Origin of the sequence: Nostoc sp. (assembly GCF_036918015.1) — a bacterium.
Lineage (GTDB): Bacteria > Cyanobacteriota > Cyanobacteriia > Cyanobacteriales > Nostocaceae > Nostoc.
In genome coordinates, this window is the sequence record NZ_JBALEO010000078.1 from 1 (window position 1) to 113,973 (window position 113,973).

Here is a 113,973-nt window from a genome sequence, read left to right on the forward strand (position 1 = left end):
CCGAGAGTTCAGCCTTTAGTGACAGTAATCTGCTGTCCGGCTGGCTTAGTTATGTACGGACTGGATACCGTGATTCACTAGGCAACGAATCGCACTCTAGTCTTGAATTATGAAAAACAAGATCCCCGACAACTTTTACGAAGTCGGGGATCTGTGTAGCACATCTGTGTGCCCTATGATTTTGCGATCGCTATCCGGGAAATCCTTCTAATCTCCAGCCCTCTTCACGCCACATCAACCTGTGTAGTTTCAGAATCCGCGCACTGCAACTGTTGCGTACTCTCTTGTACCAAAATCGCTGTTGCATCTAAATTAGGTTTTGGTAAATACTTCATTTCCCAGACTTTGAGCAAAATCAGGTATTCGTAGAATGCTTGCAATGTACACCAAGCCACTCCGGCGCGTCCATCTAAACATCCGCCTAAGATAAAATACATATATATAAACCGTAGCAACGGTCTGGCGGGCAAACGTAAAGACAAATCTTTCAGGGCACGCCGTCTTTCGACTTCTGATTTGCCAAAGAATAAATCTTGCCAGCTAACTTTTCCCTGTTCTAACTGATACAATGTTTCTTGAGCTTCATCCGTAGAATAACGGTTGTGCTTGTCAATCCAGCGGCTCAAACCTTTGCTAGAAGTGTAGTGTGGGTATGTTTCTTTTAAAAAGCTAGTTGCACCCTCACAAACTTCTCGCTCAGTATGACCGTAGTCTGTAAACCACACTTTTCCGTGGCGGAAGAGTCGCATTTGGTAACGCGGATACTGTGTGCTGTAGCGAATCCAACGATTCATGAACATGACGCGTTCAGCCACGTAGTAACCGATGTAGTCTGTATTCTGACTTGCCTTTTCGCATTCTGCAAACAGTTCTGGGGTCATACGCTCGTCAGCTTCGAGGATATAAACCCATTCATGCTTCGGGGGGATAGACTCTAACATCCAGGTGCGTTGGCGTCCGTGGCTTTCAAAAGCGTGCTGGACAACGCGAATGGGATAGCGACTGGCGATTTCCACAGTGCGATCGCTACTGCATGAATCCACAACAATGATGTCATCTGATAACATCGCCGATTCGATACAAGCAGCAATATCTAGTTCTTCGTTATATGTCAGTATGTAAATTGAGAACATTACTCAAGTTTTATAGCGATTTTAGTCAGTGATAATTGCCTTGTTATTGTTATTAGCTATTAGGCGCATGGCAGTATCAGTCGTCAATAATTTTGGGATACTTCTTACTGCCATGCCAATAGTAGATTAGCGTGCGGCAGTTCTAGGTTTACCACCTTGTACAGCACCCCTACCTCTTAAGCTTGTCCAGCCGATGATAATGTAACCAATGGACAATAGCAAACTGCTAATACCAATCCGCAGTCCCGACTTCCAAGCAGTATCTTTAGCTTGTTGCTGTGCTTCGTCTCGGCGCTGGCGAAGTTGGCTCAGTTGTTGAGTTTGCAGCGTTTTAACATCTGTTTGTTGTTCGATAGCTTTGTCAAGTGCTTGGGGATCTGTTTTAGCCTTCTTCAGTAACTCTTTGATATTTGCGGGAATTTGAGGGCTTTCAAGTGCTTGCTTATATTTTTGGTCATCTTTGAGGATTTCACTAAACTGAGCTTTGGTTTGGTTTCGCAGCTGGTCTAGTTGCGCTTTTCCTTGCTCAGTAGCTATTTGTGCTTGCAATTGCGATAATCGAGTGTTTAGTTGAGTTTCTGCCTGATCTGCTTCTTGGGTGATTCGGTTGAGTGTTTGAGTCTTGGCTTGATTGACGTTATTTAGGTGCAGGGGAAAAATCAGCAAGAACATTAACCCTAAAATACTTGAGATAATCGCGGCGGGAAATCTTAAATCGATACCTTGGGGGCGATCGCTTGCTGCATCAGCATTCTCAATCCAATAGGCAGCAAACAGAAGCCCCAAACCGACTAGAGGAACAATTCCTCGATCGACAAGCGCTGTTCCCAAATTGATTTGCCATACCCGATCGGTGGGTTGAAAGGGTAACAACAGAATCAAAAAGTCAACGAAAAAGGACAAAATGCAGATTATTCCAACTACCTTAAGTGTGAGAGCAGTACTCACGGAAGTAAAACGGTTAACCATAGTTTTTCAAACTGGTGGAGAATACGAGTGATTTTCATATTTCAAGCTACTTGAATATTGTGCCCATGACTATGACTATTGTGTAAAAACACAAAGCAGATTCAATATTGGTAAAGGTTATCTGCCTCTTGGTTTTCAACTAGCCCACAGTAACATTTGTTATCTCCAGTGTCTTCAGGAAATTCCTGGTATTTTAAGATACGAATTTGATGCGGGGCTAGAGAAACAGACTCATTAATTACCCAATCTCCCTGATTACAGTTCTCAATCGGTCGTAATACAGACCTTTTGTAAGGGATCACAGATGTGCATCGGTGTCAACTTAAATCGAAACCTTTGCAATAAGGTTGTATAGACTTATCGCCCAATTTGAGCAAGGAAGCAATTATTACTGAGGGCGTATGCTACTAAAAGTGATTAATTTTATACTGGGTTGGGATTTTTGGGAGTATCTCGCTTGCTATACTTACAGTAGTTTTCTTTTGCATAAAGTAGAAAGCTACGGGTTTTGAGGCAGAAGGTAGAAACTCTTTATATCTGATGCGTGAGTCCTGCATTTTTTACCTCAGTTACTTGCAAACTCCTGTATTTATACTCTTTTTCGCTAATTCCTAAAAAAATGGGCAAATCAGAAATAATAACTAACAATCAGGTATGAACTTTACTAGAATCAGTTCGTCGATGATTTTTGTTAGCAAAAAGAGTGAATTTAAAGGAGTTAGACTCTGAAAGGCTTTGAATTCAAAGGTGTTGAAAAACTTATTGGCCCAATAGCCGCGCTTCTCGGCTTTGTGTATTTGTTGCAATGGTATATTGGAGACTTGCGATCGCCTTCCGATCCCATCTTTGAAAATAAACAGCCGCCTTTAGTGATGAAAGAGGGCGACCCTTATATCCGCGCTTTAATGCGAACCATCTCGGCAAGTGAGGCTAGTGGAAACCGTCCCTATTCGCTGTTATACGGTGGACAGCAAGTCAACGATCTTAGCCGACATCCTGAGATATGCGTCACAATTGTCACAGGCCCCAATACAGGTAATTGTTCTACCGCTGCTGGCAGATATCAAATTATCAACATTACTTGGTATCGTTTAGCCCCTCGTTATCACCCAAAGCCGATGCAGATGATGTTTTGGACTGCTTATAGTTTTGAAGCAGAATATCAAGATGTAGTAGTTTACCGTTGGTTAAATGATTCTAAAGTTTGGGGAACTGATATTTCTCAACAGTTGCGTCAGGGAAAGTTAAATGATGTTTTGCGGCGACTCTCTCCCACTTGGACAAGTTTGGGATATGGCATAGAAACTAATTCTGTGAGTAACTCTTTGCCCAAGGTTTATCAGAAAATGTTACAAGAGGAATTAACCGCAGACAAACAACCAATAGCGCCGAATTTGCCACCATCCCCAACTCCTTCTAGCAAGGCAGTAAAAAAGTAGTAAGGTTATCCTAATTTTTAACTTGCTGTGGACAAAAAACTTTTGATATTTTCCACAAATGCCAAAGTATTTTCAAAATGGATATTGTGTCCAGCATTTCTAATTATTTTTATCTGAGCAAATTCACATATTTTAGCTATTTCTGTATTAATATATATAAATTTTTGATCGTATTCACCGACTAGTAAAAACATGGGAACTGTATTGAATTGTAGCTTTTCCCATAAAGAAGGTTGACATCCAGTACCCATAAAGCGCAGTGATTTATCTAATTCCTGTGGATTATTCTGCAACCGGCTTTCTGCCATGCGATCGTATTCTGGATGATTTTTTATATAACCAAAAATCGGCTGATTGTACCAATTTGATATAAAAGTGGCAAAATCGCTTTTTTCAAGACTTCTTGTTAATTTTCTGCCGATTTGAGTATCAAGTTTAATGCGTTCTAATCGTTCTGCTTCTGTCGGCAAACCTGGCGAAGCTGACTCTAGAACAACTTTATGAAAACGTTCTGGAAAATGCAGGGCTAGGTATAAAGCCAATCTTCCACCCATTGAATAACCAACTAAAAAGCATTTGGCAATTTTTAACTCATCTAATAAGTTGATTAAAGCATGAGCAGTGTTTGCAATTGTATAGTATTCGTCCTCACCCAAAACTTGAGTTTTGCCATGTCCGGGGAGATCAAGTGTTAAATAGGAAAATTCGTTAAATAGTAATTTTATGGCTTCATCAAATTCATCAATGTTACCCATGAAGCCATGCAAAAAAAGAATTAGTGGTTTATCTAGAGTGCCAATTAAAGAATAATGAAATTGATAATTTTTGAGAATCATAGTCTAGCTAAAAACCATCGTCGTTGCACAGCATATTATCTGATGGAATAAGTTTTTTCCTCGTTGCCTCTTAGAGGTTGTTTGAAAAGTCATGATTGATGTATCAAATATTTTTTTACCCCACCCTAACCCTCCCCTTATAAAGGGGAGGGAACCGGATTTTCCTGTTTCCCCCCCTTTATAAGGGGGGATTAAGGGGGGTAATAATTCTATTAAAATCACAACATATCACTTTTCAAACATCCTCTTAGAAAAAGTCAACAAAGGAAAGTCTATAAAAATAGGTTGTCTACCAGTTTGCAATATGATGTTGATGGGGTGAATGTCACGATGCACTATTGAATTTTGATGTATCGCTGCTAGTGCATCACTAATTTTGCGAATGCACTCTAGATTATTTTTTTGAATTTAAGGTAAAAATCGATCTAAAGCAGCCTTTAACTGTTTAATTTCAACGTCAATATTACCCTCTTGTGCGGCTCTACCAATACACTCAGTTAAATGTTCATCCAAAACAATTCGCGCGACTCGATCTAATGCGCCCCGCACTGCGGCAATTTGCAGTAGAACATCAGGACAAGGGGTACTTTGCTGCACCATTGCCTTAATACCACGAACATGTCCTTCTATACGCGATAATCGATTGACAATTCGCCGTAAAGACTCTTCGCTATGGATGTGAGGATGAGCCGGCTCTCTAGTCCCATAAGTACGATCTGTATGCTCGTGGTCTGTATCGTGATAGTGGGAATGTTCTACTTGCTGGGATGTTGGCAAGGATTCCTTACCTAATCGGTTTGATCCATTCATGGGCTATCAAAAGACTTGTATTACTAAGATCATAATCTAGTACTCGACCAACCCAAAATTTCTGGGTGGGCCCCATTCACCTAACTTTATTGCTGACGATTGGCTTTTTCTTGAGGAATAATCTCCGTTACTACCCTACCGCTAGAACTGCCACCTTTGACAACAATATTTTCTGTTTGCAGATTACCAACTGCTGTCTCACCCACAAAATTTAATGGTGGGTCAATTTGTCGGTAAACAACATTTCCCTGAGCTTCAACTAACTTATTGTCTAAATACCAAGTTAGTGTATTGGATCTTAGAGACTGGCGACGCTGACCAATAGCATTGACGTTACCTTTTAAGTAAACGGTTTTTTGCGGTATTTTCATTTCACCTTGATTAGCTGTCACTGTGACATTTTCGGCACGATGGAACATTCGTGTGGGAGAGTTTGTGGTGACAGTTTCTGTGTTCATGTTCCAGGTCATAGAGTTACTAGCTATTTGCATTGGTGGATCTAGTAATTCTAGTTGAGCATTATTTTGGACAGTGGCAATTTTTGTTTTTAAGTTAACTTCGGCAGAATTTCCCTTGCCGCGATCGCTAATTTTATTATCTTTGTAGCGGTCAATTTCTAGGGGGCGATCGCCAATCAGTTTTTCTTCTTTAATATTCCAGATTAAATGTTCAGTTCTCACTTGCATCTGGGGATCGATAGAATTTGCTACCACTCCTCCAGAAAATTCCATCCGCTGTTCGCGGGTTTTTACTCGCACTTCCTGCGCGACTGCTTGTAGTTTTTTATGGGTGCCGTTAATCTTGTTACGAACAATCAACAAATCTTCTTTAGGACGCCATTCTAATTCATTACCTTGCAACACAATCCCATTACTAGGATCTGTGGCAAATATCTTACCTTTCAGAAACAACTGCTTCCCATCTTGTTCAATGTCTGCTACATCTGCCTTTATTTGGTAAACAATTTTGCCATCTTGATATAGTTCACCATAAGGACTTTCAGCCTGACCAATTTGTTTTTCTTTGGTGTATTTTGCGGTTTTAGCCCTGACTTTCCAAATTGGTCTTCCCACTTCATCTGCTTGTTCTAAGGTGACATCAAAGAAAGTCAAATTGCTATCTTTGTTAGAGGAATCCGCAGTATTTTGTTGGGAAGCTGGGGGGGATTTGCCCCCGCAGCCAACTAAAGCAAATACCAAGAAAAAGGTCAAAGATAAAATAAGAAAGGAGGGAGTGGGGGAGAAATTTTGAATTTTTCTCTTTTCCCATCTCCCTCTTTTATGAAATTGATACGTCATTATTCTTGGATTTCTAGGTGTCCATCACTAGTTCTGGGGTCTTCCAAAAAACCGATCCCAGATAATGGCCGGTATGGATAGCTTTGGCGAGGAGTTTTTTGAATATCTTCTTTGATGGCTTCTAAATCAATGTAGCGATCGCTTACATTGATTAAGCTGTCACTAGTCATGGAACGCAAGCTCACAACTTCTACCCGCACGCCACGATAGCTGACTGAATTGACCGCATAAGCCAAATCTCCATCACCGCTAACTAAAACTGCGGTATCATAAGAATCTACTAACGCCATCATGTCTACTGCTATTTCTACATCCAGGTTAGCTTTTTTAGAGCCATCTGGTAGCTGGACTAAATCTTTAGCAATGACTCGATAGCCATTGCGACGCATCCATAGCAAAAACCCCTGTTGCTTCTCGTTTGTCCGATCTACACCAGTGTAGAAAAAAGAACGCAGTAATCTAGAACCTCCTGTTAATCGACATAATAGCTTCGTGTAATCTATTTCAATACCTAGTTGCAGTGCAGCGTAAAATAAATTTGAGCCATCAATAAATATGGCGACCCTACCCCGATTCTCCAAAACCTGTTCTGGCGTAAAGATTGAATCATTTTCCAAATTATTCAACATCATTGTGATACCTCAATTTTTATCCCTGTTATTTTTGATACAAATTACCAACTTTTAGATGCTAGTCACAGCGGCTTATGATAATGTTCTGCGGCTAATTTAAATTGAGCCACGATAAATTTTGTGAGAAAATAAAAAATTGAACAAAATCAGAGTTTGATAAGGACTAATCGTTTTTCGGGGGTTCTATTCGCTTAAAAATCGGTTGGGGTGTACCCAACTGTTGTTTGCTCGATAGTAGCCCCCATTTAGCATGGATGGCAAAAGGAGCAGTTACTGAACTTTGTAGATCGTTAAAGTTTATTCCAAAACCCAGCTGCTGATAAATATCGCTGCTGATGTTCGGAATAATTGGGGATAGCAGATAAGCTGCTAGTCTAACTGATTCTAGAACTGCGTAGAGAACCTTTTCCACCGACTCCTGCTGTCCCTGTTTATATAATGACCAAGGAGCCTGTTCATCAATAAACTTATTACTGGCTTGTGCCAGTGAAAGTATGGCCACGCAGGCTTGACTGAAAGCTAGCTCTTGGTATGCTTGTTTTACCTGTTCCCCTAAACGTAAACCAATTGCTTTCAAAGGATTTTCGTCAGGAATCGCTTCATTGCCGATTGATGGGACATTATTCTGGGCGCAGTACTTTTTCACCATGCTCAAGGTACGATTGAGCAAATTACCTAAATCATTTGCCAAATCTGCATTCAGAACATTAATGAACCTTACTTCATTAAAATCTCCATCTTTGCCAAATTCGATTTCCTTAAGGAAGTAATAACGAACGGCATCACTACCATAGCTCTTAACTAACGCCACAGGATCAAGGGTGTTACCCAGACTTTTGCCCATCTTTTGACCATCTTTAGTCAAAAAGCCATGCCCAAAGACTCTCTCTGGCAAGGGTAAGCCTGCCGACAACAGCATTGCTGGCCAGTAAACTGCATGGAAGCGGAGAATATCTTTACCAATTAGGTGCAGGTTGATTGGCCACCATGTTTCTAACGCATTTGCTAAAGTCGGTTCTGCATCTGGTTCTAGTAATGCTGTGACATAACCTAGCAGCGCATCAAACCAGACATAGAGAGTGTGCTTGGGATCGACTGGTACGGGAAAACCCCAATCTAAATTCACTCGTGAAATGGAAAAGTCTTGCAGTCCTTGATTGACAAAGCTGAGGACTTCGTTGCGCCGACTTTCTGGTTGAATAAAATCTGGTTTAGATTGATAAAATTCTGTCAGCTTAGTTTGGTATTTGGATAAGCGGAAAAAATAGTTTTGTTCGTCTCGCCACTCCACTTCTTTGTTAGTATGAATTGGGCAACGGTGTCCTTCTAGCAGATCCCGTTCTTCTTTGAATTCTTCGCAAGATACGCAGTACCAGCCTTGTTGTTGTCCTTGGTAAATATCACCAGATTCCCAGACTCGCTCAAAGAATTCTTTCACGATCGCTTGATGACGAGGCGCAGTAGTCCGACTAAAGCGATCGTATTGAATATCTAATAATTGCCATAAACTCACGAAACTAGGGACAATTTCATCACAAAATTCTTGTGGCCCTTTCCCTAAACTTTCTGCCGATCGCTGAATTTTTTGCCCATGTTCATCTGTACCTGTAATTAGTAATACTTGATGTCCCAGTAATCTCTGAAATCGTGCCACTACATCGGCTGCGATCGTCGTATAAGCACTACCTATATGAGGAACATCGTTTACATAATATAGGGGTGTGGTCAGCGCAAATGTCAATTCTTTTTTATTCACTAGATTCATACAAAATAAAAATTAACTTATTAAAACGTTTTACATCTTACCTTTTATCGGCAAAACCAGGCAATTATACAACATTATTACCATTTTTTCCAATAACATCTTCATACTAGCAAATTTATCAAGTCCAAAATTGTTTTGTAATATGCATCAATTAAACTCATTTTTACCTAAAAAATGGAAATTCACTAATCATAATTTTTTCGAATAGTTTCTATTAGATGATATTATTGTGATCGAGAATACATAATCAAGAATACAGAAAATCTAGTTGCTTTTGTAGATTAGATATTTCTATCTTAAGACGGTCATGGCATTAGTAAAGAAATGTAAAAATTAAATTAAGACAAATTGCCATATTTACCGGAAAATATATTGATTAGGTATGAGTGGAAATAGCCCCCTAGAGATTTCTCGCGCTTTGGTGGCGGCATTCTCAACGCAAATGTTCCGCTATTACGAAGACCGCATTCCCCAGGATGCGAGCGTCTTGGTAGTCAGCAATCACCGCAGCTTTATGGATGCACTGATTTTAATGGCAGCGTTATCGAGTCCGATTCGCTTTGCTTGCCATCACTACATGGGACAAGTTCCAGTCATGCGAGAGATTGTCACCGGTCAATTGGGGTGTTTTCCCTTGGAAGATACTCAAAACCGCCAGCAAAGCTTTTTTTCGCAGTCACAGGTGCTATTGCAATCCAAGCAGATGGTGGGAGTATTTCCAGAAGGGACTGCACCAATGGTGAAATTTACTCAGCCAAGCCAAGTGGGTGAGTTTCAGCGGGGATTTGCCCATTTGGCATTACGAGCGAATGTGCAGGATTTAGCTATTTTACCGATCGCGATCGCTTCCTTAGAAGAAGTAAACACCAATGGCTTCCCATTAAGACTTTTAAGTGTATTCGACCCTTCAGAACCTTTATTTAACCAAAATGGTTGGCATCCCTTGGTAATTTATCGTCGAGTTGCGGTGTTAATCGGTCGTCCTTATTGGATTACGCCCCAACATCATAAAAAATATCACGGCAAACAAGCCAGAACTGTTGTGGCTGAACTGACAGAACACTGTCAGGGTGAAATTAGCAATTTACTGCTTCAAGGTTGCTATTAAAGCTATTCAATTTTGGACTTCGGCTCCTTTCGACTTCTCTACGAGACGCTACGCGAACGCTCAAGGCAAGCCGCTCAGTCGAACAATTTTGGATTGTCTGCACAACTTTGAGTAGCTTGTTCCGAGATTTTTTTGTTTTTGCTCAAAAGTACCGAAGCTAATAAAAGCAACAATTCGCAGTCCAAAAGTTTTATACCATTGACTAATGACTAATGACCAATACTTCGACTACGCTCAGTACGAGTGACCAATGACTATCACAGAAGTTGAGCTAAACCCTTGTTTTCTGACTCCTAAACGAGTACAGCCAGAGTATCCGCTATTGGTATATTTGCCAGGAATGGATGGAACTGGTCAACTATTGCGATCGCAAACCGCTGGATTAGAAACTGGCTTTGATGTGCGCTCTTTGGCGCTCCCTCGGAAAGACCTTAACACTTGGGATGCCCTAACTAAGAGTGTATTGGACTTGATCGACGCCGAATTAGAAAAAAGTTCTCAAAGACCAGTTTACTTGTGTGGTGAGTCCTTTGGTGGTTGCTTGGCTATGAAAGTGGCAATCCAAGCACCCCATTTATTTAAGCGAATTATCCTAATTAATCCAGCTTCGTCCTTTCATCTTCGCCCTTGGTTAAGTTGGGCATCCCAGCTAACTTACTTAGTGCCATCAGGATTGTATGATGTTGGCGCACTAGGCTTGTTGCCATTTTTAGCATCTTTGTCACGCATTTCTCGCAGCGATCGCCACGATTTGCTAAAAACGATGCGTTCTGTCCCAGTCGAAACCGTTCTTTGGCGGTTGTCTTTACTGCGAGAGTTTGATATTGATGAGGAAAAGTTAAGGCGTTTAACTCAACCAGTTTTGTTAATTGCTGGTGCTAGCGATCGCCTTTTACCTTCTGTAAATGAAGTGAACCGGATAGGGAACATCTTACCAAATAACAAGATTGTAGTGTTGCCCAATTGCGGACACGCTTGTTTGCTAGAGCAAGATACTAATCTCTATGAAATTCTTAAGGATAACGACTTTTTAGAAAGTAAAGCTGATAGCTGAGGTAGGATTAGATGAATATACAGAATTACTTACATAAGAATATTTAATTGCTGGTAATTGATCGAACAATATTACCAAGAAAAATGGGCGTTCTTGTTCCAGAAATGCTCACTATTTTAGAAGTTCAAATGTTTTTGACATTAGGTTATCAGTGGTAAAATCAAAACCTCTGTCATCCATCTTATGTCTATAGTTAAAGCTCAGAATAATTCCTATTTACTCTGACGAATTGTACTTATTGAGAGATGTCAAAGCCCCTCAAACTTCGCTACAACCAAAAGAGAGGCTTTACAAGATGGTGTCAAGCAATGGCAGATAAACCCCAAAAAATAGAGGTGAATAAATTAGTTAATTCACCCAGAGAAACTTCAGAAGCAGGAATTCAGGCTCAATCATCAATAGAAAATGAACCGTCTATAGTAGAGTCTTTTGTTAAAACTGTTGTTCAGACTGGCCAAGCAGTTTTAGATACAGCAGTAGGGGTGGGAGAAGCGACGGCAAAAGAAACACACAAGTTTATTGAGCAAACAACTCAAACTAGCGGTCAGTTTGTGAATCGCCTCAGCGAAAATTGGCTGATTAGAAAACTATCTGGAGTCTTAAATCTCAATTGGCTGATTAACGATAGTAACCTTGTTGATTTAGAACAAGCAGAAGCGGCGGTAAACAAGCTCAAGAAACAGTATCCAAATGAATCACCTAGCCAGCTTGCTCACCGAATCATGGTGGAAAAAGCAACTCAAGCAGCCACAGTTGGACTAGCTACTAGCATTTTGCCAGGAATAGCAGTGGCATTATTGGCAATTGATTTAACAGCAACTACAAAATTGCAGTCAGAAATGCTTTATCAAATTGCATCTGTCTACGGGCTAGATTTAAAAGATCCTGCCCGCAAAGGTGAAATTTTAGCAATTTTTGGGTTGGCTTTGGGTGGAGGGCGTTTGTTGAAAGCTGCGGGATTAGGCTTGCTGCGAAATGTGCCCTTGGCGGGTGCAGTTATTGGAGCTAGTTCAAATGCAACGATGATCTATTCATTGGGGTATGCTGCTTGTAGATTTTACGAAACCAAGCTGGATGAATCTACTTCTCTGGAATCGCCACAGACATTAGCAACATTAAAAGCCGAAAGTGAAAAGTATCTAGAAAGTGCGATCGCTCAAGAAGCCGTCATGGATCAAATCTTAGTTCACATGATTTTGGCTAGCCATCCAGATAAGACTTTGGAAGAAATTTTGCCAGAATTACAAGCTGTAAAACTCAGTCCTACCTCGTTGGATGCCATTGCCCAAAATATCAAATCACCTAAGTCTTTAGATATACTGCTCAATCAGCTGAATCGTGATTTTGCTATACCCTTGCTCGTTCAGTGTGAAAAAATTGCCCAGCTTGACAATAAGACTACAGCACTTGAGCAAGAAATAATCGCAGCGATCGCCAGAAAATTTAACATTGACAAAAATGGAATTGGGGCATAGGGCATTAGGCAGAGGAGGTAAAAAAGTGGAGTTATGAGCGCAGTTCACTAGTATCAGACACAAAACTAGCCATTTTTAATAACTTTAAAGCCTGCCAAACTCCAACGGCTTGGCAGGCTTTTCTAGTGTTTTACTAAATTAATGTTCTATCATTAATTTTTTTCCAAATATAACTACCTCTCTTTTTTTAAACCTTTTCCTTTTATCTAATCTAAGTTTTTGCCTAGTTAATTCCTGAGTTATTAATTCTTGAGCGCGGCTTTCAATTTTTATTTGGTTTTCTATTGGTTGTTCTTTAATTTTTGCTCTTAGGCTTTTGCCCATTCTTCTTACCCTTCTTCTTTTAGTTTTTTAAGATGGCTCTTGTACTTTTTATTTTTTATTTGAGACTTAAATCCCAAACCCTAACTTCTTCTTTTAGTTTTTTAAGATGGCTCTTGTACCGTGCATCAGCCTTTTGAATTAAGTGTTTATAAAAAAGTTTTTTGCTAACGCCGGATTTGTCACCTGCTACCAATAAAATGGCTTGCCTCAATGGGTCAAAAGCAAACGCCACACGCCAAACACCACCAAAAGCTGAGAATCGCAACTCTTTCATGTTTCCGTAGTTCGACCCTTTGAGCGTATCAACATGAGGACGTTTTGCTTGTGGTCCAAACATTTCTAATACCTGAGCCGTAGCAAGCAACTCATTTTTTACTTCTTGAGGTAGAGCATTGAACTCAGGCTCGAAATCATCATGAAACTCAACTTGCCATTCCACTAATTTATTATGGTTAAAACTTCATACATTTTCAAGCGTATTATCGATTGACACTCTTAGCCCTAACATTACCCGGATTTCTCACGCATAGTGTAGGCAGAGGGGAAAGAGGAGTGTGGGGAGTGTGGGGAAGAAGTCTTACCCCCCACACTCCTTGGATTTCTCACAAGTGAGAAATCCAGGATTATAGCTACTGGCCCCTGCTCCCTCATTCCCAACTCCCCTCACCATGAAACCAGAATTTTGAGCAATACTGGTACAAGAAGGAATATTTACACAAAATCCCAAAATGACAATTCAACCTAGTGATAAGCCTTTACTAGAGTGGGCAGGCGATAGTTTGGCAATTGGATTATTTGAAGATGCAGTAGAGTTAACCGGAGAACTAGCTACTTTAGATCAAAAGTTTTCTGGAGTCTTAAAAGAACTGATTACTGAAGAAGAATTTAAAGGTAAAGCCAATAGCACTATTTTCACCCGTGTAAATGCTGGTAGCCCAGTGCGGAAATTGATTTTAGTAGGTTTAGGCAAACCAGATGCACTAAAACTAGATACTCTGCGCCGTGCTGCTGCGGCTGTAGCTAGGGTAGGAAAAAAGCAGAAAAGCAAAATTTTGGGTTTTAGTTTTCCATTGTGGAATAACGATCCAGCAGCCAGTGCCCAAGCGATCGCCGAAGGTGTGGAATTAGCACTTTACCAAGATATTCGCTTTAAATCCGAACCAGAAGATAAAGGTTCACAAATAGAAAGTGTAGATTTACTGGGTTTTGATGGACAAGAAGCCGCCATCACCCGCGCCAATCAAATTGTTTCCGGGGTAAATTTGGCACGGCAATTAGTCGCAGCACCAGCTAATGCAGTCACACCAATTACCTTAGCCGAAACTGCTCAAGCGATCGCCAAGGAATACGGTTTACAAGTAGAAATTCTGGAAAAAGAAGACTGTGAAAAGTTGGGTATGGGTGCTTTTTTGGGAGTATCGCAAGGTTCAGAGTTGCCACCGAAATTTATTCACCTAACTTACAAGCCAGAAGGCACACCCAAAAAGAAATTAGCAATTATTGGTAAAGGTGTAACCTTCGATTCCGGCGGACTCAATATTAAAGGTGCTGGTAGCGGCATCGAAACCATGAAGATGGATATGGGGGGTGCAGCTGCTACCTTGGGGGCAGCAAAAGCAATTGCTCAAATTAAGCCAGATGTTGAAGTTCACTTCATCTCAGCAGCGGCTGAAAACATGATTAGCGGTCACGCCATGCACCCTGGAGACATTCTGACAGCATCAAACGGCAAAACAATCGAAGTCAACAACACCGACGCTGAAGGACGTTTGACCCTAGCAGATGCCTTGGTGTATGCCGACAAATTGGGATTAGATGCGATCGTGGATTTAGCTACCCTGACTGGTGCCAATGTCATTGCCTTGGGTGATGATATTGCCGGTTTGTACACTCCCGATGAAGGTGTCGCTTCCCAAATCGAAAAAGCTGCGGAAACTTCAGGAGAAAAGATTTGGCGGATGCCAATGGAAGAAAAATATTTTGAAGGCTTAAAGTCTGGTATCGCGGATATGAAAAATACAGGGCCGCGTCCTGGTGGTGCAATCACCGCAGCCCTTTTCCTCAAGCAATTTGTCAAACAAACCCCTTGGGCGCACATAGATATTGCTGGCCCAGTGTGGACAGATAAAGAAAATGGCTACAACAGCGCTGGGGCAACTGGCTACGGCGTTCGGACGCTAGTTGATTGGGTGCTGGGAAGTGGGGAATAGGGAGTAGGGGAGGGGGGCAGGGGAGCAGGGGAGCAGGGGAGAATAATTAATGCCCAATGCCCAATGCCCAATGCCCAATGCCCAATGCCCTACTCCCTACTACCGAACAATTCGTGCTATCTTGAGCTTGCCAGCAAATATTGTTGCAATAGTAACAGAATTAATTTGGCGGTCAGAAAATTAAGCTTTTTCGGGCTTTGCCATCTGGTAAAATTTGTAAGGTTTCTAGAAGCTGTGAGCAATGGGATCGACTCGCGTACGGATCGCAATTGACGCAATGGGAGGGGATCATGCACCCGGTGAAATCGTTGCTGGCGCATTGCGAGCAAGAGAAGAATTGGGTGTAGATATATTTTTGGTTGGCGATCCCCAACAAATAGAAGCTGCCTTGCCATCAAAAACAAGTTTAGGGCAGGTAGAGATCGTGACTGCTGAAGAAGCGATCGCGATGGATGAGGAGCCTTTAAATGCAGTTAGACGCAAACGCAAGGCTTCTATTAATGTGGCTATGGATTTAGTCAAGCAGGAAAAGGCAGATGCCGTATTTTCTGCCGGCCACTCTGGGGCAGCTATGGCATCAGCTTTGCTTCGCTTAGGACGATTGCCAGGAATCGATCGCCCAGCGATCGGGACAGTTTTCCCCACAATTATTGCTGGTAAGCCAGTGCTAGTACTTGATGTCGGCGCTAATGTAGATTGTCGCCCCAAGTTTTTAGAGCAGTTTGGCGTTATGGGATCGGCTTACAGTCAGTATGTCTTGGGTACACCTGAACCGAAAGTGGGTTTGCTGAATATCGGTGAAGAAGACTCGAAAGGCAATGATGCAGCCGTCCGCGCCCACCAACTGCTACGCGAAAATTCCCAAATTAATTTTATTGGCAATGCTGAAGGGCGTGATGTGCTTTCCGGTCGCTTTGATGTGATTGTCTGCGATGGCTTTGTAGGTAATGTATTGTTAAAATTTGCCGAAGCCGTTGGAGAAGTGATTCTGCAAATTTTGCGGGAAGAATTACCCCAAGGATTACACGGTCAAATTGGTTCAGCACTCTTAAAACCCAACTTGAAGCGGATTAAGCAGCGAATGGATCACGCAGAACATGGTGGTGCTTTACTGCTAGGCGTGGCAGGAGTCTGTTTTATCGGTCACGGTAGCTCCCAAGCACCTTCAATTTTTAATGCAATTCGCATGGCAAAAGAAGCTGTTGACAACCAAGTGATACAACGAATTCAGTCCCAATATATCCTAGAGCGCGAGAGCGGTTAGTCATTGGTCATTGGTCATTAGTCATTGGTCATTGGTCATTGGTCATTAGTCATTTGTAAAGGACAACTGACAAAGGACAAAGGACAAAGGACAAAGGACAAAAGACAAAGGACAAAAGACAAAAGACAAAAAGCTGATAGCTTGGGAGATTAAGAGTGCAAAACTTAGGCGTAGCAATCACCGGAAGCGGCTCGGCAGTACCAGCAACTTCCCTACACAACGATACATTGAGTGAACTAGTTGAAACATCAGATGAGTGGATTGCCACAAGAACGGGAATTCGTCAGCGTCGATTAGCTCTGTCATCTGAGTCCTTGAGTGTACTCGCTACTGCCGCCAGCAGTCAGGCGATCGCAGCTGCGGGAATTAAACCAGAAGACCTAGACCTGATTCTGCTAGCGACTTCCACCCCTGATGATTTGTTTGGTAGTGCTTGTCAAGTACAGGCTAAATTGGGAGCTACCAACGCAGTAGCCTTTGACTTAACCGCTGCCTGCTCCGGCTTTGTGTTTGGTTTGGTTACAGCAGCCCAATATATTAGAACTGGTGTTTACAGAAATGTACTGTTGATCGGGGCAGATATCCTCTCTCGCTGGGTAGATTGGGAAGATCGCCGGACTTGTGTATTATTTGGTGACGGTGCTGGAGCAGTGGTGTTACAAGCTGCCAAAAGCGATCGCTTATTAGGATTTGCCCTTAAAAGTGATGGTACTCAAAATCATTACCTCAACCTTGCTTATGCAGGTACTTCTCAAGAACTGCTGACTGATGTAAATATCACCAAAGGCACTTACCAACCAATTACGATGAACGGCAAAGAAGTTTACCGCTTTGCTGTGCAAAAAGTGCCAGAAATAATTGATAAAGCCTTGTTTCAAGCTAACATCAGCGTCGATCAAATAGATTGGCTGATATTGCATCAAGCCAATCAGCGAATTATTGATGCTGTTGCCCAACGCCTGAATATCCCAGAACATAAAGTTATCAGTAATCTCGCCCAGTACGGCAATACCTCAGCGGCTTCCATCCCCTTAGCTTTAGATGAAGCGGTACGACAAGGTAAAATTAAACCCAATGACATCGTTGCGACATCCGGCTTTGGTGCCGGTCTTACTTGGGGCGCGGCAATTTTTCAATGGGGAAGATAAATATTTTGTCATTAGTCATTAGTCATTTGTCCTTTGTGAATGACCAATGACAAATGACAAATGACCAATGACTACTGACTATTGACAAATGACAAAAACTGCATGGGTGTTTCCCGGACAAGGTTCTCAAACGCTGGGAATGGGAATGGATTTACTAGATATACCGTCCGCTAAAGACAAGCTTGCCAAAGCTGAGGATATTTTGGGCTGGTCTGTAACTGAAATTTGTCAAACTCAAGAAGAGAAGTTATCACAGACGCTGTATACTCAGCCAAGTCTTTATGTGGTTGAAAGCATTCTTGCTGACCTGCTTCGAGAACGAGGACACCAGCCAGATTTAGTTGCTGGCCACAGTTTGGGAGAATATACTGCCCTTTATGTAGCGGGTGTCTTTGAGTGGTCGGCTGGTTTATATCTGGTGAAGCGCCGTGCAGAACTCATGGATAGTGCCGTCGGTGGGATGATGGCAGCTTTGATGAACTTTGACCGCGAACAGTTAGAAAAAATTATTGCCCAAACGCCTGATGTAGTGATAGCAAATGATAATAGTTCGGCTCAGGTGGTAATTTCAGGTACGACTGAGGCTGTACAAGCGGTGATGACTCAAGTTAAAGCAAAGCGTGCGGTTCCCCTAAAAGTTTCTGGAGCATTTCATTCACATTTAATAGCACCAGCAGCTGCGGAATTTCAAGACATTCTAGAATCTGTGGAATTTCAGCCCGCGATTGTGCCAGTGTTGTCTAATGTCGAACCAATTCCGTCTATTGACGCCGAGATTTTAAAGCAACGCCTGAATAAACAAATGACTGGTTCTGTAAGATGGCGAGAAATTTGTCTGCAATTACCAGTTAACGGTATCGAGCGAGTAATGGAAATTGGCCCTGGTAAAGTGTTAACTGGCTTGGTTAAACGTAATAGCCCTGATTTGATTTTACAAAACATCCAGAATGCTAGTGATTTACCTGTTTAATTTTTTTTAGCTTCTATTAGATAGGTGAAGACACGAAAATCATTATTTGCAGTGCTATTTAGAACTCTGCAAGGGTACTCCTACCAACCTGTAGGTTGGCGGAATGAGGAATTGTAGGACTATTTTTGTCACATCCATTATAGTGTTTGAGAATTGGTGATTGGTTAGTTAAATGATTCTGAATATACTAAAAAATCAACTTGTTTGTTCTGCTTGAGTGGGTAAGGTGATGACAAACTCTGTTCCTGCTCCTAGTTCAGAATTGACTGTAATTGTCCCTCCATGTTTTTCGATGATAATTTGCCGGACGATCGCTAATCCTAACCCCGTACCTTTACCTACTTCTTTAGTAGTAAATAACTCGTTAAAAATCTGATCCCGCACTGCCTCACTCATGCCAATACCGTTATCTTTGATGCGAATTATTGCTTGCTGCATATCTTCAGATAATTCTGTCTTAATAATAATTTGATTAGGATTAATTTTAATCTCTGCATAACTACGTCCAGGATTTGATTCTTCTAAAGCATCGATCGCATTAGCTAATAGATTCATAAATACCTGATTTAATTGTCCTGCATAACATTCCACTTGGGGGAGATTGCCATATTTTTTAATTACTTGAATTTCTGGGCGAGTATCAGAAGCTTTGAGGCGATGTTTGAGAATCATAATTGTAGTATTAATACCATCGTGAATATTGCTAGGAATGGGGCGATCGCTATCAGCACGAGAAAATGTCCGCAAGCTGATGCTAATGTCTTTAATCCGGTTTATTCCTTCTCGCATCGAGCCAACTAACTTTGGTAAGTCTTCACGGATGTATTCGAGGTCAATGGCTTCAATTTTATCTTGAATTGCCGGACTGAAATTAGCAGATTCTTGTTGAACTAAATCCAGCAATCCAAACAAATCTTTAATGTTCTCTAAAGCGTGTTGAATATTCCCTGAAAGAAAGCCAACGGGATTATTAATTTCGTGGGCAACACCAGCCACCAAGTCGCCCAGAGCCGACATTTTTTCGCGTTGAATGACTTGCAGCTGAGTTGCTCGTAATTCAGCAGTTTTTTGAGCCACTTGCTGTTCTAAATTTTGACTCAAGAGACGCAACTGTAAATGGGTTTTCACCCGTGCTAACACTTCTTCTTCTTGGAACGGCTTGGTAACGTAGTCTACTGCACCAAGTTTAAGCCCTTTAACTTTGTTGTCTACATCAGCCAAAGCAGTCATAAACATCACCGGAATATCGCAAGTCTTGGGATTAGCTTTCAGGCGTTGGCAAGTTTCAAATCCATCAATTCCTGGCATCATCACATCCAGTAAAATCAGATCGGGCGGTCGTCGCTCAATTTGTTGCAGGGCGCGTTCGCCACTGGTTGCGATCGCAACCTTATAGCCTTCATTACTTAAAGCCTCTGAGATGACATCCAAATTAGTGGGAATATCATCAACGATTAAAATTAACCCACTTAAAGTTGTTGCCATAATCGTCCTTAAATCCTAAATATTAGTAAGGTATTGTTGAATCAAGGTTTCAATCTTCTCAGTTTCAAATTGCTTGGCTAGTTGTACTACCTGCCCTATAAAAGGTTGATAACGCCGATCCTTTTGGCCAATTTTATTTGCAGTTTCTGTCAATTCTCTCACTAAGCCATCCTGCGCCAGTTCCAGTAACATTTCCAAATCTGCGGCTGGTGGGGGAATTAGCTCCGTGAATACCTCTTTGTCCATCGCCCTGTCCCCATCGACTGCTTCATATTTCCAAGTGAGTTGCAGGTGCTGTGCCAGCAAGGTGAACAACTCTTCCGCATCAACGGGTTTTGTGAGAAAATCATCTCCACCCATAGCTAAACTCTTCTGTTGGTCAATTTCTGACACCGATGCTGAAGATACAATCACCAACAAATGCTTGATATCCTCAGAAGTGCGTAACTCCCTGAGCATTTGAAAGCCATCCATTACCGGCATCGCTAAATCTGTAATTACTAAATCTGGCTGTTTTTCTCTGGCTTTCTCTAAGCCTTCTTCACCATTTTCTGCTTCGGTAAAAGTGAACCCCAGTGGCTCCAAGAGATTTACCAAGACTGACCGATTTTCCCAGCGATCGTCCACAATCAGAATATGGCGTGGTTTCCCCTCGTAGCCGATAATGGTGCGTCCGTCAGTGACTGAACTTTTTTGCGCCCAATCAGAGGCGAGAGGCAATGCCACCTCAAAGTAAAAGTTACTGCCCACCCCCAGATCACTCTCAATCTGAATTTTTCCTCCCATCAATTCCACAATTCTTTGGCTGATGGCTAAACCTAACCCTGTGCCTTCCGACTGGCGTTTTTGATCTCCTACTTGTTCAAAGGCTTGGAATAGTTTGTTGATCTGATTAGAGGCAATGCCCACTCCAGTATCTATCGCTTGGAACTTGAAGCGAGGTAAGGGAATTATGGAATTTGACTCTAATACTTCTACCTTCAGGGTGATGCTCCCTTTGTCGGTAAATTTAATCGCATTTCCTAAGACATTCAGTAAGACTTGGCGGAGCCTTTTCTCATCAGCCTCAACTCCGGTGGGCAAATTGGGATCGGGTTGATAAATAAAGTCAAGTCCTTTTTGGTCGGCGCGAACCCGACAAATTTCGACCACGCCTTGAACAAATGAGGGGAAGTGAATAGTTTTGGGAGCGAGTTCTAGTTTGCGGGCTTCGATTTTTGAGAGGTCTAAAATGTCGTTAATTAATGTTAGGAGATGAGAGCCGCACTGATGAATAATATTCACACCATGACGTTCTTTGTCGGGGATAACTTTAGAACGTCCGAGAATTTGAGCATAGCCGAGAATACCGTTGAGGGGGGTACGGAGTTCGTGACTCATATTAGCCAGGAAATCGCTTTTTGCTTGGTTGGCTTCATTGGCAAAATTCTTTTTTGCCTCCAAATCACGATAAGACTCTGCTAACTTAACAGTCATGCGGTTAAACTCGCTGGCTAATTGCTCGACTTCATCACCAGTCTGGATGTCTAATCTGTAGTCCAGATTACCCTCTCTAATGGTCGCTACGCCTGTCTGAAGTTTCTTGATAGACCGCACTGCTGGCAATAGAATTAGGACAAACTGCCCAGCAAGAACTAGCAAAGTAAAAGCAAGAATTCCCCACTTGACAATTTGCTCGGTTTGATTTAAATCTTGCCCTGCCTGAAGAGCCAGTTTTTGCTTTTGTTGGAAAATTCTAATAATCTTAGAAGTATAAAAATTCACATCTCGATTAAAAGCGTTAATAGCTCTATAGTCTTGCTTCACATCTGCTACAGACAGACTATTTTGGGTAATAACTGATTGACTAATTTCCGTTGCCAAGTTATCAAAAACTTGATACCGACTATACACAATATCTAATTCTTTAGTAGTGGGGCTAAGTTTTTTCATTTCATCTAATATAGATAAAAATTCTTGCTTCACTGCTTGATATTCGGCGATTTTAGCTTGAGGATTTTCTAGCACTAACAAATCTTTGAGAGTGATAATTTGTCGGGCTAGGAGAAAATCTATGGTTTGAGCATTGCCAATCAGTTTCAGGCTTTTATAATGTGCCTCTTCTACCCGAACGCGGGCGCGTCCCAGTACTAGATTACTTGTGCCTACGGCAATAATAATCATCCCGACGGTTATTACCGAAGATCCAAAAAATTTCTGCCAAATCTTCATTTTGTCTTTGCTAATTTTTCGTCTAATTGTTTCTTGACCTGCCTCACCCGATCGTAGTCTGAGTCTTGCACCAGGGTATATCCATTAGAAGGAATTCCATCAAGATTCAGCATTCCAATAGGGGCACTAATAAATGCCTCTTTTAATTCAGCAATCAGCTGGGGAGATAGTTTCTGAGAAACAACAATAGGAGATTGGGGAATTGGTTCTGATTCCCACATTACCTGATAATAATCATTGATTTTGCCAGCTTTTTTAGCTTGCTTATAAATGTCAAACTCAATACCTACAGCATCAACTTGCCCATCTAGGAGTGCAGCTAATGAGTTCTTATGGTTCTTAAAAAACTGAACAGAAGCAAAATCGCTATTAAACTTAAAACCTATATCTAATAGGTGAACTACAGGAAACATATAACCTGATGTTGATAATTTACTGGTAAAGCCAAGCCGCTTGCCCTTAAGATCGTTGAGGGTTTTGATCCCACTAGCAGAATTAGCGATAATAGCTGATTTATACCAAGGTCGTCCCGTACTTTTAGTGATAGGGGCAGCGATCGCCTCGATTTGTGGATTCCGTCGCTTTGCCTCAATATAAGAAAGTGGCCCTAGTAAGGCGATTTGCACCTTTTCTTCTACCAAAAGGTCGACGGTACGTTTGTAGTCTTTGACCGCTTGGATAGATACAGGTCGTTTCAGGGTTTTATTTAGGTATTCAGTTAAACTTCGTATTTGTTCCTGTTGGTCTGTGTCATTCGACGCTTGGGCGATAATTGCGATCGCTAAAGTTGCTGGTACCTTTTCCACACTAGCTTGAATGCTGGGCGTTGGCTGGGGATTATTATTACTGGAAGTTTGAGTAGTGCAACCAGTACTAATTACTATTAATGCAGGAACTACTACGATAAGAGCTATTTGTCGCTTAATCAATGAATTGAGTTGTTGCTGTGAATATGCTTGCATAGCTAGACACTCTTTATAAATCGGATGTTGATACTAACATTTGGTAAATTTGATTAAGGGAACATTAAATCTTAGCTGCAATATTAAATCCTTAAGACTTCTAGATTTAGTATTCCCAGATATCTGAAGCTGTTTACCAAAAGAGCCAAAAATTACACCAGAATTTCAATGATAAATTCTGTACCCTCACCTAGAATCGAGTTAAAACTCAATTTACCACTGTGGCTTTCTTCAACGATTTGACGAGCGATCGCTAATCCTAATCCCGTCCCTTTACCCACACCTTTTGTAGTAAATAAGTGGTCGAAAATCTTTTGTTTCACTGATTCATTCATCCCCTTACCATTATCAGCGATCACAATTTTCACGCCTTCATTTACCGGTGAGGTTTTAATTGTAATTCGGTTGGGATTGTCCTTAATTTCTTTGAAACTCCGTCCCGTATTTGATTCATCCAGCGCATCAATGGCATTTGCCAGAATATTCATAAACACCTGATTCAATTGTCCAGGAAAACACTCAATTTTAGAGAAATTGCCGTATTCAGTTATCACTTCAATTTCTGGACGTTGTTCGTTAGCTTTTAGACGATGTTTGAGAATTAAAATCGTACTGTCGATACCTTCGTGGATATTAAACAGCACTTTGTAATCTTGATCGGCGCGGGAGAAAGTTCGTAAACTGGTGCTGATATTTTTTAAGCGATCGCACGCCATAGTCATGGAATCAATCATCTTGGGCAAGTCTTCTAAGCTATAATCCAAGTCGATTGATTCGGCGTGGTCTGTGATTTGATCACTGGCATTGGGCAGGCTTGATTGATAGAGTTTTAAGTGTTCAACAATATCAGCGAAGGTAGGTTTAGCTTGTTTGAGACTGGCAGCAATAAAACCGAGGGGATTATTCATTTCGTGAGCGACACCAGCAACTAAATTACCCAACGCAGACATTTTTTCACTTTGCACCATTTGTAATTGAGCCTGTTGTAAATCTTGCAATGCTTGTTGCAAATCTTCTGATTTTTGCTGCGATTCGGCGAATGACTGCTCTAGCTGTTGGGCATAGTTCTGCGATCGCTCATAAAGTCGGGCATTTTCCAAAGAAATTGCCGCTTGAGCGCAGAGTAAACTTAGCAGTTCGACGCGATCGCTCGTAAACGCCCCCGTCGCTAAATTATTCTCCAAATATAAAATGCCCAGCAACTTCCCTTGATGTAAAATCGGGCTGCACAAGATACTATGAGGCTGCTGACGAATGATATAGGGGTCACTGGCTAAAGTCCGATCGGTCGCCGCATCAAACAGCACAACAGTTTGCCGATCGTGCTTGACTTTGTAAATCAGCTTCAGGGGAATGTCTTGACTGTCCTCAACCCGAAGGCGCTGCAACACGACTGGCTCCGTCCCCACAGTCATTGACCCTTTAATCAGCAGGCGCTCCTCTTGCAAGAGCATTAACACGCATTTATCAGCTCCCGCATTTTCAACAACAATAGAAAGCAACGATGAAAGCAGTTTTTCCAGTTCGATTTCACTGGAGAGAGTTTGGGAAGCTTTGAGAATTGCAGCTAAATCTAAAGCTACAGAGACACTACTACTACTACTGGAAGTGGCGGAACTGGTAGATGTGACACTCCCCAATGTAAAGATAGTTTCGTGAGTGGACAGAGGAGAGCGAGTTTGTTGGAGGATCGGAGCAAGCAGTTGGGGATAGCGTGTTTCCAAGTCGGCGACTTTGGCTTTAGCGCCCCAACGAGCATAGCCATAGTAGGCGTTCGTCATGTATTCCTGGGCAATGCGTACTTTACCCCAGTCGAGGTAAAATTTGGCGGCGAGTTCATTGGCCAGTGCTTCTTCTTGGATGTATTCGTTGGCTTTGGCTCCTGAAATGGCGCGATCGTAATGTTCAATTGCTTCGGCTTTATTGCCTAAAACCCGATACTTTTCTGCCTCAACTAAATACCATTTATGCTGATGATTCATGGGAGCATTCTGCGCCCACTGTTGCAAAATAGTTTGATGGGTTTCCACCAAGGCGAGAAATTCGGCTTGCTCCTGCTCTGGCTGCATGGGGAAGAGTGCCAAATGCGTCAGTGCTGCATAGAAATGAAAAATGGGAATAAAAATCATCCCTGATACTGCCATTAAATATTGTTTGGCTTGGACGCTATGTTCTAGGGCAGGCGTGTAATTACCAAAAATATAGGCAAGCATCAGTTTGTAAGTGTAAGCAATAGTGATCGCTGTGAGATCCTTGTCCTGATGGTGCTTAGAAAGCATCACCGTTTCATCGTAGGCACTGCCAATTAAGCAATCCGACAGAATACGACCTTCCCTCAAGTTCTGCACAGTCTGCTGCATCATATCCAAAAAAGTCTGGGCAGAATGTTGTTTTATCTGCACTAAGATAGCCCTGTAATCTGCTATTTCCGGTTCCCAAATGTCCAGTTCTACCCCAGCAAAAAGTTTGACCATGAGGTAATCGAAGCAGTTGTAGCCAGCGTTGAGAAAATCACCAGTTTCTATACCAGTTGCATAGCCATCTTTCAGCGTCAACATCGTTGCTTTGAGAGATTCCTGATGATGTTGAACCCAAGCCGCAAACAGAAGTAGAACTTTAGACTCGAATTCCCTGACATTCAATTGGTCAACCAAGTTGATTGCTAATCGCCCAAAGCTATACCCTGATTTGACTTCTCCCACAAAAGCACATAACACCATACTGTGAATCGCATACCCTACCGTTGATCCTGGTGTATTCCCAAACTGGATTGATAAACTCACCATCGTTGCACTCAGTATGGGCATTAATCCCGGCATTGCCTGTAGAATCGGTGAAAATAATATTCCTAACAGTTGCATAGCTGCCTGAGTGTGGCGATCGCTCATTACAGGTAGATCGACTAATTCCTCAATCTCTCTATCACCCTGAAGACTAGCTATGGTTTGTAGGGCTTTAGCAATTTTGGCTTCGTCAGGTGCAGTGGGGAGTTCAACCCCTAATTGAAAGAGTGCATCTCTTCCCACTGCAATGGCTTCTAATATCTTGCTCTGGGCTGTGTAGGCAACGATTTGAATTTGGTAAATTTTGATTTTGTCTAAAATCGTCTGAGCTTCTTGTAACACCAGTGCTGCTATTTTTTCCATGCCATCAAAATCAGCATTCAAATAAGCAGCTTCGGTAGCAGCAACATGGAGATTCAGAGTCAATTCATATTGATCTTGCCAGCAGTTGGCTGTCAGTATGTCAATCCCTGTTTGGAAATAAACTCTTGCCGCAGTATAAGCTGTAGAATTTCTGGCTTTTTGTCCAGCTTTTAAGTTAAGTTGGGCTAAATCTTCCCGTTCTTGCGGTTGGGCGATCAGCTCAATTCCTTGGTTTAAATGTCTGACAATATCAAATAGTTTTTCTTCCAGTTCTACTTCCGAGGAACTGTGCAGTAGTAATTTTCCAATTTTGAGGTGAGTTGCTTGTTTTTGGTCATCGGGAATCAGCGAATAGGCAGCTTGTTGGACGCGATCGTGTAAGAATCTATATTTGGCTATTTGTTTACTGGTATTTTGATCTGACAGCGCTAATTGCTCGCGTTCTTCTCCTTGATAAAACTTATAAACATCACTAATCGGTAAAATCAACCCTTCTTGCAACGCTTTCCACAAATCTGAAGCCGTTTCGATTGGGGATTGTTCAGAAACAATTGCCAAAGTTTCTAAATCAAAAGAGTTGCCAATACAAGCAGCTAACTGTAATATCTGTTGAGTTGATTCTGGTAGTTTTCGCAATTGAAAACTCATAAAAGCCACAACATCATCTGTAACCGCTTGCTGATTTACTTGTACGATGTCACATTGCCACCCCCCTGCCTGGTAAGGGGGGATTGGAGGGGTAAATTCAATTAGCCTATCTTGATGCAATGCTTTGAGAAACTGGGTTGCAAAAAACGGATTACCTTGAGTTTTTTGAGAGACTAATTGAGAAAGAGGCGATGCCAAACTTTCCTTACATTTCAGTGTATCAGCAACTAATTGATTCAGTATGACTTGATTCAGTGGTGCTAAAGTAATTGTATTAATCGTTGCTTGGTTTTTTTGAATCTCACTCAAAGTCAACATCAATGGATGTGCTAGGTTGACTTCGTTATAACGGTACGCACCAATTAACAGCATATGCTTTGTATCAGCCATCAATAGCTGCATTAACTTCAGCGATGCTGAATCTGCCCATTGCAAATCATCTAAAAACATCACTAAGGGATGTTCAGCACTGGTAAAAACTTGGATAAAATTTTGAAACAAGAAATTAAATCTATTTTCTGCCGCCATTCCTGATAATTCTATGGCGGCTGGTTGTTCGCCAATAATTCTTGATAATTCGGGGATAACTTCAATAATTACTTGTCCATTTTCTCCAACTGCCTCTAATATTTGGTTTCTCCATTGCTGGATTTGGATATCACTTTCAGTTAATAATTGTCCAATTAAATCTCGGAATGCTTGCACAAATGCACTGAAGGGAATATTGCGTTGAAATTGGTCATATTTCCCTTTGATAAAATAACCACGTTGTCTAACAATCGGTTTATGAACTTCGTTGACAACCGCAGTTTTCCCAATCCCTGAAAAACCTGCTACCAGCATTATTTCTGTTGCACCAAGACTGACTCGCTCAAATGCATCAAGTAATGTTTGAACTTCGGTTTCTCGTCCATAGAGTTTGTCGGGGATGATGAAGCGATCGCACACATCCCGTTCTGCAATTGGGAAACTCTTAATTTCACCAGAAACTTGAAGTTGAGATAAACAATTTTCTAAATCAAATTTCAGCCCCAATGCATTCTGATAGCGGTCTTCAGCATTTTTCGCCATCAATTTGTTGACAATCTCCGAGAGTACAGACGGGGTTTGTGGGTTAATTTTATGTACTAAGGGTGGAAGTTTCGCAATATGAGAATGTACTAACTCCATCGGGTCGTTTGACTTAAACGGTAATTCCCCAGTCAGTAATTCGTAGAATGTTACACCTAAAGAATAGAAGTCAGTCCGGTAGTCAATCCCGCGATTCATTCTGCCTGTTTGTTCTGGAGAAATATAAGCGAGTGTACCTTCTAATACATTGGGATTGATTAGTGCTTGCGTTTCCCGTGGTAGTAAAGATGCAATACTGAAGTCAATTAATTTGACTTGTTTGGTTTCGGGATTAATGAGAATATTGGCGGGTTTTATGTCTTTGTGAATAATCCGCTCGCGGTAGAGTATATCTAAGGTATTGCACAGTGCGATCGCAATTAGTAAAACCTCTTGTAGAAAAGCGGTATGTCGCGTCTGGTTAGAGATGAAATAATCTTTAAGAGAAATCCCGCCAAAATCTTCCATTACCAACGCATAGCCATTTTGATACGGTTCCAAGCTGTAGGTTTGGATGATTAGAGGTGAGTTGAGATTTTTAGCTATAGTGTACTGGTTACGAAACGATAAGAGTTCGCTGAAACTCGGATAAGGATTTTTGAGCAATTTAATCACTACAGGTAATAAGTCAATTTCTCGATAACCGCGATAAACCACGGTTCGAGAACCGTTGTAGAGTTTTTCGCTAACCTTGTATCCAGGAATACTGACTGTAGTGGGAAACATACTGCTAAATTCTAAAGATTTCTAGATTTAGTGTTCCCAGATGGGTGAAGTAATTCATCTCTATAGCTTTTTTGCGTTTGATCTGGGTGTTGCGATCGCGTATGCTAAATTCAGTTTGATTTGCATTATCTTCTGTGGACAAAAACCGCGAACCGTTGATCAGTCTGGCACTTTATCACGCCTTTAAATGGTCAGTCGTCAGCCCCATGCTTCACGCTTACTTTCGGGGCCAGATTCATGGTGCGGAAAATGTCCCCAAATCAGGGCCGTTATTAGTAGTGAGTAATCACGCTAGTTACTTTGACCCGCCGATTGTCTCTAATTGTGTACGTCGTCCAGTGGCGTATATGGCTAAGGAAGAGTTATTTAATATCCCTGTTTTGGCGCAAGCGATTAAATTGTATGGCGCTTACCCAGTCAGCCGCGGAAATGCCGATCGCAATGCCATCCGTTCCGCCCTAGAATATCTCAATAAAGGTTGGGCTGTCGGTGTTTTCTTGCAAGGTACTCGCACCCCAGATGGTCGAATTACAGACCCCAAAAGAGGCGCACTGCTGCTAGCGGCGAAAGCAAAAGCCCCAATATTGCCGGTAAGTGTCTGGGGTACTGAGAAGATTTTACAAAAAGGCTCGTCCCTACCTCACGCAGTTCCCATCACCGTCAGAATTGGTAACTTGATTGATACTCCCAGTTCCACGAATAAAGAGGAATTGGAGGCCTTGACACAAAAATGTACCGCAGTAATAAACGAAATGCATGATTTAGGACGATGAATCTAGAGAAACTACAGATATATGCTTTAGGGAGGTAGCGATCGCTATTAGATTACTCTAATCTTAAAGTCAATTTGCTCTAGCAATAAAGTAAAGGACTTCCAACAAATAACTCTCAATCTTACAGGGCGGCTAACTTTATCGCGCTAAACAACTAGCGTTTTTATGGTTTAATTACGAATTACGAATTACGTTAGCGAAGCGGGGCGTAGCCCATTATGAATTATTATGAGCGGCTTTGAAGCCAAGAATTTTTGGGAGCGATTAAATAATCTGGCATTAGTTCGCTTTTTGCTTTTAGTTGCTTCTGGCTGGGCAATTGTACAACTTTTAGCTTATTTTGAATCGGTCATTGTTATTTTTACATTTGCGGCAATTTTAGCTTTTTTACTCAGTTATCCTGTACAGGGGTTACGGCGTTTTTTGCCCCACGGTATAGCTGTTGGTGTCGTTTTCTTGCTGAGTATTGTGATTATAGGCGGTCTGATAATTACTGTGAGCTTAACGGTTTTATCTCAAGGACAACAATTAATTAATAGTATCACTGCATTTTTAAATTCTTTAGTACCTTTATTAGAGGGCATAGAAGTATTTTTACGCAACCGTAATTTACAAATAGATTTAAGTTTTATTGAAGAACAATTGCGGAATCAAGCTGTATCAACTCTTGTTACTAGTTTAGCTATTTTACAAGGTTTTATGACGAACTTTGTAACTTTTATATTGATTGCAGTTGTGGCTTTTTTCATGCTATTGGATGGAGATAAACTTTGGAATTTTATTTTAAAAATAGTACCAAAACAGCGCCGTAATAGATTTACAAATATAATCAGAAAATCTTTTTTAGGCTTTTTTAGAGGTCAGTTGCTATTAAGCGCATTTTTAACAGTTTCAACATTCTTAGTATTTTTACTCTTAAAAGTACCTTTTGCTTTGATATTGTCAATAATAATCGGAATTGTTGATATAATTCCGGGCATAGGCGCGACATTAGGAGTAAGCACAGTGACTCTATTTGTGTTGTCTCAAGGTATTTGGTTAGCAGTAAAAGTATTAATAGCTTGTATTGTCCTTCAGCAGATACAAGACAACTTGATTGCGCCCCGAATTATGCAAGGCGCGCTGAATCTTAATCCTGTAGTGGTGTTTTTTGCTTTACTAGTAGGGGCTAGAGTAGCAGGATTATTAGGTGTTTTTATATCTATTCCCATCGCTGGAGTAATTGTGTCTTTATTTGAAATAGATGAAATGAAATCTGAAGTTTAGTTATTGGTCATTTGTCATTGGTCATTTGTCAGGAACTCGGAACTAGTGAATAATGTAAAAATAGCCATTTACAAATAAGCATTGGGAAGCAATGTCGGATTTAAGAGCGGAATTAACAGAAATTTTGGATGAGGCAGAGTGGGAATGGTTAATTCCTCATGTACAACGAGATGCAGTAATTTTGGTGGCGCTTGAGCTAGACTTGGTAGATGTTGGAGTAGCGATCGCCAGTGATAACATTCCATCAGTGGAACAGTGGATCGATAAACAATTGATTACCAAACCCACAACAGTACAGGTGGGAGAATGGAATCTTGAGCGCAGTAAACGATTTAATACTCTCATCGTTCAACCTTACGTTCTAGCCCAAGAAATAGTTGCTGCCTAATTCGTTTCTGTGTTGTTTTCGATGGCAGTTAGTGTTGAGTTATTTTCTCAGAAAAGATAGTTGAATGTGCCAGTTATTACTTGGCTATTGCCACGGACTAGCTGGCTGATTGAATCAAAGCAAAATTTTCTCCTTTAAGATTTATCCATCTAGCAGCTAGAATTGTTACCATAATTTCAGATTAGATGTTGAAACCTTGATCCAATCTGAAACCTTAGAATTATTAGAATGGCCTCGCCTGTGCCAGCACCTTGCCACCTTTGCCGCAACTAAGCTGGGGGCGACAGCTGCGCGTCATCTGAAAATACCTGATTCTCAGACCCAAAGCGAACTGTTGTTAGAGCAAACTAAAGAAATCTACCAACTGGAAACTCGCCTGACTACGGGACTGGCATTTGAGGGAATTCAAGATATTGGCGATTCCTTAGAACGAGCAGAACGCAGTGGAGTTTTGGCAGGGGAGGAACTGTTAGCGATCGCTACTACCCTCTCTGGTGCCAGAAATTTGCGCCGTGTCATCGACAATCAGGAAGATTTGCCAATACTGACTGAGTTAGTTGCCGATTTGCGGACTTATCCCGAACTAGAACAAGAAATTCACCGCTGTATTGATGAACGGGCCCAGGTAACTGACCGCGCGAGTCAAAAACTGGGAGAAATTCGTACAGATTTGCGGCGATTACGCAGCCAAATTACTCAAAAGCTGCAAAATATCTTACAGGCAAAATCTGGCGCAGTTCAAGAACAGCTGATTACGCAACGGAGCGATCGCTTTGTTATCCCCGTAAAAGCACCGCAAAAAGATGCCATCCCCGGTATTGTTCACGATACCTCTACCAGCGGTGCCACCCTGTACGTAGAACCGAATTCGGTAGTACCTCTAGGCAACCAACTGCGGCAAATCATCCGAAGAGAGCAAGCCGAAGAAGAAACGATTCGCCGCGTTTTGACAGAACTTGTAGCCGCAGTCAAACCAGATTTGGAGAGGTTGTTAGCGATCGCTACTACTTTGGATTTGGCAACTGCGAGATCGCGATATAGTTTCTGGCTAGGAGCGAACCCCCCGCGATTTATCCAGCGTGAAGACAATGAAATCATTACCTTGCGGAATTTGCGACATCCATTGTTAGTGTGGCAACAACAGCACGAACAAGGGCAACCAGTAGTTCCTGTAAATTTGCTGATCAACCCGCTAATTCGGGTGGTGACGATTACAGGGCCCAATACTGGCGGTAAAACTGTAACCTTAAAAACTTTGGGGTTAGCAGCATTGATGGCCAAAGTGGGTTTATTTGTCCCCGCCCGCGAACCAGTAGAAATACCTTGGTTTGATAAAGTGCTGGCAGATATTGGCGATGAACAATCCTTACAGCAGAGTTTATCCACATTTTCTGGACACATCCGCCGGATTAGTCGGATTTTGGAAGCATTGGGGAATGGGGAAGTAGAGGAGCAGGGGAGCGGGGGAGCAGGGGAGCAGGGGAGCAGAGGAGCAGAGGAGCAGGGGAGCAGGGGAGCAGGGGAGCAGGAGACTGGAGTTATTTTTCCAGCACTCAGCACTCAAGACTCAGCACTCAGCACTCAGCACTCAGCACTCGTTTTACTTGATGAAGTTGGCGCAGGAACCGATCCAGTGGAAGGTAGTGCTTTAGCGATCGCCTTGTTGCAATATCTCGCCAACCATTCCCAGCTAACGATCGCTACCACTCATTTCGGGGAACTGAAAGCCCTGAAATACGAAGACGATCGGTTTGAAAATGCCTCTGTAGAATTTGACGAAAGTACTCTGTCACCTACTTATCGTCTGCTGTGGGGCATCCCCGGACGTTCTAATGCTCTGACAATTGCCCTGCGCTTGGGATTAAAACCAGAAGTGGTGCAACAGGCAAAAACCCAAGTGGGAGAGGCCACAGATGAAGTTAACCAGGTGATTGCTGGGTTAGAAGCGCAACGCCGCCGCCAAGAAACCAAAGCTGCGGAAGCCCAAGTTTTGTTGCAGCAAGCGGAACGTTTATACAAAGAAGTATCAGCAAAAGCCGCAAGTTTGGAGGAAAGGGAAAGCAGTTTACGGGCTTCACAGGAAATAGCAGTGCAACAAGCGATCGCTCAGGCAAAAGGTGAAATTGCCCAAGTAATCCGCCGTTTGCAGAAAGGTACGCCCACAGCCCAAGAAGCGCAGCAAGCAACTAATGCTTTAAATCAAATTGGCCAGCAATATCAGCCAGCAACGCCAGCCAAACCAAAAGTTGGGTTTATGCCTAAAGTAGGCGATCGCGTCCGCATTCCAAAATTGGGGCAGATAGCAGATGTAATCGCCGCCCCCGATGAAGATGGCGAGTTAAGCGTTCGCTTTGGGCTAATGAAGATGAACGTGAAGTTGCAAGATGTAGAATCTCTAGATGGTCAAAAACCGGAACCAGTTGTTAAAGCCAAACCAGCCCCAGCAGCAGTAACCCCCCCACCGCCAGTTGTCCCAGAAATTCGGACTTCCAAAAATACCATCGATTTGCGTGGAAAACGAGTAGCTGATGCCGAATACATTTTAGATAAAGCCATCTCGGAAGCTACAGGGCCAGTCTGGATTATTCACGGGTACGGCACTGGTAAGCTACGACAAGGAGTTCACGCCTTTTTGCAACAGCATCCCAGAGTGAACAACTACGAACCAGCAGAACAAGCAGATGGCGGTAGTGGTGTTACCGTTGCTCACATAAAATAAAGAGCAGGAATGCTATGTTACTTGAACTGAATCAACTAATTATAAGAGCCGGTCATCAGTTGTTGATTAAAGATGTCTCCTGGTCGGCATACAAACGCATTTTAGTGGAATTGGGAGACAATCGCAGTTCTCGCATAGCTTACAGCCAAGGGGTACTGGAAATAATGGCTCCATTACCAGAACATGAAGTAGCTAAAGTTATTATTGGGGACTTGGTAAAAGTTTTATTAGAAGAACTCGATCTGGAATTTTGGAGTTTGGGTTCTACGACTTTTGATAAGGAAAATATGGATGCTGGGGTAGAACCCGATGATTGTTTCTATATCCAAAATGAAGCTATAATTAGGGGCAAAGATAGAATCAATTTAGAAACCGACCCGCCTCCAGATTTGGCTATTGAAATTGATATTACCTCCCGGACTCGTTTTAATAATTATCAAGCTTTGAGAGTACCGGAACTGTGGCGATGGAATGGAAGCAAGTTGGAAATCAACGTGCTGTTCGATGGTAAATATATAGAATCAAATACCAGTTCTATTTTTCCCAATATCCCAATTTTCCAAGCGATTCCCGAATATTTGATGCAGAGTAAAAGCAATGGCAGAAATGCGACAATGAAAGCATTTCGTGCGTGGATAAGACAGAAAATTAGTAGCCCGATTTAGTTGAAATTGTCATAAATGGCTACTCAAAAAGGTTGTGGCATCCTTGTTCTGCATCTCCGTTAACAATTTTGATTAATTGCTTTTTGACCAATACTTGTTTTTTATTCAGGATAAAAGCTACACCTACCGCCAGCAAAATTCCACCCCCACCTTGGTGTTTGGGAACAGAAGTAGAAGGTTCGCTAAATCCATACTTTGCTAAAATTTCTTGCCCTTTTGGTGACAAGATGTATTCAGCTAATTTTTCACCATCAGGATCGGCGTTTTTTAGTGTAGTCAGTCCATAATTAGCTTTCGTTGCTAAATAGTCGGGTAACTCTACTATTTGCAAATTTTCACCACCTTCTGTTGCTTGGGCAGTCTTGCCACTGGTGTAATAAGCTAAAAATATATCTGCTTGTTTTGTTTGTTCTAAAAAGTAGACTAAATTATTTTTGCCATTAGGAACTATAGGAGCATTAGGATTACCACCTACTAACTGTAATGCTTTATTCTTCAGAATTTGAGAATTACTAGATTTAATCTGATTGGCTTTATCAAATATTTCCCATGCATAGTCACCAGATGGATCTGCTATGGGCGTTGAAGTTCCTAACTTGATTTCGGGTTTTAGCAAAAAGTCCAACAAATTATCTGACGTGATACCAAGTCCCGATCTGACAACAGCAGTCATGCGGTTGCTAGTGAAGTTCACTACAGGTTCACTCAAACCTTCTTCAAATAATGTTTGAGGGTTATTAATATCTGCACTGGCAAAAACATCTGCGGATTTTCCAGTTTCAGAGAATTCTTGTTCTATAAATTCTCGTGTTAAACCAGACGGGCCAAATCGCGTTTCTACTGGAATTCCATACTTTTCGTTAAAAGATTCAGCTACTTCTGTGAGACTATCGCGCAAACTTCCTGCACCGTATAGCTTAACTGCAAATGCCTGAGTTGGCAAAGTCACACCGACAGCACAAGCTATCAGTGAAAAGGCAAAAAAATGCTTTTTCATAGTTGTTATATTATTGCGTTGCTATTCCTACTGAGTGAATTATCTGTAACCCATACTGAAGCATGGGTTTTGGTAAATATCTAAATTATTACCTCTGCCCATTAACTTTATAAATGAGTTCTGATATGTGCGTGGTTTGTGGTTAGAGTTATACTACCAACTAAGTTGGAATAAATCAATCGCCCAACATCTTCAAACGCTGACTTTATCAAATTTTTAAGTTTGTCATCAGTTTTATTCATGGAGGCGTCAATCGTCCTGATGTTGCCCAGCCTATACTGAAATAACAGGCTGCACACAAGTAAAACTAAGTTGGGATAATGTCCAGCAGCAAAAAGTGCCTTGAGCAAACAGGTAAAATATTTTTAGAGTAATTATGTATACATTAAGACAAAGTAATAAATATCAAGAAATTTCAAAATTTAAAACCGCAAACAAATTAGGAGGTATTCTACATAATTACTTAGCGATCGCTAGCGGTTAGCATTCAAAACAATAGTTTATTTATACTCTGATACTGAGCTAACAGCGAAAGTCGGGTAAACCTTAATTAGAATTGATAATTTTTCACTTTGTCGAAAATAAATTTTCATCTAGAGTAAGACAAAGATACCCACTGTTTACCACATAAAAAAGCCAGATGAAGCCTCTGGCTCGTAGCTATGGGAAACCAAGCTTGATTCTTAAGAGTCTGGTTTCAAAATGGGTAACAGCAACATCCCCTATCAGCTCGATCACCTATGCTAAAAGTTATGCACTCGGCCGCCAACTCAGCCACTCCAAATTCCCAGTGGGAGGATTTAATCAAGCTTCCAGCCCCAAATACAGTTCAATGGGACAATATCAAAACCCAATTAGACTTGGTGCTGTTGGCGTTAGAAACCTTAACTGGGATTGGTTCAGAGGCAATGCTTTCGGCGGCAACCGATCTGAATTTAGAGTCAAGAGTGCCAGACCGCGTAGCTTTATGGCGACTGCGCCAATCAAATCCCCTACGCAAAGGTCAAGGAGGGCGAAAAAAGCTAGATGTCGAAGAAGCGCGATCGCTTGTTTTGATCATCTGCTACCTAGCCAAACAGCACCAGGAATTGATTCGCCGCGCTGTTGGTCTGTTAGAACAAATGGCAGAAAATAACCGGGAACCTCACCAGGCTGCTTTACTTGGAGACTATATTGATGCTTTTTGCAACACCTACCAAGAGAGGATGGAAGAGGACGAGCAAATCTCAACGGATTTACTAACCAACCTGGCCCTAAAACTGCTTATAGATTTACTTTTTTACAGCGCTCCTGGTGGGCATCGCCGTCTCTGGCTAGCACTTATAGACCGTTCAACAAAATTTTAAATTTTAGATTTGAAATTCTTCAACCAAAATTTGCTCATGAAAGTTTGCTAGGTAAGGATTCCTTTTTGATGGTCATTAGCTCTTGGGCGATGCACTATCAGCAATGCTTCCTCCTTGCACGCCAGTTTGCATAACAGAAGGAACCTGACAAATTGCTAAGTGGAGGAATCCACCGTTCCAACTTTTCTTTGCAAGCAACTGGCTCAATTTTTGCAAAATCCCAATATAGTCTTCTTCGCAGTTCCTGTCATGCCTCTATCAAATTCAGTTATTCGTTGCTACACACCACCAACTTGCACACTAGAAGTATTCGCACAAAGCTCACCTCTGTCTCGTTGGATGGGGAAAACTGTCCTCAAACATCTGAGTTTTGAGCTACGTTTTGACGATCCCCGACTACCAGAAGAACAAAGAGTTCCAATTCGGGGCGATCGCGAGCAACTCGAAGCTTTATGTGATGCTGTCACCAACTATGTACAGCAGTTTCTCCAACAGTCTCCAGAAAGCTTTTGGGTCAGTTTCTCCAGTACCCAAGAATCAAGCACAGCACTGGATGAGCCAGAATTAAAGTCTTCAACAAAAACATTAAATGCCTTTAGTAACCAGATTCCAGGAGCAAATATCCACTTAGAACCAAGCAGCTATTTAACTCACAACCTATTTCTTGGTTCTCTTGCCAACTATTCATCTGGCCCCGTAATTCAACTCAGTTTGCTGCAACTATTCGATTTGGCAAGTGCTTTAGATGAATATTCAACTGATGTCATGGCACTTCCAACTCTCAACAGCACAGGTTCAACTCTGAGGTTTCCTGCTTGGGCACCTATTGCGGCAGTATTAGTATTAGGTGTAGGTTTTTTACCAGTTACTTGGCAATATGCTAACAATATTAGAGAAAAGCAACAGCAGACAGCCAAAACATCAGATTCAACAGCGGTAAAAACTGCTCTAGAACCTTCATCCTCACTAAACTTTCCCACGCCTGAACCTGGGCTAACCCCGCCATCAAATAATTTGCTAGGTTCCACCCCTCCACTTTCCACATCCACTTTACCCCAAGCGCCTCTAACAGCTCCTAGTTCTAGTTTCTCTCCAGCGCTACCAAATACATTGACAATACCTCAAGGGACGACTGCAACCCTTCCTAGTAATCGAGCGATGCCTCCGGCGAGCTTCTCTACAAGTCGCTCCGCGAACACTAACGCACCATCCAGCAAAATCCCAGGTCAGGAAATTGCCATATTACCAAATCTTGGACAGAATCCAACCGGGTCAAATTCCCAACCCGGTGTTATCCCTCAACTGCGGAATTTGCCACCCAGACTATCTTCTAACGCCAATAGCTTACCAACTAATATCTCACCAGTCCTGCCTCCATCTCTTGATACCATACCCAATAATAATCGTGTCAATACCCCAACCCAACCCTCCCCACTAACCTCACAACAACTAGACGAAAGAATCAGTTCCTTACAGCAATCTTCTGCTGGAGAGAAACCTACTTCACAACTTCCCTCCTCTAGAACCGCTGCTAATAATCCATTTATCGATCAATTAGGGGACGCAGGTAAAAACCCCACATCCAGAGAAGTAGCTACTGGCACATTATTTGACACAACTCAAATAGCAGAAGCTAGAGAATATCTAACAAAGCGTTGGCAACCACCTACTGGACTGGGACAAACATTAGAGTACAGTTTGATAGTTGGTGTTGACGGCACAATTGAACGAATTTTCCCCCTTAATAAAGCAGCAAGAGAATTCGTTGATAACGCTGGGATGCCTGAAGTTGGCAAACCTTTTGTTTCCGCTAATAAAAATGGACAAAATGTCAGAATTCGAGTTGTTCTCAGTCCTGATGGCAAGGTACAGACTTTTCCAGATGAATAACTAAACTCATCCTTTTAATGCCACTTGTAAAACTGGTACAAATCTTGTGCCAGTTTCTACTTATTACAATTGCTCTTGAGCTTACCTGTTGAAGTCCAGTTATGAAACTGGTCTTAGTATTGATACCAGTAAACTTACTAATAAATATAATTACTGTTAACACCAATTCTCCAAAACTAAACTATAGATACAAGTCTGGAAACCCAGATTAAATCTTACGCTTCTTAATTACGAATTAAGAATTGGTATTAATAACTCATATCAAAGGTAAGAAATATGCAAACAATTGGTACCCAAAAAGACAGTGCAGCTTGGGTTATTCAAACTTGGGCAGCTTTTGTGATTTCTATTTCTATGACCACCTTTGGTATTGTAAACTTACCTGTAAATGGGTGGGTGAAAGGCTTTATGGGTATGGGTATGGCTTTCTCTGTTGGCTCAACTTTTACTTTGGCAAAAACTACTAGAGACTTGCATGAAACAAGAAGATTAACCGCTAGGTTAGATGAGGCAAAAGTAGAAAAATTACTTTCACAACACGATCCTCTAAATTTCAAATGAAGGGAGTTAGCCCTTACAGGGAATTCAAAATTATCCTTGCATCAGAAATTAACTACATAACGAAAAACAAAAGGACTGGATATACCAGTCCTTTATTATATTGATTTAACGTTTTTATCTTAATAACGGGATTTTTTGGTTTTTAACTTTTGCTTTTTACGCCGACTTTCGCTAGCAGCAACTGCATGTTCTACAGGATAACCCACTATAGGAATTACCTGATATTTGCGCTCGTCTTCTAACTTTCTCAGTTCAGTGTAATCAACCCAATGAATGCAATCAACCGGACAAGTGTCAATTGCTTCTTGGATAATTTCTTCAGCGTCCCCATCTTGCCGAACCACGCGCGATCGCCCGTAATCTGGTTCAATATAAAAGGTGTTACGCGCAACATGAGCGCAATGCTTGCAACCAATACAGGTGATTTCGTCAACATAAACACCATTTTGGCGTAGCATACCACCCAATTCCGGTTCTAAACCAGAACGTTCTGGGGCATCCCGTAAAAAACCCCCTAATTCTGGTTCAAAACCGGAACGGTTATCTTCTTGTTCTTCCGGCGACGGCAGAAAATCAGCCATTACGCACTCCAGCGCTGTACTACCAGGCGAATTGAACCATCTTCATTTTTTTGTTGTTCAGAAACTTGAAAACCAACACGAGCGGTTTCTTTGACAACTGTTTGATAAGCATAGCGCTGTGTTACTTGGCGCAAAAATCCGTCTACAGACAAATCTTGCTGCCAATATTGCAAGTCAGCCACCAGTTCATATTCTTTGCCATTCCATCTAAAACCGATGTCATAGCCATTTTCCTGCTCAATACTAACTTCCGCAGGATGGGTTTGACCGCGATAGCCACGGACTTCCCGTGGGCCGGGTTTCCAGTCTACGCCCAATTCAGTTAAAGCATCTTTCAAAGAATCAAGGTTACGGATTTGAGTCTTAATTTGGCTAAAGTGTGACATGGTGGTTGTGAATTAATAACACTAAACTACTGTGAAAACTTACCAATCGCTGTAAGTGGTGTGTGTATTCGCCACATTAGATTGCTGCACCTTCGCGGCGAAATATTCTGAGGTTGGCTCATGATTAACTACTTGCCCCAGCTGTGCCTCTATTGCTGCTGTAACTTCAGCGCAAGAATTACCCACAATGCCAGTGACTTTCTCTTGTACCCGACCGTCTGGATAGATTATGAACTCTAATGTCTCCATTCTTTTGGTCAACCAGGATAAGTACGCTTAAATTGTACTGCCTTAGCAGAAGGCTACAAATATAGCCGTAGGAACATATTTAGATACAAACTTGCCATTTGTTAACTAATGTTCCATGTTTCAACATATATATCTCAGAATCTTAACGAAACTTATTAGTATTATAAGCACATACATCAGTATTTAGTTAGTTTCTCTTAACCTCATTGATTAGTCAAGGTAACTACTGGAGCTAGCTAGGTAAGCTGCAAAAGTCCTAAGAATAAGCATTAGAGGTAGTATAGCCAGCAAGATAATTCACAAAAATATAAAATTTATTGAAAAACTTTATTCTTAGTATTCGATCTACCTTATTATTTTTCAGATAGGTTGGATACATTGCAGTATCAGTCTAAAGCAAGATAATGGGGTATACGTAGGTATTGTATTAGGCCTTTGATATAGTTACCTTAGCTGGCATCGGTTGTAGGGAGATTTTTAAACTGCGATCGCTGAAAGCGTTGGCACTGCGATCGCTATTTTCTGCTATTGGTGAGATTTACCAACCTTGACTCTAGACAGTTAAATATGTACAAGTTTGCCCCAGCTTGCGAGAAAGAGCAAATAGTCTTTGGTGCTGCGCGACCTGGATACACTGACAAGAATGTTCAGGATTGGATAGAATTCATGAAGCGCCAAAATATCAAGCGTGTTTGCTGTCTTCTTGATGAACAACAGCTAGCTTCTTACTCCGATCTTCTAAACATATACAAACAGGAATTTGGGAATCAGTTGGTTTGTTGGGCACCAATTGCAGATTTTCATTTATCTGATTTAGAAAACCTCACACAGAAAATACTTCCTTTCTTAATAGAAGCAGATAAAGAAAATGAGAAAGTTGTTGTACACTGTTCTGGTGGAATTGGACGTACAGGACATGTTTTAGCGGCATGGCTAGTTAGTGTCCGAGGATTATCAAATCAAGCTGCAATAAATGCTGTTAAAAGAACAGGTAGAAATCCTTATGAAGCTGCGATCGCTGCTGTATTTAGAGGTAGAAATCCCTTGACAGTTGTAAAAGAACTTAACGTGCTTCTGAATGATTGCCGTCTAGCAGTAGATAAAACATTTTGAGTTTACTATTATCTTGTTTAATCAGTCCTTTGCGAGGTAAATTATATGGCAATGGTTCTAGATAAAGTAGTTCCTTTTGGGAGGTCAATGGATGAATATATAAAAATATTCAATTTAACAAATGCTGATTTAAATAAAAGAATCATTGGGATTGGGGATGGGCCAGCAAGCTTCAATGCAGAAATGACACGTCAAGGTAAAAGTGTAGTTTCTGTTGATCCACTTTACCAATTTTCTGGCGATGAGATATTGCAAAGATTTAATGAAGTGGTAGATAACATCATTAACCAAGTCAAAGCTACATCAAATGATTGGGTATGGAGCTATCATAAATCCCCAGATGATTTACGACACAATAGAGTAAAAGTTATTCAAGAATTTCTGTCTGATTATGAAACTAGCAAAAAAAGCAACAGATACGCAGTCGGTGAATTGCCAAAATTAGCTTATGATAATCAAGAGTTTGATATAGCTCTTTGTTCGCATTTATTATTTTTATATTCAGATCATCTCGATTACGATTTTCACTTAAATTCAGTAGGTGAGATGTTGCGTATTGCTAAAGAAGTTAGAATATTTCCCCTGATAACTTTAATGTGGAAGCATTCACAACATTTAGATGAAATAGTTAAATATTACACTTCAAAAGGTTATAAAATAGATATTGAAAAGGTTGAATACGAACTCCAGCCTGGTGGGAATCAGATGTTGAAAATAACCAGAGATGTTATATAACTCGTAGCCATAAAGAATTGGCATAACCTCCGGTTTATAGAATTATTAGGCATATTATTCAGCAAACATTTCAGCCAAGGTATCTAAAACTGCTTTTTGTTCATCAGAGTCAATCTGACCTAGCTTTTTGACTAATCGGGTTTTGTCAACTGTACGAATTTGATCTAGAACTATTTGCCCATCCTTACCCTGAAACTCACAAGCAACACGAGTCGGATAAGACTGTCCTTTAGTTGTCATCGGAGCAACAATAACCGTGGCAATATATTTATTCATCTCATCTGGTGAAATTACTACACAGGGTCTTGTCTTTTGAATCTCACTGCCAATGGTTGGGTCGAGGTTAACCAAAAACACATCAAATCGATTGACTACCACTCCCACTCTAGATGCTCCCACTCTGTAGTTACGGTATCATCGAGCAGTGCATCGTCGTGTTGCTTCGCCATTCTTGCAAATGCTTCATCCCACCCCTTGCGCGATTGAGAGGCAGCACGGACAATTAGGTGACAATCTTGAATTTCAATTTCTACCTCTTCACCAATACCACTTTGTTCCAGCAGAAGTTTAGGAATACGGATACCTTGAGAATTCCCGATTTTAACGATACGGGTTCTAATTGCTGTCCCCATGAGGATACTTGTCCTTAATTGTAATTACATTGTGATTACTAATCAGGCTTTTGTCAACAAGCGCTCAATTTTTAAGTAATTTTTAATGCGATCGCTTTGCTGGTATATGTTTAATATGCTCCAGAATAGCCCCGTGCGCTTGCTAGTCTTTAGGTCGTCTCAAAGTTATCCGGTGCTTCGCCAAGAGTCTGCTGTGCAGCGTGACGGATATGAAGAACACGCACTGTCGAGATTTCTTGTCCTGCCAAAATTGTGAAAATTATTCGGTATAAGTTGCGTCCTCGACCGTAAAGTATCTGGCGAATTTCTTGGCTAAAATAATCATTTTCTCTAGCTAGAGAACATCGGCTTGGCATTTGCGATAAAGACTCAATGACTTGTAGTAATCCTGCATACCACTGACTTGCCCTTTCAGGAGAAGTAACTTGAGATAACTGCAAAAATGCGCTGTCTGCTTCTGCTTCAGCTACACTAGAGATTTCAATGCGGTATTTCATAAATCGGCTGGCAGATTATACTTGCGACGTTGCTCGTCAGCAAAATCATCAAATGAACGGAATCTACCCGCTTCAAAGTCTTCTAATCCTTGCTGAATACCCTTAATAGCTGCTTCTGAGTCTTGCACCTCCCACTCTAGGACAGCCTCTAGCAATTGGGCTGCAACGAAACTAACATCTTGTCCCTGCTGTGTAGCTTTCTCGCGCAGTCGTGCTTCTAATTCTGGGCTAAGGGAAACAACGATCGCCATAATCGGATATTTTGCTTCAGGTTTATAGATATAATCTTATTTCAGAATATCTGATAAAGCTGCGTAGGCGTACCCCATTGTAGACATCGCCTTTGCTAAACTAACTCTCTGGCTTAGGATTGATTTTAGAGATGCGATCACTTTATAGGTTATGTATGTCATGTTGTTGCCTCGCTGCTAGACGCAAACCTATTTACGACCAAAATCTGCTGGGATCTCGCCCCAAGAGACAGTATTCCATTTGAGGATAGGATTGGTATACTCATTATTTTCCAACCACGTCAATGCTCTATCTACCAAATTAAATATTTCTTCATTGTCCATACTTCGGGTTAACTTTGTTTTGGTTTTCTTGTTTGTTACCCAAATAATAGCTGTCTCGGAATCAGAATAAATAGGTATATTCATACTTTGTTTATTGAGGTATGCAAGAGCATGAACAATAGCCAAAAACTCCCCAAGATTATTCGTTCCGTTTGGCATTGGACGTTTATGGAAAATCACTTTCCGTGTTGCTGTATCAATACCTCTATATTCAACATACCCAGGATTCCCTAAACATGAAGCGTCAACACAAACGCTATCCATTATTAACTCTTGTGCAGGAAGAATTTTTGTTTTTGTTTCCTGCCGGGTTACTTCTTTATGCTCAGTTGTAATGATAAAATTCTGCTCTGCAACCTCCAATGCTGCTTCTGCTTCTTCTCTAGTCTTAAAGGATTTGTACAACGCACCACTAAAACCTGTGATATTTTCATCACATTCCTCCCAGCTTGTGAATATACCTGTCTTTCGACCTTTAAAAACGGCGTAGTATTTATTGGATGCCATAATGACTCCTTGCGAATAGGACGATGTTATACTTCTCCTGAATACCTTTGAATTAGGATAAGTAAATTCAATTGATTAAAATTCATTTTTGCAGATTTAGCCAGCTATCCGTGTGGGAGTGCTGGGTTTTGTCCCTTGGCGATGCCCAAGCTGCTTAGAATAGTAGTGATAGAGAGGATTATAATGATGAGCATCGTCATTCCTAATGAAATATTAATCGCAACTCGGATGACTGAAGGCGAAATGAAGCAGGAAATTGCAGTGATGCTCTTTGAAAAAGAAAAGTTAACCCTTGCTCAAGCGAGCCGGTTTGCAGGCATGAATCGTATAGCATTTCAGCATCTACTCGCAAGTCGTCAAATTTCAGTGCATTATGGGGTCGAGGATTTTGACCAAGATATAGAAAACTTGCGGGCGATGGGTAGACTGTGATCATTGTCAGTGATACTTCGCCCATCAATAACCTCGCCGCCATTAACCATCTTCATTTACTACAACAGCTTTACGGAACAGTCCTAATTCCTGAAGCTGTCTACCGAGAACTAACTGATCCCAACTTTCCAGTGGCAGGTGCAATTGAAGTCCAAACTTTTATCTGGGTTCAAACTCGTCCAGTTCAAGATCGAACATTGGTTGAAGCACTCAGCAATGAACTGGATATTGGTGAAGCTGAAGCGATCGCTCTAGCGCTGGAAATGAAAGCAGATCGAGTTTTGATTGATGAACGTCGTGGTCGTATGGTTGCAGCTAGGCTAAATCTTGGTTATACAGGGATTTTAGGGATCTTGGTTGAAGCTAAAAGTCAAAGGCTGATTTCTGCTGTGAAACCTTTGTTAGATGCTCTGATTAACGAGGCAGGATTTTGGGTAGCGGAACCTTTATACAAGAGGGTTTTGCAGCTTGTTGATGAAAATTAAATACGGCATAGACTTTCTAACTGAGCAGCAGTAGGCATTCTGAAAATTTTTTATTAACCATCCTAGCAAGTGTTTGCGGTTAATTTGTCAGTGAAACTTCACCCATCAATAGCCTCGCCGCCACCCTACTGAGTTTCCTTTTACTCTGATTCAAATTCCCGCCAGAAGTCTATTGACTTCTGGCAAATCTATTGAGAAGCTAATAGTTAGATTTACTAATTAATAGAAGTGCATCAAACTTGTGACAATACTGACGGGAAAAATAAATAGATCGCAACCTGCTAGCGAACCAAAACCGTTGATTTTGGAAACTCAGGGACTCACACGCCGTTTTGGTAAGTTAACCGCAGTTAATAACCTGAGCATATCTGTGGAACAGGGCGAAGTATTTGGGCTGCTTGGCCCCAATGGAGCAGGGAAAAGTACGGTTATTAAAATGTTGACAACCTTGCTGCCTATCAGTGCAGGGAAAGCAACCTTAGCTGGCTATGACGTGGCTCGTCAATCTAATCCTGTGAGACGGGCTATCGGCTATGTACCCCAGGCGCTGTCTGCTGATGGTAGTCTCACGGGTTACGAAAATCTCTTAATCTTCGCCAAGCTGTATGGAATACCTGCCAAAGGACGCGATCGCCGCATCTATGAAATTCTAGAATACATGGGTTTGCAAGATGCGGCGAAACGCTTGGTACGAAACTACTCTGGTGGGATGATCCGCAAGCTGGAAATCGGCATATCAGTTCTACATCAACCCCAAATTCTGTTTCTTGATGAGCCGACTGTCGGACTAGATCCCATCGCTCGAACTCAAGTATGGCAGCTTGTACTACAACTCTGTGCTGATTACGGCACAACTATATTTTTAACAACCCACTTTTTAGAAGAAGCAGATAGCTTATGTAACCGAGTGGCGATTATGCAGCAAGGTGAAGTCGTTACCACAGGTACACCAAGCGACTTAAAAGCTTCTTTAGATAACCCAAATGCAACTTTGGATGATGTCTTTATTCACTATACAGGCGACCAGTTAACATCAGGAGTCAATTACCGTGACACAGCAAGAACCAGACGTACTGCTCAACGGTTGGGTTAAAGCACCACCCACTGTCCGAGTAAATTTGATCTCTGCAATTAAAGAGCTAGTTACAAAAACCCTGGCGATCGCTGAATTGGAAATCCGTAAACTCCGCCACGATCCCACGGATTTAGTCGTTCGGGCTGTACAACCAGCTTTATGGCTGCTAATTTTTGGGCAAGTTTTCGCCCGAACTCGCGCTATTCCTACAGGGAACTTACCCTATTTAGACTTTATTTCTGCTGGCATTTTGGCTCAGAGTATTCTGTTCGTGGCAATTTTTAGTGGTGGAATGACGCTAATCTGGGAGCGAGATTTAGGCATTGTCCATAAATTTTTAGCTAGTCCTACGCCTCGCGTGGCGATGGTGTTGGGCAAAGCCCTGGCGTGTGGGGTGAGGTGCTTATCTCAGGTAGTATTCATTTACGGATTAGCATTTTTATTAGGTGTCAAACTAAATCTTCATCCCCTAGCTATTCTCCAAGTACTATTCCTGGTCATAGTAGGGGCGGGTTCCTTTTGTATTTTCTCATTAATTATTGGCTGTTTGGTGAAAAGCCGAGAAAGGATGACGGGTATTGGACAATTGTTAACCATGCCGTTATTTTTTGCTAGCAATGCCATCTATCCAATTTCTTTGATGCCCAGTTGGTTAAAGTTCATTTCCCATTTAAATCCGTTGACTTATCTGGTTGACGGGTTACGTAGCACTATGCTGTTGAATGGCACTAGCATCTATGGCTTTGGTCTGGATTGTACAATTCTCTTATTCACATTAATAATTTTGGCCATCCTTGGTGGAAAACTTTATCCACGGGTGGCCATGTAACTAGGAGAATAACAAGCCCATGACCTTGGATAAACCTAATCAAGGTGCAACTTCCGAAGAATGTGCCGCTAGAGTAATGGAGACAGTTCCATTAGTGATGCGGTTTATCCGAGCGGATATGCGTGCCCATAGTGCCGCTTTTTTATCTATACCTCAATTGCGATCGCTAGCATTTATCAACCGCAATCCTGGCGCTTCATTATCTGACTTAGCAGAGCATTTAGGTGTCACCTCTGCCACGGCATCAGCAACCATAGAACGCTTGGTACAACGCGACTTCGTGAAACGGATTGCTCATCCTCAAGAGCGGCGGCGGGTGCTGCTCAATTTAACTGAAGATGGAAAACATCATCTCAAGCAATCCCAAGATCAAACTCGCGCTCATATTACCGATTTGCTAAAAGGTCTTTCAGAAGACCAAATTTCCAACATTGAAGAAGGCTTAACTCTACTAAAAAATGTCTTCGAGAAAACAGAACTCAAAGCCCCATAACTTTGAGGTTGCACAACACGATCCCTTTGCAGCCTTTAAGTTTCGAGACTATCGGCTATTTACCATCGGACGGCTGGTGCTGTTCATCGGGTCGCAAATGCAAACTGTAGCGATTGGCTGGGAACTCTATGAGCGGACTAACTCAGCGATCGCTTTAGGTGGTGTAGGACTGGCGCAAGTCCTACCGATGATTATTCTCACCTTAATTGCCGGAGATGTTGCCGATCGCCGCGATCGCAAACTCACCATGTTACTCTCAGTAATATTGCTAGCCCTCTGCTCTCTAGCTTTGGGTATACTTTCCTATACTCAGGGTGCAATTTTTCTAATTTACGCTTGCTTAGTATTAACAGGTGTCGCTAGGGCATTTCTCAAACCTGCCAGTGATGCTCTGATGTGGCAATTAATACCTGTCACTGCTTTCACCAATGCAGCTACTTGGAATAGTAGTAGCTTTCAGTTAGCCTCAGTTATCGGCCCAGCCTTCGGAGGATTCGGGATTGCGCTGTTGGGAAGTGCTACAGGAGTTTATGTATTAGCAGCGATCGCCGCGTTGCTGTGTTTTATTTTAACGCTGGCGATCAAAGAGCAAAAAGTCATCCGTAAAACTGAGCCAATTTCACTCAAAGCACTTGCAGCCGGTGCTAAATTTGTTTGGCAGAATCAGTTGATTTTAGCAGCGATTACATTGGATATGTTTGCTGTATTGTTGGGTGGTGCGATCGCATTGTTACCCATCTTTGCCAAAGATATTTTACACGTGGGGCCAGTGGAGTTGGGATATCTACAAGCAGCTCACTCCATCGGTGCTTTGACTATGGCTATTACCCTGGCGTATTTACCACCATTACGCAAAGCAGGCCCAGCCTTATTGTGGTCAGTGGTTGGCTTTGGGGTTGTCACAATTATCTTTGGACTTTCTCGTTCCTTTTGGCTATCTATGTTGATGCTGATTCTTGGTGGCGCACTAGATAGTATTAGCGTTGTGATTCGCCATACATTAGTTCAAATCAGAACACCGGATCATTTACGTGGTCGGGTTGCTGCTATCAATAGCGTGTTTATTAGTGCCTCCAATGAATTGGGTGGCTTTGAGTCCGGCTTAACTGCGGCTTTATTTGGCCCAGTGATTTCTGTTGTGGGTGGTGGAATCGGCACAATTGTAGTAGTGATTGCTACAGCCATGATTTGGCCAGGAATTCGGAAGTTAGGGGCTTTGCAGGAGTATAAATAAATGAAAATGTGAGTATCAGATGATGAAGTGATAGCCACTACTGAGTCTTCCATAAATAACAAAAATCCCACCCTATGCAAAAGCTACAAGATAGTGATTCTTATTTCTTGCTGGGGTAGGATTTTTGTTTAGCAAAAGTAGTACATCGCGTAATTAGAAGATAGACAAATCTAGAGTTTTAAGATGATGTCTAACTTCAATTCGCCCTTAAATTTATGTAATTGGCACTAAGCAATTGGGAAACTGCCACCACTAGCACCAAAATTTGGTATACTGCCAGACGTTAGAATTCCATACTTAGCAAAGTCAAAGCTGCCATCAGTTGGAATTCCATATTTAGCAAAGTCGAAGCTGCCAGCCGTTGGTATGCCAGAGCTACCCAAATTAAAGTTACCATCAGTTGGAATTCCATACTTGGCAAAGTCGAATGTGTCAGCCGTTGGTATGCCAAACGCGCCTCCAGGTGCGAACGGATCGCTGAGGTTGCCAGGATGAAGGCTATCAGAGGCGTTACCAAAAAAAGAACTTGCATCAAATGCCATTACAGTTAATCCTTCTATTAGGACATAAATTTTGCTTAATCAAGAAATTCCAAGAAGGCACAATGAAGCTTCCTTCGTAAATTTATTATTGTTTTTTTATTGCTAATCTTGAGTGTTTTGGACTAAATCACAGAGTATTTTCATGAAATTTACTGGTCAAAAAAACCTGTAATTAACGCTATTTATGCAGATAAATATATAAAAGCTAACTTATTTTTACAATGAAAAATCTTTAGATGCTTGTGTCAAATCTTTAGATAATTTTCCTAATTAAACGAACTGCATACTCCTACGCAGAAGCAAGCTATACGTAGTGTCTCTTATAGAAGGCGGTTCAATAATTTACACAATGACCACAATTATTACCCAAGATCAACTTCAAAAGTTGCATCCAGGCGATCGCACAGATATTAAGCTGTCGATTGGGATATGGAAGATTCTGGCTGACGACAGAATAGGCCAGAAAGAACTCCTAGCAATGTGTTGTAGGAGTTCTTTGATTGGTTGATATAATTTCCAGTCTGCAATTGTCAATTCCCCGAAAAATTTATGCTTCTAGGATTTTAGAGATTTTTTAACTCGCAATTATATACAAATGTTCTCAAGTAAGTTATTATTCTCATGATGATTTGATAGTAATTATAATTAATAAGGTTATCCATGCTTTTTCCCTTCTTGATCATGTTCCGAGAGGGCGTTGAAGCTGCACTTGTCGTGGGTATCATTGCCAGTTATCTCAAGCAAACTGGGCGTACCTATTTGATGAAGTCAGTGTGGGTTGGCATTGCGCTAGCAACCTTTTTTTGTCTAGTTGCTGCAATGATTTTGCAAATAACCAGTCAGGATTTTCCGCAACAAGAACAGGAATTATTTGCAGCTATAATTTCCATCGTTGCAGTTGGGGTTCTCACCTGGATGGTTTTCTGGATGCGCCGTGCTGCTCGTTCTCTTAAAGGCGAATTACAGTCTCAAATTGAAACTGCTATTCAGTCGGGGGATAAATGGGGACTAGCGCTGGTGGGGATGGCATTCTTTGCCGTCCTGCGGGAAGGTTTGGAAACAGTAGTGTTTCTCCTGGCAACATTTCAGCAAAATTTGGGAATTCAAGCTCCCGTGGGAGCATTGTTTGGATATGCAGCCGCAGTAGCCGTCGGTATAGGCATTTATCAAGGTGGTATCCGCATCAATCTAAGGCGATTTTTTAAATGGACAGGAGCCTTCATTATCCTGGTTGCTGCTGGACTGTTAGCAAGTGGCGTGAGAGCTTTCCATGAAGCCGGAGTGTGGAATTTACTGCAAACAGTAGTATTCGATGCTAGCGGAGTACTTCCCAATAACGGGTTTCTAGGTTCACTTTTGGTGGGATTTTTTGGATATAACGATGCTCCCACCATTAGCGAGGCGATCGCCTATTTCGGCTATCTAATTCCTACCATGTTGTTGTTCTTCTTGGGAGAGAACGCTGGACAGAAGAATACAGCTAGGCATTCCTAGTAACTTCAATAATTTTTAGGACAATATAACCATGAAAAATTTTTTAAAGCACTCAACAATTATCTGTCTGATTGCCTTGACAGTCGCTGCCTGTGAATCCAACAAATCAAGCGATACTTCTGGGAGTAATTCTCCAGAAGCTAAAGTAGCCAGTGATACTTCTAGCAGCAATTCTGCGGAAACTGCTTTGACTGTGACAGATAAAGGTTGCGAACCTAATCAGCTGACACTGACATCTGGGCAAAACAGTTTTGTAATTACCAATAAAAGCAGCCAACCTTTAGAGTGGGAAATTTTGTCTGGGGTGAAAGTCATAGAAGAACGGGAAAATATTGCTCCTGGCTTCGTTCAAAAACTGAAAACCAATCTAGAACCGGGTGAGTATGATATGGCTTGCGGTTTACGCAGCAATCCCAAGGGGAAACTCACAGTGAAGGCAGGAGTTGGAGATTCTCAAGCCAAAGGGACTGTAGATCAGGGTAAATTAGTAGGTGCGATCGCAGAGTATAAAGTCTACGTCACCAAAGAAGTTGACCAACTGGTGGCAGACAACAAGACCTTCACAGATGCCGTGATTGCTGGCGACCTTGCCAAGTCTCAGAAACTCTATGCCTCTACCCATGTTCACTGGGAACGCGCAGAACCAATAGCTGAATTGTTCTCCGACCTCGATAAAACGATGGATTCTCGTGCTGATGACTTTGCCAAAAAAGAAGCTGACTCACAATTCACTGGATACCATCGCATAGAGAAAGCTTTATTCCAAGATAAAACCACAAAAGGTATGAAACCTTTTGCCGAAAAGCTACAGAAAGATGGACTAGAGTTACAAAAGCGCATTGCCTCCTTGACCATTGAACCGAAAAATATGGTTGGCGGTGCTGCTGGCTTGATTGAAGAAGTGGCTGCTACCAAAATTTCTGGGGAAGAAGACCGTTATAGCCATACTGACCTCTGGGACTTCAGCGCTAATGTAGAGGGTTCTCAAAAGATTGTGGAGTTATTGCGCCCCGTCATCCAAAAAGCCAACCCAGAACTACTGACACGTGTGGATACAAATTTTACCAAAGTTAACCAAAAACTTGCTAAATACAAAACCCCTGATGGTGGTTTTGCTACCTACGACAAAGTGAGTGAAGCAGACAAGAAAGACATGAAAACAGCGATCGCTGCTCTTTCTGAAGATTTATCTCAGTTGCGCGGCACTCTGGGCGTTAACTAATTTATGCAGGATTCCTAGAGGAGTAAATTATGTCTATCACAAAGCAACCAAGTTTACGCATTACTCCCAAGCTAGGCCGTCGTGACTTGTTAATCGGTATGGCAGCAGCAGGTGGAATAGCAGCTTTGACTACTTTGGGTTATCGTACTCTTCTGGGATCGCTTCTTGACCCATCTGAAGAGACTGTGCCATTTTTTGGGATTCACCAAGCAGGTATTCTTACCCCTACTCCTGCTTCGGGTTTGATGGTCGCATTTGATACAAGTGCTGCCAATAAAGCAGATTTAGTGCGGTTGTTCAAAACTTTAACTGAGCGCATCCAGTTTCTCATGGCAGGGGGAACACCCAAGTCGCGCGACCCCAAATTTCCACCCAATGATTCGGGGATTCTTGGGCCTGTAGTGGTTCCCAATAACCTCACCATCACCCTAGCAGTGGGTGACTCGCTGTTCGATAACCGCTTTGGACTCGGCAACTTGAAACCCAAGCGGTTAGATACTATGGCCAATTTTCCTAATGACCAGCTTGACCCAGATTTATGTCATGGAGATATACTGTTGCAATTCTGTGCAAATACTGAGGAATCGAATCTCCACGCTTTACGCGACATCATTAAGAACTTGCCAGACTTGATAACTTTGCGTTGGCAAATAGCGGGGTTTCTGCCACCGAATACCCACAAAAAACAAGGCAAATCTACGGTGCGTAACCTGCTTGGTTTTAAAGATGGAACGGCAAATCTCAATGCTAGTGACGACAAATTGATGAACCGGCTTGTCTGGGTACAACCAAACAGTGGTGAACCAGCTTGGACAGTAGGAGGAAGCTATCAAGTGGTACGAGTGATCCGCAACTTAGTCGAACGCTGGGATCGTACACCACTACAGGAGCAACAGACAATTATTGGGCGCAATAAAGATTCTGGCGCACCTTTGGGGATGAACCACGAGAAAGATATTCCCAATTATGCTCAAGACCCCAAGGGTCAACAAATCCCCCTAGATGCTCATATCCGCCTTGCTAATCCCCGCAAATCAGAGTTGGGTTTGATTCTGCGGCGTGGTTTCAACTATTCACGCGGGTTTGATAAAGCTGGACACTTAGATATGGGTTTGTTGTTTGTCTGTTTTCAAGCTGATTTAGAAAAGGGGTTTGTGACAGTGCAAAATCGCTTGAAAGGAGAACCTTTGGAGGAGTATATTCGCCCCATAGGTGGTGGATATTTCTTCGCTTTACCTGGTGTTAAAGCTGTTGGAGGTTATCTTGGTGAGTCATTACTAGAAGCTTAATTTTTAATTTTTTGACAGTCGTTAGCTGCTTGCGATCGCTGGTGCTTGAGATTAGCTCAAAACAATCTTGGTTATGATGGTAGATATCAACCTTGTTTCTAATCCACAATATTGAATACTAGATCGTTTGGATCGGTGAGCATTATGAGCAATAACCTTGCGGTAGACGCTGTAAAGTCTTTTAACTTAGGAGACTTCGATGAATAAGGAGTCACCTTTTGTAGAAACTGACGGATTGCTCTTGTATAAACAAGAGTGCAAGACTCCAGAATTCTTAAACTCATCTTTTTGCATACATCTATTTGGTGAACTAGTTGTCGTAGATCACTATGTACTGTTGTTTCCTGATTCAGAAACTCTCACAGACTACGCTAAAACTCTGGTCAACTATGATGCCAAAATCACGGAAGGGCCAGGAAAATGGCCCGATGATTTTTGTCCAGAGCAAAGCTTATTACCCGAAGATGCTAGTATGTACTTTCTTTCAGCCTTAATGCCATCAGGTATGATTTTGGTACTGCTTGCGCCTAACGCGCCAGATGAACAGATTGCTAGCTTATTCCAAGAGCAAGGTTTTAATACTGTCCATCACGTTGCCATTATTGTTGATGATATCTATACAGCAGCAGAAGTATGGAAGAAGAAAGGCTTTATTCCTCTGTCTATGACTCCTCAAGAGGATGGTTCCTTATGCCAATGGTTTTTTCGCAACTGGGCAGGGCAAATTATAGAGCTAATCTGTCGGCGATGTATGGGTAAAGAGACTTTTTCCTGCGAGAATATCGCTGGTTTACGCCTTTCAGAATTGGCAGCCTAAATTTATAATTCGTAATTCGTAATTCGTAATTCGTAATTCGTAATTCGTAATTCGTAATTCGTAATTCGTAATTCGTAATTCGTAATTCGTAATTATTTGGTCAAGTATGCTTCCCGCGACGGTGGTTAGCAGCTTGTAATAATAGAGACTCTGCAAAAGCGATCGCGTCACTTGCAGATTTACCACCAGCCAACTGCGCTAGTTCTTCCCGACGGGTGTTTAAATTATCCAAGGTAGTAACTCTAACAACAGTACGCTGTTCGGCATTGTCATTGTTGGCTTTTTTACCTTTGCCTTGATTAATAGTTTGCTTATCTACGCGAAAATGCCGATCGGCCATTGCCGCAACTAAAGGTTGATGGGTAACACATAATACTTGGTTGCGTTGACTTAGCTGGTATAATTTTTCCGCGATCGCTTGGGCGACTCTTCCCGAAACCCCGACATCAATTTCATCAAATACCATTGTCCCAGCTACGTCAACCTGAGAAAAACAAGCTTTTAAAGCCAGTAAAAAACGGCTAATTTCACCACCAGAGGCAACTTCTGTTAAAGGTTGCAGTGGTTCTCCGGGATTGGAACTAAATGTAAAAGTAATTTTATCTGCTCCCATCGCAGTTGGGAAAGCTGGTAATATTTCAACCAGAAACTTCACCTTTTCCATCGCTAGGGGCTTGAGTTCAGCTATCAAACGTGATTCTAAATTAGCCGCCGCCTTACTCCGCAATTGAGTTAACTGATTACTTGCTTGGGTAAGTTTCTCAAAACACGCCTTTTCTTGCTGTTCCAGACTTTCGATAGATTGTTCGCTGTCGTTAAGTTGGGCTAATTCTGCTTGGATACGTTGGTAATAAGCGATCGCTTCTGTAAGTGTCGGCCCATACTTCCGGCAAATTTGCTTTAATTCCTGAATTCGTTCTTCCACCTCTTCCAATCGCTGCGGATCGGCTTCCAAACCGTCTCCATAAGCATTAATCTGCCTTCCCACTTCCATTACCGCAGCTTGCGCGTCCCTGACCAATTCTAATAGGGGTTGTAGTTGGGTATCGTATTCCACCATGTCATTTAATGTCGCCTCACTGTCTCCCAATAAATCACCTGCGGCGGGAGTTTCATGATCGTTTTGATACAAAGCCTGATAAACTTTGTAACTCATTTGTTGCAAATCGACGACATGATTCAGGCGTTCCCGTTCTTGTCCCAACTGTTCCAATTCATTAGGTTCGCTGAGATTGGCTGCTCCCAATTCCTGCACTTGATAAGTGAGCAAATCTAGTTGTTGCAACCGTTCCCGTTCTGATGTCCGGCGTTTTTCTAGAGCTAAATGCGCCTGTTGGTAACTACTAAAGCTCGTAGCGACTTTATGACGTTGCTGCATCAGAGAGTCGCCGCCATACAAATCTAACCAGTCTCGGACTTGTGCAGATTGTCCCACTTGCACCGTTTGACCTTGGGCGGTGATTTCCACCAAGCGATCGCGCATTCCTCCCATAATCTGCCGATTTACTAACACACCATTCACCCGCGATCGACTACGGACATTACTCGCAGTGGCTGTGATTTCTCGGCTAATGACTACAGAATTTTCATCAAGCAAATCTATTTCTTGTTCAGTCAACCAAGCCGCTAGGGGGGCGTTTGAGGTAAAAGTAGCTTCAACCATCGCCCGACTTGTCCCCGTGCGAATGACTCGACTAGAGACTTTACCGCCCAAAGCGGCATCAATGGCATCCAAGATAATCGATTTTCCAGCGCCGGTTTCACCTGTTAACACATTTAGTCCCGCGCCAAATTCTAATTCCAGTTGGTCAATTAGGGCAAAGTTTTCAATTCTCAGGCAAAGCAACATCAAGCCAAATTCTCCATGAGGGCAGATGCCGGATACTTCTAACTTACAAGACAATAAGTATGATCTTTCAGCAACTAGCAATACCTACTACTATTGAACTAGTATGCCCGTTTAAGTGTAGCAGACCTATTAGTACTAGGGAGTAAGGAGAGCAGAGGGAGGGAAAAAATACCCAATGCCCCATTCCCAATTCCCACTTTCTAAAGATATTGTTACAATACTTAATGTGATCGTTCTGACTGGTGGCCTTCTTCATGATTGTTAAGACACTTCCCCCTAGTTCCCGACCGATTCAGGAGGACAGTCGCAACGGCACAAATCGCCGAAGCGACGAACTGGATGTTATCGATGTAGTGCCAGAAGATGGTACATCAAGTTTAGTTGTACGCTCACCAAGACTCTTAGCAGCCCAAAAGGTGAGGACAACAGCCCAACCTGAGACGCTTTACGATCCCGTAGGCATAGCGGCGCATTACCAAAATAAAAAAGTGCAAGTTTTACGGCGGATTTTTGCCGTATTGGGGCCGACTCTATCCTTTGCTTTGGGATTGTGGTCGGATAGTAAACGGGGAATTGTCGTCAAAAATGACCGCCGCCGAGCCACTCAGCTACGAGTATTGCTGACCCAATTAGGGCCTGCTTACATCAAAATTGGCCAAGCCTTATCCACCAGACCGGATCTAGTTCCTCCCGTATATTTAGAAGAATTAACTAAACTACAAGACCAATTACCGCCTTTCCCCAACGAAATTGCTTACCAGTTTATCAAAGAAGAATTAGGCGCACCTCCAGAAGAGGTTTACGCCGAACTATCGGCCCAGCCAATTGCTGCGGCTTCATTGGGGCAAGTATATAAAGGTAAGCTAAAAACAGGTGAAGAAGTCGCTGTTAAAGTTCAACGCCCCGACTTAAGAGAGGGAATCACCATTGACTTGTATATCTTGCGTAACCTCGCCGCTTGGGTGCAGAAAAAGGTTAAACGGGTAAGAAGTGACTTAGTTGGGATTCTCGATGAATTAGGCGATCGCATCTTTGAAGAGATGGACTACATCCACGAAGGTGAAAATGCCGAGCGATTTTTCGAGTTATACGGTCATATAAAAGACATATACGTACCAAAAATTTACTGGGAATATACCAATCGTCGCGTCTTGACGATGGAGTGGATTAACGGCACCAAATTAACCCAGACAGAAGAAATTAGCGCCCAAGGTATAGATGCTCGTTATCTAATTGAAGTGGGTGTGCAGTGTTCCCTGCGCCAGCTGCTAGAACATGGATTTTTCCATGCAGATCCTCATCCTGGTAATTTGTTAGCAACAACCGATGGCAAATTAGCTTATCTCGACTTTGGGATGATGAGCGAGATTAAGCCACCACAGCGTTATGGTTTGATTGAAGCGATCGTCCACGTTGTCAACCGCGACTTTGAAGGATTAGCAAAAGACTACGTTAAATTAGATTTCTTATCACCAGAAACCGATTTAACACCAATTATCCCAGCCTTTGCGAGAGTCTTTGCTGATGCCGAAGGAGCCAGTGTTGCCGATCTTAATATTAAAAGCATCACCGATGAACTATCAGCTTTGATGTATGAGTATCCTTTCCGCGTACCGCCCTACTACGCCTTAATTATTCGCTCCCTGGTGACGCTAGAAGGTATTGCAATATATATAGATCCCAACTTTAAAGTTCTCAGCGAAGCTTATCCCTACGTTTCCAAACGCCTGTTAACAGATCCAGCACCGCAATTAAGAGCATCATTGCAAGATTTGTTATTTAAAGATGGTAGATTTCGCTGGAATCGCTTAGAAAACTTGTTAAAAAATGCGCGTAATAGTCAAGACTATGACTTTAATTTAGTGCTGAATCAAGGCATAGAATTTCTGTCATCTGAACGCGGTGCTTTTATTCGTGACAAGCTAGTAGATGAATCTGTTAACGGACTCGATGCTTTAGGTAAAAATGTTTTGCATAACTTTACCTCCTTGTTGCGAGAACGCGTAGGATTGACAGCAGTGAATAAAACTCCAGCGGCCACGGTTGAACAACAACAAACCTTAGAGCATATCAAACGTATATTAGGTATTCTCCAAGAAACAAGAGGCTTTGATCCAGTGCAAATTACATCCCAAATTGCCCAGTTATTGGTAAATTCAGATGTACAACGTTTAGGTCAACAAATAGCCAACCGCTTCACGCAGAAAGCTGTAGCCAGGTTAATTCGGCAATTATTGGCATCTTAGTAAAAATTATGAGTTAAATAAAGTTTTTAACTCATAAATCATTCATTCTAGCAACTATATAACCCAACTCTTCTAGCTTTTCTAAGACCTTAGTTGCACTTTGAGCAACGCTTTCCTGGTTAGTTTTGCACTCGACTTCAGGGCAGAGTGGTATTTCATAAGGATCATCAATACCAGTGAAGTGCTTAATTTCCCCTGCTCTTGCTTTTTTATATAACCCTTTTACGTCTCGTTGTTCACAAACTTCTAATGATGCGTTGACGTAAACTTCAATGAAAAATCGAATACTTTGGCGCACTTCTTCTCGAATTTTGCGGTACGGTGAAATTGCCGAAACCAATACAATTACATTATTTCTTGCAAGAAGGTGAGCTACAAAGCCAATCCGCCGAATATTCTCCTCTCGATCCTCTTTGCTGAAACCCAATCCTTTACATAGGTTTTGACGTACTGCATCACCATCCAGAACTTCAACTCTGTATCCCTGTATCCGCAGTTCCTTCTCCACGAATTGACAGATAGTAGTTTTACCTGCACCACTCAGACCAGTGAACCATACTGTCACACCACACTCTTGTTGTCTCATCCTACTTTCGTCGTAAATTTTAAATGGCACACCAAAAAAGCTTTTTAGGTAATTGTGGGTCAAATAGTAATTTTATTTTTATAATCCTTTTTTAGCAGGAATTTCAGCAATTGCAAGGCATCCTATGTCAACCTTACTACTTTTACTTCTACTGATTTCGAGTGAAAAATCGCATAATTATACGTATTTAGGCTAAATATTTAATACAAAGCATAGCGATGTATACGACAGGCTACACCTACGCATTTTCTCTACCCTAACAACGCAATTTGCCGTTATAGTAACAAAACTTGTCAATCGAGTTTTCAAATTATTAAAGTTTTAACTAATTTTTACATTCAGTATATATACAGTTTATTTTTAAATAGAATAGTCTTTATTATAACAGTAGATTACCAAACAAGATTTACTGCTAAGACATTATAAAAAACTAAGTTCAAAATATCTGCAAAGTTAAATCCAGTACAGTTTTATGGCGGCGCGACCTATTTTCTGGGGGCGATTCCTTTAAGTGCTGTTTCTGGTACAGACTTGTTTATTGACAATGATGGCACGCTTAGTGGTCTGTGTGATTAATTCTGAGAGTTTCGTAGTGAACGATTTATCAGTCAATTTCAAGGTTTTTAGCCCTGACTACAAACTTTCACAACTCATTTCATCAAAACTAATGACATCAATCACTAGTACACTTTGGCATAAATTTGTTCACCTTTAATCAGTTGCTCTGAGCAACTTGTCTGCTTAATTGAGGTGATAGCTGGATTTACGCCATGCAGTACTAGTGTTTTGTGCCAGTAATTTTCGGGGTTCGTAGTTGGTGATTTACATCTCAATTTTAAGGGCTGGAGCCACTGAACTGAGTATATTTTGTATTTAACTAAGTCTAAAGTTCCTCAACAAAATTTGAAATTTAATTCAACTGATTTATGTTGTCCACTTTTCCCACTACTGCCCCAGAAGAAAATAACTTAATTCAATGTGATGCCGATCAGGGATTTATCTCCTGGCTGAGTCAAGCCGGAGGCTCAGTTGCCATCACCACCTACCAAGCCGGAAAACTAGCACTAGTAGGCTGGAATGGGGAACAGGTAGGGATGCTGAAGTTCACCACAGGCTGTCAAGAACTTTATAATGTGCAGTTTCTTGCTGGTGTACAGCGTCCGATGGTTTTCAATCAAGAACGGAAAGAAATCCGCCAAGCATTTACTGCACCAAATTTCAACTACTGTCTGCGACCAAGTGCGGTAATTCCTAATGACTAAGGAGTCTGTCTGTCTAATCAGAGCGTAATTTTTGAAATCAAATTTTTAGTTTTTTAGAGGTTTTTTATGACTGAATTTCAAGTAAATACTGGTGTCATCGGTAATCAATCTAACTCCACAGTAGCGATAGATAAAAATGGAAACTTTGTCATTTCCTGGACTAGTTTTGATGAAAACGGGTTTGGTGGGATATATGCCCAACGATACGACAAGGATGGGGAACCTCAAGGGAATGAATTTAAGGTCAATACCATCACCACCAGCGACCTAAGTATCCCCACAGTAGCGATGGATGCAAATGGGAACTTTATCATTTCCTGGACTAATTTTGATGAGTATGGGTCTAGCACTGGAATATATGCCAAACGCTACGACAATACTGGGATGCCTCAAGGGGGTGAATTTGCCGAATTTAAGGTCAATACCGACGTCAACAGCATTCTATTGAACCCCACAGTAGTGATGAATGAAAATGGGGCCTTTGCCATTTCCTGGACTAAGTTTGATCTGGACGGGTCTAGCTATGAGATATATGCCCGACTCTACAACAACAATGGGGTGGCTGAAAATGGCGAATTTAAGGTCAATACCAACACCGCCGCCGAGCAATATAACCCCACATTAGCGATGAATGCAGGAGGGGGCTTTGTCATTTCCTGGACTAGCAATCTTCAAGATGGGTCTGACAATGGGATATATGCCCAACGCTACAGCAGTACTGGGGTGGCTGAAAATGGCGAATTTAAGGTCAATACTACCATCATTAAGAGTCAAATTAACCCCACAGTAGCAATGGATGCAATGGGGAACTTTGTCATTGCCTGGCAAAGCGAGAACCAGGATGAGTCTGGCTATGGGATATATGCCCAACGTTACAGCAGTACTGGGGTGACTCAAGGAGTCGAATTTCGGGTCAATACCGAGACCGCTAACGACCAAACTAACCCCAAAGTAGCGATGGATGCAACGGGGAACTTTGTCATTTCCTGGCAAAGCAATCTTCAAGACGGGTCTGGCTATGGGATATATGCCCAACGCTACAGCAGTACTGGGGTGGCTCAAGGGGGCGAGTTTCAGGTCAATACCGAGACCGCTAACGACCAAAGTGCCCCCACATTAGCGATGGATGGAAAAGGGGACTTTGTCATTTCCTGGACTAGTTATGGTCAAGATAAGCAAGTACCGCAGGGTGAGGAAATAAATCTTAATGGGGGCATATATGCCCAACTATACAAAAGTGGGGTTCCTCCAACAATCACCTCTGCCACCAACTCTGCCCTGGTATACACTGAGAATGCCACTACAGCCATCGACTTAGGCATCATTGTTAGTGATGTCGACTCTCCTAACCTAGCTAGTGCCACCGTCAGCATTACCAGTGGTTTCAATACTGCTCAAGATATCCTCGCTTTCACTAACCAAAATGGGATTACGGGCAGCTACAACAGCAGCACAGGTGTTTTAATCTTAACTGGTAGTTCTACTGTTGCTAACTATCAAACCGCACTACGTTCTATTACTTATACCAACAACAGTGATAACCCCAGTCTTACACCTCGTACCATCAGCTTTATAGTTAATGATGGGGCTGCTAATAGTATTGCCGTTAGCCGCAATGTTAATATTACGGCTGTAAATGATGCACCTGTTGCTACTGCCACCAACTCTGCCCTGGCATACACCGAGAATGCTACTACAATCATCGACTCAGGTATCACGGTCAGCGATGTAGACTCTGATAACCTCTCCAGTGCTACTGTCAGCATTACCGGTGGTTCTGCTCAAGACACCCTCGCCTTCACCAGCCAGAATGGGATTACGGGCAACTACAACAGCAACACAGGTGTTTTAACCTTAACTGGTAGTGCCAGCGTTGCTAATTATCAAACCGTGCTGCGTTCTGTTACTTATACCAACAGCAGCGACAACCCCAGTACTACACCTCGTACCGTCAGCTTTGTGGTCAATGATGGGGCTAGTAATAGTACCGTCGTTACCCGCAATATTAATATTACAGCGGTGAATAATGCGCCCGTTGCTACTGCCACCAACTCTGCTTCGGCATACACAGAGAACGCTACTACAGCCATCGATTCAGGCATCACCGTCAGCGATGTAGACTCTGCTAACCTAGCTAGTGCTACTGTCAGAATTAGCAGTGGCTTTATTTCTGCTCAAGATACCCTCGGCTTCACCAATCAAAATGGGATTGCGGGCAGCTACAACAGCACCACAGGTGTCTTAACCTTAACTGGCAGTTCTACTGTTGCTAACTATCAAACCGCACTACGTTCTATTACTTATACCAACAACAGTGATAACCCCAGTCTTACACCTCGTACCATCAGCTTTATAGTTAATGATGGGGCTGCTAATAGTACTGCCATTACTCGCGATATTAATATTACGGCGGTGAATGATGCGCCTGTTGCTGTTAACGATAGCATCACCACAAAAAGAAACATACCCGTTATTATTAGTGCTACTACTCTGTTAAGCAATGATAAAGATGTCGATGTTAGTGATGTTTTGAGTATTACTGGCTTCACCCAACCTAGCCAAGGAAGCTTAGTTAACAACAACGACGGTACCTACACTTATACCCCTGCCCAAAACTATTATGGCTTCGATGGCTTCACTTACACTATAAGTGATGGGCACGGAGGCAATAGTACTGCTACCGTCAACTTGACTATTAATCAGTACAATGTGATTAATGGTACCTTAAGTGCGGACAACCTAAATGGTACAGTCAATATTGATATCATCTCAGGATTGCAGGGCAATGACACGCTCCAAGGACTAGGTGATAATGACACTCTTGATGGCGCTGATGGAAATGATTCCTTAGATGGTGGTGCAGGAGATGATAGTCTCATCGGTGGCAAAGGCAATGACACTTATATTGTGGACAGCCTTGGTGACACTATTGTTGAATCCGCCAATGCAGGCACAGATTTAGTCAAGTCTTCAGTGAGTTGGGTGTTAGGAAATAACCTGGAAAACTTAACCCTGACTGGAACTGGAGCAATTAATGGTATTGGTAACAGCCTTAATAACATCCTGATTGGAAATACTGGCGCGAACAGTTTGAGCGGAGAAGGTGGCAATGATAACCTCTTTGGTGATTCCAACAACGACACCTTGTCGGGTGGTGCAGGCAATGATACCTTAGATGGCGGTTTAGGATCTGATAGTCTTGATGGTGGAATCGGTAATGACATTTATACTGTAGACAACGTAAACGATATTATTATCGAAGGCTTAAATGCAGGTACGGATTTAGTTAAGTCTTCGGTTAGTTGGGTGTTGGGAAATAATCTAGAGAACTTGACCCTGACTGGAACTGGGGCAATCAATGGTACTGGTAACAGCCTTAAGAACATCCTGATTGGCAATACTGGCGCTAACATCTTGAGTGGAGAAGATAGCAATGATAGCCTAATTGGTGGTGCAGGCAATGACGCCTTGTTGGGCGGTGCAGGTGATGACACCTTGGATGGAGGTTTAGGAGCTGATAGTCTCAATGGTGGAGTTGGCAATGACATTTACACTGTAGACAACGTAAACGACTCGATTACTGAAGACTTTAATGCAGGCATCGATTTAGTCAAATCTTCGGTGAATTGGGTGTTGGGAAATAATCTGGAGAACTTGACCCTAACTGGAAGTGGTGCAATCAATGGTACTGGTAACAGCCTTAATAACATCCTGGCAGGAAATAGTGGTGCTAACAGGTTGAATGGAGTTGATGGCAACGATAGCCTCTTTGGTAGCTCAGGTAATGACACCTTGTTCGGGGATTCTGGCGATGACACCTTGAATGGAGGTGCAGGGATTGACAGTCTTGATGGTGGAATCGGCAATGATACTTACATCGTAGACAACCTGAACGATAGTATTATTGAAGGTTTAGATGCAGGTACAGATTTAGTCAATTCTTCGGTGAATTGGGTGTTGGGAAATAACCTAGAGAATTTGACTCTGACTGGAACCGGGGCAATCAATGGTACTGGTAATAGCCTTAATAACATCCTGATGGGAAATAATGGTGCTAACACATTAACAGGAGGAGATGGCAATGATAGCCTCTTTGGTAACTCAGGGAATGACACCTTGTTTGGTAGTGCAGGTGACGATCTAATCGCTGGTGGAGTTGGTCGAGATGTATTGACTGGTGGAACTGGGCAAGATAGCTTCAACCTAACTGGTACCCGTACTGGAGGGTATGATACGATCGCTGATTTCACTCTTGGAGAGGATACTATCTTGATTTCCAAGGCTGAATTCGGACTGGTTCAATCTCAAAATACTACGCTCGATTCGGGACTGTTTCGACTTGGTACCACTGCGATAACAGCAAGCGATCGCTTTATGTACGATCAAACTACGGGTAATCTTTTCTTTGACGCGGATGGGACTGGTAAGGCTGCACAAGTTCTTCAAATTGCCCAGTTCTCCAATCAGGTAGCGCTTAGTAGTGCAAATATTACTATCATTGCCTAACGCAAGCTAACTATAGCAAGCATTGAGAAATTACCCAGTAAGAGACAGAGTAACTCTTGCTGGGTAATCTTTTATAAATACACATTTGAGTGCAACATAACTGCAAACTTTTAACTTTCCTCTTGGGAATAACCATTTTTCTCGCGTTTGAGGCTTTCTTCCAAGGCTTGAATTTGTTCGCGTCTGGCTTCCAACTCTAAGGAACGCCTTGCTAAGTCTTGGTTTTGCAACGTCAGGGATTGTCGCCAATGTTCTGCTCGCTCGGCCTCATGCTGCAAAAATTCTGGGGTAATGCCGATGGTAAGGTAGTTTTGTACTAGATGCAGTACCCAGTTGGTGGCGTCTTCTAGTCTTTCAATATCGCCTGTAGGAGAAAGTTCGACTAAAACAAGCAAGTTCTCACTCATGATCTTTCCCTTTCCCAGCAGAATGACAGCCTCTTCGGGAATTATCGCCCACAAGTTATCAGCTTCTTGACGCGCCAATAAGCGTAACTGGTGCTGGTCTAAAAAATCGTTTTTACGCACCTGGGCTAGATATAGCATGAGGGTCGCTTCGCTCCAATTCAAAATTCAAAATTCAAAATTCAAAAAAAATTTAATAAAAAAATAAATGCCAGAATTCATATTTTGTTAATTGGTAATGGGTAATTGGGAATTATTTACACTCCCATTACCCATTACAGTTATCCTAAGCCACGCAGGCGATCGCTACGACAACCCCTTGAGGCGATGCCTACGGCAACGCCTTCAGGCTTACGCGCAAAATTTCTGCTTGCTTCTGTGCTTCTGCTAAGGCTTCCCGCGCTCCCTGTACCACGTCAGCCCTAGCTCTATCTACAAAACTAGGATTGTTTAATCTGGTACTCAGGGATTGAACTTCAGCTTCAGCTTTGCTCAAGCTTTTTTCTAGCTTGGCACGCACAACTTCAATATCTACCACACCGCTGAGAGGAATTAGCACTTGTATTGTACCAATTACACCTGCGATCGCATTTTCTGGTTCTTGCGGTTGTTCTAGTTCTCTCTGCGGAAAAAATCGGCTCCATAACCTAAGTCTCGCTTGAGCAGTTAGGAAATTTTGGCTAACAAACCAAGCTGTGTAACCAAAACCAACTAGTTCAAAGAAAGTTCCGATGATGGGAATTTCATCAATGGCATACCCCGCAGCTAAACCCACTCTACCAAAGACAATGGCCACGATAATTAAGCCAATTGTCTTCAAACCCCTTTGAGGTTTTTTAGCAGCAACAGTTTGGTTTTCTTGTTTGTCAGTAATGGTTAAAGTCTCAACCTTCGCCAAATCTTTAATATAATCCTGACCAGCAGTGAGGATTTCCCGCTCTTTCTCACTTTCAGTTTGCAAATTCGCTGTCACTTTTACCCCTGGCTTAATATCCGCTTCAGCACGCAAATTCCGAATTGTGCGGATAGTAGCAATCAGCAATTCAAACTGTTCTTCTAAAGCTGGATCAATTAGGTTCGCGTCTATCTGAGGATAGATTTGTAAAGGTAAAATTTGCGGGGAATCTGCTGGTTGTTGGGTGAGAGTTTGCCAAATTTCTTCGGTAATATGAGGCATCAACGGATGAAGCAGTTTTAAAATTCCTTCCAATATGTAACCGAGGGTTTGCTGTGCTACCCGCCGCGATACTGGATCGGCATCTGCTTGCAATCTGGATTTCACCAGTTCAATATATTGGTCGCAGAAATCACCCCAGATAAATTCGTAGAGTCCTTTTGCTGCTTCCCCTAAACCGTAATTATCGATGTAATTAGTAGTTTGTTTGATAACTTGATGATACCGCGAGATAATCCAGCGATCGCTCAATTCGGTAGCAACTGGGTTCCCCAATTGTTGCGGCGTCTGTCCATCCAAATTCATCATCACAAATCGGGCAGCATTCCACAACTTGTTTGCAAAGTTGCGCGATGCCTCCACCGATGCTGATTCATCCTTTTTGCGATCGTACTCCAAGCGGATATTTTGTCCAGCCCCCGCAACTTCCCTAATTAGGGTATATCGCAAGGCATCAGTACCATATTTGTCAATTAATAACAACGGATCAATGCCATTACCTTTGCTCTTTCCCATCTTCTGACCTTTTTCATCCAGCACTAAGCCGTGGATGTAAACTGTTTGGAAAGGCATTTGACCAGTAAAATGCCCAGCCATCATGGTCATTCTGGCTACCCAGAAAAAGATGATGTCAAAGCCTGTTACCAAAGTAGTAGTCGGGTAGTAAGTTGCTAAATCTTGAGTTTGTTCCGGCCAGCCCAAAGTCGAAAACGGCCACAGTCCAGAAGAAAACCAAGTATCTAGCACATCTGGGTCTTGTTCTAACTTGACATTTTCACCAAATTGTGATTTGGCTTTTTCCCAAGCTTCAGTTTCCGATTTCGCCACCACAAACGGCGTGTTATCAGTAATTTGCCCATCGGTTTCACTGATAGCGTACCAAGCCGGAATTCGGTGTCCCCACCATAATTGGCGAGATATACACCAATCATTGAGTTTTACTAGCCAATCACGATAGACCTTTGTCCAGCTTTGGGGGACAAACCTTGGAGAAGTCTGCTGGTCGAGAAATTCGAGAGTTGTGTCAGCTAGGGGGCGAATTTTGACAAACCACTGAGTTGAGAGGAGGGGTTCAATGGGTACTTTACCGCGATCGCTGTAGGGAACGGTATGCTTATAATCTTCTATCTTTACCAAAAAGCCATCTGCTTCTAGGCGAGAAACCACATTTTTTCTAGCAACAAAGCGGTCTTGACCTTGAAACTCCCCAGCATTGGCGTTGAGAGTGCCGTCTTTGTTCATAATGTTGATCAACGGCAGATTATGACGCTTACCCATGTCAAAATCGTTCAGGTCATGGGCAGGAGTCACTTTCACGCAACCTGTGCCGAAAGTCGGGTCAACAAATTCATCGCCAATGATAGGAATTTCTCGTTGTAGAATGGGCAGAGTTAGAGTTTTACCAATGAGATGTTTGTAGCGATCGTCATTGGGATTAACTGCTACTGCTGTATCGCCCAGCATTGTTTCTGGTCGAGTTGTCGCTACCTCTACAAAACCGGAACCATCGGTGAGAGGATAGCGGAAATGCCAGAGATTTCCATTCACCTCTTGGTTTTCCACCTCTACATCAGACACAGCCGACTGAGAAGCGGGACACCAGTTAACTAAATATTCTCCACGATAAATTAAGCCTTCCTCGTAAAGGCGAGTAAACGCCTCGACAACAGCTTTAGATAAACCTTCATCGAGGGTAAACCTTTCCCGTGACCAGTCCACCGAGACACCTAAGCGTCGTAGCTGATTCAGAATCGTTCCCTCAGACTCCGCTTTCCATTGCCAAGCGCGTTCTAGGAACTGTTCGCGCCCCAACTCGTAGCGAGTCTTACCCTCTGTTTTGAGTTGCTTTTCCAGCATACTATGCACAGCGATGCTGGCGTGGTCAGTTCCGGGTAGCCATAGGGTATTGCGTCCCTGCATCCGGTGGTAGCGCACGAGGGTATCAATTAAGGCACTTTCAAAGGCGTGACCCATATGTAAGCTGCCGGTGACATTTGGGGGGGGAATAACGATGCAGTAGGGTTCGCCGCCTTTGTTGGGGTCAGCTTTGTAAACTTGGTTGTCTTCCCAGAATTTTTGCCACTTGGCTTCGGTGGAAAAGGGGTCGTAGAGACTGGGGAGATTGGGAATGGTTGCGGTCATGCGGGAAAACTAAGGAAGGACTCTAATAAATTTTGCCACAGGGTTGGAGAGAGGGTTTATATGGAAACGAACCGCAAAGGACGCAAAGTACGCAAAGGAAGAGGAGGAAGGTAAGATGAGGCAACCAAGTGTTCAGTTAGAAAAGTTAGCTTATAGAGTGATTGGGGCGGCGATTGAGGTACATCAGGTATTAGGAGCAGGGTTTTTAGAGGAGGTTTATCACAAGGCGTTGAGAGAAGAATTTCTAATGCGCGAGATACCTCACAAGTTTGAGCATCCAGTAAAAGTAAACTACAAAGGTCGTCCAGTCGGCGAGGGAAAATTAGATTTTTTGGTTGGGGACTCTCTAATTGTTGAATTGAAAGCTGTCCAAAACTTAATCCCCATTCACGAAGCCCAAGTCCTCTCCTACCTTAAAATGACTCATTATCCTCTAGCCCTTCTCATCAACTTTAACGTCCCTCTCCTCAAAGACGGCATCAAACGCATCATACTCTCTTCTTAATCTTCTTTGCGCCCTTTGCGTCCTTTGCGGTTCGTCCCCCAAATCCATGAAACACCAAACAGCCTCCCCTTGGACTTTCATCCCCACCCTATATTTCACCTCCGGCATACCTTACATTATCATCAACACAGTTTCCGTAATCTTTTACAAAAAACTCGGCATAGATAACACTCAAATTGCCCTTTGGACAAGTTTTCTCTATCTACCTTGGGTCATCAAAATGTTTTGGGGGCCAATTGTTGATATTTACTCTACCAAACGTAAATGGATACTTTATACCCAATTTGCCATGTTCTGCTGCTTGGGTTTGATAGCCTTCTCCTTACAACTGCCAAATTTCTTTTTCATCTCCCTCGCAACATTAACAATGGGAGCATTTATTTCTGCAACTTATGACATTGCCACAGATGGCTTTTATCTGATAGCTTTATCTCCAGAACAACAAGCCTTTTTTGTCGGCATTCGCTCACTATTTTACAGACTTGCTGTTATTTTCGGCTCTGGAATATTAGTAGTCATTGCAGGTCAGCTTGAAGTATCTCTCAATAATATTCCTTTAAGCTGGACTATAGCTATTGGCTTCTCAGCTTTAATTTTAGCAATTTTGTTTATTTACCATCGCCTAATTTTACCCTTACCCGAATCAGATAATCAACGACAAATACAAACTAGAGAAAATATACCGTTTTGGTCAATCATTAGCTCATATTTTGCTCAGAATAAGATTATAAACATTTTAGCATTTATTTTACTATACAGATTTGGCGAAGCAATGCTTGTGAAAATAGCCTCTTTATTTTTATTGGACAAACCAGAAGTAGGGGGTTTAGGACTATCAACATCAGATGTCGGGTTAGTCTACGGAACATTTGGGGTAATATCTCTAATTTTTGGAGGAATTTTAGGAGGTTTGTTAATTTCTAAATATGGATTAAAAAAGTGTCTGTTTCCTATGGCTTTAGCTTTGAATGTACCTGATATATTTTATGTGTATATGGCTTACACTAAACCTTCACTAACATTAGTGTATCCCTTGGTTTCATTGGAGCAATTTGGGTATGGTTTTGGTTTTACTGCTTTTAGTGTTTATTTAATGTATATTTGCCAAGGCGAATATAAAACTTCTCATTTTGCTATCTCCACTGGCATTATGGCTTTAGGCATGATGCTACCAGGTTTTATTAGCGGTTATCTGCAAAAAGCTTTTGGCTATCCATTATTTTTTATCTTGGTTTGTTTATTAACTATTCCTGGGATGATTGCTCTATTTTTTATACCTTTAAAAGAAGAACCGAAGCGTCAAAATAGTTAATATTATTACAGTTTATGAGTTATGTTTTGGGAATAGATGGTGGTGGTAGCAAGACTGTTTGTATCTTGATGGGTGATTTGTGTCAAGTGCTAGGTCGTGGTGAAGCAGGGCCATCTAATTATCAAACTATAGGTATTGAAGCAACTTTACAATCTATTCAATCAGCAATTCATAATGCGGTTGAGGCAGCAATAATTACAAATACCGTGAAGATTGATGCGATATGTCTGGGTTTAGCTGGTGTAGGTCGTGCAGCAGATATAAAAGTAGTAAAAGGTTTAGTTGATGAGTTGCAGAATAAAAAATCTCTGCCTATTAATTGGGTCTTAAAGCCAGCGAATATTGTCATTTGTAACGATGCTTTAATTTCTTTAGTTGGCGGAATTAGTCAGCCTGTAGGAATTGTGGTTGCAGCTGGTACTGGTTCGATAGTTTTCGGACGAAATCATGAAGGACATACTAAGCGAGTCGGCGGCTGGGGGTATATTTTAGGAGATGAAGGTAGCGCCTATAAAATTGCGATCGCAGGCATGAACGCAGCATTAAAATATTATGATGGACGGCAAATATCAACGAGTTTGCTAGAAGGTTTCAAACAACATCTTGATTTGAAAAGTATAGAAGATTTAATAGAAGTAGTATATCGCCGAGAATGGGGAGTTAAACAGATAGCTGCTTTAGCACCAGTTGTAGATTTTGCAGCAGCATCAGGTGATATAGTAGCGAATCTTATAATTGAGGATGCTGTAAAAGAGTTAGTAAAAGCTACATCTACAGTAATTCATGCAATTTTTAGTGCTGACTCAGTTTTAGAAGTCGTCACAACAGGAAGTGTGTGGCGTGGTAGATGCAATATCCATGAAAAATTTGCAGCGTCTCTTGTTAAGAATTTTCCTAATGTAAAGGTGATTTTTCCGAGGTATGAGCCTGCTTATGGTGCTGGGTTATTAGCGTTGCAGACAACTCAAAATTGACGCGAAGAAAGCAATAATATAAGTTTTCAATCTGCAAATATGCGCCCTAAAAAAGTTATTATTTCAGACCAAGCTGCGGTGGTAGCACTAGAATCATAACGATAACCGTCGTCGCGCATGAATGTATGTTCTGCTTCATACAAGAAAACTTGGTGAGGTATGTTAGCGTTCTCAATTGCTTTTATTATGATTTGGCGATCGCTATCTGGTATATGAGGGTCAAGAGTACCAAACACCATTAGCATCTCGCCTTTGATTTCACTCACCCTCTGGATTGTATCGGCTACCTCTTTACCAAGTTTACCACTGGGAATCCCAGTAGGATAACAGCAAACACAAGCCCGAATTTCGCTTTGAAATGCTGCGCGGAAAGCTAAATGTCCACCAATACAAAAGCCGAGAGTGCCTATCTGATTTGGAGAAACCGCACTCTCTGTTTTCAGAAATTCAATCACAGCCAGGCAATCGGCATCATAATCAGCTACCGAGGTTCGACGCGCATCGTCATTACCCCGCATCCGTCCCAGATCGTCTGGCTCAATTACTAAACCAACTGGCTCAATTCGGTGAAAAATTTCTGGCGCTGCTACTACATAGCCGTATCCTGCTAAGTAGTTAGCTAGACGAATCATTGCATCACCTAACTGATAAATATCACTGTAGAAGACAATACCAGGGTATTTTCCTGCTGTTTTGGGAGCCGCAACATAAACACGCATTAAGCTGCCATCTACTCTTAACTCAACGTTGCGCTTAGTGATTTGCACTTTTTTGTCTCCGTGTTACGCTTGCTGTCATTAGCTTCTACACTATAGCGCCGCAGCATCCGGTTACTTTCAACTCGCAAATTGGCGTTCTTTTATCATTACTGCGATCGTTTAATATCACCAGTTGTTAAGAAGTTTTCTGAGGTAAAAGTAATTTTTGTGAGGTATGAACCTGCTTATAGTGCTGGTTTATTAGCGTTACAAAGGTTAGTGGGGGAAGCGGAATGAAAAAGTGATCGCATTTTAACAAAGAAACGAACCGCAGAGGCTCAGAGAACACAGAGAGGTTAAGAGTGCGATCGTATTTCTAAACTAGTGAAGTAGTTGGATCTTGTGTAATATGTCACAATAATAATTTTAGTTATCGTTATCAGGCCAAATGACAGAAGTTTTTGTAAATCCAGAATGCCCATTTTCATTAAAAAGTCTTGACCTTCTTGCACAATTGAATAAACATTCAAATAAAAGAGATTTTTATTTAAAAAACCAAGAAGATTACAAAAACTATATTGAGCAGCCATTAGAACAACTATACCAGTTTGTAATTGCTCAGATATCAGGGGAAATAAGAAAGCTAATCAATACAAATGTTGTTTTAAAACCTAATTTTAATACTCCCGGTTTTGAATATCGATTATTTTTAAAACAAACAGACATTGAAATTAATAAGGCTCAGTTTATTATCCAAATCCAACAACAATCTTTCTCTTTTGGACTATACATTTCTGATAAAAGTAAGGACAGGCAAAAATTTATTAAAAACATTCAAAATAAACCAAAAATTAAAGAAATTTTACTCCAAAATATTCGATTATCAAATAAATTTTCTCTATTTACTGAGTCTAGTCAATCGATTAGTAGGATTAATCGTTTAGGTGACTGGTTAAGAATAGTAGCTCGACAAAATAGCGCTACTAAGAAAATTATAGTATATGGAGCTATCCGATTAGAAAATATATTAACTTTTGACTATCAACAGCTAACTAATGAAATAAAACAGGTATTGGAAGAAATTTTTCCTCTATTTTTGGTGGCAACGTATGATGACCCAATCACAGCTATTAAACAATATTTACATCAAACTAATATAATATATGGTAAAGTTTGCTGTCGAATAGGATTAAATAAATATCAAGAAGGAAACTATCAAGATGCTATTAAACAATTTGACATAGCTCTAGAAGAAGCTCCCAATTTAGCTGATGCTTATCGATATCGAGGAAAAGTAAAAGCTGAATTAGGATATACTGACGACGCTATATCTGACTATAATTATTTACTACTTATTCAACCTAAAAATTACGAAATTTACGATGAGCGAGGTCAGATTTACTATAATCTTGAAAATTACGAGAAAGCCATTGATGATTATAATCAATCTTTACATATTAATCCTAACTTCGCTTTAGCCTATTACCATCGAGGACTTACCTACTTAAAACTTAAGAATCAGCAAAAAGCTCTTGAGGATTTATGCAGAGCTACAGAATTATTTGACAAGGAAAAAGACGTGGATAATTACGAAGAAGCGCAGCGTATCCTTAAAACTATTTATCCAGACTATTCTGAACCTTTGTTTACAGAGATTAATCAAAATATCCGCTCTAAAGGTCTACGTATTTCTGAAAGTGTCTTGCGACGCTACCACTTAGCTCTTAAGACGAGAAAATTTGTAATTCTTTCAGGAACTAGTGGGACTGGCAAGACTTGGCTTACCAAAGCTTACGCTGAGGTAGTAGCGGCTGAATACCTTTTAGTTCCTGTGGCTCCTAATTGGACTACTAACGAAGATTTGCTCGGCTACTTCAATCCAATGGACAAAGAATACCATTACACTGCGTTTAGCCATTTTTTAGAAAAAGCAGCCCAAGAGTATGAGCAAGCTCAAACAGAAAAACGCACCCCCAAACCTTACCATTTAATCTTGGATGAGATGAACTTAGCACGGGTAGAGTATTACTTTGCCAAGTTTCTCTCAGTGATGGAAGTTAGGATGCGTGAAGGACTAGCCCAAATTGAACTTGCATCGGAGAAACAAGTTTTGTTACCACCTAACCTTTACTTTATTGGCACAGTCAATGTAGACGAAACTACTCATAATTTTGCTGACAAAGTTTATGATAGAGCGCAAATGATAGAACTTGAGGTTTGCCGGAATGATTTATTTGAGCATTTGGGTGAAGTTGAGTATCGTGAAATTTTAATGGAAGTTTGGGATAATCTGCACCTAGTAACCCCATTTGCTTTTCGTGTTTTAGATGAAATCAATAACTATGTGAATGAAGCTAAAGTTTTAGGTATTTCTTGGGAAGAAGCTTTAGACGAACAGTTGTTACAGAAGATTCTGCCCAAACTAAAAGGTGCTGATGATAGGGTGGGAGAAGCCCTTAAGGCATTTGTCGATATTGCTGAAAATAAATTTAATCTAAGCCACGCTAAAGCTAGCAAAATGCTAAAAACATTTGAACAACATGGATTTACCTCCTACTTCTAAAGTGAGTTTTCTTAGCCGCGAAGGCGAGATTATAGATGCTCCAAGTGAGTGGCAACCTGCTTGGTTGGAAGTTCATGTACCTCAAGAAAAATTACAACAAACACGGCTTTGGCTTCAAGATAAAAAACTCCCACTCTTGGTAATGGATTTGAGTGGAAAGTTTCGAGTATTAGCTGAGTGGCCTCGCTCAAACCCTGGCTACTACCGACTGCGGCTTGAGTATCAAAATCAGATTGAGGAACACACAATTGCGGTTTGGCCTCAGAAAATTAGTCGTGAAGCTTTTGCTCAGATGCTAGAGGATCTCGATTCTCGTCTGCCAACCTCAGTAGTGATAGGCTTACAGCGTACCGGGGCTTTAGCTGGTCTGAAATTACCACAACTAGGCGAAACTACTTTAGCTCAGGAATTAGTTCGCTTACGTCGGGCTATTAATGGCACAGGCAAAAGACCAGGACTGAGTGAGATTTTGAGTCAACTTGCTCGCAATCCTCATCAAATCCTCAAAACTAATGAAATTTGGGTTCGGCAAGATCAAGTCCGCAGACCTCCTCTTGGTGGGCTAGTTCAAGCTTTTTTTCGAGGGCATAATTTGGATGTGAGTGGAAGACCAATTCGCGTACCGGATGTCCGAGTTGAGCATACTGTTGATGTTTATGAGAACCAGTTGGTTAGGTTATTTTTTGAGCTTGTCAATCAGAGACTTAGACGAATTCGGCAAGCTGTTGAAGCTGACCCTAAAGGTAAGCCTTTGGAAGAGATTAAGTCTCTGTTTTACCAATTAAAAAAGGCTCGTCAACAAGCAGCTTTTCTGGATGAGGTGAGTCAGCCCAAATATTTGCCCAATCAAATTACGATGGTTTTGTTAAACCGTCCACTTTACCATGCTGCTTTGGAAGGCTATCTGGAATTCATCAGAAGTCCTGCTGTGCGTTTGGATGATTCAGACCTTGATGCACCTTTGGAGAATCTCTACAAACTTTACCAAATTTGGGGAACTTTGTGGATAATTGCAACACTACTAGAAGTAGCTATAGACAAAGGATACAAAGTTGAAACCCAGGGTTTAGTTGCTAGAGATAAAACGGGAGTCTACGTCAGAATTTTACCCAATGGACAACCAGCATTAGTTTTAATTCACCCGCAACACAAGACAAAAATTAAGTTAATTCCTGAACGAAGCTATGGCAAAGATGGAGAACTGCAAAGCGCCAGCGTTACATTGCGCCCTGATGTAGCAGTAGAGATCAAACTAGCTAATGGCTCTCAACAAGTCTATTTATTTGATCCCAAGTACAAACTTGAGAGTGAGTCACTGGAAAACACAAGCAACGAAGGAAAGCCTAAAAGTGTTGATATTCAGAAGATGCACACTTACCATGACGCTATCCAAAACAGAGAAGGTAGGCAAGTAGTTAATTATGCTGCGATTATTTACCCTGGCTCCTATGTATCTCATTCCAACGCTGAAATTGAGGCTCTTCCAGCTTATCCTGGGGCTGAAAGTATCCTACAGGAGCATCTGCGTCGCGTGCTAAATAAAGCCCTTGAAGTTTCCTGACAATGAACCATCAGACTTATGATGTCGGACTTGACGAATCCGGTAAATGGCATTCATGGCTTTCTTTTACCATCACTGCGATCGCTTAATATCCCCAGTGAAAGTTTGTCATGTTTGCCTTAATCCACCCATTAATTATTAGTGTAGGCTAGTTATAAATCATACCAATAATTAGTAAAGAGGACAGATGACATTCGCTTGCTGCGAAGCACCCATCCCCGAATAGCTGCCCAGATGATGAACCTGGAATCTATAGTCCGGTATCTAATCATCCAAGTATCGTCCGAGATATGTCGATTGTCACTGGGATAGATACTGATTTAAAAGATATCTACCAAAAGATGCACTGTTTATTAACCCCTTTTTCTCTCTCCCATCGCCAACAGCGCTGTCCCGTAAGCCGCTTCTGTGTACATTGACGCGACTACAGGAACCTGCAAATGACGCGCCCTAATCGCAGTCCAATTTTCATTTGCCGCGCCACCGCCGGCGGTATAAACACGGCTCAACTTGTCTGCACCCATTTGTTGTAATAATTCATACCCTCGCGCTTCTATGCGGGCAATGCTTTCTAACAACCCATGCAAAAATTCCACTGGATTATCTGGGCGTGGTTCCAAGCGTGGGCGTAGATTGGGATCGTTAATCGGAAAGCGATCGCCTACCTTCAATAACGGATAATAATCTAACTCGCTGGCTTTTGATGCATCAATTTCCCGGCTAAGGCTGGCTAACTCAGCATTTGTGAAAAATTGCTTTAGTACTGCACCTCCAGTATTAGAAGCACCACCAGTCAGCCACAAATCACCCAGGCGATGGCTGTAAATCCCATATCTGGCATCTTCTACACGGGTACGACTTAATAACTTAAGTACCAACGTTGAACCAAGGGAAGTCACAGCTTCACCGGGTAATTTTGCGCCACTGGCGAGAAAAGCGGCAATACTATCAGTTGTACCTGCACACACCAGACAATCACGGCGTAAACCGAACTTATCCGCAATTTCAGGACGCAATTGGGCAATCGGAGTCCCAGGAGGTAAAACTTTGGGTAGCTGAATCGGTATTTGCAGCTTTTCTAGCCACTCTGGGTATTTCAACTCTTCCACGTCATAACCCAGCTTTAAAGCATTATGGTAATCGCTAATACCCAACTGTCCATGTAGGAGAAACGCCAGCCAATCTGCTTGATGCAGGAAATATCTAGCTTTACTAAAAGAGGGTTGTTGCCTCATCCACAAAAGTTTAGCTAGGCTGGAGGTGGCACTCAACACTGTATGATTGGGGGGTGCGATACTCTTCAAATGCTCTAGCAGCAATGATCCCCGCGCATCGTTGTACAGCAATGGTGCATCTACAGGGTTGCCAGCGGCATCCACCAGCAAAACGGTGGAAGAAGTCCCATTGATGGCGATCGCTTTAATTTCTCGCCGCAATTGCTCAGGTATTTGTTCCACCAACGCAAACAAAGCCTCCTGCCAAATTTTTGGCGTAATGGCATCTGGTGAGTCGTGGAAGGGATATCGCACCTCTGCCTGAATACAAGAGGCTTCCTCGTCAATCACCACAGCGCGTGCGCCAGATGTGCCGAAGTCGATACCCAGATATAAATTCATAATTTTTATAAATTTTTTTAATGGAGAATAAATAAGGACTACTGACAAATAACTGCTTTTGTTGCATCTTGTAACAAGATATTCCACAATCTTGGCAAAACAAGGAAAAGTAGTAAACGAACTGTTCAAAATCTATTCAGGTTAGGAGGTTTTCAGCCATGCCTATCTTAGATACTCTGTACATCGCTCAGATATCTTCCATCTCAGATACTCAAGTCTACATCGCTCTAGTTGTAGCCTTGATCCCAGGAGTTCTAGCTTGGCGATTAGCCACAGAACTTTACAAATAACGCTCCGATGTGACACAGTTAAAAAGCTAATAATCCTGGCAGTACGGGGTGCAATTTCCAGATTTTATCGCTTTATGCCATAAAATCTGGAAACCTTGCACTTACGTAAGCCAGGTTATTTTTTAACTAATGCGACACTTGTAGCTATTTCAAAAAAATGAAGTAATATGACAGCTAAATCAAGCATTCAGGAGTGCTGATATCTGAGTACTGAGTGCTAAGTGCTGTTAGCGGTAGCGGGGCGTTTAGCCCGTGCTGAGTTGGAAATTTCACTCAGCACTCCTGATAGTACTTCCCTTCACTAAGCGAGGTTATTTTTTAGCATCATGAACGCGATTCAACCATCTAGACCACCGTCACAACCTATACAAAAACGCCGTGTCACTCCTCGACCAAAGCGGCATCTTCGTCAACGTTCTTACCAGGTGATGGCACTGGAAAGCACAGCCAAAATAGCGGTCAATCTTGTGATTACAGCCGTTGCAGCATCTGCTTTAACACAACTCTTGCCTTATCATTGGTTACAGCAAGAAAAATTGCGAGAAATGAGTACTGAAGTTAAGCTGATGGAAGGACATGTCAATGGTTTGCAGGCAGAATTTAGCCGTAACTTCGATCCGCAAGAAGCTAAGATTATTAGACAACGGCAAGGATACCGATTCGATCCAAGCCAGCGTCAGATCGTGTTGATGAATCAAGATCGCCGAGAAGATGAGTCAACAGACTCGTCACCCTAAGACAAATGGCGAATTTGGGATTATTTAGGTTTATTGTGATTCAGGCTACGTATAAATCGGGTGTTAATTAATATTATTGCTAATAAGTAATGGTTAATAGCTAATTTTTAAATAGCTATGTAGTTATCATCTATTAGTCATTAGCTATACAGCGTCACTAAACTCTAGTTCAAAATTAATCAATTATTTTGAATTTTGAATCCCCCAGAATAAATAATCTACCAATTAGGACGCTGATTGAGATAGTAACTCGTCTAGCCAATTTTCGAGTTGTAAACGCAAGCGACAACCAGTAATATCCTTATCATTGTCGAAAGAGGGCAGTTGAGTGAGGGCGCGACGATAATCAGCGATCGCACAATTCCAGTCACCCCAAAGATGGTAAGTTCTGCCGCGTTCAGCCCAGATATGACCTTCTAGTTGACCGAAAAGCAGTGCTAGCTCAAAATTCTCAATTGCCTCCTCGTATTGCCCTAAATCACGCCAGGTAATACCTCGGTTAATCCACGCCCGGACATAGTGAGGTTTCAAATTAATTGCTCGATCGTAGTCGGTAAGTGCTGTTGCTAACTCTCCACAAGCAGCATAGTAATTTGCCCGATTATTATAAGCACTAGCCAAAGAGGGATTAAGTTTGAGGGCGGTATTATAGTCGTACAGCGCTTTTTGCCTTTCGCCACTTTGGAAATAAATTAGCCCTCGGTTGTTGTAATCAACAGCATTGTGGGGATGGCGGCAGATTAGTTGGGTTAAAAGTGCGATCGCTTCAGTATAATCTCCTTTTTGAGCCAACCTCAAAGCACAAGAGCGCAAGTCGCTATCCCCAAAAATAGATTCACTGCGATCGTTTTTCCTCCGCTCTTGAAGTTTGTTTGTAGTATTTATAACATACTTGTGTCTTTTACTTTGCTGGTCATCGTCAGCTAAAAATGAGTGAATATTCATCTTTACCTACATTAAATCCCTGCTTTGTGAAATAAAAGTCTAGTTTTTTCCGTTGGTGGTTTTACCACTGTGTCTATTCTTAAGGTATTTATGGTTACTTGGAAGCCATCTCAAGACTGAATTTAACTACTCGCACCAGTAGAAATCTACGCCTTAAATCAACAATTGCTCCTCAAACCTATTCATGGATACTTGATCCCGAAGGCAAATTCCAGAAATAGCAGACGTTAAATCTCAAAGACTAGTCAAGTAGTGAGAGCGACAAATTGGTAGAATGCCAACAAGCTGTTCGTTAAAGAGGGAACTGGGAACTGGAGACTGGGAACTGCAAAGAATTCACTACCCCCTCTCTCTCCATGCCCAATGCCCCATTCCCCATATTCAATTTTTTTGAGAAATTTCCCGATGACAACCGCAACTTCTTATCCCAATGCCCCTGATTTAGCAACCGATGATTACATTGTCATCGGCTTGGCAACCTGCTTCGTCAAAGAAGATGGAGAAGTTTATCAAATCGAAGTTATAGAACCGATTCCCTCTGCGGCTTTGGAAGCGCTGTTAAAGGGCATTCCTACCTCCTATAAGCTGGCTCATGCCACAACTTTAGGATCTATGCTGGATGACGATTCACCACTGCTGCCAGATGGCTTCCCAGAGTCGGCTCAATTTGGAGAGGAATTTGTGCCACGGGCATTTGCAGCAGCTCGCACCTACAAGCGTCGTGAATCTGCAAAATCTCTGATTCCATTAGGTACAAACTACACTGAATTTAAGTATTCCATTGAGCGGAAACGGGTGTTAAACGCCGCTAGAGTTGTCACCAAAGAAGACAACGTTAAACAGCATTCTCATACTCACAAAGTGCTTTAAGTAATTATGCTAAAACTTTACGGTGGCGCTCGTAGTCGAGCATCAATTGTTCACTGGTATTTAGAAGAATTAGGAATTCCCTACGAATTCGTCAAGCTTGATATGCAGGCGGGTGAACACCTCAAGCCTGAGTATTTAGCAATCAACCCATTTGGTAAAGTTCCAGCAATTGTTGATGGGGATTTTCAGCTTTGGGAATCTGGGGCAATTTTGCTGTATCTTGCCGATAAGCATAGTAAAACTCCACTTTCACCAGAAGAACGTGCTGTATTTTCCCAATGGGTTTTGTTTGCTAATGCTACCCTTGCTCCAGGGATTTTTGGAGAAGAGAATCGGGAACGGGAAATGCCCCGCTTGTTGACTCCCTTAAATGAAATTTTCAGTAAGCAACCTTTTTTACTTGGCAATGAGTTCACTGTTGCTGATGTGGCAGTGGGGTCTATTTTGAATTACATTCCCATGATACTGAAGCTAGACCTCAGCCCCTATCCAGCGGTGTTGAACTATATGAAGCAGCTATCTGAGCGTTCTGCATATCAAAGAAGTATTGGCGGATGAGCTTAAAATAATTCGTAATTCGTAATTCGTAATTCGTAGTTAAATTTTTAACTACGAATTACGAATCTTTTAACGATAATTTGTAAATTGCAAAGCAACTGGGTAGTCTTCTTGTTTTAGCCGCTGCATGACAACTTGCAAGTCATCTTTAGATTTGGCAGAAACCCGCACAGCATCCCCTTGAATTGAAGCTTGTACCTTTTTGAATTCATCCCGAATCAATTTGGAAATTTGTTTGGCGATTTCCTGACTTATGCCTTTTTTGAGTTTGATTTCTTGACGCACGCGATTACCACTGGCTGATTCAACCTTGCCAAAATCAAAGATTTTTTGGGAAAGGTTACGCTTGGCGGCTTTTTCTCGCAGAATAGTGTGTACAGAATCTAAGGTAAACTCGCTGTCAGTACTAACGTTAATGCTTTCTTCAACTAACTCCACAGTAGTTTCAGTGTCTTTGAGGTCGTAACGACCTTTGATGTCTCGTATAACTTGATCGACAGCGTTAACTAACTCTTGTCGGTCAAAGTCGCTCACAATGTCAAAGGAAAAAGTAGAAGCCATAAAACATTTTGGATTTTAGATTTTGGACTTCGACTTCGCTCAGTCGAACGATTTTGGATTGAGTATTGGGAAAACTCTTTCCCATTCCCCAGTTCCCATGCCCCAATTAACTAGTAGCTTGGATGATGCTCAAGAAAAAGAGAGTGGCACAGCTAAAGATGCCAATGGCAAACATCAGTGATCGCAAAAGGGGTATATTCAAAATATAAAAAATCGAGTATAGGAAACGGGCCACCACAAAAGCGATCGCAGCTACTTGGGCTGTAAAAGAATTTACACCAGTTACATAAGCCATCAATGCGGCTGCGGCAAATATCATAAACGCTTCAAAGGTGTTCTGATGTGCCCAAGTAGCCCGTTGGGCATAAGGTGGCAATTTATCAAACAGGGCGCGAGGAGTAGAAAGCATTTCAGGCCCAATACGCGCACGGGCATAAGCTACTAGCAAAAATGGCACATAAATGAGACAGGCAGCAGCAGCGATCGAGTACAAAAAAATTATCATTACTTATTAGTCATTGGTTATTAGTCATCAGTCATCAGTCATTAGTCATTAGTCAAATACAAATGACAAAAGACAAATGACAAATGACTAATCAAAGTAGAAAAGCGTCACCACTTTTCTTTGTTCTTCTGCATCCTGACAAGTTTGTAACAGGGTGCGGCTGTCGTGAAACGCAAAGCAGATTAGTTGCTGGCAACGAGAAACAATCTCCTTATTGCACAAGTAACTAGCTTCCGCCAGAGACAGATTATCATTACTGGGATTTTCGACTAGATGCATTACCTGTTCTAGTTGCTGGCGCGATTCCAAAGGCTGGCGTTCCAGGCTTTGGGGTAGAATCACCGTCAACAAATTTGCATCAGCCCGGGTTGCTCCCTTGATGGCCGCGGAATTTGTACCTGTAGCACCAGAAGTAATGATTCGATTACCCGATAAAACTAGGGCATAAGTCATCATTTCAATAAGATTCTGATGCGTTATCGGGACGTGACGAGAACCTAGCAAAGCAATTCTTTTAGAACCTGTTTGCTGGATTGTCGCCAATTCTTGGGCTAATGTATCGAGGTTAATAAGGTCTGTTGATTGGCTCAAAGATGGAGATAATCAGACTAAACGACCCAGATATTTTACCAAACAGCGTGTAGATGCGAAGAAAACTTAAGTTAGACATTGCGACTATTTTTCGATTGTTTGGTTTAGTAACTCCATTACTTGGTTACACCAGGCTAGCCAATGTGTTTCATAACTAATGCCATTTAGGAGAGTTAAATATTGAAATTTGCCTGATTCTGGCAGTTCTTGCGGATTCTGAAAGTAATGCTGTTCTAAGTTATGGTACGTAGACAATTTTTTTTGATGGGCTTTTTGGTGATTTTCTAGCTCCGCCAAGATAATTTCCTTAGGAACAATATGGCTAGCAAAAATTTTAACCAGTAAATCATCTTTAATTGGTGTGGGTTCACAAGGTTGAGCAATCCACTCTTTGAGGTGCTGTTCTCCCAAGTCTGTAACGCTGTAGAGTCTTTTATCCGGTCGTCCTGCTTGAAGAATCGACTCGGAACTGATCGATCCTTGATCTTCTAGCTTCGCCAACTCCCGATAAATCTGCTGGTGACTTGCTGACTAGAAAAAGCCTACAGAGCCATAGAGCCATCGAATCGTTTTGCTAAATCATACCCACTACAGGATGCGTCAACCAGAGCCGCTAATATTGCGTGCGCTAATTTGCTACCTTGTATTTTTATCGGGCTTGTACTTTGGTTGGCTTTGTGAAGATAAGAAAAAAGTGTATTGCTTGATGGCAGTTGTTCGTTTAGCTTTGGCTTGAGTGCATAAATCAACTTGGCCTCAAGAGTTTTCAGAATGGAAGGATCTACGCATTGTAGCCAAGCTAACTTGACATTTCCCAAATCAATGAGTTCTTTAAATCTATGATGTGATATCCAACGACGTGCAAGATCAGCAGTTCTGCCTATGTAGAGAATTTCCCCAGAACCAGAAATCGCAAAATAGATGGCCGGACAGTCAGGGAGATCAGCTTTTTTCTCCAATGGAAGTGAGGGTAGTTTCAGGGGATCAATTGCCGTTAAATCCATTTTCTCCTAGTTCCAGTGACTTCTATAGCCATCACTAATAAGACCCCACTGAATTCTTACTTCAGTAGCTTCAAATCATCCGGGATTCGATCCCGGATGATTTACTCCTTCTGTCTCCTGCCTCCTGCCTCCTTCAATACACTCATGAATCTAAGACAATGCCGCTGCGGGAGTTAAACCTAGTTTGGATAACAAGCGGTCAATGTCAAAATGCTCGGACATCAACTGACGAATATACTGAACCTTAATCGGCTCGTGGACACGGACTTGACCAAAAGTGCGGTCAACAATTCCGACAGTAGTCAGGGTATCTAAGTCAACAGACAAAATCGGTATTTCTAGTTCTTCAGCACGACTGAGAATGAACGGCGGCGGGGGTAGTTGCCCGGTGAGAATTAAACATTGGGTAGAAGTTTCCAAAGCCGCTTGCTGAATTTCCACGCGATCGCCTCCTGTCACCACTGCCATATTTCGGCGTTTGCGGAAATATTTCACAGCTGAATTGACATTCATCGCTCCAATTGCCAGACTTTCTACCAACAAATCCATGCGATCGTTGCGACAGAGAACATCAGCCTTTAACTGTTTGACTAGTTCGCCAACACTCACACTGCGGAGCAAATCGCTGTTTGGCAGCATTGCTAGCACCGGAATACCCTGCTGTTCCAAAAATGGTAGTATGAGAGTCTCAACTGCTTCTAGTTGGGTGACAGGGATATCATTGATCACAACTCCAATCAAGCGATCGCCCAGACGCTGTTTTGCAGCCAATAGCGCCTCAACCGAAAGCAAGGATTTATAGCGGCTTACTAACAGCACACCAGCATCCAATACTTCAGCCATTTGCAGTAAAGACAAGTCAAACAAATTGCCTTCGGACAAATCACCAGGCCCTTCCAGTAACACCAAATCTCCTTGAGACTTATGTAAATATTGCTGTATTAGGGACTGCTGATAATCGGTTTTGTCTTCCCCCCGTAAGCGCTTTTGCACATTTGGTTCATCCAAAGCCAGCATTGTAGGTGCAACGCGGTTTTCCGGCAAATTGAGGCTAAGAGCGATGAACTGGACATCTTCCTCAATTACGGTTCCACTAGACGAATTAAAACACGTACCAAGTGGTTTACCGTAGGTAATATCCAGACCTTTTTGCTGTAGCTGATGAGACAAACCCAGAACAGTTGCAGATTTACCGCTGTAATTCTCGGTCGATCCAATCAGCAAATATTTAGGGGATTTTGGCACACATGCACTCCTAATTTCAAAAGTCAGAAGAACCCAGCTAGGTGTTTCCTAATTCTAGTTCCTTCTGGCAAAAGCCTCTCGCTCTCACAAATTAAGCTTTCCCAGAATTACCTTCTGAATCAGCAGGGGCAGAAGAAAGGTTTTCTTTCCTTGTGTCGGCTCTGCTAACCTGTACGCCTACCTTGAAGATTTGTCATTACCAACAAATACCAAACTAAATATCTAAGAGCTTCGTTGCTATGGAAGGGTTGGTAGGCTCAAATAAAGTGTTCCACAGATTGAGTGGGTTATCTTTATACGTGTTAGTTGATGCAAGAGGTAAGTTATGGAAGTTGAAGAATTGCTGGAAAGGTATGCTGCTGGAGAGACAGATTTTAGGGCGGTTGATTTGAGCCTCAGCGATTTGACTGGTGCTAATCTCAGTGGGATCGACCTGAGTGAATCCGATTTTACTTATACTGATTTTACCAAAACTAACCTCAGTAGGGCTAATTTGAGTAAGAGTATGATGATTTCCGCTACCTTTGAAGGTGCTGACTTGAGTTATGCCAACTTGAGTGGTTCCGATTTGACTGAGTGTATCTTCAACGACGCTAACTTGGTTGGGGCTAATTTTAGTGGTTCCGAAATGTTCACCGCCGTTTTGAGTGGAGCCAACCTGAGTGGAGCCAATCTCAGTAATGTGGGTTTGAATGTTGCCGATTTGGTTGGTGCTAATCTCACCGACGCTGATTTGAGCGGAGCTTCTCTCAACAGTGCTAACATCACTGATGCTAATTTGACTGGTGTTAAAAATGCCAACATCAGTGGAGCTATTATATACACCGCTACTACTAGCCCAGATGGTAGTGTTGTTCGTAGTCGCCAAATTTGTGAATGAAGAATAAGTGTTCTCTGTTGAAGACTCTTGGTTAATCTTCGTCTCAATAGTTTTCTCACTTATCAAAGGTGCGGATAGCTTCGGAATAGCGGATCAAAATTAGATGCGATCGCAGCTACTTTTAATAATTTTAAAAAATATTTAGTTCTATCTAAAAAAACCTGGAGATTAAAAGTCATAATAGCCTAGTTGCAGAAGCAAGTTATGCCCATTGCGGATGAATTAGCATTACCAAGTACTGCGATCGCCTACGTTAAATTGGAAGCGAGCGCAGATGAAAATAATTCCTAATTTTCCTCAAAAACCCAACACCTGCATTGATTTTTCAAGAACTTCTTTGGGGCGGAATGGTTTAGTTAGATATAAGTCTGCACCAACCTCAATTCCTTTTTGTTTATCAAATTCCTGTCCCTTAGCTGTCAAAATTATAATGTAGATGTCAGTCATTTGCAGGTCGTGTTTTACAATATGGCAGACTTGCAGACCATTCATTTTAGGCATCATCACATCAAGAAAAACCAGGTTTGGTTTTTCAGTTTTAATAGTTTCGAGAGCTTCTTCTCCATTTCTAGCAGTTAAAAGTTCAACACCCTCATCTTCTAATGCTTCTAAGGCTTGTTCCATCAAAATCAAGATATTGGGTTCATCGTCAACAATTAGAATTTTCTGGGTCATAGGGATTGGGGGGATTGGGGATTGGGGACTGGGAATTAGGGATTGGGAATTAGGGATTGAGGATTAGAAGAATTCCTTACCAGTTCCCAGTCCCCAGCACCAGCGATTACTGTTCTGACAGCATAATAAAAAATACATTTTCCAACTCCTTCTCAAACCGGAGGGTTTTCACCAAATCGGCTTCTTGAGAGAAGATAGAATCGATGATGATCATGTCAGGTTTGGCTGACAAGGCTTTATAAATGCATTCTTGCGGATTGGAGGCTTCAATCACGCTGTATCCCTGAGTTTGCAGTACATCTGATAGGGTTTTTAAGGCTGATGCATTTTTATCTACAACCAATACCTTTTTATTAGAAGTGCCTTGGTAAAGCAGTGAGCCAATTTCGCTAAGGAGTTTTTCTGTATCAATGGGTTTGGTAAGATAGCGATCGATGCCAATGTGGTAGCCCCGTTCTTTGTTTTCAATAATTGACAGAATGATAATTGGAATGTCTGCGGTCTGGGGATCGTTTTTGAGAACTGCTGCCACATCAAAGCCGTTGATTTGGGGCATCATCACGTCCAAAAGAATCAAATCGGGACGGGCTGTTTTGATTTGATGAATTGCATCCATGCCGTCTTTAGCTTCTCGAACATTGTAGCCTTCGTTTTCCAGTTGTTGACGGAGCAGTTCCCGAATGTTAGCGTCATCATCTACAACCAAAATGGTTTTACGGTTTTGGTTCAGCACCGCATTTTTGGTGATGACGTGTTCTTTAAGTTGTTTGACAAGCGTATCCAAATTCAGATTAGCAGTGGTTTTTTGATCGCAGGCGTAGGTGGGAATAATGAACGAGAATATACTGCCTTTACCTGGTTCACTTTCAACCCAGATTCTACCGCCGTGATGATCGACGATTTGTTTACAGATGGGCAGTCCTAACCCAGTGCCTTTGGGTTTGTCGGTGAGGGTGTCGCCAACTTGGCGGAATTTCTCGAATACTTTCGGCTGGTCTTCAGGTGCAATCCCAATACCCGTATCGATGACGCTGATGCAAACACCGTCATTTCCTTGTTTGACGCGGCAGGTGACACAACCAGATTCGGTAAACTTAACGGCATTAGAAATCAGGTTGATTAGAACTTGCAATAGACGGTTGCGATCGCCTACTATCTGAGGCAGTCCAGGTTCAATCTCGCTGACCAACTGCAAGCCATTGCTTTCAAATAACCCGGCGGTAGAATTGGTTGCCCAATCGAGTAATTCGCTGGGATCGATCGGCTGCATCTGCCATTCCACCTTACCTGCTTCCATCTTGGCGATGTCTAGAACATCGTTAATCAAAGACGTGAGCCGTTCTGCTTCCGACACAATAATGTTGAGATTGTCAGCCACCCGCTTAATCGTTTTCTGAAGCTTACGGTCTTCGGTAGAAATCATTGGGAACACATCGGTTTCCAGCTTTTCTTGAATGATGGACGCAAAACCGAGGACAGAAGTCAGTGGCGTCCGCAGCTCGTGGGAAACTGTTGAGATGAAATCGGTCTTCATCTGGTCGATTTCCTTTTCTGCCGTCACATCCCGAATCAGCAGCGCCGAACCGAAGCAGGCAGAGGGTTCTGAATCTGCTGTTTTTTTGAAAATGGCGGTGGCCACTGCCTGACCAATGCGTTCCTTCGTCAGTACAACTTCGGCAGAGAAAACTTCTCCGGGATGGGACTGAGTTCGTGCAACCAGGTCTGCTAAACCAGATATCGGCAATTCTCGGTAGTGACCATTGAGGGCGGTAGCTGTCAATTCATACATGGCTAAAAAGGCAGGATTGAAGTGGGTAATTTGTCCTGTGGTATCTGCCACTAACAAACCATCTGCTAAGTTATCTAAAATGGCATTTAATCCCTGTGCTTCTGCTAGGGTATTTTGCAGGGCAGCTGTCCGCTCGACAACTCTGCCTTCCAGTTCTTGATTTAGTTGCCGCAGAGCGATTTCTGCTTGTTTACGGGCAGTGATGTCAGTATTGATTTCCAGCACCGCGCAAGGCTGATGGTCGATGTCCCGTTGCAACGTCCATCGACTTTGGACGATAATCAGTTTGCCATCATGGGTAAGATGTTCCACTTCTCCTTCCCAATTACCTTGTTCTAATAACTCTGCGATAATTTCTTCCTTGGGCTTGAGAAAGGTTTTTTTAATAAAAGCGTGAATGCATTGGTCTTTCACTTCCTCCCGCGTCCAACCGTAGAGTCTTTCGGCACCCTGATTCCAGTGAGAGATTTTGTCGCTCATGTTGCGGACGATGATGGCATCGCTGGAATGATTCAACATATCTAATAAACGCTGATTTTCGGCTTCTGCCTGTTTGCGATCGTGAATATCAGTACAGGTACCAATCCATTCGCGAATGCTGCCGTCATCTTCGAGGACGGGGGCACCACAGACAGAGAAGTAGCGGTATGTGCCATCTTTGCCACGCAGCCGATATTCGGTTTGGTAGATACCTCGGTTTGCCACAGCAGCATTCCAAGCTTCTGTGGAACTGGCACGGTCATGGGGGTGAATTGGATCGAGCCAGCCCCAACCCTCAACTTCAGCTTCGCTCTGCCCCGTATAGGCCATCCAGGTGAGCATTTCCCTGCTTATTCCCAGTCCTTCTGGGGTAGCTCCCCAGATGATCTGTGAAGTAGCAGTTACTAAGGAGCGATATCGTTCTTTAAGACGTTGATTTTCGGCTTCTGCCAGCTTGCGATCGTGAATATCGGTGCAGGTGCCAATCCATTCTCGGACGCTGCCATCTGCTTCTAGCACGGGGGCACCACAGACAAAAAAGTGGCGGTAGCTGCCGTCTTTGGCACGAAACCTATATTCGGTTTGAAAGAGAGTCCGATTCGCCACAGCATTACTCCAGGCAAGGGCTGTGTGGGTACGGTCATTGGGGTGAATCGGATCGAGCCAGCCCAAACCCTCGACTTCAGCTGCACTCTGACCTGTATACGCTAACCAGGTAGGCATTTCACGGCTCACCGCCAATCCTTCAGGTGTAGCCACCCAGACAATTTGTGAACTGGCAGTTACCAAAGAGCGAAACCGTTCTTCGCTCTGTTGCAGAGTTTGTTCTGTTAGCTTGCGATCGTGAATATCGGTGCAGGTGCCAATCCACTCCTGGACGCTGCCATCTTCTTCTATAACGGGCGCACCCCAGACCCAAAAGTAGCGATACTTGCCATCCTTGTCACGAATTCGGTATTCGATTTGATACATACTCTGGTTTGCCACGGCAGCACTCCAGACTTCTCCGGTATAGGCGCGATCATCAGGATGAACGGCATCAATCCAGCCCCCATTCTCAGCTTCAGCTAGACTTTGACCTGTATAGGCTATCCAGCTTGCCAGTTCAAAGCAAATTCCCTCTGGTGTGCTTACCCAGATAATTTGTGTATTAGCTGTCACCAGAGAACGGTATCGGGCTTCACTCTGTTTCAGTATTTGTTCGGTATCTTGGCGTTCCTGCTGGACGCGTCGAAGGTAGCTGATGTCCTCTACACTACACCAGATCAGTCGCTCTCCATCTTTCTCAATCATCTGTCCAGAAATCCTCACCGGAACCAGATGCCCGTCTTTGTGAATTAACTCCCTTTCAAATGGGCCGTAGCGACCAGTTTGCTCTAGTTTCTCTAGGGTAGCTTGGTCAGTGACGGCATAGTTTTCAGGAGTAATCTGGCGATCGCCCAGATTCAGGGTTTCTGAAACAGTTCGCCCCAAAATGGCAGCATAGGCGAGATTGATGCTAATTAGCGTCCCATCTGTTCGGCATAGTGCTAGCCCAACAGGACATTGTTCAAATAGCTGACTATTGTATTCATCAAGTTGGTTAAACATGGTTGAGGTTTATTTAGTGGCGTATTTGGCTAGGATTAGAACAACAGAACCAAGACAACAAAGTGGCATAAAGCTTTAACGAAATTGGGTGGTGTTGAAACATTTGGTAAAGTTGATCGGGTGATGCACCTTCCACATCTGGACTGTGCTGTGAAAGTCGCTGGATTAGTTGAGTGTGGCGGATCAGCAGATCCGTTGGTTTGAGCTTTGGAGCTGTTGATGGAATAAAGCCGTCGGTATCGGAAGTAAGGAATGATTCCGTTGTGGGAGTTGGCGAGGCAGAGGTACAATTCTGTTCTTCAGTAGCATCCACCAATGCACAATTTAACGGAATCTGAATCCAGAATTCTGTGCCTTCACCTGGTTGAGAACGACATTTGAGCATTCCCCCATGTTTGTCTACAACAATTTGGTAGCTGATTGCCATGCCTAACCCGGTTCCCTTACCAATATCTTTCGTGGTGAAGAAGGGATCGTAAATGCGGCGAATTACTTCCTCCTTCATGCCAGGCCCGTTGTCGGCAATGCGAATTACAACGCACTGTTGGTCAATAGCTCTGGTACGAATAGTTATTTGAGGACTACTTCTGACTCCTGAATTTTCTATACCTTCTTCCAAAGCATCAATGGCATTTGCCAGAATGTTCATAAACACCTGATTCAACTGTCCGGGATAACATTCAATCAGGGGAAGTTTTGCATAGTCTTTAACAATTTCAATTGCCGGACGATGAACATCTGCTTTCACGCGATGGTGAAGAATCATTAGCGTTCCATCGATACCATCATGGATGTTCACGGCTTTCATTTCAGCTTCGTCATGGCGGGAGAAGTTTTTCAGGGATTGGACAATTTCGACGATGCGACCTGTGCCCAGTTTCATCGAATCTAGCAGTTTGGGGAAATCCTGCATAATAAATTCCAGGTCTATATTGTCTAACTCTGATTCCAGTTCTGGAGGAGCAACAGGTACGAATTTCTGATATTTTTCCAGCAAGTGCAACAAGTCTTGCGCATATTCGGCAACATACTTCAAATTGCCGTAAATAAAATTAACCGGGTTGTTGATTTCGTGGGCAACTCCGGCAATGAGTTGCCCAAGACTGGACATTTTTTCGCTTTGGATTAACTGAGTTTGAGCTAATTGCAACTCATGGAGAGCTTGCTGAAGTTTCTGTGTTTGGGCTTTCGCCTGGACGGCTGCTTGAGTGCTTTGCTCGTAAAGCACAGCTTTATCAATGGCGATCGCTGTTTGAGAGGCAAAGATACTCACCAGTTTCAGGTGTTCAGCCTTGTATGAGTCAGTTTTGGAGGTTCCAATGGCGATCGCTCCCAGTACCCGCTCCTTGGCTCGTAACGGTACACAAATCATTGCACTAACGTTTTTTTGCCCCTCTAACCGAGGATCGGCTTGCACATCATTGACAAGTTCTGCTCGGTTGGATTGCACAATGTTGCCAATAATTCCCTTACCCGGTTCCGGCTGATTATGGTCAAAAAACACTCCAAATTCGGCAATGATTTCAAATGCAGTTGCATCTGGACTCAAAAGTAGAATCATCCCCGCAGATGATTCAATTAATTGACTCAATTCTTGCAGCACGAGTTGGGCAATCTGTCGCGTATCTAAACTTGTTGTCAGTTGAGTTGAGATATCGTCAAACAAATCAATTTCCTGATATCGCTCCAGCAATTCTTTAGCGAGTACTTTCTTCTCAGCTTCCTGCTTTGCCAGAAATGAGAGCAAAGTCGCAAGTAGAATTGCCTGTTCTCCACCAACAACCCAACCGATGATATCTCCTGAAACCTCGATTGGATAACGGTTTTCTACAGTTTGCTCTCCAATGCTAATCAGTTTCGTGCCGTCTACCAGTTCAACATCAATGGCGACGTTGAACTGGTAGATTAAGTTATGAAGGAGAGATGGCAACTCTTTTTTGTTGAGCATCTTTCTGAGGCTAACTGCGGACATGAAACACCTCATCTAGAGCAGGTTGCGAATTTCTGGCAATTAGTGTAAGTGTGTTCGTGTAGCGTCTCGCAGAGAAACCTACACCGCATTCCAACTTTCTGCCTCCTACCTCCTGCCTCCTGCCTTTTTCACCGTAGCTATCCGTACCCCTTCGGATAAGCAAGCTACACCCAGCATTTCCAGAAAAGAGAGGAATTGTCATAAAAATCTAGGAATATAATAATTTACTAATTAAGACTAGTTTTCCCAAAAACATTGGCGATATAACAGCGAAGTTGAGCGGTAGTAAATACCTTTAAACTCCCTATCAGAGGCATCCTTCCGTCTGTGTAACTTGTTTACTTTTTGATGAGTTCTCTAAAAATATAAGTAAAAATTTTAGGTATTAAACAATCTATAGGTTTAAATTATAATTAGTTGATGTCTCTTATTACTACTATTCGTAAATTGGGAATCAGCACTTCGACAAGCTCAGTGTAAAACTTTTTTGAGTATGTGGGTGAGCGCATTTATGAGATTGGAACAATCCCCTCTAGTGTATAAAAAGAAGCTGCGATCGCAGCTTCTTTTGGTAATTTTAAAAAGTATTTAGTAAGCGCTAGTTTTAGTTATATCCGAGAATCGCGAAAACGAAGTCTGAGTAATCGCAGCCAGCGCAACCACATTTGTGCAGGTTGTTCAAAGAAGGTGAAAATATCGCCGAAACCTAAATTAGTTTTGTGATGATGTAACCAGTGTCTCTCAGGAGTGGTAATAAATAGAATTTGACATAAGATATTTACAGGTTTTGGAGTTTGCCAACCCAGTACACTTATGTGTCTCCACCATACATGAAACTGACCAAGCAGTAATCCAAAGATAACGCCAATGGGAGAGAAAGACCACAAGACTACTGCTACGAGTACATAAGGTAAAGCTCCCAAGATACCATCTAAAAGAACCTGGGGATTAAAAGTCAAAATAGCATAGTGGCGGAAGTCCTTCTTCCAGGAGTGGTGCGTTTTTAAATGAAGGCTACCAAAAACGTGCTCGGGTACGTGATAAAAGAATGTAGATAGAAAATCGCCAAAAAACAGTAATAACCAAGCAACAGCGATAGCCTCAAGCATTTGTACTCCTCAAGAATAGTTAAGAAAACTCCACAGAAAATATGCAAGTCTCACGCTGTGGGCATAGACACCTAGTTTTCCGCCACTTAAAGCAGCATCTGTGCGTCTTATGTGTCTACGCTCCAGCTAATTTGGCTCAGAGTATATGTAATTGGTTTAGTTGCAGTTTCTATGAATCTCCAATCCTTAATGCAGTAATCAGCAACTCGTAAGAACCTCCAATTTGACTTTTAACTCTGGGTTAATGGTATCAATACATCTAAAACCCGATTGGAATACAGTATTTTGCTATAGTTACTACACAATCTTCTTACTAAGGCATACAGCGTAAGCAAAGGTTGAGTTAAACTTAGTACAAATTTAGGTTAAGGCTTTCTACAATATTGTTAATTCTAAATTTATTGCAATTAATCTTCAATTATGACTCGATTTAGAATGATATAAATAGATATTCTGCCAATATTAATTGAGTTATTGAGGTGAATTAAGCAGATTTATATTTGAATTGAAACGCTGTAAAATTTTGCTCGTCTAGAATTAACTAGATGCCAGATATATTTTCTGTAAATCGAGTAATAATATCGCTCTAAACCTGCACTTTCAATGATGAGTTAACATTGAAAAGACAGGGTTAACAATTCAAAATTCAAAATGACGCGCTCTACGTTCGCGCAGCGTGTCGAAGACAGACGCTAAAAGCTACGTGGACTCGCTTGCCGCCGGCGCTAACAAAATTCAAAATTAAAGACATTTTGCCTACGGCACGCTGTTTGCGTTCAGACGGGGATTTAAACCCATTCTTCTGGTAAAATTGGAAACCTTTGTCCAAATCTGTAACACCTTCTACTTCAGCTAGAACTCTTCTGGACTGGCGCTTTTCAGACTTGGCGTCAACGTTGAGCAGCAGATCAAGGCAAAGCTTGAACGAGTTCTCGAATCACGTCTATTGCTAGTTTGCCTGTCTGTTCGCAATACTTTTCAAGGTTTTGGGCTTCATCTGATGTTAAATTGATAGTGATTCGCTTAATCGCTCTTTTTTGACTTGAGGTTGTCAAACGGGGAAATTTAAGTGCAGCAGTTTTATTCATTGATTGATAAGCTAGATATATACAAAACTTTCTTGATCAAGATTGCCAATTCTGAGTTGTCTTTACCAGTGAAAATCGAGATTTTGAGATTGAACTTAAGCTTTACGCCCCGAAAATATTACGGATAATACGAGGTATTAAATAACTAGTATCATACGTAATAAAAGCGTTGGCGATCCCTGGATCGGTTGTAGCGAATACCACAACTGGGCGATCGCTAGCAAAATACGCCTCAATGGCTGCAAAAGCAGATCCAGCTTCATGGCGAAAGTGCAACACCTGGATGGAACTTTGATGTCATGCAGCCCACACTGGCGCGATCGCACCGACCGATACACCAAAGGCATACTGTACTCCCATATCTTCCAGGATTTTTACCACTGCTTCCGCTACCGACAAAGTTTCGGATGCCTTGCTATGAGATGGCTGTTTACTTGAGTTTAATTCTTTAGTGGTATTCGCTTGTGTATCCTGAAATTTCACATCCATACAAACTATACTTAGGAATAATTTCCTTTCTGGAATAACTATTATCCCACACCTAAGCTTAGTAACATTGTATTATCAATGTAATATGAATTTGTTTGGATAACGGCTATACAACTTCGGTTAGCACTGCTTTCTAACGCAGGTATAACAGTAAAACTACCTTGGCGGTTCACTTTGCCAATCTTTGAGCAACCTATAAGTTCCGCATTGCCCTGAAGAAAAAATGTTCAGAGACTTCAAGAACAGTGGATGTGGCGATCGCCTGCGGGGTGCTGCGCCAACGCGGACGACTTCATCCGTCTTTTAGTTTGTGAAAACTGAACACTATTAATCAAGATCGGGAGTATAAAAAGGTGATTGAATTAAATCAGTATAAGGCTTTAACTTTCGATTGTTACGGAACCCTAATTGATTGGGAAAATGGCATCTTAGGGGTGCTAAAGCCACTTCTGCTGGCACACAATACTAATTTAGATGACGAGCAAATTCTCGATATTTTTGCTGAATTTGAAGCAGAACTCGAAATTGGAGAATATATCAAATATCGAGAAGTTTTGAAAAGAGTAGTCCAGAAATTTGGTGGACGATTTGGCTTTGAGCCAACTGCTGACGAACTAAATTCACTTGCCAATTCGATTCAGCATTGGCTGCCTTTCTCCGATACAGTTGAGGCACTTAGAACTTTAAAGCAAAAGTTTAAGCTGGTAATTATCTCAAATGTAGATGACGATCTCTTTGCTTTCTCGGCAAAGCACTTGGAGGTGGAATTTGACGACATAATCACAGCAGAACAGGCAAAAAATTACAAACCCTCCTTCAACAACTTCAGACTGGCTATTGAGAGAATTGACTTGCCACTAGAGCAGATATTACACGTTGCCGCTAGTGTATATCATGATATCGTGACAGCCAAATCTTTGGGATTCTCAACAGTCTGGGTAAATCGTCGAGCAGAGCAAGGCGTTAGTGCGAACTTGCCAGCAGTCACTCAACCTGATTTAGAGGTGCCTGATTTGAAGACTCTCGCTGCTTTAAGTTCACAGTAATTTGCTGATTTGAATTTAACCACGAGAGGAACAAAAAGTAGATCGTATTTAGATAGAGAGATGCCAAAGAAAGAATTTGTTGTTAAAAAACTAAACAGGGATTGCAACATAGATTGATTCTGTCTTACTCTAGAAAAAATACTACGTCAGTTTAATGTTCTTAAACTTTGGGAACCACAGCATATAACTGGCCTTCCTTACCTGTGCGCCCTGCCGATAACCTTGTTCAATAAAACACTTTGATAGCCTAAAACGATGAAAGCATCTGCTAATTTTGACTTTGAAGACGAGAAATTCAATGCACCGCCTTCTCAAGTCCTTCCCTGGTGTCAGATGATTAATCCTCGGTATGGCACAGATGGTATACAATCTCACGGTTTGGCGATTAAGCTGGATAATGCCAATGCTGTCGGCTTTGTGCCAGATGATAATTGGCAGCAAGTTGAGCATGAATTTAGCTCTGGAGTAGAAACAGTCTTTATTAGCGCTACTCCACGCTTGGTTATAGTGCGTCGGGGGCCATTGTCTGTTAAAGACCGGGAAAGTGGTCTAAAACTGGGTACGCTCAAAGATAATTATGATGCTTTTTTGGCCGACAAACTTAAATTTAAAACCTTTACTCGCTATCTAATTTTTATAGTGGGTGAGAATAAAAAGTTTTTACACGAATCACCACTACAACTAACTCTCAATGGTGCAGCCGGAGCGAGTTTCAGCAAAACCTACTGCGAATATCAACAAGGCAGAGTAGTAAGTGGATTCGTTGCTGAACTAGAAAAAGCTTATGCTATCTACCGCAAGCAACCTTTGACACCAAAAGGGCCTTTGTTCCACGCTCACGGGATTTTTTGTCCCATCATTGAGTGTGAAGAAAGAGGTATTGAACCAAATACAGTTTTGGTAGCTTCAACTGTGGACTATAAACATCCCACAGTAGGGACTTTAACGCAATATTTAATTGCTTCCGATGCTCTTGAGTCTGCAATGATTTGTAAGACTTTTGAAGAATACAAAGATTTTGGCAAGGAACCTGTAAAATCAGAAACTCCTAAATTGGCAATGGCAGGAGTTTCCAACTCTTACGTTTATGCTGATGAAGATGATTTTGCTTATCCGCCGTATTAAGGGGAGTGAGGAGTTATGAGTGAGGAGTGATGAGTTTTGAATTAATAACTCCTAACTTCTAACTCCTAACTTCTAACTTTATTCTTTGAGCAGCAAATAATATAATGAACCATTACCACCTGTGATACCGGCGCGATCGCCCGCTAGTTTACCAGACCCCATAAAATAATCCACCCGGCCCGGCCCTTTGATGGCGCTTCCTGTATCCTGGTCAAGCACAAAGCGGCTGACAGTACGCCTCTCTAATTTGCCACCACTGACAGGATAGGGAAATGAGTTGTAAATCAGGGCTAACGCTCCCGGTGGCATGAGAGACTTATCTGTAGCAATGGAACGTTCTGCTGTTACTGGCACATGAATACTACCAGTAGCACCTCTACCGCTTGTTTCTTGGAAGAAAATAAATCGTTCCCAACGGGGCAGATAATTGTTCAACTCTTGGGGCTTTTGTCGGAAATAACTAATCAGACGTGGCATTGTCAATCCATTTAGTGGAAGTTTGCCATCTTTGGCTAGTTCTTTGCCGATACTAGTCCAGGGATAATCAGTTCCACCGGCATAGCCAATTGATGTTGTCTTGCCATTAGTTAATTTAATTTGGGCAGAACCTTGGATATGTACCATGTATGCGTCTAGGCGATCGCGAAACCAAAGCAGTTCTAAACCGCGTAACTTGCTTTTATTCCCTTTTAAACCATCTTTCCCTTCCAAATCAATTCGTTTTGGGTGAGGTTTAGGCCATTGGCTAAAATCGGGTGGTAGCCGATAAAGAGGATACTTATAGATTGCAGTTCTGACACGGCTAGCGGTATAAACAGGTTCGTAGTAAGCAGTGAATTTAACAGTACCCTTGCCATCATTGCCCACGGACTGGTAGAAGACAAACTCACGACTGACAGCGGCTTGTAATTGCGCTGGTGACTTAGAACTGACAACCAGTTGGCGGAAACGTAGCAAACTCCGGCGGACGCGATCGAGAGTGATTTCCTTCATAGGATAATTTTGATATGCTGCGATCGCGTCACCCTTTGTTAGGTAAAGCAGACTGTTATCAATGGAAGCCAACAACGCTTTGCGATCGCCTATTTTACCTCTTTGACCCCAAATTTGCTCATCCCAACCCAAGCAAGTCGGCCGGAGTGTACAATCGCTTCCGATAGTGATTGGTTTTAGCGGCGGCGCGATCGCAGGAGCGATCGGTATTGGTATAGGTGGAAGATCGGGAGCAGTCGGTAGTGGCAACGGCAGTAAGTTAGGAACCTGAGCAACAGCCGACCAGAGAGGGTTTACGAGGGCAATTCCTAGACTCAAGGAAAGCAAAGCAAGGGTTTTTCTCATCATTTAGTTGAATCTTTCAACACTGGAACTAAAAATCGGTTCTACTCGGATTGCCACAATCCGAGAAGGGCGTACTACCATATATTCCCCTTGAATATTTTTGATCGGCACGCTAATAAAGTCATTAGAAGCAGATTTTGGCACAAGTTCGCCGCTATACCATTTCTGAAACTCTTGAATAGTAGGAAAACGTACTTCTTCTCGGTGGCCGCTTTCCAGTAGGATGTATACGGCATATTCGTTTGCAGTTCTAGCCATAAAGTTGAATCATTTAAAAAACATTCAACCCATTGTTAACCACGTAACCCCCGAATGAAAAGGGTAAGCATACGGGAGGTTGGAAGCAAGGGAGAATATTGCAGTAAGTTTTTCTCCTCTGCCCTTCGGTAACTGAGCGTAGCCTCTCGTAGAGAAGTACTGCTTCCTTTGCAACTCTGCCTCCCCTGCTCAATGCCCCATGCCCAATGACTCTTCACTCTAGACGCCTAATCCTTTAAGCAGTTCCTTAAAAAGTGTAATTTTACATTAGCTCTTGCATAACATTCCAATCAACCTCTGATAAGTCATTGGCATTGTTGAACAACAGTTATTCAGGAGGCGAAAATTATGAAACTTGACTATCGTGGTCTGAGCTACGAATATAACCAAAACAAAGTTGGTAGCAAAAAAACAGAACAGCCGTTTCAACCAGTTCCTCAAATTGGGCCAGCTTATAATTTGATGTACCGTGGCGTTAAGTATCGTGTCGATCCAAATTCCAAATCGGCGGAAGCTCCTCTAGTACCAGTAACCTATAAATTGAGCTTTCGGGGAATCACCTATTTTGTAAATAAAACTCAATTAGGAGAAGTTAGCGTAGTCTCTCAACCAACAGCTATTTCAAAACTTGAGACACTGGCGATTTCTGAAGAATTATTAAAGCTTCAACAATAATAGACCTGCAAGCCGATCTGGAGTCTAGTTAGTTATAAACTTATAAGGGATATCTGCCAATTTAATTGTCTCTGATGATAGCGTCGGTATCGAAACTACTTACCTCACCCCACAAACAGTTCTCGAAGGTAACTTGGGTTATTCGAGTCCTGTGAAAGAAAGCGTTCCTAAAGTCACACTCTTCGATGATCAGTCGGTAAAAACTTCCATCGGAGAGGTCGGCATTACTGAAGTTACTTTTGGTAAAGGCAGTTTCAATTCCGACACCGCCCATCGAGGCATAGGTGAAATTAACTTTGGTAGCGTCACAATACATGAGAGCGGCATTAATCAAGTTAGCAGCAGTAAAGTTGGCATAGTCAAGAACCGTGTACTCTATCCTAGCTCGCTCCAAATTGGCTTTTCTCAGATAAGCTCTGTTGAAGAAGCCATGCGTAAAATTAGTGCAGACCGCTTGAATGGAAGCCATTACAGCATCGACAAATTTGCACATTATAAGATCGGCACAAGTCAAGTCGGCATGGCTGAGGATCGCTTCAGTCAAATCCAATTGAGTGAGCTTGCTAAATCCCAGATTAGCTCTGGTCAAGTTAGCTCTTTGCCAATTAGATTCATGAGCTTCCAACCCTCTCAAATCGGCTCCAGTCAGATTGGCTCCAGTCAGAGTAACATCGTGCATCCCAGCTTTGAGCAAGATTGCCGCACTCAAATTGGCATTGGTCAAGTTAACCGAGCCAAGCACAACTTGAGTGAGATCGGCTCCACTGAGATCGATCCCACTGAGATCAATACTAGTGTCATTGATAGGGATACTATTGAAATCAACCCCACTCAAGTCAATCCCACTAAAGTTTCTCTCCCCAGCAGCATATCGCTTCAGCAATTCTTCACCAGTCATGCCAATACCTTTTAATTTTGCGGGGCAGATCCCCGACTTCTTCAAGAAGTCGGGGATCTGAACACCACTAACCTCTCAAAACTTTTGGGACAGACCACTACTTTCTGTCTCAACCTTATCAAAGCTGGTAGTTGTGTCAAGATTAATTTGAGGAATTAAGGCTTGTGACACAATGTTAGGACAATTATTAGACGGACGTTACCAAGTCCTCCAAATATTAGGTGGAGGTGGATTTGGTCAAACCTACATAGCCCAAGATACCCATCGGCCAGGTTTCCCAAAATGCGTTGTCAAACACCTTAAGCCCGTCACTCGTAGTCCTGAATTTCTCGAAACTGCCAGACGGCTATTTACTAGTGAGGCAGAAACTCTAGAACAACTGGGCTACCATGACCAGATTCCTCGGCTTTTAGCCTATTTTGAAGACAACCAAGAGTTCTTCTTGGTGCAAGAGTTCATTGAAGGACATACCCTGAAAGCGGAACTATTCCCCAATCAACGTTGGACAGAATATCAAGTAATTGAACTACTCCAACAGGTTCTGGGTATTCTACAATTTATTCACAGCCACAACGTTATTCATCGAGATATCAAACCGGACAATATAATTAGGCGGGAACAAGACAGTAAGCTAGTGCTGATTGACTTTGGCGCTGTTAAACAAGTCCAAACTCAACTGCTCACAATTGCAGGACACACGGGGGCTACCATTATTATTGGTACTCCCGGATATATGTCTACAGAGCAGGGACAAGGTAAGCCCCGCCCCAACAGTGATATTTATTCTTTAGGCATTATTGGTATACAATCGCTGACAGGGTTACATCCGATAAACTTTGAGGAAGACCCAAATACAGGAGAAATTTCTTGGCAGCATCAAGCTAACGTCAGTTCTGAGTTGGCATCTGTGCTATCTAAGATGGTGCTACATCACTTTAAACAGCGCTATCAGTCTGCGGCTGAAGTTTTACACGTGCTTAAGGATATTGATCCTAGAGTAGAAGCGCGATCGCTTCAACTACCATCTTCTACACAACCGCCTCAAACTTCGCTTGCTCAACAAAAGTCAATTGGATATCCGCCTGCTTCTATTCTGTATGGGGAAAATTACAATCGCTTAGAAACAATTCTTTTAGAATTTGTTGGCCCCATCGCCTCAAGATTACTACGACAAGTTGCAGCATCAGCGTCCAATTTTGAAGAATTAATTAGTCAATTAGCTCTTCATCTTCGAGAAAATCAACAAATTGATTTTAAGAAGAAAACAATCTTTCTACTAGAGAAACCTACTTTACTACAAGAACTTACTGTTAAATCCGACCAATCTGGTATTAACTCAAATAATTTAATAAACCAAGAATCTGAAGTCATCAGTGACAAATTTCTGGAAGAGTGCGAACGTGAGTTGGCTAATTTAATTGGCCCAATAGCTAAGTTTCTAGTTCAAAAAGCTAAAAAATCTTCTGGAAAAATCTCTCGTGCAGAATTTGTGAAAATTTTAGCATCACAAATCCCCGAACCTCAAAAAGCTTTGCAATTTCAGCAACGCTTACTATCTTGAATTTTTCAAAATTGCGTTTTTGTATTCGTTAATTACGAACTACGAATTACGAACTTGTACTGAGCGTAGCCGTTGGCGCAGCCTCTCGTAGAGAAGTATTACGAATTATTAGCCTTGATTATTCAGCATTTCCAGAGCTATTTTCAAGCTAGATTTCATCCGATTAAATGCTTCCGCTAACCCGCCAATTTCATCATGAGAGCTTTCTTCAAAATCAGCACTCATATCACCAATACTAACTTTTTGAGCTATTTTCTCTATTCTTCTAATGCGCTGAATCACATATTTTGTAATTAAGAAGTTAATTAAGAAAACTACGATTGCAAAGATCGCAATTAAAAGTACCATTATCAATATCCAAGTCTGCTTGGCATTAGCAAAAATATCTTGAGAAGGAACAGAGATTATTTGGGCAGAAACAATCTGATTGAGTTGCCAGCCAAAACCATTTTCCGAGCCATAATTTACCAATTGACTTTTAGGAGCCTGATCTGGTGTAGAATGGCATCGCAAACATTTGGCTTGTGTAATCTTTAGTGGTTGTGCAATGTAAAATACTTCGCCTTCTGGCAATTTACGAAAGCCTGTGATTTCTAGAGTATTAGGTTCGTTGCGAAAACGTTCGACAAGTTGAGTTTCAAAATTATCAGCTTTATCCGCTAAATTGGTTGGATTAAGTGTTGCATCCTTATGAAAAAAGTTTTTAAATTCGGGCTTTTTACGAAAATTTTCAAAAACCTCTGTAGAGGAAAAAGTTGGTACTACTTCGGGCATGAATGTTGGGTTAGTATCTAATCTAGGTTCTAATAGGGGAACGATACGATTTTGTGTGTAATCTCGAACTGCATTCACCATTTGGATGAGAATCTGCGCTTGAGAATTTACTTCATTTTGCGCTCTCCCTTGAAGTACACTGGATAAGGCAACGCCACTTCCCAAAATACTGATGATGAAAACTAATATTAAAAGCAAGTTAAATTTAGCACCTATTTTTAAGTTTTTTAACGTAATATTGTTTAACATAACTTAAGCAATGAAGGTAGCCTGTGAGTTTGTCTAATATTTATTTATACCTGTTAGAAAGCATCTCAACAAGATTTAAATAAATATTAATTTTTTGCTGCAATATAACCCCTTTAGGCAGTAGTCAAATTTATTTAAATTAGTCCTGAAAGCCAAATTATTTCCTTAACCATAATTAGTGATGTTTGTGCGATTTCCCCGTCGTTTATTTCTGTTTTATCTACTAGGTTTTACATTTGCTGCCTGCAAACCACAAGATGGAGATGGGGTTGAGGACACGTTAACTATTGGTGTAATCAACTATGGTGGAGGCGAACAGATAATTAATCAATATGCTAAATTTAATAGTTACTTAGGTGAAAAAACAAACTCATATATTCAGCTAGAGCCTGTTTTTAATGAAAATAGAGCGGTTGAGCGCCTTAATGCTCGTGCTTGGTCATTGGTATTTGCTCCACCGGGTTTAGCGGCTATTGCGATCGCACGTCACCAATATGTTCCCCTATTTCCTTTAATAGGTATTAGTAATTTACGTTCAATCTTCGTTGTTCGTAAAGATAATCCGATCGCTGACTTGAAACAATTGCAAGGCAAAACAGTGGCTTTAGGACAGTTGGGTTCAGCAACAGGATATTATTTTCCTCTTTACAATCTTTATGGTACAACGCTGGCTGAGATCCTGTTTGCACCCACACCCAAAGCAGCACTGGAATTGGTCGCTCAAGGAAAAGCGATCGCCTGTGCGGTATCGGAGGCGGAATTAAGTCTCTACAGTTCACAGTTGGCGCCAACTGAATTCCGCATACTATTTAAAGACCCTCATTATGTACCATTAGGTGTGGTCTTGATTGGGCCGAATGTAGAACGTAACCGTCAAGAATTTATCCGCAAAGTGATGAGTGATTCACCTTCAGGTTTAGCTCAAGAAGTGGGGTATGTACCCAATGGACAAGTACCAGATTACAAATACATGATTTCTGTGGTCGATCGGGTAAGCTCAATTAGTTCCAAGCTGCAAAAGAAGCCTGTTCAGTTATTCTAATTAAAGCAATATAGGATTACTATTTGATTTTTGAACAACACGTAGGGTGTGTTATCGCGAAGCGTAACGCACCATTTTCAAGGGTTTGGTGCGTTAGACTAAAGTCATAACGCACCCTACAAATACTTAATTTTTTTCAGAAATCAAACCGGATTCCTAAACAAATACTTTCAGTCTTTTCTTTCTCTAAAATGCTCATCTAATGCTCAAATATTCTATTTTCAGCATTAAGCATAATTTAACGTGAGTTCGATGAACCTCTCCGAAACGGAAAGGGAGGAGCAACGAAAAATTCAGCTTTTTGCTCCCCTCTGGGCGTCGGAGAGGGGCTGGGGGAGAGGTAAAATAAAACTTGTCGAACTCACATTAATTTAGGTCAAAAAAACAATTTGAATCGTGCTAGCTGGTTTTTAATCGTCTCTGTCAGGATTTTATTCAGTTCTGTAGTGTCTTGAAATTGTAAAATTTGCTGTGTCGGTAAGTCGAAGGGAAATTCACCTTCAAAATCTGGGCGTTGCATTTGCGCTAGTAGAATCTGTTCAGATCGTTTACTTTGGATGGCATAGCCAATCTCAATACAGACATTCGGACTGGGAATTAATTGGGGCGTTTCTTTACCTTCAATACTAGCAATGGGCGTGGTGTCAGCGATAAATAACAAACTCTTACGGATTTTCCGCATAATTGTGCGGTTAATTCGGAAAGTAGCACCGCTAGGACGAGAGGATTCTATTAATGTTAGGGGAAGGCGCGATCGCAAGTTTAAATTGTCTAAACTTTTTCGCAGTTCTTCTTTGAGAATATTCGTCGCTGCCGCATACTCAGTTTGATAGGATAAAAAAATCGTTGGTTCTAACTGAGCCAACACCGCCTGCTTGGTGAAATAAATTTCATGACTAATTAAGTCAATGTTAGAGACGCAATAGCCGCCACTACCTTCAATATAAAATTCAATATTTTCCCCTTCTAAATAGCGCCCAAACCAAGTTGATTGCTTAACTTCGTCACTGTCTTCCAAAAAGTCTGCTCGCAATGCTGATTTCAGCAGACTTTTTTTGCTTAAGCGAATGTCTGGCTGACGTTTTTCCAGTTCTGGAATCGGCTCATAATCCTGTAGATACCACGCTCTGAGCGCAATTATTGACATAAGGCGCTATTTTAACTGTTTCTCGCTATTCAACTTCGTATAATCTTACACCCAGAGGAGTCCCTATTTTCAGACTTCTCTTTAAACACAATAGTGATTCTTTGCCTGTGTCGTCATTCCCCAGTCCCTCTAGTTAACTATTTTGGCTGGAGGCTTGACAGGAATCTCAATCCAGAACTCTGTACCTTTGCCAGGTTCTGAAATGCACTCCATTATTCCCCCATGTTTTTCGACAATAATTTGATAGCTGATTGCTAATCCCAATCCTGTACCCTTACCCACAGGCTTGGTAGTGTAAAACGGGTCAAAAATTCGCTTTTTCACGTCTTCATTCATTCCGGGCCCGTTGTCAGTAATCCGAATTAACAGACGAGAGTTGTCTGCTGAGACTTTAGTGGAAATCTCGATAGTTGGAATTGGGCATGAATTATTCTCCTTGTCTCCCCGATCGCGCCACTTTCCACGCCCTACTTCCAGAGCATCTATGGCATTGCTGAAAATATTCATGAATACCTGATTCATTTGACCGGCATAGCATTCCACCCGTGGGATGTTGCCATAATCTTTAATTATCTCAATGCGTGGAAATTCAGCATTTCCTTTCAGCCGATGTTGCAAAATTAATAAGGTGCTGTCAATGCCTTCATGGAGGTCAACGCGCTTGTTTTCAGACTCATCCAAGCGAGAAAAATTGCGTAACGATAGCACTATTGAGCGGATGCGCTCGGTTCCTACTTGCATTGAGGTCATGATTTTTGGCAGGTCTTCTACCAAAAATTCAAAATCGATCGCTTCGATCGCAGCTTTAATTTCACTATGGGGATGGGGATAGTGTAGCCGATAGAGACGTAAAATTTCTAGCAGTTGTTCAGTGTAATCACTGGCGTGGCACAGATTACCGTAAATAAAGTTAACGGGGTTGTTGATTTCGTGAGCGACACCCGCCACCAACTGTCCTAAGCCGGACATTTTTTCGGTCTGAATCAATCTTGTCTGTGTTTCTTGGAGTTCATGTAGGGTCTGCTCTAACTGAATAGCTTGATTTCTGGCTTCAGTTTCGGCCTCAGAGGTTTGTTGGTAGAGTTGTGCTTGTTGAATAGCGATCGCAGCCTGATCTGCCACCTGCTGCAATAAATCAATTTCTGTATCCTGCCAATTTCTGGGAGCCTCACACTCATGGGCAATTAGTAGTCCCCATAGTTCCATACCCATATTAATCGGAACTATTAAGTTTGCTTGCACTTGCAGACTCTGCAAAAATTCTCGATGACAATCACTTAAAGAAGCCGTTGAAACGTTGTTAATTGCCCGTACCCTACCCTGATAGTATAGTCGGGTATAATCATCAGGAAAGCATTCTGTTGGTGCATTCACTCCCAAAACTGACTGCCAATTGCCATTAATCTCTTCCACAATCACTGATTTAGTCTTCAAATATAAAATCAGTACTCGGTCTGAATTTAGCAGGGGACGGACTTCCCGAACTATGGATTGCAGAGTTGCCTGCAAGTCCAATGTGCGGCGAATATGCTCTGTGACTTGCTTGATGACTTTGGTAAACAGTAATGATTTTTCGAGTTCAGCTGTTTGCTCTTGCACCCGCAGTTCTAGGTTGGCATTCAGAGATTGCACCTGTTTATACATTTGCTGTTGCTGAATTGCCATTGAGAAATGATCGTATAAAGCTTGTGCCAAAAAGATGTCTTCCAACTTCCACTCAGGTGCTTGCCCCTTTTTCTGCTCTCGCCAAACCTCAAAGGAAAGTTGGGGTAAAAGTTGTCGCCGATTTTGTTCGCATCGTCCCGCCCACAAGATTTCTGTTTCAAATTCAGAGCGAAAAATACTTAATACACCGATAAATTTTTCGCGGTAATATAAGGGAATTACCATGAGTCCGCGAATTTGAGTAGAACGGAATGCTAAAGCCAAAACTCGCAAACGTGGTTCTTTATAGAGGTCAGTAGTTGCCCAAATATTACCTTGTTGAAACTCAGCCATCCAGTTTTGCCAGATGGGATGCTGTTCGATAATACTGTTATCTAACTCGTAGGAGAGTGTCGGTTGGTCGCCCCAGGTGTACAATTCTTGAGTCTCTGCAATGTAAAGCCTGCCACCGACTCCACAGAAAGCAGTAATAACTTCTTCTAGCGCTCCTTGTAATTGGATTGTCGGCAGTTTATGCAATAGTGTGGTGACTCGATTAATAGTAGCTTCTCGCTTTTGCTTGGCGCGGGCTTCAGTGAGTAGATTACTTTGAGCGATCGCGATCGCTACCTGGTCAGTAACTTGCTGCAATACTTTTAGTTGCCGCTTCAAAATCTTTTGCGGTTCACTGTGGTGAGCTACCAACAATCCCCACAATTTAGGCTTTGCTGATGGTTCTTGTGGGTCGCAATCTAAAATTGGTACTACCAACGAAGACTGCACACCCATTGCTTTGAGGTATTGAATATGACACTGGTCTACCTGCCGATAGTAGATATTAGTTTCTAGACGTTTGCCAGTTTCTTTTGACTGTAGAGGCGATAGCCCGATCTTCTCATTTGCCACATCGACAATCGAACGTTGTCCCACTAACAAAAACATCTCTCTGGCGGCTTCTGGAATATCATCAGCTGGGAAGCGTTGACCTAATAAGGATGGCAGACGTTGTTTATGAATAGATTCTGCAATGACTTCACCACTACCATCAGCACCAAAGCGATACATTTTGACCCGATCTGCACCCAAAAATAAACGCACTTCGCTAACAGTTGTCGTTAATATCTCTTGAAGGTCGAGCGATCGCCTGATCTGTTTTGTCATCCGGTGCAGTAAATTTTCTTGGTCAAAGCTTTGCTGCAACTCGTTTGGTTTATCCCTAAGTGTCATTGCTTGTATACACCATGACTGAAGTATAATTTTTTATATATTTGTCTCTGATAAGAATTTTCAACTTACAATAGACATCTCCAGAAATTAGGTTTTCACCTAGATAGGATAAGGGTTTGAGATTCTTTTTCGGAGATGTCTAATGCTTTGATTTTTATCCCATTTCAAGAAATTATTGCTACTAATGAGTTGCTAGGGGCATACATCTATTACAAATATTTTTGGAAATGGATTAGAGGATCTTTGAAAAGTATCAGATATTTTGCTTGTTGCCTTTAGCCTTTGTAAAGTGGATTTAGGGAGAAATAAAACGCTGTATCATTAAATACTTTTCAATTATCATCTTAAGTTTAAAGTTAAGAACCTTTTAATCATTGACATTTACTAATTTTATATTCTTAATCATTAAACTATTCCAGTAATTTTACTTAATTTAGAGATGCAATAATTTCTTGAAATTAACAATATTTTTTTAACATTTTTACCCATTAATTCAATTAATTAAGATTTCTGCAAAGCAATAACTAAATTAGTAGTAATTTTTTAAAATATTTTTTGTGGGGAATTTTATTATTCCCCGTCTAATTACTGACTTTATATTGAATGTAACTATTTTGATTAAATTATTCGTAAATTACTGTTAAAGAGAGTAAATTACGAATTTCTTCACGCACACTCATGAGAGTTTTACCGAGATGGTTTTGACCGCTTTTATTAGCACCACAGCCCCAAAAAGAATCGGTTGGGGAATTTTCAACCAAAATCCGATCGCCTGTCTTTAAGAGAACTTCTCGAATATCAGTATGAGTGAGAAACTTTTTGAGTACAGCTTCTCGCATAATTTGAGTTTTAACCAAATCCCAGTCTCGACGCAGTTGGCGAGTGCTACATCTTCCCAAAGTAGCAGCTTCTTCTGGGGTGGTGGCGGCATGGATAAGAGGTATAATTGCCGCATCTGTGCTGCCTACAAACTTTTGCGCTTGATAATAATGCTCAACCGTTGGCCAGTAAGTACCCTCGATGTGGATTCCGTGAAGAGAAAAGTTAGAAAAACAGCCATAAGGCTGCCAAACCTTATAAAAGTAAATGGTCATTTGAAAATTGCTCTTTTATATATCAATTTCAGGGTAACTGAAAGTTTAGGGTTCAAAACCCTTCATTTGGATGAAGGGTTTTGACATCAGGTCACGGCAATAACTTTACACAATTCCTGGAACAGTAAGTTTACTACTTTACTCATCAGTTTTCCCTGAATGTGCTTACCACCTAGCAGCTTCTCACCTTGCTCAGTGACGTTAGCTTTGAGTGAGTCGCGGTAGCTGATCAATTCCTTGGTCAGTTCGTTTTGAGGGAGCCTGCCAGTTTCGACGCCGGTTAAGACGTACTGCCACAAGCTAATTCGACACAGTGAGGAACCACTGGGTTTTTCGACTAAACCATCCCCAGACTGTTCCAAGACAGTGCCCATTCCTAACCTCATTTTAAAAGTGTCGCGGCTGCGGTTGCGTTTTATTCGTTTGGTATCACCGGCTAAACGCCGAACTGTGGTTTGTCCATCTTTACGTTCGCGATCCGTTTTCTTGATTTCCCTGACTTCGTATTCAATGACTGGCTTGCCATTGATGCCCAAGAACGACTCAAAGGGGTAAGTCCTGGTGAGTAAACGCGATCGCACTCGTAGACCAAAACCGAACTTGTCAAAAACGCTCATATAGGGCTTGAATTCATTCAGAGAAAGCATTTGAGTGATTCTCGCTTCTAGGTGCTGCTCAAAAAGCGAGATATCGCACATCCAGCCAGCGTGTAGTTCGAGAATCGGGTCAAACTCAATTCCATAGTCTTGGGCAATGGATATTTTATAGAGATTTTCGATTCGGGTTTTCCCGGCGGGTGAAATTTCGAGCCTCTTAGCCAACCATCCCCAAAGGGGTGGTAGCAATCCAGCCTTGCTAGACGCGCTCCTAGTGTGCGCCACTTCTGGGAATTGCCAAGCGAGAAGCTGTCTGGCATAATTCACGATTGGAGATTGAACTCGGTTGAGGTGTTCAAGCTGCTGGCAGAGATCGCGGAGTTCGTCGATTGGTTCGGGGCGGTGCATGAGGAAATACCTCAGATTTAGTTCCCCAGTCTCCAGCCAGTGATCTGGATCGTGACCGTAGGCGGACATTGCTAAAGCATCAGCAAGATCGCTTTTGTTTGGGAGGTTTTTGCCGCCCCGATAACGCCGCAATTCAACATGACCAACCCAGAGAATTTTGACTTTTAATTTGTTGAGAATAGATGCCCATAGTCTTGAATAGTGGTTTCCAGTTGGTTCAAGAATTGCATAGTCTGGCTTAATTTCTGCTAGGTAATCTGCAAAGTCAAAAGCTGATTTTTGCTTCTTCTTAGCATCAGGATTGGAGTAAAAAGCCGGATATAAAGTAGATGCTTTATTTCTTGTTTTATTCCAATATGCTTGCAATCCGCCCTTGGGGTATTGTGTTAAAATGTGAGTGGTTATACTCGATTTACTAACATCAATTCCCAGGATTATTAATTCTGTTGTCATGGTTCTGCGAGATATGAGTGACGGCTTTCGGGACTGGCATCCCTTAATTAACCCGAACTTAATAGCGCACGAATCACCCTAACGCCCCACACTTGAGGGGCGCGATTCAGGAGTAAACGCATTCGGGAGGTTAGCAGGAGAATTGCCGCGCATGAAATTGAGAACACCACAATTCAGTAGTGCAGTTCACTCTGAACGCTGCATTTTCTCTTGCTAAGTTGCTGATTGCTTTGGACACAACCCGCGACGGTGGGTAATTTCCACCGTTTCGGCTACTGTGTCAGGTAGCCCGCGCCGTTGCGGCGCGATCGCAATTACGATTCATCAGGCGGTTACTCAGTCTCAATTTTTGGCAGCACATCTTCTAGATGTCGAATAACCAGAATTAAATCCGATTCAATTTGTTCATCTATTGCTGACTCCGCCTCCTCAAATTGACCAACATATTTAATTAGTTTGTCTAAATGAGATTTGGCTTTAAAAAGCTTGTGCCAAGTGATGTAGTAATCCCATACTGGATCTGGTTGGGGTAGGTCGTTTGAAATATCATTCATAATTAATTAACTGTTGCTTAGTGGTTTCGTCCGACAGAAAGGCGTTAGTTAGAAGGTTGGATCAGACATTGACTTAATTACTTCCAGCGTTGCCTTGCAATCTCCTAATGCGGAATGATCGCCCCCTGGTAATTTCTGCCATTTGTAATTACCGTAATACTCGTTCCACTCACCAACGTATTGAGAGTAATACTGCATCGCACAATGAATCGACCCACCGTTGACGAAAATTCTACAGCCCCTACGGTCGCTAGTTGGAAAGGCAATTTGAATGCCTCTAGCTTTCAGAGAATTCCTGATTACCTTTAAATCGAATTCCGCATTGTAAATGATTACATCTCTATCACTCAGCAACTTCCACACATCCAAAAATATTTGGTCAAACGGAAGTGCTTCGACTACATGATCATTCTGGATACCGTGTATTCCAGATGCGCCTTCACTAATTGCAATAGTTGGTTTTACAAGAGTTTGAAATTCCTCCCCGGAACTACTAAGAATGCCTATTTGAACTATTTCTGCATTGTTACTCAACCCTGTGGTTTCGGTGTCTAAAATACACCATTTATCGTTTTCGAGTATCGTTTTACTCCATTCTGTGGACTTTTCTGCATCGCTCATTTCGCTCATAAATCACAATCTGGTATAATGAACAGCGATCGCACTCCTCCCAAAAGCGCGATCGCACTTCAAAAAGGCGGACAACCTGGATCGTCTGGTTCAAAATTTGATTTGGGCCACTTTGCTGACAATAGTCCGCTTCCAGAGCAAGTAGGACATTCAAAACCTCCACCGTGTTGCAAGTACCCCCTGCCCATGCAGTTGTAGCAATCTTCGTAGGAGGGGAGGTCGTCAAACCTGAAGATGTCTTCATCAATTATTTCGTCTGGATGCTTGTAGCCACACATAATGTGATATTTTTTACTTGTTTGAATCGATTTTTAATTGCGATCGCACTCCTCCCGGTACTGCGATCGCAATTGATTTTGAGCTATCCTTGGGCGACTCCCTGATGTTGGGGTAGATCAAAAACTACCTCAAAAATTCCCCCTCCCTGCCGCAGGATGCTCGTGTAAGCATCTGCGTCAGACTGGGTGCGAAATCGATAAACACAAGTACTCCTACCACTGGGCAAACGTTGGAAAATCGCCCACGGTCTAAGTCCGTCACTGTAATTCATAATTCAAAATTCTTAATTTCTAATTGTGTAAAAAACCAGCGCAAATGTTACCAGTCACGCTGGTATTCCCTATCAAAATCATCTACACAGTGAAGGATTTATTCCATAGGCAATACCTCCGCTGTATCAGAAAGACTGCGGCCCCGACGGACTTGATTAATCAGCGCTTCGATTAATCCTTCTCGATCGCCCACGGGTAAGGAGCTATTAGCTTGATGACCTACTACATATATTTCATTGCGGCAGCTTCCTGGAGATTGATCGCAAAGTTGAATGGCAAGAGCCGAAATTAAAAACAGCTTTTCGCGTCTGGTCATCTGTTCAAAGGTACTACCATACTGTTCCTGGAGTGATTCCAGTAAAGAGCCGTCGTTTATGGTGTAGCTGGTGAAAAATCCTATTGGCTTGCTCATTGGTAAGATTGCTATTCAGCCTTCTGCTCAACCTTTGCATTCTCTATTACGGCATAATCGCCTTGATAGCAGCGTTGCAGCAGGTTCGCCGCCAGTGGCAAATCCTTGTATCTAAATTCAGCCAGCCACAAGGTAACAAATCCCACTCATACCGCAACGACCCCAGAAACAGATACCTGCAAAGTGATTTACTCATCCTGCTCAAAGGTGACGTGGCATCCGCCAAAAGACTTTTGGCACAGCAGAGGCGAAATAACCCAGGACAGTCAGATAACTGGTATTTAGAGAAAGTTATCTATGACCTAGAGCGCGACAGGCGATAGCCAAGTGCGATCGCACTCAACCTCTACAAGTGCGATCGCAGTTAACCAATGACTAATGACTAATGACTAATAACTAATGACCAATGACTAAATCAAAAATCTCATCAAAAGTAGTTCGAGCCAGGGGTCTAGCTATTTACGAGTTAGAGAAGCTTTTTGAGTACGTCCGCACCATTGACCCAGAACTGGAACCCGATCAAACGATCGTGTTAGCAGCATTTGTATTGGCCGATCTACCAAACTTATTCAAGCAAAATCCTGAGTTAGTCGGTCGAATCAAAGAGATAGCGACCGATCTCAAGCTTAAAAACCGCACTCCTAATAACTAATGACCAGACAGCCAATTTACATTGCTTACGCTGTAACCAGTGACAAAGAAGGACTGATGCCCCTGTGCTGGCACAGCGAAAAACAGAGGGCGGGTGAAGTTGGAGAAGAGCTTGCCAAGCAGGATGGATTAACATTTTACGGTGTTTTCGGTTGTAACCATGCTGATTACCTAGCAACAACCTCCTTTCCCGATGACCACCGAGTGAACGTAAAGAAGACTTAAAAAAAACCAAAAAGCCACCAGAAGATTTAGCGATCGTGGTGGCTCCTTGAGAAATCACTAATAGTATTATGCCAGAAAATTCACCTAAAAAATCACTTCCGTGGACGGAAGAACACGAAGCATT

General features: G+C 42.1%; 107 protein-coding genes and 1 pseudogene. 52 read left to right on the forward strand and 56 right to left on the reverse strand.

Going from position 1 to position 113,973, the window contains the following annotated elements; all coding sequences use genetic code 11:
- Positions 1 to 224: 224 nt before the first annotated feature.
- Positions 225 to 1,133 (reverse strand): glycosyltransferase family 2 protein, encoded by a 909-nt coding sequence (locus tag V7K61_RS22900; protein WP_335056791.1) that lies wholly within the window; start codon positions 1,131 to 1,133, stop codon positions 225 to 227.
- A gap of 126 nt (positions 1,134 to 1,259) precedes the next feature.
- Positions 1,260 to 2,102 carry a hormogonium polysaccharide biosynthesis protein HpsJ gene (gene hpsJ-B, locus V7K61_RS22905; RefSeq protein WP_335056793.1) on the reverse strand — a complete coding sequence of 281 codons (843 nt, stop codon included), beginning with the start codon at positions 2,100 to 2,102 and terminating at the stop codon, positions 1,260 to 1,262.
- Between the two features lie 791 nt (positions 2,103 to 2,893).
- On the opposite strand from hpsJ-B, the gene V7K61_RS22910 reads away from it, so the two are divergent.
- On the forward strand, positions 2,894 to 3,541 hold the full coding sequence (locus tag V7K61_RS22910; RefSeq protein ID WP_335056795.1) for a glycoside hydrolase family 24 protein: 648 nt from the start codon (positions 2,894 to 2,896) through the stop codon (positions 3,539 to 3,541).
- 17 nt (positions 3,542 to 3,558) lie between these two features.
- Here the strand turns inward: V7K61_RS22910 and menH are convergent, their stop codons facing one another.
- From menH to metG, 6 genes are all read right to left on the reverse strand, one after another.
- A complete protein-coding gene (gene menH, locus V7K61_RS22915) occupies positions 3,559 to 4,377 on the reverse strand; it encodes a 2-succinyl-6-hydroxy-2,4-cyclohexadiene-1-carboxylate synthase (protein WP_335056797.1) in 819 nt (272 codons plus the stop codon).
- Positions 4,378 to 4,605: 228 nt separating this feature from the next.
- Positions 4,606 to 4,785: a phosphotransferase gene (locus tag V7K61_RS34215; protein WP_442936356.1), complete on the reverse strand. Its 180-nt coding sequence runs from the start codon at positions 4,783 to 4,785 to the stop codon at positions 4,606 to 4,608.
- On the reverse strand, positions 4,786 to 5,187 hold the full coding sequence (locus V7K61_RS22920) for a metal-sensitive transcriptional regulator (RefSeq protein WP_335056799.1): 402 nt from the start codon (positions 5,185 to 5,187) through the stop codon (positions 4,786 to 4,788).
- A gap of 86 nt (positions 5,188 to 5,273) precedes the next feature.
- Entirely contained in the window at positions 5,274 to 6,485 is a 1,212-nt protein-coding gene (lptC, locus tag V7K61_RS22925; RefSeq protein ID WP_335056801.1) for an LPS export ABC transporter periplasmic protein LptC, read from the reverse strand.
- Positions 6,485 to 7,114 carry a LabA-like NYN domain-containing protein gene (locus V7K61_RS22930; RefSeq protein ID WP_094348455.1) on the reverse strand — a complete coding sequence of 210 codons (630 nt, stop codon included), beginning with the start codon at positions 7,112 to 7,114 and terminating at the stop codon, positions 6,485 to 6,487. Before V7K61_RS22930 ends, lptC begins: the two co-directional genes overlap by 1 nt.
- Positions 7,115 to 7,280: 166 nt before the next feature.
- Positions 7,281 to 8,882 carry a methionine--tRNA ligase gene (gene metG, locus V7K61_RS22935; RefSeq protein ID WP_335056803.1) on the reverse strand — a complete coding sequence of 534 codons (1,602 nt, stop codon included), beginning with the start codon at positions 8,880 to 8,882 and terminating at the stop codon, positions 7,281 to 7,283.
- Between the two features lie 382 nt (positions 8,883 to 9,264).
- On the opposite strand from metG, the gene V7K61_RS22940 reads away from it, so the two are divergent.
- The 3 genes from V7K61_RS22940 to V7K61_RS22950 all read left to right on the forward strand — a co-directional run bounded on the left by V7K61_RS22940 (position 9,265) and on the right by V7K61_RS22950 (position 12,519).
- Positions 9,265 to 9,990 (forward strand): lysophospholipid acyltransferase family protein, encoded by a 726-nt coding sequence (locus V7K61_RS22940; RefSeq protein WP_289796729.1) that lies wholly within the window; start codon positions 9,265 to 9,267, stop codon positions 9,988 to 9,990.
- A 250-nt stretch (positions 9,991 to 10,240) separates the two neighbouring features.
- Entirely contained in the window at positions 10,241 to 11,044 is an 804-nt protein-coding gene (locus V7K61_RS22945; RefSeq protein WP_335056805.1) for an alpha/beta fold hydrolase, read from the forward strand.
- Between the two features lie 308 nt (positions 11,045 to 11,352).
- Positions 11,353 to 12,519, forward strand: a complete 1,167-nt coding sequence (locus V7K61_RS22950; protein ID WP_335056949.1) for an EcsC family protein — start codon at positions 11,353 to 11,355, stop codon at positions 12,517 to 12,519.
- Between the two features lie 138 nt (positions 12,520 to 12,657).
- Here the strand turns inward: V7K61_RS22950 and V7K61_RS22955 are convergent, their stop codons facing one another.
- Together V7K61_RS22955 and V7K61_RS22960 are read right to left on the reverse strand one after the other, a co-directional pair.
- On the reverse strand, positions 12,658 to 12,843 hold the full coding sequence (locus V7K61_RS22955) for a hypothetical protein (protein ID WP_335056807.1): 186 nt from the start codon (positions 12,841 to 12,843) through the stop codon (positions 12,658 to 12,660).
- Between the two features lie 55 nt (positions 12,844 to 12,898).
- Positions 12,899 to 13,282, reverse strand: a complete 384-nt coding sequence (locus V7K61_RS22960; protein ID WP_335056809.1) for a type II toxin-antitoxin system RelE/ParE family toxin — start codon at positions 13,280 to 13,282, stop codon at positions 12,899 to 12,901.
- Positions 13,283 to 13,571: 289 nt separating this feature from the next.
- On the opposite strand from V7K61_RS22960, the gene V7K61_RS22965 reads away from it, so the two are divergent.
- The 5 genes from V7K61_RS22965 (at position 13,572) to fabD (ending at position 18,435) form a co-directional block, all read left to right on the forward strand.
- A complete protein-coding gene (locus V7K61_RS22965; RefSeq protein ID WP_335056811.1) occupies positions 13,572 to 15,053 on the forward strand; it encodes a leucyl aminopeptidase in 1,482 nt (493 codons plus the stop codon).
- Between the two features lie 49 nt (positions 15,054 to 15,102).
- Entirely contained in the window at positions 15,103 to 15,237 is a 135-nt protein-coding gene (locus V7K61_RS22970) for a hypothetical protein (RefSeq protein WP_335056813.1), read from the forward strand.
- Positions 15,238 to 15,294: 57 nt separating this feature from the next.
- Positions 15,295 to 16,317, forward strand: coding sequence for a phosphate acyltransferase PlsX (gene plsX, locus V7K61_RS22975; protein ID WP_335056815.1), 1,023 nt, complete (start codon positions 15,295 to 15,297; stop codon positions 16,315 to 16,317).
- A gap of 155 nt (positions 16,318 to 16,472) precedes the next feature.
- The gene (locus V7K61_RS22980) at positions 16,473 to 17,465 is read left to right on the forward strand and encodes a beta-ketoacyl-ACP synthase 3 (RefSeq protein WP_335056817.1); all 993 of its coding nucleotides are present in this window, start codon (positions 16,473 to 16,475) and stop codon (positions 17,463 to 17,465) included.
- A gap of 88 nt (positions 17,466 to 17,553) precedes the next feature.
- Positions 17,554 to 18,435 carry an ACP S-malonyltransferase gene (gene fabD, locus V7K61_RS22985; protein ID WP_335056819.1) on the forward strand — a complete coding sequence of 294 codons (882 nt, stop codon included), beginning with the start codon at positions 17,554 to 17,556 and terminating at the stop codon, positions 18,433 to 18,435.
- Between the two features lie 195 nt (positions 18,436 to 18,630).
- On the opposite strand, the gene V7K61_RS22990 is transcribed toward fabD, so the two are convergent.
- From V7K61_RS22990 to V7K61_RS23005, 4 genes are all read right to left on the reverse strand, one after another.
- Positions 18,631 to 19,920 carry a sensor histidine kinase gene (locus V7K61_RS22990; protein ID WP_335056821.1) on the reverse strand — a complete coding sequence of 430 codons (1,290 nt, stop codon included), beginning with the start codon at positions 19,918 to 19,920 and terminating at the stop codon, positions 18,631 to 18,633.
- A 15-nt stretch (positions 19,921 to 19,935) separates the two neighbouring features.
- Positions 19,936 to 22,131, reverse strand: a complete 2,196-nt coding sequence (locus V7K61_RS22995; RefSeq protein ID WP_335056823.1) for a response regulator — start codon at positions 22,129 to 22,131, stop codon at positions 19,936 to 19,938.
- Entirely contained in the window at positions 22,128 to 23,093 is a 966-nt protein-coding gene (locus tag V7K61_RS23000; protein ID WP_335056825.1) for a phosphate/phosphite/phosphonate ABC transporter substrate-binding protein, read from the reverse strand. The genes V7K61_RS22995 and V7K61_RS23000 overlap by 4 nt, the downstream gene beginning before the upstream one ends.
- A 152-nt stretch (positions 23,094 to 23,245) precedes the next feature.
- The gene (locus V7K61_RS23005) at positions 23,246 to 28,723 is read right to left on the reverse strand and encodes a trifunctional serine/threonine-protein kinase/ATP-binding protein/sensor histidine kinase (RefSeq protein ID WP_335056827.1); all 5,478 of its coding nucleotides are present in this window, start codon (positions 28,721 to 28,723) and stop codon (positions 23,246 to 23,248) included.
- A 134-nt stretch (positions 28,724 to 28,857) separates the two neighbouring features.
- On the opposite strand from V7K61_RS23005, the gene V7K61_RS23010 reads away from it, so the two are divergent.
- The 5 genes from V7K61_RS23010 to V7K61_RS23030 all read left to right on the forward strand — a co-directional run bounded on the left by V7K61_RS23010 (position 28,858) and on the right by V7K61_RS23030 (position 34,534).
- Positions 28,858 to 29,496 (forward strand): lysophospholipid acyltransferase family protein, encoded by a 639-nt coding sequence (locus V7K61_RS23010; protein WP_335056829.1) that lies wholly within the window; start codon positions 28,858 to 28,860, stop codon positions 29,494 to 29,496.
- 228 nt (positions 29,497 to 29,724) lie between these two features.
- Positions 29,725 to 30,762: an AI-2E family transporter gene (locus V7K61_RS23015; RefSeq protein ID WP_335056831.1), complete on the forward strand. Its 1,038-nt coding sequence runs from the start codon at positions 29,725 to 29,727 to the stop codon at positions 30,760 to 30,762.
- A 91-nt stretch (positions 30,763 to 30,853) separates the two neighbouring features.
- The gene (locus V7K61_RS23020) at positions 30,854 to 31,150 is read left to right on the forward strand and encodes a DUF2288 domain-containing protein (protein WP_094348440.1); all 297 of its coding nucleotides are present in this window, start codon (positions 30,854 to 30,856) and stop codon (positions 31,148 to 31,150) included.
- A 196-nt stretch (positions 31,151 to 31,346) separates the two neighbouring features.
- On the forward strand, positions 31,347 to 33,869 hold the full coding sequence (locus V7K61_RS23025; RefSeq protein WP_335056833.1) for an endonuclease MutS2: 2,523 nt from the start codon (positions 31,347 to 31,349) through the stop codon (positions 33,867 to 33,869).
- 14 nt (positions 33,870 to 33,883) lie between these two features.
- Positions 33,884 to 34,534 (forward strand): Uma2 family endonuclease, encoded by a 651-nt coding sequence (locus V7K61_RS23030; protein ID WP_335056834.1) that lies wholly within the window; start codon positions 33,884 to 33,886, stop codon positions 34,532 to 34,534.
- Positions 34,535 to 34,553: 19 nt separating this feature from the next.
- Here V7K61_RS23030 and V7K61_RS23035 read toward each other — a convergent pair whose 3' ends face one another.
- Entirely contained in the window at positions 34,554 to 35,531 is a 978-nt protein-coding gene (locus tag V7K61_RS23035; RefSeq protein ID WP_335056836.1) for a molybdate ABC transporter substrate-binding protein, read from the reverse strand.
- A 740-nt stretch (positions 35,532 to 36,271) separates the two neighbouring features.
- Here V7K61_RS23035 and V7K61_RS23040 point away from each other — a divergent pair.
- The 3 genes from V7K61_RS23040 (at position 36,272) to V7K61_RS23050 (ending at position 39,328) form a co-directional block, all read left to right on the forward strand.
- Positions 36,272 to 36,877 (forward strand): DUF3038 domain-containing protein, encoded by a 606-nt coding sequence (locus V7K61_RS23040; RefSeq protein ID WP_334717290.1) that lies wholly within the window; start codon positions 36,272 to 36,274, stop codon positions 36,875 to 36,877.
- Positions 36,878 to 37,126: 249 nt separating this feature from the next.
- Complete coding sequence (locus V7K61_RS23045) at positions 37,127 to 38,767, forward strand: DUF4335 domain-containing protein (protein ID WP_335056838.1); 1,641 nt, start codon at positions 37,127 to 37,129, stop codon at positions 38,765 to 38,767.
- Positions 38,768 to 39,043: 276 nt separating this feature from the next.
- Positions 39,044 to 39,328, forward strand: coding sequence for a YiaA/YiaB family inner membrane protein (locus V7K61_RS23050; protein WP_094348435.1), 285 nt, complete (start codon positions 39,044 to 39,046; stop codon positions 39,326 to 39,328).
- A gap of 119 nt (positions 39,329 to 39,447) precedes the next feature.
- Here V7K61_RS23050 and V7K61_RS23055 read toward each other — a convergent pair whose 3' ends face one another.
- The 3 genes from V7K61_RS23055 to V7K61_RS23065 are packed head-to-tail and all read right to left on the reverse strand — an operon-like array spanning position 39,448 to position 40,544.
- Positions 39,448 to 39,909 carry a ferredoxin gene (locus V7K61_RS23055; protein WP_335056840.1) on the reverse strand — a complete coding sequence of 154 codons (462 nt, stop codon included), beginning with the start codon at positions 39,907 to 39,909 and terminating at the stop codon, positions 39,448 to 39,450.
- Entirely contained in the window at positions 39,909 to 40,295 is a 387-nt protein-coding gene (locus V7K61_RS23060) for a DUF1257 domain-containing protein (RefSeq protein WP_012406942.1), read from the reverse strand. The genes V7K61_RS23055 and V7K61_RS23060 overlap by 1 nt, the downstream gene beginning before the upstream one ends.
- 39 nt (positions 40,296 to 40,334) lie before the next feature.
- A complete protein-coding gene (locus V7K61_RS23065) occupies positions 40,335 to 40,544 on the reverse strand; it encodes a DUF2997 domain-containing protein (RefSeq protein ID WP_334898110.1) in 210 nt (69 codons plus the stop codon).
- A 567-nt stretch (positions 40,545 to 41,111) separates the two neighbouring features.
- Here V7K61_RS23065 and V7K61_RS23070 point away from each other — a divergent pair.
- Positions 41,112 to 41,657 (forward strand): protein-tyrosine phosphatase family protein, encoded by a 546-nt coding sequence (locus V7K61_RS23070; protein ID WP_335056842.1) that lies wholly within the window; start codon positions 41,112 to 41,114, stop codon positions 41,655 to 41,657.
- Positions 41,658 to 41,702: 45 nt separating this feature from the next.
- Positions 41,703 to 42,392 (forward strand): SAM-dependent methyltransferase, encoded by a 690-nt coding sequence (locus V7K61_RS23075; RefSeq protein WP_335056844.1) that lies wholly within the window; start codon positions 41,703 to 41,705, stop codon positions 42,390 to 42,392.
- 54 nt (positions 42,393 to 42,446) lie between these two features.
- On the opposite strand, the gene V7K61_RS23080 is transcribed toward V7K61_RS23075, so the two are convergent.
- The 5 genes from V7K61_RS23080 to V7K61_RS23100 all read right to left on the reverse strand — a co-directional run bounded on the left by V7K61_RS23080 (position 42,447) and on the right by V7K61_RS23100 (position 44,603).
- Positions 42,447 to 42,776: a type II toxin-antitoxin system PemK/MazF family toxin gene (locus tag V7K61_RS23080; RefSeq protein ID WP_104901101.1), complete on the reverse strand. Its 330-nt coding sequence runs from the start codon at positions 42,774 to 42,776 to the stop codon at positions 42,447 to 42,449.
- Positions 42,764 to 43,024, reverse strand: a complete 261-nt coding sequence (locus V7K61_RS23085; protein ID WP_335056847.1) for an AbrB/MazE/SpoVT family DNA-binding domain-containing protein — start codon at positions 43,022 to 43,024, stop codon at positions 42,764 to 42,766. The genes V7K61_RS23080 and V7K61_RS23085 overlap by 13 nt, the downstream gene beginning before the upstream one ends.
- A 149-nt stretch (positions 43,025 to 43,173) precedes the next feature.
- Positions 43,174 to 43,521, reverse strand: a complete 348-nt coding sequence (locus tag V7K61_RS23090; RefSeq protein ID WP_335056849.1) for a type II toxin-antitoxin system RelE/ParE family toxin — start codon at positions 43,519 to 43,521, stop codon at positions 43,174 to 43,176.
- Positions 43,518 to 43,772 (reverse strand): hypothetical protein, encoded by a 255-nt coding sequence (locus tag V7K61_RS23095; RefSeq protein ID WP_094348428.1) that lies wholly within the window; start codon positions 43,770 to 43,772, stop codon positions 43,518 to 43,520. Before V7K61_RS23095 ends, V7K61_RS23090 begins: the two co-directional genes overlap by 4 nt.
- Before the next feature lie 189 nt (positions 43,773 to 43,961).
- Complete coding sequence (locus V7K61_RS23100) at positions 43,962 to 44,603, reverse strand: ribonuclease H family protein (protein ID WP_335056852.1); 642 nt, start codon at positions 44,601 to 44,603, stop codon at positions 43,962 to 43,964.
- A 186-nt stretch (positions 44,604 to 44,789) separates the two neighbouring features.
- Between V7K61_RS23100 and V7K61_RS23105 the strand changes: the two genes are divergently transcribed.
- The 6 genes from V7K61_RS23105 (at position 44,790) to V7K61_RS23130 (ending at position 49,151) form a co-directional block, all read left to right on the forward strand.
- Positions 44,790 to 45,035, forward strand: a complete 246-nt coding sequence (locus V7K61_RS23105) for a UPF0175 family protein (protein ID WP_335056951.1) — start codon at positions 44,790 to 44,792, stop codon at positions 45,033 to 45,035.
- A complete protein-coding gene (locus V7K61_RS23110; protein ID WP_335056854.1) occupies positions 45,032 to 45,520 on the forward strand; it encodes a DUF3368 domain-containing protein in 489 nt (162 codons plus the stop codon). The genes V7K61_RS23105 and V7K61_RS23110 overlap by 4 nt, the downstream gene beginning before the upstream one ends.
- 241 nt (positions 45,521 to 45,761) lie before the next feature.
- Positions 45,762 to 46,613, forward strand: a complete 852-nt coding sequence (locus V7K61_RS23115) for an ABC transporter ATP-binding protein (RefSeq protein WP_335056856.1) — start codon at positions 45,762 to 45,764, stop codon at positions 46,611 to 46,613.
- Positions 46,570 to 47,424 (forward strand): ABC transporter permease, encoded by an 855-nt coding sequence (locus V7K61_RS23120; RefSeq protein ID WP_335056858.1) that lies wholly within the window; start codon positions 46,570 to 46,572, stop codon positions 47,422 to 47,424. Before V7K61_RS23115 ends, V7K61_RS23120 begins: the two co-directional genes overlap by 44 nt.
- Positions 47,425 to 47,443: 19 nt before the next feature.
- Complete coding sequence (locus tag V7K61_RS23125) at positions 47,444 to 47,917, forward strand: MarR family winged helix-turn-helix transcriptional regulator (RefSeq protein WP_012410989.1); 474 nt, start codon at positions 47,444 to 47,446, stop codon at positions 47,915 to 47,917.
- Positions 47,883 to 49,151 (forward strand): MFS transporter, encoded by a 1,269-nt coding sequence (locus tag V7K61_RS23130; protein WP_335056860.1) that lies wholly within the window; start codon positions 47,883 to 47,885, stop codon positions 49,149 to 49,151. Before V7K61_RS23125 ends, V7K61_RS23130 begins: the two co-directional genes overlap by 35 nt.
- Before the next feature lie 227 nt (positions 49,152 to 49,378).
- Here V7K61_RS23130 and V7K61_RS23135 read toward each other — a convergent pair whose 3' ends face one another.
- Complete coding sequence (locus V7K61_RS23135; RefSeq protein WP_335056862.1) at positions 49,379 to 49,693, reverse strand: hypothetical protein; 315 nt, start codon at positions 49,691 to 49,693, stop codon at positions 49,379 to 49,381.
- A gap of 313 nt (positions 49,694 to 50,006) precedes the next feature.
- Here V7K61_RS23135 and V7K61_RS23140 point away from each other — a divergent pair, with 313 nt between their 5' ends.
- The 5 genes from V7K61_RS23140 (at position 50,007) to V7K61_RS23160 (ending at position 54,515) form a co-directional block, all read left to right on the forward strand.
- Positions 50,007 to 50,201, forward strand: coding sequence for a hypothetical protein (locus V7K61_RS23140; protein WP_335056864.1), 195 nt, complete (start codon positions 50,007 to 50,009; stop codon positions 50,199 to 50,201).
- A 152-nt stretch (positions 50,202 to 50,353) separates the two neighbouring features.
- Entirely contained in the window at positions 50,354 to 51,187 is an 834-nt protein-coding gene (gene efeU / locus V7K61_RS23145; RefSeq protein WP_335056866.1) for an iron uptake transporter permease EfeU, read from the forward strand.
- 31 nt (positions 51,188 to 51,218) lie between these two features.
- The gene (gene efeO, locus V7K61_RS23150; RefSeq protein ID WP_335056868.1) at positions 51,219 to 52,409 is read left to right on the forward strand and encodes an iron uptake system protein EfeO; all 1,191 of its coding nucleotides are present in this window, start codon (positions 51,219 to 51,221) and stop codon (positions 52,407 to 52,409) included.
- Between the two features lie 29 nt (positions 52,410 to 52,438).
- Complete coding sequence (efeB, locus tag V7K61_RS23155) at positions 52,439 to 53,698, forward strand: iron uptake transporter deferrochelatase/peroxidase subunit (RefSeq protein ID WP_334990407.1); 1,260 nt, start codon at positions 52,439 to 52,441, stop codon at positions 53,696 to 53,698.
- 199 nt (positions 53,699 to 53,897) lie between these two features.
- Positions 53,898 to 54,515 carry a VOC family protein gene (locus V7K61_RS23160; RefSeq protein ID WP_335056870.1) on the forward strand — a complete coding sequence of 206 codons (618 nt, stop codon included), beginning with the start codon at positions 53,898 to 53,900 and terminating at the stop codon, positions 54,513 to 54,515.
- 100 nt (positions 54,516 to 54,615) lie between these two features.
- Here V7K61_RS23160 and recN read toward each other — a convergent pair whose 3' ends face one another.
- On the reverse strand, positions 54,616 to 56,364 hold the full coding sequence (gene recN / locus V7K61_RS23165) for a DNA repair protein RecN (RefSeq protein WP_335056872.1): 1,749 nt from the start codon (positions 56,362 to 56,364) through the stop codon (positions 54,616 to 54,618).
- Positions 56,365 to 56,618: 254 nt separating this feature from the next.
- On the opposite strand from recN, the gene V7K61_RS23170 reads away from it, so the two are divergent.
- The gene (locus V7K61_RS23170) at positions 56,619 to 58,610 is read left to right on the forward strand and encodes an ABC1 kinase family protein (RefSeq protein WP_335056874.1); all 1,992 of its coding nucleotides are present in this window, start codon (positions 56,619 to 56,621) and stop codon (positions 58,608 to 58,610) included.
- A 31-nt stretch (positions 58,611 to 58,641) separates the two neighbouring features.
- On the opposite strand, the gene cysC is transcribed toward V7K61_RS23170, so the two are convergent.
- Positions 58,642 to 59,214: an adenylyl-sulfate kinase gene (gene cysC, locus V7K61_RS23175; RefSeq protein WP_335056953.1), complete on the reverse strand. Its 573-nt coding sequence runs from the start codon at positions 59,212 to 59,214 to the stop codon at positions 58,642 to 58,644.
- A gap of 908 nt (positions 59,215 to 60,122) precedes the next feature.
- Here cysC and V7K61_RS23180 point away from each other — a divergent pair.
- Both V7K61_RS23180 and V7K61_RS23185 read left to right on the forward strand, forming a co-directional pair.
- Positions 60,123 to 60,458 carry a hypothetical protein gene (locus V7K61_RS23180; protein WP_335056875.1) on the forward strand — a complete coding sequence of 112 codons (336 nt, stop codon included), beginning with the start codon at positions 60,123 to 60,125 and terminating at the stop codon, positions 60,456 to 60,458.
- Positions 60,459 to 60,524: 66 nt separating this feature from the next.
- The gene (locus tag V7K61_RS23185) at positions 60,525 to 64,964 is read left to right on the forward strand and encodes a beta strand repeat-containing protein (protein ID WP_335056876.1); all 4,440 of its coding nucleotides are present in this window, start codon (positions 60,525 to 60,527) and stop codon (positions 64,962 to 64,964) included.
- 110 nt (positions 64,965 to 65,074) lie between these two features.
- On the opposite strand, the gene V7K61_RS23190 is transcribed toward V7K61_RS23185, so the two are convergent.
- Entirely contained in the window at positions 65,075 to 65,509 is a 435-nt protein-coding gene (locus V7K61_RS23190; RefSeq protein ID WP_335056877.1) for a hypothetical protein, read from the reverse strand.
- Positions 65,510 to 65,699: 190 nt separating this feature from the next.
- Positions 65,700 to 68,684 (reverse strand): valine--tRNA ligase, encoded by a 2,985-nt coding sequence (locus V7K61_RS23195; protein WP_335056878.1) that lies wholly within the window; start codon positions 68,682 to 68,684, stop codon positions 65,700 to 65,702.
- A 115-nt stretch (positions 68,685 to 68,799) separates the two neighbouring features.
- Here V7K61_RS23195 and V7K61_RS23200 point away from each other — a divergent pair, with 115 nt between their 5' ends.
- Genes V7K61_RS23200 through V7K61_RS23210 form a run of 3 tightly spaced genes read left to right on the forward strand, consistent with a single transcriptional unit; the run spans position 68,800 to position 71,475 of the window.
- Positions 68,800 to 69,189, forward strand: coding sequence for a GxxExxY protein (locus tag V7K61_RS23200; RefSeq protein WP_335056880.1), 390 nt, complete (start codon positions 68,800 to 68,802; stop codon positions 69,187 to 69,189).
- Positions 69,190 to 69,235: 46 nt separating this feature from the next.
- Positions 69,236 to 70,501, forward strand: a complete 1,266-nt coding sequence (locus tag V7K61_RS23205; protein ID WP_335056882.1) for an MFS transporter — start codon at positions 69,236 to 69,238, stop codon at positions 70,499 to 70,501.
- A 14-nt stretch (positions 70,502 to 70,515) separates the two neighbouring features.
- Positions 70,516 to 71,475, forward strand: coding sequence for an N-acetylglucosamine kinase (locus V7K61_RS23210; protein ID WP_335056884.1), 960 nt, complete (start codon positions 70,516 to 70,518; stop codon positions 71,473 to 71,475).
- A gap of 26 nt (positions 71,476 to 71,501) precedes the next feature.
- On the opposite strand, the gene V7K61_RS23215 is transcribed toward V7K61_RS23210, so the two are convergent.
- Positions 71,502 to 72,242: a dienelactone hydrolase family protein gene (locus tag V7K61_RS23215; RefSeq protein ID WP_335056886.1), complete on the reverse strand. Its 741-nt coding sequence runs from the start codon at positions 72,240 to 72,242 to the stop codon at positions 71,502 to 71,504.
- Between the two features lie 379 nt (positions 72,243 to 72,621).
- Here V7K61_RS23215 and V7K61_RS23220 point away from each other — a divergent pair, with 379 nt between their 5' ends.
- Positions 72,622 to 74,736, forward strand: coding sequence for a tetratricopeptide repeat protein (locus V7K61_RS23220; protein ID WP_335056888.1), 2,115 nt, complete (start codon positions 72,622 to 72,624; stop codon positions 74,734 to 74,736).
- Positions 74,714 to 76,297: a DUF2357 domain-containing protein gene (locus V7K61_RS23225; protein WP_335056890.1), complete on the forward strand. Its 1,584-nt coding sequence runs from the start codon at positions 74,714 to 74,716 to the stop codon at positions 76,295 to 76,297. Before V7K61_RS23220 ends, V7K61_RS23225 begins: the two co-directional genes overlap by 23 nt.
- 353 nt (positions 76,298 to 76,650) lie before the next feature.
- On the opposite strand, the gene V7K61_RS23230 is transcribed toward V7K61_RS23225, so the two are convergent.
- Positions 76,651 to 77,913 (reverse strand): FGGY-family carbohydrate kinase, encoded by a 1,263-nt coding sequence (locus V7K61_RS23230; RefSeq protein ID WP_335056892.1) that lies wholly within the window; start codon positions 77,911 to 77,913, stop codon positions 76,651 to 76,653.
- 200 nt (positions 77,914 to 78,113) lie between these two features.
- On the opposite strand from V7K61_RS23230, the gene psaM reads away from it, so the two are divergent.
- A complete protein-coding gene (gene psaM / locus V7K61_RS23235; protein ID WP_040630342.1) occupies positions 78,114 to 78,203 on the forward strand; it encodes a photosystem I reaction center subunit XII in 90 nt (29 codons plus the stop codon).
- A 326-nt stretch (positions 78,204 to 78,529) separates the two neighbouring features.
- Positions 78,530 to 78,940: a hypothetical protein gene (locus V7K61_RS23240; protein WP_335056894.1), complete on the forward strand. Its 411-nt coding sequence runs from the start codon at positions 78,530 to 78,532 to the stop codon at positions 78,938 to 78,940.
- Between the two features lie 225 nt (positions 78,941 to 79,165).
- Here the strand turns inward: V7K61_RS23240 and V7K61_RS23245 are convergent, their stop codons facing one another.
- Positions 79,166 to 79,885 carry a tetratricopeptide repeat protein gene (locus V7K61_RS23245; protein ID WP_335056896.1) on the reverse strand — a complete coding sequence of 240 codons (720 nt, stop codon included), beginning with the start codon at positions 79,883 to 79,885 and terminating at the stop codon, positions 79,166 to 79,168.
- A 405-nt stretch (positions 79,886 to 80,290) separates the two neighbouring features.
- Here V7K61_RS23245 and V7K61_RS23250 point away from each other — a divergent pair, with 405 nt between their 5' ends.
- On the forward strand, positions 80,291 to 80,755 hold the full coding sequence (locus V7K61_RS23250; protein WP_334900525.1) for a hypothetical protein: 465 nt from the start codon (positions 80,291 to 80,293) through the stop codon (positions 80,753 to 80,755).
- 6 nt (positions 80,756 to 80,761) lie between these two features.
- Positions 80,762 to 81,313, forward strand: coding sequence for a glutathione S-transferase family protein (locus V7K61_RS23255; protein WP_334900527.1), 552 nt, complete (start codon positions 80,762 to 80,764; stop codon positions 81,311 to 81,313).
- A 69-nt stretch (positions 81,314 to 81,382) separates the two neighbouring features.
- Here V7K61_RS23255 and V7K61_RS23260 read toward each other — a convergent pair whose 3' ends face one another.
- From V7K61_RS23260 to V7K61_RS23285, 6 genes are all read right to left on the reverse strand, one after another.
- Complete coding sequence (locus tag V7K61_RS23260) at positions 81,383 to 81,874, reverse strand: YajQ family cyclic di-GMP-binding protein (RefSeq protein WP_012411046.1); 492 nt, start codon at positions 81,872 to 81,874, stop codon at positions 81,383 to 81,385.
- Positions 81,875 to 81,980: 106 nt separating this feature from the next.
- Positions 81,981 to 82,379 (reverse strand): MAPEG family protein, encoded by a 399-nt coding sequence (locus tag V7K61_RS23265; RefSeq protein ID WP_334839732.1) that lies wholly within the window; start codon positions 82,377 to 82,379, stop codon positions 81,981 to 81,983.
- Positions 82,380 to 82,466: 87 nt separating this feature from the next.
- Positions 82,467 to 82,970, reverse strand: coding sequence for a hypothetical protein (locus V7K61_RS23270; RefSeq protein ID WP_041565591.1), 504 nt, complete (start codon positions 82,968 to 82,970; stop codon positions 82,467 to 82,469).
- Positions 82,971 to 83,054: 84 nt separating this feature from the next.
- Complete coding sequence (locus V7K61_RS23275; protein WP_335056898.1) at positions 83,055 to 83,471, reverse strand: PadR family transcriptional regulator; 417 nt, start codon at positions 83,469 to 83,471, stop codon at positions 83,055 to 83,057.
- Positions 83,472 to 83,512: 41 nt separating this feature from the next.
- On the reverse strand, positions 83,513 to 83,974 hold the full coding sequence (locus tag V7K61_RS23280; RefSeq protein ID WP_335056900.1) for a GIY-YIG nuclease family protein: 462 nt from the start codon (positions 83,972 to 83,974) through the stop codon (positions 83,513 to 83,515).
- A 150-nt stretch (positions 83,975 to 84,124) separates the two neighbouring features.
- A complete protein-coding gene (locus tag V7K61_RS23285; protein WP_335056902.1) occupies positions 84,125 to 85,219 on the reverse strand; it encodes a phosphotransacetylase family protein in 1,095 nt (364 codons plus the stop codon).
- A gap of 325 nt (positions 85,220 to 85,544) precedes the next feature.
- Between V7K61_RS23285 and V7K61_RS23290 the strand changes: the two genes are divergently transcribed.
- The gene (locus V7K61_RS23290; RefSeq protein ID WP_335056904.1) at positions 85,545 to 86,099 is read left to right on the forward strand and encodes a pentapeptide repeat-containing protein; all 555 of its coding nucleotides are present in this window, start codon (positions 85,545 to 85,547) and stop codon (positions 86,097 to 86,099) included.
- A 297-nt stretch (positions 86,100 to 86,396) separates the two neighbouring features.
- Here the strand turns inward: V7K61_RS23290 and V7K61_RS23295 are convergent, their stop codons facing one another.
- The 7 genes and pseudogenes from V7K61_RS23295 to V7K61_RS23325 form a co-directional block, all read right to left on the reverse strand.
- The gene (locus tag V7K61_RS23295) at positions 86,397 to 86,774 is read right to left on the reverse strand and encodes a response regulator transcription factor (RefSeq protein WP_194045060.1); all 378 of its coding nucleotides are present in this window, start codon (positions 86,772 to 86,774) and stop codon (positions 86,397 to 86,399) included.
- A gap of 106 nt (positions 86,775 to 86,880) precedes the next feature.
- Positions 86,881 to 90,633 carry a PAS domain S-box protein gene (locus V7K61_RS23300; protein ID WP_335056906.1) on the reverse strand — a complete coding sequence of 1,251 codons (3,753 nt, stop codon included), beginning with the start codon at positions 90,631 to 90,633 and terminating at the stop codon, positions 86,881 to 86,883.
- Positions 90,634 to 90,646: 13 nt separating this feature from the next.
- Complete coding sequence (locus tag V7K61_RS23305; protein WP_335056908.1) at positions 90,647 to 92,605, reverse strand: ATP-binding protein; 1,959 nt, start codon at positions 92,603 to 92,605, stop codon at positions 90,647 to 90,649.
- The gene (locus V7K61_RS23310; RefSeq protein ID WP_335056910.1) at positions 92,592 to 92,807 is read right to left on the reverse strand and encodes a hypothetical protein; all 216 of its coding nucleotides are present in this window, start codon (positions 92,805 to 92,807) and stop codon (positions 92,592 to 92,594) included. The genes V7K61_RS23305 and V7K61_RS23310 overlap by 14 nt, the downstream gene beginning before the upstream one ends.
- Before the next feature lie 406 nt (positions 92,808 to 93,213).
- On the reverse strand, positions 93,214 to 93,714 hold the full coding sequence (locus tag V7K61_RS23315) for a fatty acid hydroxylase (RefSeq protein ID WP_335056912.1): 501 nt from the start codon (positions 93,712 to 93,714) through the stop codon (positions 93,214 to 93,216).
- Between the two features lie 908 nt (positions 93,715 to 94,622).
- Positions 94,623 to 94,802 carry a CopG family transcriptional regulator gene (locus V7K61_RS23320; protein WP_335056913.1) on the reverse strand — a complete coding sequence of 60 codons (180 nt, stop codon included), beginning with the start codon at positions 94,800 to 94,802 and terminating at the stop codon, positions 94,623 to 94,625.
- Positions 94,803 to 94,967: 165 nt separating this feature from the next.
- A pseudogene (locus V7K61_RS23325) lies at positions 94,968 to 95,291 on the reverse strand (thiamine pyrophosphate-binding protein); the annotation flags it as partial.
- A 353-nt stretch (positions 95,292 to 95,644) separates the two neighbouring features.
- Here V7K61_RS23325 and V7K61_RS23330 point away from each other — a divergent pair.
- Together V7K61_RS23330 and V7K61_RS23335 are read left to right on the forward strand one after the other, a co-directional pair.
- Positions 95,645 to 96,337, forward strand: a complete 693-nt coding sequence (locus tag V7K61_RS23330; RefSeq protein ID WP_335056915.1) for a haloacid dehalogenase type II — start codon at positions 95,645 to 95,647, stop codon at positions 96,335 to 96,337.
- A 255-nt stretch (positions 96,338 to 96,592) separates the two neighbouring features.
- A complete protein-coding gene (locus tag V7K61_RS23335; protein WP_335056917.1) occupies positions 96,593 to 97,462 on the forward strand; it encodes a DUF5895 domain-containing protein in 870 nt (289 codons plus the stop codon).
- Positions 97,463 to 97,540: 78 nt separating this feature from the next.
- Here the strand turns inward: V7K61_RS23335 and mltA are convergent, their stop codons facing one another.
- Positions 97,541 to 98,800 (reverse strand): murein transglycosylase A, encoded by a 1,260-nt coding sequence (gene mltA, locus V7K61_RS23340; protein ID WP_335056955.1) that lies wholly within the window; start codon positions 98,798 to 98,800, stop codon positions 97,541 to 97,543.
- Positions 98,801 to 98,803: 3 nt separating this feature from the next.
- Complete coding sequence (locus V7K61_RS23345; protein ID WP_094348386.1) at positions 98,804 to 99,058, reverse strand: hypothetical protein; 255 nt, start codon at positions 99,056 to 99,058, stop codon at positions 98,804 to 98,806.
- Between the two features lie 348 nt (positions 99,059 to 99,406).
- Here V7K61_RS23345 and V7K61_RS23350 point away from each other — a divergent pair, with 348 nt between their 5' ends.
- Entirely contained in the window at positions 99,407 to 99,733 is a 327-nt protein-coding gene (locus V7K61_RS23350; RefSeq protein ID WP_334898161.1) for a DUF4278 domain-containing protein, read from the forward strand.
- Between the two features lie 61 nt (positions 99,734 to 99,794).
- On the opposite strand, the gene V7K61_RS23355 is transcribed toward V7K61_RS23350, so the two are convergent.
- A complete protein-coding gene (locus V7K61_RS23355; RefSeq protein ID WP_335056919.1) occupies positions 99,795 to 100,631 on the reverse strand; it encodes a pentapeptide repeat-containing protein in 837 nt (278 codons plus the stop codon).
- A 172-nt stretch (positions 100,632 to 100,803) separates the two neighbouring features.
- On the opposite strand from V7K61_RS23355, the gene V7K61_RS23360 reads away from it, so the two are divergent.
- A complete protein-coding gene (locus V7K61_RS23360; protein ID WP_335056921.1) occupies positions 100,804 to 102,192 on the forward strand; it encodes a serine/threonine-protein kinase in 1,389 nt (462 codons plus the stop codon).
- 108 nt (positions 102,193 to 102,300) lie between these two features.
- Here V7K61_RS23360 and V7K61_RS23365 read toward each other — a convergent pair whose 3' ends face one another.
- The gene (locus tag V7K61_RS23365) at positions 102,301 to 103,215 is read right to left on the reverse strand and encodes a Tll0287-like domain-containing protein (RefSeq protein WP_335056923.1); all 915 of its coding nucleotides are present in this window, start codon (positions 103,213 to 103,215) and stop codon (positions 102,301 to 102,303) included.
- A 181-nt stretch (positions 103,216 to 103,396) separates the two neighbouring features.
- On the opposite strand from V7K61_RS23365, the gene V7K61_RS23370 reads away from it, so the two are divergent.
- Positions 103,397 to 104,257 (forward strand): phosphate/phosphite/phosphonate ABC transporter substrate-binding protein, encoded by an 861-nt coding sequence (locus V7K61_RS23370; RefSeq protein WP_335056925.1) that lies wholly within the window; start codon positions 103,397 to 103,399, stop codon positions 104,255 to 104,257.
- A 376-nt stretch (positions 104,258 to 104,633) separates the two neighbouring features.
- On the opposite strand, the gene V7K61_RS23375 is transcribed toward V7K61_RS23370, so the two are convergent.
- From V7K61_RS23375 to V7K61_RS23400, 6 genes are all read right to left on the reverse strand, one after another.
- Positions 104,634 to 105,404, reverse strand: coding sequence for a hypothetical protein (locus tag V7K61_RS23375; RefSeq protein WP_335056926.1), 771 nt, complete (start codon positions 105,402 to 105,404; stop codon positions 104,634 to 104,636).
- A gap of 129 nt (positions 105,405 to 105,533) precedes the next feature.
- A complete protein-coding gene (locus V7K61_RS23380) occupies positions 105,534 to 108,275 on the reverse strand; it encodes a GAF domain-containing sensor histidine kinase (protein ID WP_335056928.1) in 2,742 nt (913 codons plus the stop codon).
- 623 nt (positions 108,276 to 108,898) lie between these two features.
- A complete protein-coding gene (locus V7K61_RS23385; RefSeq protein ID WP_335056929.1) occupies positions 108,899 to 109,369 on the reverse strand; it encodes an NADAR family protein in 471 nt (156 codons plus the stop codon).
- Positions 109,370 to 109,455: 86 nt separating this feature from the next.
- A complete protein-coding gene (locus V7K61_RS23390; protein WP_335056931.1) occupies positions 109,456 to 110,826 on the reverse strand; it encodes an IS110 family transposase in 1,371 nt (456 codons plus the stop codon).
- A 332-nt stretch (positions 110,827 to 111,158) separates the two neighbouring features.
- Entirely contained in the window at positions 111,159 to 111,380 is a 222-nt protein-coding gene (locus V7K61_RS23395; RefSeq protein WP_335056933.1) for a hypothetical protein, read from the reverse strand.
- A gap of 48 nt (positions 111,381 to 111,428) precedes the next feature.
- Complete coding sequence (locus V7K61_RS23400; RefSeq protein WP_335056935.1) at positions 111,429 to 112,010, reverse strand: 3'-5' exonuclease; 582 nt, start codon at positions 112,008 to 112,010, stop codon at positions 111,429 to 111,431.
- A gap of 164 nt (positions 112,011 to 112,174) precedes the next feature.
- Between V7K61_RS23400 and V7K61_RS23405 the strand changes: the two genes are divergently transcribed.
- Entirely contained in the window at positions 112,175 to 112,393 is a 219-nt protein-coding gene (locus V7K61_RS23405; protein WP_335056937.1) for a hypothetical protein, read from the forward strand.
- On the opposite strand, the gene V7K61_RS23410 is transcribed toward V7K61_RS23405, so the two are convergent.
- Positions 112,372 to 112,560: a hypothetical protein gene (locus V7K61_RS23410; protein WP_335056939.1), complete on the reverse strand. Its 189-nt coding sequence runs from the start codon at positions 112,558 to 112,560 to the stop codon at positions 112,372 to 112,374. The genes V7K61_RS23405 and V7K61_RS23410 overlap by 22 nt on opposite strands.
- A 98-nt stretch (positions 112,561 to 112,658) precedes the next feature.
- Positions 112,659 to 112,973 (reverse strand): hypothetical protein, encoded by a 315-nt coding sequence (locus V7K61_RS23415; RefSeq protein ID WP_335056941.1) that lies wholly within the window; start codon positions 112,971 to 112,973, stop codon positions 112,659 to 112,661.
- Between V7K61_RS23415 and V7K61_RS23420 the strand changes: the two genes are divergently transcribed.
- The 3 genes from V7K61_RS23420 (at position 112,973) to V7K61_RS23430 (ending at position 113,849) form a co-directional block, all read left to right on the forward strand.
- A complete protein-coding gene (locus V7K61_RS23420; RefSeq protein WP_335056943.1) occupies positions 112,973 to 113,296 on the forward strand; it encodes a hypothetical protein in 324 nt (107 codons plus the stop codon). The two genes, V7K61_RS23415 and V7K61_RS23420, sit on opposite strands and share 1 nt — an antisense overlap.
- Positions 113,297 to 113,379: 83 nt before the next feature.
- Entirely contained in the window at positions 113,380 to 113,625 is a 246-nt protein-coding gene (locus V7K61_RS23425; RefSeq protein WP_335056945.1) for a hypothetical protein, read from the forward strand.
- Entirely contained in the window at positions 113,625 to 113,849 is a 225-nt protein-coding gene (locus tag V7K61_RS23430; RefSeq protein WP_335056947.1) for a hypothetical protein, read from the forward strand. Before V7K61_RS23425 ends, V7K61_RS23430 begins: the two co-directional genes overlap by 1 nt.
- Positions 113,850 to 113,973 lie beyond the last annotated feature (124 nt).

Coding starts and splice junctions, on each gene's coding strand:
- V7K61_RS22900 (WP_335056791.1), bottom strand. CDS start 1,133: ATGTTCTCAATTTACATACTGACATATAACGAAGAACTAGATATTGCT.
- hpsJ-B (WP_335056793.1), bottom strand. CDS start 2,102: ATGGTTAACCGTTTTACTTCCGTGAGTACTGCTCTCACACTTAAGGTA.
- menH (WP_335056797.1), bottom strand. CDS start 4,377: ATGATTCTCAAAAATTATCAATTTCATTATTCTTTAATTGGCACTCTA.
- V7K61_RS22920 (WP_335056799.1), bottom strand. CDS start 5,187: ATGAATGGATCAAACCGATTAGGTAAGGAATCCTTGCCAACATCCCAG.
- lptC (WP_335056801.1), bottom strand. CDS start 6,485: ATGACGTATCAATTTCATAAAAGAGGGAGATGGGAAAAGAGAAAAATT.
- V7K61_RS22930 (WP_094348455.1), bottom strand. CDS start 7,114: ATGTTGAATAATTTGGAAAATGATTCAATCTTTACGCCAGAACAGGTT.
- metG (WP_335056803.1), bottom strand. CDS start 8,882: ATGAATCTAGTGAATAAAAAAGAATTGACATTTGCGCTGACCACACCC.
- V7K61_RS22940 (WP_289796729.1), top strand. CDS start 9,265: ATGAGTGGAAATAGCCCCCTAGAGATTTCTCGCGCTTTGGTGGCGGCA.
- V7K61_RS22945 (WP_335056805.1), top strand. CDS start 10,241: ATGACTATCACAGAAGTTGAGCTAAACCCTTGTTTTCTGACTCCTAAA.
- V7K61_RS22950 (WP_335056949.1), top strand. CDS start 11,353: ATGGCAGATAAACCCCAAAAAATAGAGGTGAATAAATTAGTTAATTCA.
- V7K61_RS22955 (WP_335056807.1), bottom strand. CDS start 12,843: ATGGGCAAAAGCCTAAGAGCAAAAATTAAAGAACAACCAATAGAAAAC.
- V7K61_RS22965 (WP_335056811.1), top strand. CDS start 13,572: ATGACAATTCAACCTAGTGATAAGCCTTTACTAGAGTGGGCAGGCGAT.
- V7K61_RS22970 (WP_335056813.1), top strand. CDS start 15,103: ATGCCCAATGCCCAATGCCCAATGCCCAATGCCCAATGCCCTACTCCC.
- plsX (WP_335056815.1), top strand. CDS start 15,295: ATGGGATCGACTCGCGTACGGATCGCAATTGACGCAATGGGAGGGGAT.
- fabD (WP_335056819.1), top strand. CDS start 17,554: ATGACAAAAACTGCATGGGTGTTTCCCGGACAAGGTTCTCAAACGCTG.
- V7K61_RS22990 (WP_335056821.1), bottom strand. CDS start 19,920: ATGGCAACAACTTTAAGTGGGTTAATTTTAATCGTTGATGATATTCCC.
- V7K61_RS22995 (WP_335056823.1), bottom strand. CDS start 22,131: ATGAAGATTTGGCAGAAATTTTTTGGATCTTCGGTAATAACCGTCGGG.
- V7K61_RS23000 (WP_335056825.1), bottom strand. CDS start 23,093: ATGCAAGCATATTCACAGCAACAACTCAATTCATTGATTAAGCGACAA.
- V7K61_RS23005 (WP_335056827.1), bottom strand. CDS start 28,723: ATGTTTCCCACTACAGTCAGTATTCCTGGATACAAGGTTAGCGAAAAA.
- V7K61_RS23015 (WP_335056831.1), top strand. CDS start 29,725: ATGAGCGGCTTTGAAGCCAAGAATTTTTGGGAGCGATTAAATAATCTG.
- V7K61_RS23020 (WP_094348440.1), top strand. CDS start 30,854: ATGTCGGATTTAAGAGCGGAATTAACAGAAATTTTGGATGAGGCAGAG.
- V7K61_RS23030 (WP_335056834.1), top strand. CDS start 33,884: ATGTTACTTGAACTGAATCAACTAATTATAAGAGCCGGTCATCAGTTG.
- V7K61_RS23035 (WP_335056836.1), bottom strand. CDS start 35,531: ATGAAAAAGCATTTTTTTGCCTTTTCACTGATAGCTTGTGCTGTCGGT.
- V7K61_RS23040 (WP_334717290.1), top strand. CDS start 36,272: ATGCTAAAAGTTATGCACTCGGCCGCCAACTCAGCCACTCCAAATTCC.
- V7K61_RS23045 (WP_335056838.1), top strand. CDS start 37,127: ATGCCTCTATCAAATTCAGTTATTCGTTGCTACACACCACCAACTTGC.
- V7K61_RS23050 (WP_094348435.1), top strand. CDS start 39,044: ATGCAAACAATTGGTACCCAAAAAGACAGTGCAGCTTGGGTTATTCAA.
- V7K61_RS23055 (WP_335056840.1), bottom strand. CDS start 39,909: ATGGCTGATTTTCTGCCGTCGCCGGAAGAACAAGAAGATAACCGTTCC.
- V7K61_RS23060 (WP_012406942.1), bottom strand. CDS start 40,295: ATGTCACACTTTAGCCAAATTAAGACTCAAATCCGTAACCTTGATTCT.
- V7K61_RS23065 (WP_334898110.1), bottom strand. CDS start 40,544: ATGGAGACATTAGAGTTCATAATCTATCCAGACGGTCGGGTACAAGAG.
- V7K61_RS23070 (WP_335056842.1), top strand. CDS start 41,112: ATGTACAAGTTTGCCCCAGCTTGCGAGAAAGAGCAAATAGTCTTTGGT.
- V7K61_RS23075 (WP_335056844.1), top strand. CDS start 41,703: ATGGCAATGGTTCTAGATAAAGTAGTTCCTTTTGGGAGGTCAATGGAT.
- V7K61_RS23085 (WP_335056847.1), bottom strand. CDS start 43,024: ATGGGGACAGCAATTAGAACCCGTATCGTTAAAATCGGGAATTCTCAA.
- V7K61_RS23090 (WP_335056849.1), bottom strand. CDS start 43,521: ATGAAATACCGCATTGAAATCTCTAGTGTAGCTGAAGCAGAAGCAGAC.
- V7K61_RS23095 (WP_094348428.1), bottom strand. CDS start 43,772: ATGGCGATCGTTGTTTCCCTTAGCCCAGAATTAGAAGCACGACTGCGC.
- V7K61_RS23100 (WP_335056852.1), bottom strand. CDS start 44,603: ATGGCATCCAATAAATACTACGCCGTTTTTAAAGGTCGAAAGACAGGT.
- V7K61_RS23105 (WP_335056951.1), top strand. CDS start 44,790: ATGAGCATCGTCATTCCTAATGAAATATTAATCGCAACTCGGATGACT.
- V7K61_RS23125 (WP_012410989.1), top strand. CDS start 47,444: ATGACCTTGGATAAACCTAATCAAGGTGCAACTTCCGAAGAATGTGCC.
- V7K61_RS23130 (WP_335056860.1), top strand. CDS start 47,883: ATGTCTTCGAGAAAACAGAACTCAAAGCCCCATAACTTTGAGGTTGCA.
- V7K61_RS23135 (WP_335056862.1), bottom strand. CDS start 49,693: ATGGCATTTGATGCAAGTTCTTTTTTTGGTAACGCCTCTGATAGCCTT.
- efeU (WP_335056866.1), top strand. CDS start 50,354: ATGCTTTTTCCCTTCTTGATCATGTTCCGAGAGGGCGTTGAAGCTGCA.
- efeO (WP_335056868.1), top strand. CDS start 51,219: ATGAAAAATTTTTTAAAGCACTCAACAATTATCTGTCTGATTGCCTTG.
- efeB (WP_334990407.1), top strand. CDS start 52,439: ATGTCTATCACAAAGCAACCAAGTTTACGCATTACTCCCAAGCTAGGC.
- V7K61_RS23160 (WP_335056870.1), top strand. CDS start 53,898: ATGAATAAGGAGTCACCTTTTGTAGAAACTGACGGATTGCTCTTGTAT.
- recN (WP_335056872.1), bottom strand. CDS start 56,364: ATGTTGCTTTGCCTGAGAATTGAAAACTTTGCCCTAATTGACCAACTG.
- V7K61_RS23170 (WP_335056874.1), top strand. CDS start 56,619: ATGATTGTTAAGACACTTCCCCCTAGTTCCCGACCGATTCAGGAGGAC.
- V7K61_RS23180 (WP_335056875.1), top strand. CDS start 60,123: ATGTTGTCCACTTTTCCCACTACTGCCCCAGAAGAAAATAACTTAATT.
- V7K61_RS23185 (WP_335056876.1), top strand. CDS start 60,525: ATGACTGAATTTCAAGTAAATACTGGTGTCATCGGTAATCAATCTAAC.
- V7K61_RS23190 (WP_335056877.1), bottom strand. CDS start 65,509: ATGCTATATCTAGCCCAGGTGCGTAAAAACGATTTTTTAGACCAGCAC.
- V7K61_RS23195 (WP_335056878.1), bottom strand. CDS start 68,684: ATGACCGCAACCATTCCCAATCTCCCCAGTCTCTACGACCCCTTTTCC.
- V7K61_RS23200 (WP_335056880.1), top strand. CDS start 68,800: ATGAGGCAACCAAGTGTTCAGTTAGAAAAGTTAGCTTATAGAGTGATT.
- V7K61_RS23205 (WP_335056882.1), top strand. CDS start 69,236: ATGAAACACCAAACAGCCTCCCCTTGGACTTTCATCCCCACCCTATAT.
- V7K61_RS23210 (WP_335056884.1), top strand. CDS start 70,516: ATGAGTTATGTTTTGGGAATAGATGGTGGTGGTAGCAAGACTGTTTGT.
- V7K61_RS23220 (WP_335056888.1), top strand. CDS start 72,622: ATGACAGAAGTTTTTGTAAATCCAGAATGCCCATTTTCATTAAAAAGT.
- V7K61_RS23225 (WP_335056890.1), top strand. CDS start 74,714: ATGGATTTACCTCCTACTTCTAAAGTGAGTTTTCTTAGCCGCGAAGGC.
- V7K61_RS23230 (WP_335056892.1), bottom strand. CDS start 77,913: ATGAATTTATATCTGGGTATCGACTTCGGCACATCTGGCGCACGCGCT.
- V7K61_RS23240 (WP_335056894.1), top strand. CDS start 78,530: ATGAACGCGATTCAACCATCTAGACCACCGTCACAACCTATACAAAAA.
- V7K61_RS23245 (WP_335056896.1), bottom strand. CDS start 79,885: ATGAATATTCACTCATTTTTAGCTGACGATGACCAGCAAAGTAAAAGA.
- V7K61_RS23250 (WP_334900525.1), top strand. CDS start 80,291: ATGACAACCGCAACTTCTTATCCCAATGCCCCTGATTTAGCAACCGAT.
- V7K61_RS23255 (WP_334900527.1), top strand. CDS start 80,762: ATGCTAAAACTTTACGGTGGCGCTCGTAGTCGAGCATCAATTGTTCAC.
- V7K61_RS23260 (WP_012411046.1), bottom strand. CDS start 81,874: ATGGCTTCTACTTTTTCCTTTGACATTGTGAGCGACTTTGACCGACAA.
- V7K61_RS23265 (WP_334839732.1), bottom strand. CDS start 82,379: ATGATAATTTTTTTGTACTCGATCGCTGCTGCTGCCTGTCTCATTTAT.
- V7K61_RS23280 (WP_335056900.1), bottom strand. CDS start 83,974: ATGGATTTAACGGCAATTGATCCCCTGAAACTACCCTCACTTCCATTG.
- V7K61_RS23290 (WP_335056904.1), top strand. CDS start 85,545: ATGGAAGTTGAAGAATTGCTGGAAAGGTATGCTGCTGGAGAGACAGAT.
- V7K61_RS23295 (WP_194045060.1), bottom strand. CDS start 86,774: ATGACCCAGAAAATTCTAATTGTTGACGATGAACCCAATATCTTGATT.
- V7K61_RS23300 (WP_335056906.1), bottom strand. CDS start 90,633: ATGTTTAACCAACTTGATGAATACAATAGTCAGCTATTTGAACAATGT.
- V7K61_RS23305 (WP_335056908.1), bottom strand. CDS start 92,605: ATGTCCGCAGTTAGCCTCAGAAAGATGCTCAACAAAAAAGAGTTGCCA.
- V7K61_RS23310 (WP_335056910.1), bottom strand. CDS start 92,807: ATGACAATTCCTCTCTTTTCTGGAAATGCTGGGTGTAGCTTGCTTATC.
- V7K61_RS23315 (WP_335056912.1), bottom strand. CDS start 93,714: ATGCTTGAGGCTATCGCTGTTGCTTGGTTATTACTGTTTTTTGGCGAT.
- V7K61_RS23320 (WP_335056913.1), bottom strand. CDS start 94,802: ATGAATAAAACTGCTGCACTTAAATTTCCCCGTTTGACAACCTCAAGT.
- V7K61_RS23335 (WP_335056917.1), top strand. CDS start 96,593: ATGAAAGCATCTGCTAATTTTGACTTTGAAGACGAGAAATTCAATGCA.
- mltA (WP_335056955.1), bottom strand. CDS start 98,800: ATGAGAAAAACCCTTGCTTTGCTTTCCTTGAGTCTAGGAATTGCCCTC.
- V7K61_RS23345 (WP_094348386.1), bottom strand. CDS start 99,058: ATGGCTAGAACTGCAAACGAATATGCCGTATACATCCTACTGGAAAGC.
- V7K61_RS23350 (WP_334898161.1), top strand. CDS start 99,407: ATGAAACTTGACTATCGTGGTCTGAGCTACGAATATAACCAAAACAAA.
- V7K61_RS23355 (WP_335056919.1), bottom strand. CDS start 100,631: ATGACTGGTGAAGAATTGCTGAAGCGATATGCTGCTGGGGAGAGAAAC.
- V7K61_RS23360 (WP_335056921.1), top strand. CDS start 100,804: ATGTTAGGACAATTATTAGACGGACGTTACCAAGTCCTCCAAATATTA.
- V7K61_RS23365 (WP_335056923.1), bottom strand. CDS start 103,215: ATGTTAAACAATATTACGTTAAAAAACTTAAAAATAGGTGCTAAATTT.
- V7K61_RS23370 (WP_335056925.1), top strand. CDS start 103,397: ATGTTTGTGCGATTTCCCCGTCGTTTATTTCTGTTTTATCTACTAGGT.
- V7K61_RS23375 (WP_335056926.1), bottom strand. CDS start 105,404: ATGTCAATAATTGCGCTCAGAGCGTGGTATCTACAGGATTATGAGCCG.
- V7K61_RS23380 (WP_335056928.1), bottom strand. CDS start 108,275: ATGACACTTAGGGATAAACCAAACGAGTTGCAGCAAAGCTTTGACCAA.
- V7K61_RS23385 (WP_335056929.1), bottom strand. CDS start 109,369: ATGACCATTTACTTTTATAAGGTTTGGCAGCCTTATGGCTGTTTTTCT.
- V7K61_RS23390 (WP_335056931.1), bottom strand. CDS start 110,826: ATGACAACAGAATTAATAATCCTGGGAATTGATGTTAGTAAATCGAGT.
- V7K61_RS23395 (WP_335056933.1), bottom strand. CDS start 111,380: ATGAATGATATTTCAAACGACCTACCCCAACCAGATCCAGTATGGGAT.
- V7K61_RS23400 (WP_335056935.1), bottom strand. CDS start 112,010: ATGAGCGAAATGAGCGATGCAGAAAAGTCCACAGAATGGAGTAAAACG.
- V7K61_RS23410 (WP_335056939.1), bottom strand. CDS start 112,560: ATGAATTACAGTGACGGACTTAGACCGTGGGCGATTTTCCAACGTTTG.
- V7K61_RS23415 (WP_335056941.1), bottom strand. CDS start 112,973: ATGAGCAAGCCAATAGGATTTTTCACCAGCTACACCATAAACGACGGC.
- V7K61_RS23425 (WP_335056945.1), top strand. CDS start 113,380: ATGACTAAATCAAAAATCTCATCAAAAGTAGTTCGAGCCAGGGGTCTA.
- V7K61_RS23430 (WP_335056947.1), top strand. CDS start 113,625: ATGACCAGACAGCCAATTTACATTGCTTACGCTGTAACCAGTGACAAA.